Origin of the sequence: Paraglaciecola marina, from assembly GCF_004360155.1 — a bacterium.
In the GTDB taxonomy this organism is placed as follows: domain Bacteria; phylum Pseudomonadota; class Gammaproteobacteria; order Enterobacterales; family Alteromonadaceae; genus Paraglaciecola; species Paraglaciecola marina.
On the sequence record NZ_SAIS01000008.1, the window covers coordinates 1 to 115,343 of the forward strand.

The window sequence follows — 115,343 nt, forward strand, 5'->3', positions numbered from 1 at the left end:
TTATTATCGAGCATGTCGTATATGTAACTTCTCGATTTGATATAAATTATCGCCATTTTCAGCACTTACCTTTTGATTTTATTAATTATTTTTAACCTTCATGCTATAAAAACTACAAAGAGTTACAAAAGCAAAAGGAGACCTGACTTTAACGATACTTATCCGCTTTCTATTAAAAACTATGTGAAAAATATTTTCCACAATTAAATTAACAACTTAGCGTTTATGGGAAAAACAAAGCGAGATATCAAAAATTTACATAATAGGAAGTGATATTGGCAATATATTAAAAAGTGAATTATACCTGTATTTATGTACAGTTTTTGGTTTGGGAGGAATTATTATGCCAAAATCACCTTTTATAGAATCTATACGATTTATTTTGCGGACTAAAAGGTATAGCTTGAAAACAGAAAAGGCTTATCTTCACTGGATTCGACGATTTATTTATTTCAACGGAAAGCGTCATCCTAAAGATATGGGGGAGTTGGAGGTTGAGCAGTTTTTAACACATCTTGCTATAACACTAAAAGTCTCACCATCGACTCAAAATCAAGCTTTGTGCGCCGTTATTTTTATGTATCGGCATGTGCTAGAAAAGGACTTAACCAACATAAATTTTACGTTTGCTAAGACACCTGTTCGAGTGCCTGAAGTATTAAGTCATTGTGATGCAATTGCTATAATCGATAAGTTACGAGGAGTTCATCATACTATTGGCACACTTATGTACGGTGGAGGATTTCGCATATCAGAGGTGTTGAGGTTACGTATAAAAGACTTTGATTTTGACCGAAACACTATTTTTATTTTTCGTTCAAAAGGCCAAAAAGACCGCGTAACTATGTTTCCAGAATTAGCCAAGACTGATATTTTTAAACAAATTCAAAAAGTAGAGAGTATCCATCAAAAAGATATGGATGAAGGGTGTGGGTTGTCTTCACTTCCACCTTCTCTAATTCGTAAGTACGGAAAAGCGGCAACTAACTTATCTTGGCAATATATATTTCCTTCAACCACACGATGTGTTCACCCTTACGATGGTTATATATGTCGCCACCACCTTCATCAAACTGGATTTCGTAAGGGGTTAAAAAAAGCAGTGCAAGAGGCGGGTGTTTTGAAGCGAGTTACCTCACATACCTTTCGGCATAGTTTCGCAACGCGATTACTTGAAACAGGGCATGACATCAGAGTAGTACAAGAGTTATTGGGGCATGATGATGTTAAAACCACGCAAATTTATACCCACGTCTTGGGTAAGCATAAATCCGGTGCAATTAGCCCTATGGATTCTCGGTGAAGTATCAACTGTATTAGTATGCCGCTTTAGACACACTATAGAATGTCTCCAATGTCTGATCGGCATACATTTCTATAGTTAGCTATTGTTTATTTAGTATCTAGGTCTATCCCAATATCTATTTTTATAAACCCACTTTTTAAGAAAGTGACATTTGTCATAGCGAACTAGTGACAATAGACAATATTGTCATTTGAGTAAGAGACGTAAAGTTAAGCCTCAAATCATTTAGGGGATAACCATGAAACTTACTACTCTTTTAACCTTATGCTGCATCTGTTTAGTTAAGCCATTACTCGTTAGTGCACAAAGTGCAAGTTCTGTCACTCAGGTTAACCAAACATACCAAGCATTTAATGTCTCGGTTGTAGGCAGCGGTCAACCTATTGTTTTAATTCCAGGTGTTTCTTCTTCGGCGGCGGTTTGGAAGCGTACTATTGAGGCATTGTCTGACAGGTATCAATTGCATGCCTTATCATTGGCGGGATTTGCTGGGGTGAAACCCGCAGCACCAAGATTGGTTGGCGCTAATTATCTTGAATTTCAAAAAAATGCGATTGCAGAATATATTCGTGTAAATCAGTTAGAAGAGGTTGTGATTATTGGTCACTCGTTAGGGGGAACCTTAGGTTTGTGGTTAGCTACCGAGCAGCACCCACAAATATCTGCGGTAATTAACATTGATGGCTTACCAGCCTTGGGTGCCTTACTTGGCAGTCAGCAAGCTTCGAGTAGTGATGCGCCTCGTTCATTTGATCCTAAAAGTATGGTGAAGTCTATGGCCAATAATGAGGCTTGGCATGAGCAAATGCTTAAAGACATGATGACGTCGGACCCTATGACATCAGGGCGCGCTTTTGGTGAACTGATGCAACTTGATATTAGAGATGATCTTAGTCAAATTGAGTACCCAGTGCTTACCATAGGCGCACCTGCCCAGGCTGCACCTTATGCAAGTTTTGAAGCAGCCAAAAACAACTACTTGACCCAACTGGCAAACATACCTGAAAAATTCAAGCATATGGCTTATGCAAAAACGGCTAAACATTTTGTTATGGCAGACGAACCTGAATGGATGATTGAGCAAATAGAGTTATTTCTTAAAGTGAATTAAACGCCCCAAATAACATAACGCTAAGTTTTATACTTAGCGTTTTGTTATTTGGTTATCGGCTTTGAATTACCTGTGGGGCAGGTTTGGTTGATATCGGAAAGGTTGAATTGCCGCACGTTGGATTAAAATAAACTAACATCAGTTATTCGCTTTTATTGTTTGGGTGAACATAAACATACTTATACTTATACTACGTCAATCTGCTCTACCAAAAAGTCAACGAATGCTCTGATTCTGAGAGGGAGTATTCCGCCTTGGCCAACGTAAACTGCGTAGATGCTTTCGGTGTAACGATTAGTAAAGCTATCCATTAAAATTTTTAACTTTCCTGATTCGATGTCGTCTTTAACCTGAAAGTAAGCCAACCTGCCAATACCTGTGCCTGAAAGTACCAAATCTCGTAAGGAGTCTCCATCACTTACTTTTATATTGCCATTAGGTGAAACTGTAAGTTCTTTATTTTCAATATGAAACGGCCACTCACGTACTGAACGCAAAAATGTAAAGCTCAGCAGGTTATGATTTGTATAGTCCTCTATACATTTAGGCTCTCCATAATGTTTTAGATATTCTGGTGAGGCAACAACGACCATTCGAGATGTACCAAGCATTCGAGATATCAAACTAGAATCCTGAAGTTTTCCTGATCTGATAGCAATATCTGTACGTTCCTCAAGCAAGTTTACAACTTGGTCTGTTAGCTCTATGTCTAAGGTAACATCTGGGTATTTTTCCAGAAACTTAGGAAGTAATGGGAGAATGTACTTTTTACCAAAGGGTATATTGCAGTTAACTCTAATTCTTCCCGTTGGTGATTTTTGCAGACAAACTAATTGCTCTGCTTCATTTAAATCAGCAATTATTCGTACGCCACGTTCATAGAATGTACAGCCTTCACTGGTCAACTCAAGAGACCGAGTAGAACGATTAAATAGTCTGGCTCCTAGTCTTTGCTCTAGCCTTGTTATGGTCTTGCTGATCGATGACGGAGTTAAGTTTAGGTGCCGTGCAGCAGCTGAGAAACTACCTTGCTCTACAACCTTTACAAAAGTTTCTAGTTCAGCTGACCTATTGTATTCACCCTTTGCCACTCTTTACCTCATCTGTGAATATAAAGAACAAATCATATTCCATGATGAATATTTTTCACAGTGATTAAATCGGGATAATAGCTATTTAAACTACATCTAGAGATATTATCCATGAATAAAAATGTAAACATAAACTTAAGCCGGATTATTGGTGCAATTATTTTATCAGTGAATTCCCCCACATTATTTGGGCAGGAACACTTGAATACTGAATTCGTCACAACATGGACAGCAAGCCCTCAAGCAGTTTGGGATGACAGTTTTATATTTCCTCCCAATATACCAAAACTACTAGAGGATCAAACCGTTCGACAAGCCATAAAAGTAAGCCTAGGTGGAGATAAGATACAAATTGAGTTATCCAATGCGCATGGTGATTCTGCGGTTAACTTAAGGAGCGTTACGGTTGGGATACCAATTTCAAGTGAGCATTCTTATGCACTGAATAAAATCGTAAACGTTACTTTTGACGGTAAGCAATCTGCCACTATTTTACCGGGCTCTTCCTTGCTAAGTGATGAGTTAACACTTGCTGTAGACGATCTGTCAGAGCTAGTTATTTCTTTTTATATTCCTGACCGAGTTAAAGTTGAAACATTTCATTGGGATGGCCGACAGACTAACTACATTGCAAGTGGCAATCAAGCACAGTCGCAAAATCTGAGTGGAGAGCTTTACGAAACGACAGCTCGTTTATTTGTTAGTGGTATATATGTTGGGCGCCAAGGAGCCACAACTTTAGCGGTTATCGGTGATTCAATTACTGATGGAGCCACTGCAAGCTTGAATAAAAATGCTCGATGGACAGACTTTCTGGCAAAGCGCCTTAAGCCACTGGATATGGCAGTAATTAATGCGGGTATTTCTGGAGCCAGATTACTCTCAGATGGAATGGGGAGTAACGCTATTAGCAGATTACAACGCGATGTTTTGTCAAAACCTGGGGTTAGCTCACTGATTGTACTCTTGGGTATCAATGATATTTCTTGGCCAGGTACTCTGTTCGCGCCTGATCAGGAATTGCCTGATATAGAACAATTGAAGGCTGGTTTAATTCAGCTGGTTAAACAGGCAAATTTACAAGGAGTTAGTGTTATTGGTGCGACACTCCCTCCTTTTGAGGGAGCACTGCAGGACACACCAATTAAACATTATTACAGTGATGCAAAAAACCAATTACGGTTAACGCTAAATGATTGGATTAAGAATAGTTTAGCCTTTGATGAGGTTATTGATTTCGATAGTATTTTGCGGGATCCCAAGGATTTTAATCGCATAAATCCAGCATATGACTCCGGTGACCATCTTCACCCTGGAGATGCGGGAAACAAAGCCATGGCTTATGGGATTGAAATCAAAAAGCTAAATGCTACTTCTCAAAAGAAAGTGAAATATCAAACTAAGAGGGGTAACTAAATGCTTTTTACCCCATACAAAGGAAATGGTTTCTCACTCCCTAATCGAATAGTTATGCCCCCAATGACGAGAGCAAGAGCAGGAAGTGGTAATGTTGCTACTTCATTAATGGCTGAGTATTACGCTCAAAGGGCTTCCGCGGGATTAATTATTTCGGAAGGTACGCAAATTAGTCAACAAGGGCAGGGCTATGCTTGGACTCCCGGAATATATACTTCCGAACAGGTAGAAGGTTGGAAGCTAGTCACTCAAGCTATCCACAATGCAGGCGGCAGAGTGTATGCCCAACTTTGGCATGTCGGCCGTGTATCACATTTTTCATTACAGCCTAATAATGCTTTACCCATTTCGTCATCGGCACTTCAAGCAAAAGGCGTGAAGGTATTTATAGATCCTGATAGTAATGGCCCTGAAAACGGAGTCGGTCAGATGGTTCAACATTCAATGCCACGAGCAATGTCTGTAAATGAAGTAGATTTAGTAATAGAGGAGTTTAGGCTAGGGGCAAGAAACGCAAAGCTAGCCGGATTTAACGGTGTAGAGCTACATGCTGCAAACGGCTACCTAATTAACCAATTTATTGATTCTGGATCTAACATTAGACATGACCAGTATGGCGGTAATCTTGAAAATCGCCTGCGTTTTTTAAAAGAGGTAGTGATAGCTGTAAAATCTGAGCTCCCTATTGAAAATATAGGGATCAGAATAGCGCCACTTACAAAGTTGCAAGGAACAGAAGATAAAACTCCCGAAGCAACCTACTTAGCTGTAGCGAATCTTTTAGACAAACTAGGTGTTGGTTACATACATGTAGCTGAGGCTGATTGGGAAGATGCCCCAATTATGACAAACGGATTTAAGGAGGCGCTACGATTAATCTTTGGGGGAACGTTGATTTACTCAGGTAAATATAATTTGCAAAAAGCACAAATAGCACTGCAAAATAATTGGGCCGATCTTATTGGGTTCGGTCGGCCTTTTATTGCTAACCCTGACTTACCGTTTAAGCTTGCTCACGGGGTGCCTTTAACTGAGCCCATAAGTGAGCATTTTTTTGGAGGTACCAGAATCGGATATACAGACTACCCTAAAGTCGCTCATTATAATTTATCAGGCAAAATATAATAAGTACGGTAGTGCTAATCTAGTGATTAAGCATGTCCTTCAATTTCTGCCTTCAGAAAATCTACGAAAATACGCACTTTTGACGGTAAGTAAGCGCGGCTTGGGTAAACTAACCAAGCTGCGGTATCAAAGTCTGTTGCAGTACATTGGTAATCCGGAAACAAATCGATAAGTAAGCCATTGTTAATTTCATCACGGCATAACCAGTCTGGTAGCAGCGCAGGTCCGAGCCCTGATATGGCACAGGCTGTCATTGTAAGTCCATGGGATACTAGTAGATGCCCTGAAACAGGCACTTTAATATCGACATTGGATTGGTTGCGAAATTTCCAAGAGCTACGATACCCAGGCATTGAAAATAACAGACAATCAAGGTTTTCTAGGTCACTAGGGTGAGAAGGGGCTCCCAGCTTTTTAACGTAAGCAGGGCTTGCACAAACGTGAAATCGCCTTGGTACGAGTTTGCTTGATACAAAATCGCCTTCGGGGCGTTTTCCAAATCGTACGGCAATATCTATATTCTCTTCAACAAGATCAACATGATGATCCATTAAAACCAGATCTAAGGTTAAATTAGGGTACTGACTTCGCAATTTGGGGAGAATAGGGGCTAAAACTCGTTGCCCGAATGAGGTACAGGCTGTTACTCGTAATGTGCCCGTTGGAAGACTAACTAGGTCTAATGCGGCTTCACTTGCGCGGTCAAATTCGCCAATTAGGTTTTGGACACGCTGATAATATTCATTGCCAGCTTCAGTTGGAGACAGCTTTCGTGTTGTTCTTTGAAACAAGCGGAATCCGAGTTGCGACTCTAGGCCTGATATTGAACGTGAAATAGACGAGGGGTCCATATTACGTTGACGGGCTGCTGCGGCAAAACTACCATGTTTCATTACCTCAACAAAAACTCTAACTGAGTCGAAATCCATTCGTGCGCTCCATACATTAAAGTCATGAGTATACAGGCGTTTATCTAAGCAGCAACAGTGGTTAACATCATTCATCTTGAATAGGTGTTGTATTTGCTTTGTGCTTTCAATTATTAAGGAAAAATATTATGGCGCTTCAATTTTATTCTGACTTTTTTAAATCTACTGCTGACGTACTCGAAGATGTGATCAAAAACGATACTTGGCCAACTACATTTGTATCTGGGCCTTCCGAAGGCCTTCATGTTCATTGGCATTTAGACGAAGTACATGCCTATATTATGGAAGGTGAAACTGACTTTTTAGATGCAAAAAGTGGGATTAGAACACCAGTTAAGGCAGGTGATAAAATAGTAGTGCCTGCTAGAACATTACATGCCGAAGGAGCTGTTTTGAAACGGGTTGTGTATATTTTAGCACTGCCACAACCTTTGCCTCCCGAAGAGTTTCTTGCCATGCATGAGCCGGATACACTAAATTGAGAAGCACTTTAAATTGATTTCGCCCCCAAATAGGTAAAACTAAGGGCTTAACCAAAAGCATTGCATAGGCTAACTAGAACCTTTATTGTTTTTACTCAATATCAAGGAAGGTCTGGCCCATGAAAACGAATGTTTACCTATTTTTACTTATTTGTTTGTTCAGTGTTTCTACTCAGAGCTTTGAAAAAGCCAAACTTGATCAATATCTAGATGTCTTAGACACAAACCAAAAGGCAATGCTTAGTTTAGCCATTGTAAAAGACGGCAAGCCTGCTTATCAAAGGTCTATCGGCTATACAGATGTTGCAAGTAAGCAACAAGCCAACAAAGATACCCAATATCACATTGGCTCAATCACCAAAGTGTTTACCTCTACTATGATTTTTCAATTGATTGATGAAGGTAGGCTTTCACTAGATACCAAGTTGGCAAGCTATTATCCTAAGGTCAAAAATGCCGACAAAGTTACTATCTCTATGTTGTTAAACCATAGAAGTGGTATTTTTAATTTCACCAATGCAAAAGACTACTCAGAGTATATGGAGCAAGGTAAAACTAAAGCTGAAATGGTCAACCTGATCGAGGAGTTAGGTAGTGATTTTGAGCCTGACAGTAAAGCTAGCTATTCAAATAGTGCCTATGTACTGCTGGGTTTTATTATAGAAGATGTCACTCAAGACTCATACGCAAGTCAACTGCAAAACCGTATTACGGCTAGGTTGAACCTTAAGAGAACCATGTTCGCCGGACCTATTGACGTTAAAGCTAACCAAGCCAAATCTTATACTTATGAGTCTGAATATTGGGTGCCCGCTACCCAGACAGATATGAGTATTCCCTTTAGTGCTGGCGCGATTATTTCAACGCCTTCAGAAGTAGGCCTGTTTTTAACTGGGCTTTTTAACGGTAAGTTAATTTCTGCCAATTCATTAGATAAAATGAAAGAGATTAATCAAGGCTATGGACGAGGATTGTTTAAGTTTCCGTTTTACGAAAAAGAGATTTATGGCCATACCGGTGGAATAGATGGCTTTGTGTCACAAGCCGGTTATTTTCCAGCCGATAATGTAGCTTTTACACTCACTTCAAATGGTTTGAATTACAAACTGAACGACATCAGTATTGGTCTGTTAAGTATTTATTATGGCCGACCTTTTGATATACCTGATTTTACTCAAAAGCCGATTAGCCTTTCAGAAAAAAATCTCCTTAAGTATGAAGGGGTGTTTTCTTCTAATGACATTCCCCTTAAAATCACTTTAACGTTTCGTGAAGGTCAGCTCACTGCTCAAGCTACAGGGCAAGGTCCCCTCAACCTCACACCATTTTCAATTTCAGAGTTTCGTTTTGAACCAGCTGGAATTGTGATGCTTTTTGGTACGGATGGCGACAAGATTGATTACACTAAGTTTCGACTTAAGCAGGGTGGAGGTAATTATAAATTTACTAAAGAATAATAAATTTTTTACGGAGTGAAGTATTGCACAATCTAGATTTATTCGCTGAGCCAGAGTCCACACCTATTAATGTGATTGATTACGATGGGCTGGTGGAATACCACGGATTGCTTATTCCTGCTCAAGAGGCTAATCAATACTTTGATGCTTTACTTCAAAAAATAGAGTGGCAGAGTGACCAAGCTAATATTTTTGGAAAACAGATTTTAACTAAGCGAAAGGTGGCTTGGTATGGTGATAAACCCTTTAGTTATACCTATTCGAATTCTACAAAAATGGCGCTGCCTTGGATTGATGAACTAGTCACACTCAAAGGTATTGTTGAAGACAAAACTGGCACTAAATTCAACTCTTGTTTGCTCAACCTATATCACACTGGTGAAGAGGGCATGGCTTGGCACAGTGATGGTGAAAAAGACTTACTTAAAAACGGTGCTATTGGCTCGTTAAGCTTTGGTGCAGAGCGTAAGTTCTCTTTTAAACATAAGCGCACTCAAAAAACGCTATCGGTATCATTGCAACATGGCAGTTTGCTTGTGATGAAAGGGGAAACCCAAAGCCACTGGTTACATAGATTACCCCCTACTAAAAAAGTAGACACCCCTAGGGTGAATCTAACCTTTAGAACCATTGATGGGAGTCAAACAAGATTATAAGTGGTTTTTTAACTAAGATGACTTAGAGTTTTGATTTGATACAAGCTAAAAGCTTATAAAGCCTTTAGCTTGATTGGGTTAATGCTGGTTAATGAGAAGGAAGAGTAAAGTAATAGGTAACATCCAAACCTACTCTCCTATATACCAATGACCTTTATTCACAAGCAAAGTTAATAATGGAGCGAATTCTGGGTGTTGGCCGCCATGGTCGGCTAAAAACTCTTCAGTAATAAATGGCTTTGATAAAAAATTTTTCACTAATTCAGCTGATTCGATTGGGCCGGAGTATGCTTCGCCTAATATGTAAAATGTAAAGTTATCTTCTCCATGTTTATCACTATTACCTGGTTCAACGAATAATGGCTTTATTCCTGGGGCTCGGTAAAAGTATTCGCCATTTTGTAACATTTCCATCATGGCTTGCTCAGAAAACTCTTCGATTTGTTGGTTTGACTCGTCTCCTGCTTTTTTATTGTCACTTAAGAATATCGGTAGCCACTTTTCAAATGCTTCACCTTGCAAGGTTTCGGCAAGTAAAGCTTTAAACTGAGCTACTTCTTGTTGTTTGATTTCCCCCGAGAATTTGCGGGGTGATAATGCTCGATCTTTGAAGCGTTTGCTAAGTAGATTGTTATCTATGGCGTAATCTGCGAAAGACGATAGCATTTCTTGTTGTGAGGGAGCTCTAAAGCCTACTGAATAATTCATACATGGCTCTAGTGCTACGCCATTATGAGGATGATTGGCTGGAATATAAATAATATCACCAGGGTTGAGTACCTCATCTATGACGGGCGTAAACCCTGTAATTTGAGACAAATCACAATGAGGCCTTACCGCCTCGTATTGATCAGGTAGGCCTACTTGCCAACGTCTACTGCCTTTACCTTGAATGATAAATACATCGTATTGGTCAAGATGAGGGCCAACACCAGCTCCTGCATTAGAGTAACTAACCATAAGGTCATCCATACGCCATACAGGGATAAAATCAAAGGTATTCATTAGGCTATCGGCGGCCGGTACATAATGATCAACAGACTGTACAAGGAGGCTCCACTGGCCTAAACAATGACTATTAATGTCGTCATAAGGGCCGTGAGCAACTGTCCATTTGCCATTATGATTACTGACAATACGAGAGTCTACTGAGTCTTCTTCAGTTAAACCTGCAAGCTCATGCTCATCGATTGGATCTTCAAAATCCGTCAATCCTTGGCGAATTAAAAGTGGTTTTTTTTGCCAGTATTCTTTAAGAAAAACGTCTGTATTTATATTTTGTAATCTGTACATCTTTATCCAATTTATTGTTTGCGACCCGTAAGCCAGTATGTGGTGACTGGGCCAATACCTTTTACGTTAATTTTGCCACGCATAGTAAAATCAAATGAACTGCTTGTTAGTTTATAGGTGGATTCTGTGATCTGAATTTTATTTGATTGGCCGTGGCTTTCCATTCTTGAAGCTAAGTTTACCGCTTCTCCCCACATGTCGTAACTAAATTTACTTTTTCCGATGATGCCAGCGACGACTTCTCCGCAACCAATGCCTATTCGTAGACCTATGTCGAGATTTTGAGCTTTGCAAATACGTTTAAATTCGTGTTGCATGTCTAATGCACAATAACAACATTGAATAGCATGCTGTGCGGTTGCAACGGGCAGCCCCCCAGCAGCCATATAGCCATCGCCACTGGTTTTTATTTTTTCTAATCCGTATTTAATGGACAACTCATCAAAACGACAAAATATTTCGTTTAAAATTTTGAACAATTGCTGTGGCGTACGTTTTTTACAAAGAGGAGTGAAGTCTTGAATGTCTGCAAATAAAATACTGGCTTGTGCAAAATAGTCTGCAATGGGCTCATTTGAGTTTTTTAATCTTTGGGCAATGGTATTTGGCAATATATTTAATAGTAGTTGTTCAGATCGCTTACGCTCATGGGCGAGCTTTTTCCAACTTTTACTGACATTTTTCTGAATGTGATAGCTACATAAAATGCTAGCTAGGGCTAATAGACAGGCGCTTGCAAACTTAAAGCTTTGTTGCGCTGCGTCGTAATTTTGTTGCAAATAAATTTGATAGTAAGTTTCTGTAAAAAGGAACAAGCCACAAAATAGTATTGAAAAACTCCATTTATAAGTGCTCTCTCGTTCGGTGAAAAAGAACGGACAACAAATTACCGCAAGCAAATAGAAAAAGTGAATATATAAATCTAGCTCCCATAATACGCAGGTAGTAATTAGGTTAGTGATATAAACAGTGATTAACCACATTTTAGCGGCTAGATACCAAGCATTATGATTGAGTATGGGTACCCAAATTAGTGAAGAAATAGTTAAGCAGGTAATGAGTAATTGAAGTGCTCCTTGACCTTGCCAAAACCAGATGGCGCTGGGTATTTGTAATACAGATACCAAAATTACAATAAAGGCAATAATATTGGTTATGCGAACAGGAGTGAAATATTCATTTGGGTAACGAGCAATGCCTGCCCAAACCCATAGCTTTAAGAAACGTCTTAACATTTTTAAATCCTTTTAAAAATCAGAGTGAGTAGTTAAGCTCTAATAGAGATTAAGTATAGTTCACTCCAATTTTTATAAAGGATTTAAGGTGAGTTTATTTCTCTAGTTGTTCAACAAACTCAATAGCACGGCCAATATAGTTTGCTGGAGTAAGAGCTTTTAATTGCGCTTTAGCCACATCTGGTAATGCTAGAGTATCTACAAACTCAGCCATAATTTGTTGATTCACTTTTTTGCCACGGGTTAACTCTTTAAGCTTTTCGTATGGTTTTTCAATACCGTAACGACGCATCACTGTTTGTACAGGCTCTGCTAGTAATTCCCAGTTATCATCAAGTTCATCTAATAAACTTTGTTCGTTAACTTGTAGCTTGCTGATCCCTTTGAGAGAGGCTTGGTAGGCGATAACCGAATAGCCTACACCTACACCTAAGTTTCTAAGTACGGTGGAGTCGGTTAAATCTCGCTGCCATCTAGAAACTGGAAGTTTAGTGGCTAAATGCCCAAACATCGCATTTGCTAGCCCTAAATTACCTTCAGAGTTTTCAAAGTCTATAGGGTTGACTTTATGTGGCATGGTAGAAGAGCCAATTTCACCAGCGATAGTTTTTTGCTTAAAGTGACCTAATGCAATGTAACCCCAAACATCACGATCAAAATCTAGCAATATAGTGTTAAAACGCGCAATAGCATCAAACAATTCTGCAATATAATCGTGTGGTTCAATTTGGGTAGTGAAAGCGTTCCAGGTTACACCTAGGCTGGTAACAAACTCGTCTGCAAAATTATGCCAATCAAACTCTGGGTAGGCAGATAGGTGAGCATTGTAGTTACCAACCGCACCATTGATTTTACCGAGAATACTGACACTGGCGATTTGATCTCGCTGGCGTTGTAGGCGGATCATCACGTTTGCCATTTCTTTACCCATAGTAGTGGGGGAAGCTGGCTGACCGTGGGTTCTTGCCATCATCGGCATAGACTTCAATTCAAAGGCTAAACGTTTAAGTTCTGCAATGAGTTTGTCGCAATAAGGTAAAACCACTTCGCCACGGGCTTCTGTGAGCATCAAGGCGTGAGATAAATTATTGATGTCTTCAGAGGTACAAGCAAAGTGAATAAATTCATTGATGGCGTGTAGTTCTGCGTTGTCAGCTACTTGTTCTTTAAGGAAGTATTCTACGGCTTTTACATCGTGATTAGTGGTGCGTTCGATGTCTTTGATACGGGCGGCATCTTGTTCGCTAAAGTCACTTACTATTGCGTCTAATAATGTATTGGCTTCAGTACTGAAAGCAGGGACTTCTTGAATTTCAGGGGTGGCTGCTAATTTTTGTAACCAGCGCACTTCAACAACAACGCGATATTTTAGTAAACCAAATTCACTAAAAATGTCTCTTAATTCAGCTGTTTTACTTCCATAACGGCCATCTATGGGGGATACAGCAGTTAGTGCAGATAACTCCATGAAACTCTCCTAATTGAGTGTGCTTATTTGGTTTAAAGTGTGTTTAGCGCTGTTTAAAATTTGTGTTCTATTTAACAATATTTGTCTGCGTTTACCGCCTACTTGCCGCCATAATACCGCGGATCTTACACCTGCTAGTAATGCGGCTCTTACCCGGTGCTGACATTCTGGACGCTGTAATATTTTAGGATCGCCCGCTACTTGAATTTTTCGCGAAATCGGACTGATGACATCTGAATATATACTGTCTAAATTACTTAGCATTTGGCCATCTGATAAATCTAAATGTGATTTTTGGCGTTGAATATTGGCAATACGCTCACCCAATACAGCCATTGTTTTTTTATTAGAACTGAGCTTGCGTTCTATGGATAACAAGTTAGCAATATATCGAGTGACTTCAACATCTTTGACTTTTGATTGATTACCTAGCTGCTTAAGAATGGTTTCGTAGCCCAGTTTCAATTGTTTTATATCACCAAATACTTGCTCAGTACTTTCGCTTTCAGTTACCGAAATACTATTCAATGATGTATTTAAGGCTTGTTCGCTGTAATCAGCCCCTCGGGCGATTTGTTTTACTAGGGCTGCAGCTTGGCATACACCGGCAAGTGCAATATTACTTTCATAAAAGCGCATGTTTTGTTTATTACTCATTAACGAATGTAGTTCTCTATAATGCCGCCACCTAAGCAAACGGCGTCTTGATAAAATACTGCTGACTGTCCTGGCGTAACTGCTTTTTGAGGCTCATCGAATTCAACCAGTATAGTGCCGTCTTCTTTAGGAGTGACTAAGCAAGGGATATCTTGTTGGCGATAACGAGTTTTGACCGCGCATTTAATTGCTTCTTGTGGTCCTAAGCGGTCAACCCAATGTAGTTGGTTGGCTACCAAACCCTTAGAGTAAAGCCTTGGATGATTAGCACCTTGTCCTACAATTAACACATTACGCTGTACGTCTTTATCAACCACATACCAAGGATCTTCACCAAACTCTTTCATGCCGCCAATAAGTAAACCCTTACGCTGGCCTAGAGTGTGATACATCAAACCATCATGTTTACCAATTACTTGGCCTTCGGCTGTCTCTATTTCACCGGGCTGTGCCGGTAAATATTGCGCTAAAAAGTCTTTGAATTTGCGTTCACCGATAAAACAAATTCCGGTGCTGTCTTTTTTATCGTGGGTCACTAAGTCTTGCGCAAGGGCAATTTCTCGGACTTTCGGTTTTTCTAAATGCCCAATCGGGAATAAAGTTTGTGCTACATGCTTTTCAGCTAAGGTATATAAAAAATAACTTTGATCTTTGTTGCCATCTAAGCCACGAAGCATTTGCCACTTACCCGATTCGTTGGAGCGCTGCACATAATGCCCAGTGGCGATATAATCAGCGTTAAGCTCTTCAGCGGCAAACTCTAGAAAGGCCTTAAATTTAATTTCTTTGTTGCACATTATATCGGGGTTAGGTGTCCGTCCCGCTTTGTATTCTTCTAAAAAATACTCAAATACATTGTCCCAATATTCAGCTGCGAAGTTGATGGTGTGTAAGGTCATTCCGAGTTTATCAGCTACCGCTTGTGCATCTTTTAAGTCGTCTGCTGCTGCACAGTACTCATCATTGTCGTCTTCTTCCCAGTTTTTCATAAACAAGCCTTCGACTTGATAGCCTTGTTGTTTAAGAAGATAAGCCGAAACCGAAGAGTCAACCCCACCAGACATTCCAACCACGACTTTAATTCGGCTGTTATCTTGAGTTTGATCTGTTGATTGAGATTGTTGGGTCATATGCAGAAAATGTATTGTTGTGTGCTAAAAAATGGAGCCGAAGTTTACCAGTTCTAATATGGGAAAGCATTAGCTTAATAAGTGGTTCTAAGTATATTCAATCGTTGAGAGTAATATATCGAGAGATTGAGGTTTCGCAATTCAAGATTGAAACCTCAATAAGGGTACTGTTAATGCTTTTTAAGTTCATTTTGCACCTTTTCTTAAAAACATATATAAAAGAGTCACATAACGATTAAATACAATTTATTAGTAACGTTATGGTGGAGTTATTTGGCTAAGTAAGTGGACTTAAGTACCTAGAAAGCAGGAGTATTATTAATGAGTGAAAACCTATTTACACCGCCAGAGTCAAAGTTGGTGGATGAAACCCAAAGTAACCTTGAATCAGTTCTAGCGTCTCGATGGAGAAGATTAGGGGCATCGCTTATAGATTCGTTTATTATGATGTTGTTTGTTATACCTATTATGTACTTTTTTGGTTGGTTTGAGTTCATCACAAATGGCGAAGATCCACCCTTCATGTATTCAATAGGTATGGGGCTAATGGGGATCCTATTTTTTATTCTGCTCAACTTTAAATTACTAATAAAAAATGGACAAACTATCGGTAAAAAGCTGTTAAATATAAAAATAGTCGATATGAACGGTAATCAAGCTGATTTAAAAAAACATTTATTAAAAAGGTACGGGACATACTTTATTCCTAACCAAGTTCCTATTGCTGGAGGTATTTTTCAATTGATTAATATATTGTTTATTTTCAGAAAGGATAAAAGATGTATTCATGATCTAGCGGGAGGAACACAAGTCGTGTATTGCTAGTAAATCAAAGTGTGATGACAAACGTAGGTTTTTAGTTGTCGCACTTTATCTATCCTTTGAAAGCGTATTATTCTAGTTTTTGATTAAATTAATTGTCCTCCTCTCTATTTTCATTTCACCCATAAATTTTAGTTGTTAGCAATATTATCCACTTTTAAATATAACCTTCATAAATCTTTTATCTTTCTGTTACATAACCTAAATAAAATTCCTTTTTTCAATATTTACAGGAAGTTAATCATGTTCAAAAAAGAAATGGCGTCGTTAAGTATTTTAGCCTTATTAGCCTCTTGTTCTGGGGATGATGGGTCTGATGGTGTGAATGGTAATGATGGCTTAAATAGTTTACTCAACCATGAAACACTTGTATTTGGAGATAGTGAATGTTCTTTCGGTGGTTTTAGAATCAATTCAGGCTTAGATGCTGATTCAGATGGTGCTTTATCTGATAATGAAGTTAATAATACAAGCTACGATTGTGAAGCTAATACTGTTGGCTCTGAAGGAGCTATTTTACCTTATTCTGTTTTACGAAATGATATAGAAGATGGTGCCAAGCAAGGTGCTTATTTTGAAATTCGTAACGGTGGTTATGGGTCAGATATGGTTAAACACCCAACTAATGCTAGTCAGTTTTACGCATTAACTGATCGTGGACCTAACGCTGTTTATACTGGTGAGCATGGTACAGGAAAGATATTTCCTGTTGCTGACTATACCCCTCGTATAGGATTATTTGAAATTCAAGATAATGGGGATGTAAAAAAACTTGAAGATATTTTATTGAAGCGTCCAGATGGCTCTTTAATCACTGGTTTGCCTAATAGTTCTTCTCTCGGGGGAACCGGTGAAACACCTTATGCTGTATTGGATGATGGTACAATTGAAGTGCTGCGTGAAGACATGAGCCTAGCTTATGATGAAACGAGTAACCCAATTAAACTAGATGATTATGGTTTAGATGGTGAGGGCTTGGTTGCTTTGTCTGATGGCACATTTTGGGTGAGTGATGAATACGGCCCACATATGGTACATTTTGACGCAGATGGAGTTGAGATTGAGCGTATAAATGCATTTACTGATGATGCTCGCGTTACATTTAACTTACCGGCTGAATTTGCTAATCGACGTGCTAATCGCGGTATGGAAGGTTTAGCAGTTACCCCAGATGAGAAAACCCTAGTGGGCATTATGCAGTCTACTATGTATAACCCTAGCAGTGCTGTGAAAGCATTGGACCTTGTGCGTATTGTAACTATTGACTTAGAAACAGGTAATGTATCTCAATTTTTGTATCAACAAGAAAAAACACAAAATTCTCAATCTGGAATCTTCGCATTAAGTGCTACTGAGTTTGTCGTTATTGAGCGTGATGGAGCCTTTTTTGCCTCAGATGTTGATGCCATGAAACACCTGTATAAGATAGATATTAGTGACGCTACGGATCTTGAAACAATAACTGACTCTGGTGCTTGGGTGCAAGATGAAGTACTTGGATTAACGAAGAATGGACTAACTATTGAGGAAGTAGTACTTAACGAAAGTTGGGATGGGTTAACTAATATTACGCCTGTAACTAAGACTTTTCTTGTAGATTTAGTCGCTGAAGTTCAATACCCCCATGACAAGCTTGAAGGTATGTGGTTTATTAATGAGTCTACCATTGGCGTAATAAATGATGATGATTTTGCTACATGGTCTACTAGCAGAGTACTAGAGCAAAAATATTTAGATGCGGGCCAAACTGACATTGACAGTAATACTCTATATATTATTGAAGATTTAGATCTTGTACTTTATTTATAAGGCTTTTAATTAAGATTAAGGCCATTTAATTGTACATTTTCACATTGCATATCTTAGGGGAGAGCGTAAGTTATGCAGTGTGATACTTCTAAAGCTCTATATATTCACCATTAGCAATTCCATCTATAGTCCAATTGCCAATACGATAGCGTATTAACCTAAGGGTTGGGTAACCAATATGAGCTGTCATACGTCTTACCTGGCGATTTTTGCCCTCCGAAATGGTGATAGATAACCAACTGGTGGGCTTGTTTTGTCGAAATCTTACTGGCGGATTACGAGGCCAAAGGGAAGGTTCCTCTATTTGCTCTACTTTTGCCGGCCGTGTCATTCCATCCTTCAATTCGACGCCATTTCTTAATTTTTCTATTTCTGATTGTTCAGGTTGACCTTCAACCTGTACCCAGTAGGTCTTACTAGTTTTGTGTTTTGGTGAAGCAAGCCTGTTTTGTAGTTTACCGTCATTCGTTAATACCAGTAATCCTTCGCTGTCTTTATCTAATCTGCCAGCAGCATAGATATCAGGGATCGGAATAAAGTCTTTTAGAGTTTGCCTGCCATCTTGGTCGGTAAATTGTGTTAACACATTGAAAGGCTTATTAAATAATACAACTTTTTTAGGTGCGTTAGATTCAGGTAGATTAGCTTTATTTTTATTGTGGTTGTGAGAGTAAAACGGGTTAGTCATAGTAAGCTATAAAATAAAAGTATTATAAAAAATGCACTGATAGGTAGATGGAAGTGTGATTTACAGAATATAATATGCAAGCAAAACTTGTATTTATTTAATTTACCCATATATATTTTGCTGTCTAATTTACGTTAGATAATTTTAAAACTTCGGTAAATAACACCAGTTCATAGTGCCACACTGTAGTGGATTAAAGAGTTTTGTTAATACTCTTCGAATATGGATTGTCAGTGCGTTACCATAACCATGAGGCTCATAATGACGATTTCTAAGTCAAAAATTATATACACTAAAACAGACGAAGCGCCGGCTCTAGCTACTTATTCATTACTTCCTATCATTCGTAGCTTCACATCAAGTGCAGGTATTGAGGTTGAATTAAGTGATATTTCATTAGCAGCGCGTATTTTGTCATCTTTTAGTGATGTTTTGCCGGCAGAACAACAAGTATCTGATGCTTTAGCTGAATTAGGTGCATTGACTCAAGATGCTGCAACTAACATTATTAAGTTGCCTAACGTAAGTGCTTCAATTCCACAGTTGAAAGCTGCTATTAAAGAATTACAAGGTAAAGGTTTTGCTTTACCAGAGTTTCCTGAAGACCCGCAAACTGATGAAGAAAAAGATATAAAAGCTCGTTATAGCAAAGTATTGGGTAGTGCAGTAAACCCAGTATTACGTGAAGGTAACTCTGATCGCCGTGCACCTGTAGCAGTAAAAAATTATGCAAAAGCTAATCCCCATTCAATGGGAGAGTGGAGTCAAGCCTCACAAACTCATGTTGCACATATGCATGAAGGCGATTTTTACTCTGGTGAAAAATCAGTCACTGTGGAAAAAGCAGGGCATGTCAAAATAGAATTCACGGATACTGCTGGTAATGTCACAGTATTAAAGCCTAAAGTTGAATTATTGGCTGGTGAAGTAATTGATGGAATGTGCATGAGCAAAAAAGCTTTATGTGCGTTTTTTGAAAAAGAAATTGAAGATGCTAAAAACACTGGTGTTTTGTTTTCATTGCATGTGAAAGCTACCATGATGAAAGTGTCTCACCCAATTGTTTTTGGTCATTGTGTAAAAGTATTCTACAAAGATCTATTTAATAAGCACCAAGCATTGTTTGATGAATTAGGTGTTAACCCAAATAATGGTTTGGGTAGTGTTTATGACAAAATTTCAACACTTCCTGAGTCTCAACGTACTGAAATCGAAAAAGATATCAATGCTTGTTATGCTGATCGTCCTCCTATTGCAATGGTAAATTCTGATAAAGGTATTTCTAATCTGCATGTACCAAGCGATGTAATTGTAGATGCTTCTATGCCAGCAATGATCAGAAGCTCTGGTCAAATGTGGGGACCTGATGGAAAGTTACATGATACTAAGGCCGTTATTCCTGAAAGTACTTATGCAACTATTTATCAAGAAACCATTAATTTCTGTAAAACTCATGGGGCATTTGACCCGACTACTATGGGCACAGTACCCAACGTTGGTTTGATGGCTCAAAAAGCAGAAGAATACGGCTCTCATGATAAAACTTTTGAAATGGTCGCTGATGGTAAAGTACAGGTTATCGACCAAGATGGTACTGTTTTAATTGAACACCCTGTTGAAGAAGGTGATATTTGGAGAATGTGTCAAGCCAAAGATGCACCTATCCGTGACTGGGTGAAATTGGCTGTAAATCGTGCTCGTCAATCTGGTATGCCAACAGTATTTTGGTTAGATGATGAACGTGCCCATGATGCTCAACTAATCCTTAAGGTTAACAAATATCTTAAAGAACATGATACTGACGGCCTTGATATTTCAATTATGGCTCCTGTCCGTGCAATACGTTTTACTATGGAGCGAGCGATTCGCGGGTTGGATACCATTTCTGTAACAGGTAACGTTTTACGTGATTACCTGACTGATTTGTTCCCTATTTTAGAATTGGGTACAAGTGCAAAAATGCTTTCTATCGTGCCATTAATGGCTGGTGGCGGATTGTTTGAAACTGGTGCAGGTGGTTCAGCGCCTAAGCATGTTCAACAATTTGTTGAAGAGGGGCATTTACGTTGGGATTCATTAGGTGAGTTTTTGGCTTTGGCCGTATCTCTTGAAGATTTAGCGCTTAAAAATGATAACGCTAAAGCTAAAATTTTAGCGAGCACCTTAGATATCGCCACAGAAAAGTTATTAACTGAAGGTAAATCTCCGCTGCGTAAAGCGGGTCAATTAGATAATAGAGGTAGTCATTTCTATCTTGCTATGTTCTGGGCTGAAGCGTTAGCGAATCAAACTGAAGATCAAGAGTTGAATGCTAAATTTAAACCTTTATTCGAGACTTTATCTGCTAATGAAGATAAAATTTTAGCTGAGATCGATGCAACTCAAGGCAAAGCTGCAGATATTGGTGGGTATTACTTGCCGGATGAAGCTTTGGTAACCAAAGCTATGTGCCCGAGTGAAACACTAAACGCTGCACTTTCTTAATATGAATAGTAATACGCTTTATACTTTATAGAGTGTGTTTTGCTGGTATAAAAAAGCAGACGTTAGTCTGCTTTTTTATTACGAGTGATTCGTTGAGCTGTTAAAGCTCGGTGATCATCTATCGTTCTGGCTCCCCACTGAAATCTATGTTTTCAGCATGTAAGCCTTTAGGCCCCTGTTGCACCTCGTACTTGACTTCTTGTCCTGCTTTTAACGAGCGGTAACCTTCCATCTGTATCGTCGAGTAATGAGCGAAAATATCTTCTCCGCCATCATCAGGTACAATAAAGCCAAACCCTTTTGCATTGTTGAACCATTTTACTTTGCCGACTGCCATGCTTCTGCTTCCTTAAATCCCTTGAACTAATACCACTTTGACCCCACACTTACTATGAAGGGGGGAGACGTGTTAACTACTCAATATAACCGCCCAATTAAAATGTAGGTTTTTTAAGCTGTTTTTGTCAAGTCGAATTTTTAATTTTAGATAATGAAAATAGGCTAAAACCAAGGTAGTTGCTAAACATTGAGATTTTATCTGTAATTTTTGGACCAAATAATTAAGTTATGAGTAAAGATAATACTATAGATATAGAACGCCAAAAAAGCAGGGAAGAGCAAAGAAAGAAAGCGGCTCCACCACCCATGTACAAAGTGATTCTTAATAATGATGACTACACACCAATGGACTTTGTCGTTGATGTGTTGATGCGCTTTTTTAACCTAGAGGGAGAAAAGGCACAACAAATAATGTTAACGGTGCACTACCAAGGCAGAGCAGTTTGTGGCATATATACAGCAGAGATAGCTGAAACGAAAGTAATGCAGGTCAGTAGGTACGCTAAAGAAAATCAACATCCATTAATGTGTACTATGGAACAAGCATGATAGTGACGTTAACAAATCTATCTTATACGCTAGCAGTCAGAGGGCATTCTTATGTTAAATAAAGATTTAGAGCAGACGCTAAACGATGCGTTTATTTTTGCTAGAGAGCATCGTCATGAGTTTATGACAGTAGAACATTTATTGCTTGCCCTATTAGATAATAGTGCCGCTAAAGAGGCCTTAAAGGCATGTGGCGCTGATATTGAAGCGATAAAGCAAGAGCTTACCGATTTTGTCAAAGATACCACTCCTTTGTTGTTAGATGAGCAAGGAAATGAACGTGAAACTCAACCCACTTTAGGTTTTCAACGAGTTCTTCAAAGAGCGGTTTTCCATGTACAGTCCTCTGGTAAAGAAGAGGTGACAGGTGCCAATGTACTAGTGGCTATTTTCAGTGAACAAGAATCACAAGCTGTATATATTCTGAAAAAGTCCGATGTGACTCGATTAGACGTAGTTAATTTTATATCTCATGGTGTATCTAAAGTGGATGACGAATCAGCTTCAGCTGGTGAAACAGAACATGAACCTGAGCAGGAAGAGTCAGTATCTGTTCTAGATAAATATTCTACAAATCTTAATATCAGTGCTAAAGAAGGCAAGATCGATCCTTTAATAGGTCGAGATAAAGAGCTTGAACGCAGTATTCAAGTGTTATGTCGTCGTCGAAAGAATAATCCACTTTTAGTGGGAGAAGCTGGCGTTGGTAAAACTGCTATCGCTGAAGGTTTAGCCTATCGAATCGTTAATAATGATGTGCCAGAGGTAATCGCAGATGCAACGGTTCACTCTTTAGATATGGGAGCATTATTAGCAGGCACTAAATACCGAGGCGATTTCGAAAAGCGCCTCAAAGGTATTTTGAAAGAGTTATCAGAAAAACCTGATGCCATCCTATTTATTGATGAAATTCACACCATTATAGGGGCAGGGGCTGCGTCTGGCGGCGTTATGGATGCGTCTAACTTGCTTAAACCAAAATTGAGTAGTGGCGAACTTCGTTGTATTGGATCTACGACCTATCAAGAGTATCAAGGTATTTTTGAAAAAGACCGTGCATTAGCTCGTCGATTCCAAAAAGTAGATGTGGTTGAGCCGACGGTCGGTGATACTACTAAAATACTTATGGGGTTGAAGTCTCGTTATGAAGAACACCATAGTGTGCGTTTCACTCATAAAGCCATCCGTGCTGCTGCTGAGCTGTCTGCTAAATACATTAACGAACGTCATTTGCCTGATAAGGCCATTGATGTAATTGATGAGGCAGGGGCAAGCCAACGCTTATTACCAGCATCAAAACGGAAGAAAACAATTGGAGTAACTGACATTGAACAGATTATTTCAAAAATTGCGCGTATCCCAGAAAAATCAGTTTCAGCTTCAGATAAAGAAGTGCTCCAGAATTTAGATCGTGACCTTAAACTAGTGGTATTTGGTCAAGATGAAGCAATAGTAACCTTGACCGATGCAATACGTTTATCACGTTCAGGTTTAGGAAATGAGACTAAGCCCATAGGCAACTTTTTGTTTGCTGGACCAACAGGTGTCGGAAAAACAGAGGTGTCTGCTCAGTTAGCTAAAATTATGGGAGTTGAGTTGGTTCGCTTTGACATGTCTGAATATATGGAACGCCATGCAATTAGTCGTCTTATCGGGGCCCCACCCGGGTATGTTGGCTTTGATCAAGGTGGCCTGTTAACGGACGCAGTTATCAAACAACCCTACTCTGTGGTGTTACTTGATGAAATTGAAAAGGCCCATAGTGATATCTATAACATATTATTGCAGGTTATGGACCACGGTACCTTGACCGACAATAATGGTCGTAAGGTTGATTTTAGAAATGTAGTTTTAATAATGACCACGAATGCAGGTGTTCAAGAGACTATTCGTAACTCTATTGGATTTAAGCAGCAAGACCATAGTCATGACGCTATGTCTGAAATTAAAAAGTTATTTACACCTGAGTTCAGAAACAGGTTGGATGCGACAGTATGGTTTAATCATCTTGATAAAGACGTGATCCTGCAGGTGGTTGATAAATTCATTGTTGAATTACAAGTACAGTTGGATAATAAGGGGGTTTCCTTAGAGGTGACTACGCAGGCTCGCGAGTGGTTAGCCGATAAAGGGTATGACAAAAATATGGGCGCTCGCCCAATGGGACGTGTAATCCAGCAAGAAGTGAAAAAAGAATTAGCAAATGAGCTATTGTTTGGTCAACTGAGTCAAGGTGGCAGTGTTAAAATTGGTCTCAAAAAAGGCGAGCTAAGCTTTGAGTTCTTTTCTGACAGTAAAGAAAAACCTGAAGCCCTTAATTCTTAATTGGAATAACAGGGTTAAGGTATAAAAAAACCGATATCGTAAGATATCGGTTTTTTTGTGTCTCTTCATATAGCTTCTTGGGTTTATGAAAAAGCTATTATATCCTTTTATCTGGCACGATAGATGATACGACCTTTGCTTAGGTCATATGGGGTCATTTCGACTGTAACTTTGTCACCAGTCAAAATTCGAATATAGTTTTTACGCATCTTGCCAGATATATGCGCAGTCACCACGTGACCATTCTCTAGTTCAACTCGAAACATAGTATTTGGAAGGGTATCCAACACAGTGCCTTCCATTTCAATACAATCTTCTTTCGCCATCTAACTATGCTACCTCTAATCAATAAAATAAGTGTCAAAAAATGCCGCGCAGATTTTGCCCAATAAGCAGGTCAGTGTAAAGCTTTACACTGAACTTTTTGCAAATAGATGCCATTTATCTTCAAAAAAACGTTCATTGGGTAGAAAATTCTGTTTATAGCGCATTTTTTGACAGTTATCTATCTGGTAACCCAGATACAAAAACTCTTTATTCATGGACTTGGCTATCTCTATTTGCTTCAAAATTGCAAAGATGCCTAATGAACGCTTTTCTTCGCCTGGTTTAAAATAGGTATACATGGCTGATAATGATCTAAATAGATTGTCGGTAATGGCTACCGCAATTAACTCCTGTTGGTCATGAAATTCTATGAATAAAGTGTCTCCCCAAGGGCTAGGTACAAAACCTTGATACTGTTCTTCACTCGGTGGATACATACTGCCGTCTGCATGACGTTGGTTTATGTATGATGCAAACAAATCATAATATTCTGGCTTATCCAGCTCACTTATCTCTATTCGCAGGTCTTGATTGCGTTTAGCTATCCGTTTTTGACTTTTGGAAGGTTCAAATAAGGCGACAGGTAAGCGGATAGGCTCACATGCTTTACAAGTTTGACAGTGTGGGCGATAAACTTGTCCACCGCTGCGCCTAAAGCCCATACTAATTAAATAATCATATTGATGACGAGTTGGGGAGTTATCTGAGACTAAAACCAATATCTGCTCTTTTTCATCAGGCAAATAACTACATTGGTTTGGTTGAGTAATACCAAATTTCATATTCATGACTCAGTCCCTAAGAACCTAGGGATCCATTCACTTTCATGCATCCTCTTTTTGCTATCTTTTTCTAGTAGCTTCAAAAATTCACTTCGTGGGACTTCAATACATCCAAGGCTTTCTAAATGTGGATTTTGCATTTGGCAATCTATAAAGTTGCACTGGTTTGCTTGTAGCAACTTGACTAAGTTCATAAAAGCTAATTTAGATGCATTCGTTGCACGATGAAACATAGATTCACCACAAAAAACCTTACCAACTAAGACTCCGTATAGACCACCAACTAGATTTTGCTGTTGATCCCATACCTCAATTGAGTGGGCGTGCCCCTCCGTGTGAAGAAGTTTATAGGCATTTACCATTTGCTGTGTTATCCATGTACCTGAGTCATTTCTGGGAGTTGTAGCGCAGGCGTCTATTACTTCATTAAAATTTTTATTGACTGAAACGGCATAGCTGCAATTACGAGCAAATTTAGCTAAGCTTTTGCTACAGTTAAATTTGTCGAGTGGCAATACACCTCTTGGGTTAGGAGACCACCACATGATTGGTTCGTCTTGACTAAACCAAGGAAAAATTCCCTGTGAATATGCAAGTAGCAATCTCTTGGGGGATAAGTCACCACCAAAAGCTAATAAACCATTGGGGTCTTCCAGCGCAAAATCAGTATTTGGAAACTGTAATTTTGAGTTTAATTTAGTTAGCGTTAACATTTTCTAAAGTATTTTCTCCCAACAAAAAAAGGCCTCGTAAGAGGCCTTTAAGATAGCGCTTAAGAAGATATTATTCTATCGCGTCTAAGAATTTTTCAGCATCTAAAGCAGCCATACATCCAGTTCCTGCTGAGGTGATTGCTTGACGATAAATATGATCACTTACATCACCTGCAGCAAAAACACCTTCGACACTGGTTTGCGTTGCGTTGCCTTCGGTGCCGCTTTGGACTTTTATATAACCGTCTTTCATTTCAAGTTCACCTTCAAAAATAGCGGTGTTAGGTTGGTGACCAATGGCTATAAATAATCCCATTACGTCAACTTCTTCGGTTGCATCTGACTGTGTATCCTTGATACGTACACCTGTCACACCCATTTCGTCGCCCAATACTTCATCTAGCTGTCTATTTAAATGCAATACTACGTTACCATTTTTGGCTTTTTCCAATAAACGGTCTTCAAGAATTTTTTCACTACGGAAAGAGTCTCGTCTGTGAATTACATGCACTTCAGATGCAATGTTAGACAAGTAAAGAGCTTCTTCGACTGCTGTGTTTCCGCCACCTACTACTGCTACTTTTTGGTTACGATAAAAGAACCCATCGCATGTTGCACAGGCAGATACCCCTTTACCCATAAATGCGGTTTCAGACTCCATACCTAAATATTTCGCAGAAGCGCCAGTACAAATAATTAATGAATCACAAGTATAAGTACCTTGATCACCAGTTAGTGTAAATGGACGTTTTGATAAGTCGGCATTATTGATATGATCAAAAATAATTTCGGTATCAAATTTTTCGGCATGCTTTTGCATACGTACCATTAAATCTGGGCCTGTAAGGCCCTCAGGATCTCCAGGCCAGTTTTCAACTTCTGTAGTGGTAGTCAATTGTCCACCTTGCTGAATGCCTGTTAATAGCACAGGGTTTAAATTTGCTCTTGCTGCATAAACTGCGGCAGCATACCCCGCTGGACCTGATCCTAAAATTAATAATTTAACGTGTCGTGCTTCAGACATTTTACTCTCCACAAAATTGTCGAATATTTCTAATTGATAATCACTAAGTTTCTATGTGGGTAGACATGAGGGCATGTCTATTACTTTCAATGTTGCTTTAAAAAGTAATTACTATATTTAATTGTTTTTCTTATATTCTAGGACTAATAATCATTATGCCATTCTATATAACTTGAATGTGTTAGCAGATCGTTAATTAACTAGTTAAACTGCATTACCAACTATATAAGGAGCGTTACTTTGGCTCACACAATTAGTTCTATGCTTAAAGATGGTCAACAGTATTTGCAAACTTGGCCTATGCAAAAACAGTTGTATACAATGTTTCCTGAATGTCGTGTTATTTCTGCAACTAAATTATCAATTAAGGTTATGCCTGCATTAGCAGTGTTAACTGTTGCTACCCTAATTAATGTGCAAGGGTATGAAATGTTACCGCAAGCTTTAGCATTAGGTGCATTTTTTATGTCTCTACCGATGCAAGGACTGTTTTGGTTAGGGCATCGTGCTAATCAACCTTTGCCACCATCACTTAATTCTTGGTATTTAGATATCCATCATAAAATGCAGTTACATGGTTGCGCTTTACAAAGCCCAAGAGCAAAACCCCAATATAAAGAATTAGCTCGATTATTAAAAACAGCCTTTGATGAATTAGATAAAACCTTCGTTAAACGTTGGTTTTAAAGGCTTCTAATTAAACTAAGACTTTCGGAGAGTATTTTTACAACGCCTACAAATATAATTTTGTTTACCTTTTACCACTTTGTTGTGGCGTCTAATGCTTAATTCCACTGGGCCGCACTGACAATGATATAAGAATGTTTTCCCTGTGACTTTAGTAACATCCATTTGATGGCGTGTATTAGGCTGTAACTTGAATACATCAATCATAATAGATTGCCATTCTTTACCATGAGGTTTAACTCGACCAAATAGAGAATAGGTTAGTAGATGAGAGACTTCATGAGGGATCACCTCATTTATAAACGTATCCTGATTGTCCTTCAACAATACAGGGTTAAAACGCAACTCATTAGTTTGTAATCTAGCACTACCTGCTATTTTCCCCCTCTGGTTAAAGCGAATAGTGGGGCGTTCAAAGGAGCAGTTAAAATAGTCAGTAGCCGTTAAGTAACATTGCTCGATTTTTTGTATTACTAAACTATCAATATTTTGTGTTGATGTAGTCAAGGTAGCTAATGATTTTTCTTTCTTACTTTAAATGCTAATTATTGAATATTATTCACTCGTAACCTACTGTTTTTTTATATCGCGGCTTCAGCTTCTATACCTAATGTGTGAAATACTTTGTATTCCCCAAGCCGTAATTCTTTGTAAATTAATTTAATCAGTTAGGTACCTATATTTACTCTTGCATAATAGTTCTAAATCCGTACAATACGGCGGCCTTTTATCTGGCTTGGAACAGCCAGTTATAGAGGTAAAATAAGTTAACGTTAACGCTACAACGAGTTTGAGGCATATATGGTTACTATTCGTTTACAGCGTGGTGGCGCTAAAAAGCGTCCATTTTATCAAGTAGTGGTTGCAGACAGCCGTCGTTCACGCGATGGTCGTTTTATTGAAAACATTGGTTTTTTCAATCCAACAGCACAGGGCAGAGAAGAGCGTTTACGCTTAGACCTTGATCGTGTTGATCATTGGGTTGGGGTAGGCGCAGGCTTATCAGACCGTGTTGCACGCTTGGTAAAAGATGCACAAAAAGCAGCGGCTTAATTGCAGTTGCAGAAAAGGGTTTAAGAAATGAGTCATGCGTCTGATACGTCAGTAGACACATTAGTGATTGGCAAAATCGGTGCACCGTATGGTGTTAAAGGTTGGGTTAAAATCACCTCTTATACCCATGATTTAGACGGCGTGTTTGCTTACACTCCTTGGCTATTGGGTCAGGTGCAAGAAAGCAAAGAGTATGTCGTAGACCAGTGGCGAACCCACAATAAAGGTTTAGTTGCCAAACTGGTTGGGGTAGATACCCGAGATGATGCCGAGAGTATCAAAAATCTTGAGATTTCTATTAAAGCAGCAATGCTACCTCAATTAGATGATAACGACGTTTATTGGCGTGAATTAGTCGGCATGCAAGTTATTACCGATAAAGGTTATAACTTAGGTGTTATTAAAGAGTTATTCGAAACTGGCGCTAATGACGTTATGTTAGTCAAAGCTAATTTGAATGATGCTTTTGGTCAAAAAGAACGCATGATCCCTTATTTGATAGAGCAAGTGATCAAAAAAGTGGACCGGCAGGCGAAAACGGTCACAGTTGATTGGGATCCTGCATTTTAATGCAAGAACCTAATAGGGAGCCGAGTCGTTGGTTTGGTGTAATAAGTTTGTTTCCAGAAATGTTTCAAACGTTTACCCAGCAGGGAGTAGTAGGGCGAGCCGTGAAAAACGGACTGTTGCAAGTAGAGTGTTTTAATCCAAGAGACTTTACCCACGACAAACATCGCACTGTTGACGACCGACCATATGGTGGCGGACCCGGTATGCTGATGATGGTGCAGCCATTGACAGACGCTATTCTGGCAGCTAAACAAGCTGCAGGAAGAAAAACAAAAGTGATTTACCTTTCTCCCCAAGGGAAAAAGCTAGATCAAGCTGGTGTGAAGCAGCTTTCTGAAAATGAAAGTATGATTCTAGTTGCTGGTCGATATGAAGGTATCGATGAACGGGTAATACAAACGCAAGTTGACGAGGAATGGTCAATTGGTGATTACGTGTTAAGTGGCGGCGAATTACCTGCGATGATCTTAATGGATGCAGTATCAAGGTTTGTACCCGGTGTATTGGGCCATGAACAATCTGCTGAGCAAGACTCTTTTTGTCAAGGCTTATTGGATTGTCCGCACTATACCCGGCCAGAAAACTTGAACGGTGAGCTGGTTCCTAAGGTGTTATTGAGTGGTGATCACGAAAAAATCAGGCAGTGGCGTTTACAACAGTCGTTAGGTAGAACCTGGCAACGACGCCCTGAATTATTAAACGATCTAGCTCTGACTGAGGAGCAGCAAAAATTGTTAGATTTATATCTACAAACTTTGCCGCGGCATGATGACAGTTAATCTAGGATGAGAGGATATGATGACTAAAGTAAATCAAGATATCATCAAGAAAATTGAAGAAGCGCAGCTAAAAACTGACGTTCCAGCATTCGGTGCTGGTGACACAGTAGTTGTGCAAGTACGCGTTAAAGAAGGCGAAAAAGAACGTCTTCAGGCCTACGAAGGCGTTGTAATCGCTAAACGTAACCGTGGCCTACACTCTGCTTTTACAGTTCGTAAGATTTCTAACGGCGAAGGTGTTGAGCGTATATTCCAAACACACAGCCCGGCAATCAGTTCTATTGAAGTGAAACGTCGTGGTGCTGTTCGTCGCGCTAAACTTTACTACTTGCGTGAACGCTCTGGTCGTTCTGCACGTATTAAAGAGAAGCTAGGTTAATTTAATTTTTGCGTTACCGTTAACTTATAAGAAAACCCGCCTTTTGGCGGGTTTTTGCTTTTTAATAAGGTTACTAATCTTAAAGGTCTCATTTTGCCCCATAATCGAAACTTACATAAAAATGGTTACCCTATGGCACAACTTGTTGAGTCCTACCCAAGACTGAAAAAGTTTATAAAGAACAAAACTGATGGTGTACAGACCATTCAGTTTTCAGATCCTGACGCAGTAAAGGCTTTAAATGCCGCTTTATTGGCTCATTACTATCAAATACCAAACTGGGATATACCAACAGGCTATTTATGTCCTCCCATACCAGGTAGAGCAGACTATATTCATCATATTGCAGATTTACTTGCAGAAGGTCATGGTAATGAAGTTCCGACCGGTAAGGCCGTTCGAGGACTGGATATAGGGACAGGAGCAAACTTGATTTATCCTATGATAGGCGTTTCGGAGTACGACTGGCAATGGGTTGCTGCGGACATTGATGCGTTATCTATTAAAAGTGCAAGGGCAATAATTGATTCAAACTCTTCTTTAACAAGTTATATAGAGGTGCGTAAACAATCTAACGCATCAAATATCTTTTCTGGTGTTGTTCAACCCGGAGAGCATTATGCGTTTTGTATGTGTAACCCTCCTTTTCATAAAAGCGCAGCAGAAGCAGCGAAAGGGTCTGCACGCAAAAACTACAATCTAAACAAGCACAGTAATAAACGAGGCTCATCCCTTTCACAAAACACAATGACTCGACAGTTGAACTTTGCTGGGCAATCAAATGAGTTGTGGTGTGATGGCGGAGAGTTAAAGTTTATTCAAAGTATGATTAAACAGAGTACTGACTTTAAAACTCAAATAGAGTGGTTTACATGCTTAGTATCGAAAAAAGAACATCTAAATAAAATTAAGTTAAATTTAAAAAAAGCATATATTACAGATAGTAAGGTGATAAATATGTCACAAGGTCAAAAAATCAGTCGCTTCATCGCGTGGCGTTTTTGAGCAAGCTAAAGGAAGTACATAATGGCTGAGTTAACCGAAAAGCAAAAAATGTTATTGGGTGATGAATATTTTCCAAGTAATAAAGATTTACAGAAGGAGAGGGCGTTTGCGAAGCGTATATGTCACCAATTTAATCACCATGATATAGATGACCGAAAAGGTAGCCGTAAGCTAATTAAACAATTGTTTGGCGTTTGTGAAGGAGCTTGGATAGAACCCACCTTTTTTTGTGATTACGGTTATAACATTTCAACGGGAAGAAATTTTTATGCTAATCATGGTTTAGTGATTTTAGATGCCGCTACCGTAACAATTGGTGAAGATGTAATGATAGGTCCAGGGGTATTAATATCTACAGCCACCCATCCTCTAGACCCTGAGAAGCGAAAGCACGGAATTGAAATTGCACGCCCTATCAGTATTGGAAATAATGTCTGGATAGGCATGGGGGCAAAGATTTTAGATGGAGTGCAAATAGGTGATAACGCTGTCATTGCCGCTGGGGCGGTTGTAAATAAGAATATAACAGCAAACTCTCTAGTTGCCGGTGTCCCTGCAAAGTTGATTAAAAAACTATAAAGTCGCTAGAAACGCCTGAAAAACAGACACTTTTAAGGATGTTAACAATTAAAGCTTGTTGTTGATTTCAATAGCTGTTAAAAAGTCAATAATTCATAGTGAAATAAATTTTATTCTTGTGTAAATATAAGTGTACAGTGTTTTTGCTACTGATTAATTTGTATTGAGTTGGTAAATTTCGTTACTCAGTATTACCGTTATTTATATTTAAAAAGAGCCTAGTCATGTTAAGAGATAGCATAAACAACATAAACGTATCTTCTGAGGAGGTTTTAGTTACACCTCAAGCATTAAAAAATGAGCTTCCCGTAAGTCAGTCTGCTTTAGAAGTGATTCAATCTTCTAGAAAAGTAATTAGTGATATTTTGCATCGTGAAGATCATCGCTTTTTGGTTATCTGTGGACCTTGCTCAATTCATGATATCGAAGCAGCCAAAGAATATGCGTTAAAGCTAAAAGAGCTTCACGAAAGCTGTAAAGATACCTTGTATATAGTTATGAGAGTGTATTTTGAAAAACCAAGAACGACTGTAGGTTGGAAAGGATTAATTAATGACCCGCATATCAATGGGACTTTTGATATAGATGCGGGGCTTCGTAAGGCTAGAGAGCTCCTTATTTGGCTAGCTGAGTTAGAGCTACCAGTAGCAACGGAGGCTTTGGACCCAATTAGCCCCCAATACCTAGCAGAGTTATTCAGTTGGTCGGCTATTGGTGCTCGTACTTCTGAGTCACAAACCCATAGAGAGATGGCGAGTGGCTTATCAATGCCCGTAGGTTTTAAAAACGGAACTGATGGCAGTTTAGGGATTGCGATTAACGCTTTGCAATCAGCCGCATCAGGTCATAGCTTTATGGGAATAAATGGGGACGGCCAAGTTAGTGTTATAACTACTCAAGGTAATCCTGATGGACATGTTATTTTGCGAGGTGGCAAGCAACCTAATTACGATTCAGTATGTGTAGCTGATTGTGAGCAAGAGCTTGCGGATGCTAATTTAGATGCTGCTCTTGTAGTTGACTGCAGCCATGCAAACTCTAGTAAAGACTTTAAGCGTCAACCATTAGTCGCTCAGAACGTAGTTAATCAAATTCTAGAGGGTAACCGGTCTATTTTAGGAATAATGCTTGAGAGTCATTTAAATCATGGTAACCAAAGTAGCAATGGTAGAACCCCTGAAGAGCTCGATTATGGTGTATCTATTACAGATGGATGTATAAATTGGCCAACAACAGAAGAATTAATTAACCATATGCGAGATAAATTGATTACAGTACTACCCATGCGTTTAAATAAAGTGGACAACACTTAGCAGTAGGACATGTATGCCAGAGTTACCAAATCAGATAGATGAATTAAATGAAAGTATAGAAGTAATAGATAAACAGCTCGTTGAGCTTTTGGCGAAACGAGCTGAAATTACTACAAAGATTGGCGAGTATAAAAGTAAAGCTGGTTCCCCAATTTATGTAGCTGAAGCAGAAGCCCAAATCATTACTAACCGTAAAAGTGAAGCTAAAAGACAGGGGGTTTCTCCTGTCTTAATTGAAGATTTAATGCGTCGCATCATCCGGGAGTCCTACCATACACAAAGTGTAGAGTTTTTATGTACCAACCCAAGCATCAGAAAAGTGGTTATTGTGGGTGGGGCTGGTGCACTAGGTCGGATATTTGTAGATTTATTTGAACGCAGTGGTTATAAGGTCGCAGTCTTAGAACATAGTGACTGGGACAGGTCTGATACTATTTTAGAAAATGCTGGCTTAGTGCTCGTGGCTGTTCCCATTAAATTAACTGAAAGTGTTATAGCTCGTTTAACAAACCTGCCTGAAAATTGTATTTTGGCTGATATTACTAGTACAAAGCAGAAACCCTTAAACGCCATGCTAAATGCGCATCAAGGCCCTGTGGTTGGGCTGCATCCAATGTTTGGACCTGATGTGCCAAGTTTGGTTAAACAAGTCGTAGTAGTGTGTCACGGAAGAGAGTCAAAGCAGTATGAGTGGTTATTGCAACAAGTTAGAAATTGGGGGGGGGTATTACAACAGTGTGACGCTAAGGAACATGATGATGCTATGGTTTTTATACAAGTGATGCGACACTTCTGTAGTTTTGTATTTGGTTCTCACTTAGCCGGAGAAAATCCAGATTTGCAAAAATTAATTTCTTTGAGCTCACCAATATATAGACTAGAGTTAGCCATGGTTGGGAGATTATTTGCTCAAGCTCCTGCATTATATGCCGATATAATTTTTGATAATAAAGATAGTGTGGCCATGCTGACAGAATTTAGCGTGAAATTTAATCATGCTTTAGCTTTAGTAGAAAACAGTGATAAAGAAAAGTTCATTCAACAATTTACTAAAGTTAGTTCTTGGTTTGGTGACTATGCAAAACAAAGCCTTATTGATAGCAAACAGTTTTTATTAAAAGCTGACGATGGTCGTACATTAATTGAAAACTGCTAAACTTTAAAACTTATTTTCATAACTATCTTTCAGTATAAAAGTTGTTTTTAATAGTGTTAGCGCACATCACCTTCAAAGGGGGAGACCTGATGTCTCTAAAGTTACGATTATTACTAGCCACAATCTCATTAGTATTATGCTCTATCGTGTTGATGGGCGTTATTTCGGTCAATGTAGCGGTGCGAGAAGCTAACATAGCATTAACTGATTCTGCTAAGAACCGGTTGACCTCACAAAATGTGCAAACAGTTGAGGCGCTTGATGAATATTTCGATTTTATTACTTCACAAATTAAAACCAAGGCTTTTAACCTTTCTTTAGTTGAAGCCGCAGAAGCGTTTATCCCAGCTTACAATCAATATGCTTCAGATAGGGGGGAAGTTAATAGTGTTCAGTTTGAGCAGTTATCAAATTATTATTTATCTGATTTTACTAAGCAATATAATACCAGTAATTTAAATCCAATTATTAATGCTGCTGATGCGCTAAGTGAACTGAATAAAAACGCTTTAGCATTACAATATGATTTTATAGCTGCATCATCCTTTCCTTTAGGAGAAAAGGATGGGTTAACCAACCTAGGTAATAGCTCTGCTTATAGTCAAGTACATAGTAAATATCATCCTGATCTGCATAACTTTTTACAAGAATTTGGCTACTACGATATTTTTATAGCTGATATCAATAACGGTAATATTGTATACAGTGTTTTTAAAGAACTTGATTATGGAACGAGTATTAAAAATGGACCATATGCAAATTCTGGGATTGGATATGTATTTGATAAAGCTGTAAAAGCGACAGAGCCCGGTCAGGTTTTTTATAGTGATCTTAAAAAGTACAGGCCATCTTATGATGCCATTGCTGGTTTTGCTTCAACACCAATATTCTCTGATGGTAAACCTATCGCAGTGTTAATTTTTCAAATGCCTCTTGAGAAAATTAATGGTGTCTTGACTCACCATGAAAGTTGGGAAAAAAATGGGTTTGGTAAAACGGGGGAGACATATCTACTGAATAAAGAAGGCTATTTATTAAGTGAAAGTAGGTCCTTTATTGAAAACCAAAAGTACTACATAGAAAAGCTGAAGAAGACATCTCCTAGCGTTGCTAAAGAAATGGAAGCAAAAGGCACGACAGTAGGTTTACAGCCAGCAGAATCTGAAGCATCTCAAAGGGCCTTTGCTGGTGAGCGGGGGTTCGATAGGATGATTGATTATCATGATGTTGAAGTATTTTCATATTATTCACCAATAAAAATTGGAGAATTTAACTTTGCACTTTTGGCCGAAATGGAAGTGGAAGAAGCGTTAAAGTCGATTCCAATCGTTAAGAGTCATTTAATTACATCTACTTTAATCGAAAGTGTAGTAATTTTAGGCTTATCAATATTGGTTATACTTTGGTTTGCATCTAGGTTAATTAAACCGTTAGAAGAGCTGGGGAATACTTGTGAAGAGTTATCAGCGGGTGAAGGAGATTTAACTATTCAGCTTAAGGCTTCGGGCATTCCTGAAGTGGATAGAATTTCAGATGGTTTTAACACCTTTGTTCGACAAATTAGAGATATTATTGCGCAGATTAAAATTGATGCTGATAGTCTTTCTTCTGCATCTCAAGAGCTAACTGTTATAACTTCTGAAAGTTCAGATAAAACACAACACCAGCGAGACCAAACTCATATGGTTTCAACCGCCATGAAGCAGCTCAGTGAGGCTGTATCAGATGTAAGCAAGTCAACCCTCAAGACAAGTCAACAAAGTATTGATGCGCAATCTAGTTTACATGAAAATATGGAAAGAGCTGATTTAGCTGCCGACAATATTAAGTTATTGGTACAACTAATTGACGACTCAAGTTCCGTTATTTTCAACCTAAAAGATGAAGTAAATCAGATAACAACAGTATTAAATGTGATTACAAGTATTGCAGACCAAACTAACTTGTTAGCTCTAAACGCTGCTATTGAAGCCGCTCGGGCAGGAGAGGCAGGGCGCGGATTTTCAGTGGTCGCTGATGAAGTAAGGGCGTTGGCTACACGCTCTCGAGAAAGTACCATTGAAATATCTAATTTGGTCGAAGTAATGAATCAGTCTGCTAATAAATCAGTAAATTCAATGGAGCGAGCAACCGAAGCTGCGAGTGGAGGTATCCACTTAGTTGATTTGGTAACAATCGCATTAGATGAGTTATCAGAAAACCTTAAACAGGTATTGCAACTAACTGATACGGTTGCCACTGCGACTGAAGAGCAGTCTCATGCTTCTGCATCAGTCGTTCAAAGTGTTGAAAGCATCAGTGAACTGGCTAAAGATGTTGAATCAGGTTCTGAACAGACAAGTGAAGCCGCGCAAAGCCTAGCCAAAATTGCTGAGCAAACTAGAGAGTTGGTCGCTAGATTTAAAGTTTAAACTTTATAATTGTTATAGAAAAGCCTGATGATTAATCGTCAGGCTTTTTTGTTAACACTGTCCCGTCCTGAAATACGTTGACATAAAGAGGACTTCTTTATAGAAACATCAAATAATAAATACGCTAGACGCTCTATTTACTCAAAGATAAAACACCTAAGAGACCTGAAGAGGTCTTCGTTAGTGATATAACCTATGTGTAATCAAATGAAGGAGTCCATTATCTATCATTGGTCACAGATGCCTTCTCACGCAAAATCATAGGTTATCACTTGAGTAATGAAATGAAGGCTTCTGATGTCGTTAAAGCCCTCAATATGGCGATTAAAAATAGGCAGTATGACCATGATGCAATTCACCATTCTGACCGAGGATTGCAATACTGCTCTGCATTATATCAATCAGTCCTTGAGGCAAATAACATTAAGCCGTCGATGACAGATGGATATGATTGCTATCAAAATGCACTAGCCGAAAGAATAAACGGGATACTTAAACAAGAGTTCTTACTTTATCAATGTAATACACTTGATGAGCTAAAAGTATTGGTAAGAGAATCGATAAGCATCTACAACGAGATGAGGCCGCACTTGAGTTTAGATATGAACACACCTAGCAATGTGCATGTAATAGAAAGCCAGCAAAAAATGCTGGCTTAAAAACCGTCAACTTATTCTAGGACGGGACAACAGTTTGATTTACAAAGCGGTAGCTACAAGTAGTAATTACTCAGCTAATGCTGTAACTGCTGCAACCTTTGTAGGGCTTACTTCTTCGCTAGGGTAACACCCTAATACTTTGAAATAACGCGTCATTGACTGCAAGGTTTCCAATACACTTTGCATTGGGCCATCCTGTATATTACCTTCAACATCTAGATAAAACATCTCTTCCCAAGGATTGCCTGTAATTGGTCTTGATTCCAGCTTAGTCATATTGATATTGTTATCTCGCAGTACCATAAGCGCTTCTACTAATGAGCCTGGCTTTTGTACGGTAGACATAACTAAGGTTGTTTTCGCTGGTACTTGTAATGGTACATTGACACTTTTTCTAGCGACTACAAAAAATCTACTGTGGTTTTCTTTTTGGTTGGCAAGGTTGGACTGAATTGCATGTAACCCATATAATCTTCCCCCGGTTTCACTCCCCATAGCGGCCGCATTTTCTGACTTAAGTTCCGCCACTCTTAACATAGCTGCAGAAGTGCTGTCACAAGGTTTTACTTCAACATTGCCCAGTTCTGCCAAAAAGTGGCTACATTGCGCGAAAACCTGTGGGTGCGCATAAAGGGTTTTTATGTTACTTATATCAGTATCGGTAGACACCAATAACGCATGGTTTATAGGGTGTGTGAGCTCACCAATAATAGATAAATTGGTATGTTGTAATTGGTCGTATACTTCATTGATACTGCCTGATGAAGTGTTTTCTATTGGAAGTACAGCATAATCAGCTTCGTTAGTTTCTACTTTGGAAATGATCTCAGAAAAACTGTGGCAACCAATCTCTAATAGCTCACCTGGTCGTCTAGAAAAATATTTTTGTGTTGCTAAATAACTGTATGAACCTTTATCGCCCAAGAATGCAACTCTGTTTAAAGGAAGTGTACTTCCTGGGTTGGCTCTTGCGGCTAATAAGGCTTGCTGATTTAAAACTGAATCTTCAATGATTACATGGAAAAGCTGGGTCACATAGTGAGCATCCAGTCCATTTTTTTTGCCTTCTTTTATTAGTCTAATCAAAAGCTGTTCTTCCCGTTTTTGATCTCGTACCGGGATATGGTTTTTAATTTTTGTTTCTGCAACTTGGTTAGTATATTTTTGACGCGTTGCCAAAAAAGTTAACAATTGGGTGTCAAGTTCAGTGATTTTGATTCTAAGTTCTTCTAATTCTGATGATGGCATAGTGCTCACTTGTTTATTTCGAAAAATAACCCCGGTTCAGGCTAATCATCTTGCTACTAGACTCTTCGATGTAGATGACAAATAACGTTGTTTTATGGAGTGGAGATAGAGATATTTCCCATAAATTTACAAAATTTATCTAATATAAGTCAATCTTTTACTTAAGGTTAATTTTGTGTTTTTTGATGATTTGAGAATAACGCTCAAATCATCAAAATGTAGTTAACACTTAGCATTAATTATTTAATAAAGAAGCCAACATTGAGCGAACCTCATTTACCTCAAAAGGTTTATCACATAACGCGTTTACACCTGTTTGATGGATATTGGCCATATGTAAGCTCGATGTAGATTCACTAGTAACCATGATAATAGGGATATGTGCTGTATCTGGATTGAAACGAATAAATTCTGACAGTTCTCGGCCATCCATTTCTGGCATATTATAATCGGTTACCACTAAGTCAAAAGTATTGTCCTTTAGTAAGGTTAGAGCTTGAGCTCCGTTTTCAGCCTGTTCAATTTTTTGTAACCCTAGGCTATTTAGCACTCGACAAATGTGATTTCTGGCCAGTTTACTATCATCTACTAGAAGGACTCGTACCTCGTGAATATCAAACAGCTCTAAATCCAATTCTTCTGAGTTGATTAAATCGAGGGATGCGTTTAATGCTTTTGATAAATTTTCTGGAGTAAATGGCTTCGGAAGAATAGCAGCGACACCTGATTGTTTAAACTCTTCGAGCTTTTCAACTCTATTTTCACTGGATATCAACATAAAAGGAATAGATGCTAATGATTCATCACTTTTGATTTGTTTAATAATATCTAAGCCTGAGCCATCTTCGAAGTACATTGCACTAACTACTAAGTCTGCACCGTGTTTAGAGACTGCTTCCATTGCTTCCTTAACACAACTAACAGCTTCTACTTGCAGAATATCTGCCGCTGCCAATTGCTTGGTGATTATTTTTCGTTGTGTATCTGAAGGCTCTACTAGAATTATACTGACCTCTGATAAAGATATGTTATACATTGATACTCCAATTAATTATAGGTTAACCGCCTGCTAGCTTTACATTATGACCTAGTTGTTCAAGGCTTGTCTTTATTTTATCCCTATTATCTCCTTGAATTTCAATAACCCCTTCTTTTACCGCTCCTCCAGTGCCACACATTTTTTTCAATTTAGTACACAGGGCTTTAATTTCTTCTGTGGATAGTGGTAATCCACTAATTGTAGTTACCCCTTTTCCTTTTCTACCTTTTGTTTCTCTGCGTATACGTACTACCCCGTCAGTTTTTAGTGGCGTTTTATTTGTGGGTTGCGTGGAAATTCGTCCGGTTTCTGTACTATAAACTAGGTTATTATTACTCATGCAATTAATATCTCATGTTGTTTTTTAGTTATTTTATAAAAAAAATGTTATTGATTGTAGGAAAAGCTGGAAAACTATTATTTAATGACCTTGTAGGGTTTAGCCTTTAAAAGTAACGGAGTTTTATATGAGTTTAGAACGTGAGTTCTCAGAGGATAAAAAGCAGTTAACTATAATGATGAGCGAAAGGTTTGATTTTAGCCTAGTACAGGAGTTTAGGTCTGCCTATTCAAACGATACTGATACTGTAAACGCCATAGTCGTTGATTTACAAGTTACTGAATATATGGACAGTTCAGCGCTAGGGATGTTATTAAATATGCAAAAAGTCCTAGATAAACAGGTCTCAAGTTACAAAATTACAAACTGTCGGCCGCAAGTCCTTAAAATATTGAGAATTGCTCGGTTCAGTAAAAAATTCAATATTTGTTAATCTAATATGCGTATTTTAGTTGTAGATGATGACTCCTTAAATAGGTTTCTGTTGATGCATATGCTTGAGCAGCAAGGCTATACGGATACACTTGAGGCTGCAGACGGCATAACTGCTATTAAGCTCGCAGAGCAGTTTCAACCTGATCTTATTTTATTAGACGTTATCATGCCCGGTATGGACGGCTATGAGGTAGCTAAAATATTAAAACATGAAGCCGGTGATATTTATCTTCCTATTATTTTCATTACTGGATTAGACAATGAATCTGCATTAGTTAAATGTCTAGAAGTAGGTGGAGACGACTTTGTTGCTAAACCTTTTGATAAAGTAGTTTTGTCAGCAAAAATTCGTGCTCATGCCAGAACACGTCAATTAAGTAGAAAAGCCTACGAGCAAAATAAACAGTTAACATTTTACCAGAATGCCATCGAACGAGAACACCAAATAGTAGAACATATATTCAGTAATGCTTTGGCTACAGATGAGTTTTATACTGACTATATTGATCATTGCCTTGAACCTGCAACTGACTTTAATGGCGATTTATTTTTAGCTTGCGCTAGTCCTACAGGAGGGTTTTATTTTTTAATAGGTGACTTTACTGGTCATGGATTAGCATCTGCTATCGGCGCAATACCTGTTTCTCAAGCTTTCCAAGCAATGTCTAGGAAAGGTTTGTCATTGATGGAAATGGCTGAAACAATTAATAAAATCTTATTGTCATTGCTACCGGATGAAATGTTTTTTGCTGCATTAATCGTCGAAGTCAGCTGTACTGGTAAGCATATCGACGTATGGAATGGGGGAATGCCAGCCTTACTATTACAAGATACTAACGGTGATATTGTAAACCGCTATGAGTCAAGGCACATGGCGTTAGGTATTTTAGAAGTGCACGAATTTGAATCAGAAGTTGAGCGTAGTGAAATTAGCTATGGACAAAGATTAATTGGCTTTAGTGATGGGATTGTTGAGTTGCAAACACCTTCAGGTGAGATGTTAGGGGAGTCTGGTTTTGAAACTTGGTTAGTCGAGAAACCAGGTATAGATATCAAAGAGCTGTTAACTAAAGCTGATTGCTTTTTGGCTGGGGAAGAGCGAAAAGATGATGTCACTATGGTCATTTATACTAGTCAAATGCTAGAACCAGTTACTAGAGTCGCTGACGAGTCTAAGCTACCAATAAAGATTACTAGTAAAATTCCCCCCGAATACATGAAAATTTCCGACCCAATTATTGAATTGGTTAATATTGTTACAAATGAATTAGGTCTGTTTGGTATCCACTCTGAGTTGTTTACGATTTTAAGCGAGTTGTATAACAATGCTTTGGAACATGGGCTATTGAATTTAGACTCTAGCCTTAAACAAAGTGAAGATGGATTTTTAGAATACTATAGTTTACGTGAGCAAAAGCTTGCATCTCTTGAAAATGCATTTATTGAAATCACCATAGAGTACTTTCCTGAGCACAAAAAGCTGGGTTTGCAAATAGTGGATTCAGGGAAAGGTTTTGATCATGCAAAAACAACAGAGGTAACTTCAGTTGAAAATGCATACGGGCGCGGTATTTCGTTAGTAAAAGAGTTATGTGAGTCGGTAAAATATAGTAATCACGGTAATACCGTAGATGTAATGTTTGCACTCTAATGGAGAATAATAATTGTCAAATTTTGAATTGAGAGTATCGAAGGTCACAGACTTATCGACTTTGGTTGAATTTAATCAAATGATGGCCTTTGAAACAGAGCAGAAGAAACTGGATGAAGCCACACTTAAAAAAGGTGTAGCGGCACTTTTGGAGGATAACAGCAAGGGGTTTTATCTTGTCGCTGAACAAGCCGGAAAAGTCGTCGCAAGTCTTATGGTAACTACTGAGTGGAGCGACTGGCGTAATAGCACTTTTTGGTGGATACAAAGTGTTTATGTGATACCTGAAGCAAGACGGCAGGGTTTATATTCTGCTCTATATAATCAAGTAAAGAAACTTGCCAAAGAACAACAGGTGTGTGGTTTTAGATTGTATGTTGAGAAAGAAAATAAAGTTGCTCAAAAAACCTATGAGTCTCTCGGTATGAGCGAGAGTCATTATTTGATGTTTGAAGAATAGTCAAATCTTTATTGAGAATGATTCTCAACTAGATTAAAGTTATTGATAATAAATAGTTTTAGTGAATTTAAAGGTATCTCTTGAAAAAAATTATAGCCAGTATTTTTGTTGTTTCGTCTATCATGTCACCACTCGTTTTAGCTGAGCAAGTTAATCTATACTCTGCACGCAAAGAAGCCTTGATTAAACCCTTATTAGATAAGTTTACTGAAGAAACAGGTATCTCAGTTAATTTAGTAACAGGTAAAGCAGACAATCTCATCACTAGGCTGGCTAAAGAAGGTAAATACAGCCCTGCTGATTTATTATTGACCACGGATGTAGGTCGCTTATATAGAGCTAAGCAACAAGGGCTAACTCAGACCATCAATTCAACAGATGCTATTGCCTCTGTGCCAAATAATTTTCGTGACTCACAGGGCCATTGGGTAGGCTTATCTTTACGAGCTAGACCTATTATGGTTTCTACTGAAAGGCTCGATGCCAGTGCAATTAAAAGTATTGAAGATCTTATTAAGCCTGAATGGAAAGGGCGCATATGTATTCGTAGTTCTAACAATATCTATAACCAGTCTATGGTTGCATCACTAATTAGTCAGTTGGGTGAAGAGCAAACCCAAGCTTGGGTCGATCAATTTGTTAAAAATTTTGCTCGACCGCCTCAAGGTGGTGACAGGGATCAAATTAAAGCTGTAGCTGCTGGTCAATGTGACCTAGCTATTGCTAATACTTATTACTTAGCTGGAATGTTGACTTCCAATGATGAAGCCACAAAGGTGCAGGCTCAAAAAGTCGAAGTTGTGTGGCCAAATCAGAGTGACCGAGGTGCACATATTAATATTTCTGGTGTAGCGTTAGCGAAATATGCCCCTAACGCCAAGGCTGCTTTAAAGTTAGTTGACTTTTTGCTAAGTGCTCAGTCTCAGCAGTGGTACGCTATGACTAACCATGAGTATCCAATTTTACCAAATGTAACATGGAGTGACGTATTGAAAAATTTTGGTGATTTTAAAATGGAACAAGTACCTATGACTCAATTAGGTGAGTTGAATACTGAAGCCGTGAAAATTATGGACCGTGCTGGGTGGAAATAAGCATTATTCATTTTTGCGAAGCCATACCAACTTTTGTTATTTTGTGAGTCAATTTCAGTGGAGTAGTCCTTGGATTTGGGGGATTGGATTTAGTAGTTTAATTCTAGCAATGCCAACTGGTTTGGTATTTGCCAGTTTTATTTACCCTCAATTCGATGTCTGGCAACATCTTTTTAATACCGTTCTGAGTGATTATGTATTTAATTCACTTTGCCTTGCATTTGGCGTTGGGGCTTTGGTTATTCTGATTGGGACGCCATTAGCATGGTGTATTTCTCGCTATGATTTTGTTGGACGTAAACATCTACAATGGCTAGTGCTACTGCCAATGTCCATGCCAGCTTACATTATTGCTTATACATATACAGGAATGCTTGATTTTGCTGGGCCCACCCAATCTTGGTTACGAAGTCAGTTTAATTGGGAGTATGGCGATTACTATTTCCCAGAAATACGCTCCTTAACTGGCGCTATTTTAATGTTAGCTTTAGTTTTGTATCCATATGTCTATTTGCTAGCTAGAACGGCATTCAATGAACAACCTAGGAGTTTAGAAGATACAGCAAAAAGCTTAGGGGTATCTTCATATACTTATTGGTTTAAAGTCGTTTTGCCTTTGGCTAGACCGGCAATACTTATGGGGACTGCCCTAGCAATGATGGAAGCATTTGCTGATTATGGTACGGTTCAATATTTTGGGGTTAGCACTTTTACAACTGGGATATTTCGAACCTGGTTTGGCTTAAATAATGGTATGGCTGCGGCCCAATTAGCGGCAATGTTAACTGGCTTTGTGATTTTACTTTTGTTTGTAGAATACTTTTCTCGACGTAAGGTTAAATATTATTTCCAAAGTCAAGTGGCCAAAACGAAGCAAAGGGTTAAGCTTAATAATGGTGCGGGTTTAGTCGTCTTTGTCTTATGTTTTATCCCCGTGATATTAGGGTTTTTATTACCCTTTGTTCAGCTAATGAACTGGGCAATAGATACTTTCCATGAGCAGTTTAACCAAAGCTTTTTAAAATTAGCCTGGAATAGCTTTATTTTAGCCTCTATAGCTTCAATGGTAGCAGTATCGATAGCACTATTATTTGGTTATGGAAAAAGACTAAATCAATTTAAGTTTATTCAGGTATTAGTTGGAATGGTAAGTTTAGGATATGCCGTGCCAGGTACAGTGATCGCAATAGGCGCATTAATTTCATTAAGTTGGTTAGATTTACGATTAAATGAAGTGACAGAAAGCTTGTTTAACATAAGTGTTGGTTTGGTACTTTCAGGGTCCCTGTTTTCTTTAATCTTGGTTTACAGTAGCCGGTTTTTGGCCGTAGCCTTACATAATATTGAAACCGGTTTGGCTAGAATAAAGCCTAGTATGGATGATGCAGCTCGCTCTTTAGGTTATAAGCCAATACTCATTCTTAAAACTATACATATCCCCTTGCTCAAAACTAGTGTGTTAAGTGCATTATTGTTAGTTTTTGTTGATGTACTTAAAGAGTTACCGGCAACCTTAATTTTAAGACCATTTAACTTTAATACCTTATCTATAAAAGCGTTTGAGCTTGCATCGGATGAACGCTTGGCTGATGCAGCTTTGCCAGCTTTAGCGATTGTTTTAGTGGGTGTTTTGCCGGTCATTTTGTTAACAAAAATTATTGATAAACCCGTCCATGATTAAACTATCTTCTGAGAACGCAATGTTAAACCTCCATCATGCTAGTGTTGCATATAAAAATGAAGTGGTTGTGGATAACGTTAGTATAAATCTGTTAGCAGGACAAATTGGTTGCTTATTAGGCCCTTCAGGTTGCGGTAAAACCTCTATATTAAGAGCTATAGCTGGATTTGAAAGGCTCTCATCTGGCAGCCTAGCTTTACGAGATACAGTGGTAAGTGATACTCATGTTATGGTGCCAGCAGAAGCTCGTAAAGTTGGTGTTGTGTTTCAAGATTATGCATTGTTTCCTCACCTTACAGTTGCTGAAAATATTACTTTTGGTTTGCATCAACAACAAAAAGCACTCAAACAACAACGAATGTTGGAACTATTAAAGTTAGTGGGGTTATTTGGCTATGAAAATCGTCGTCCTCATGAATTATCTGGTGGCCAACAACAAAGAGTTGCATTAGCAAGAGCGATGGCTCCTAAACCAGATTTATTATTGTTGGATGAACCTTTTTCAAGTTTAGATGCCGAATTACGAGATGATCTTGCAAAAGATATACGTAGCATATTAAAGCATGAAAATACTACTGCACTTATGGTTACCCACGATCAGCATGAAGCCTTCGCTATGGCTGATCTTATTGGCGTGATGTCGGCAGGGCAGATATTTCAATGGTCTAATGCATATAGTTTGTATCACAAACCGGTGAATAAGTTTGTGGCTAGCTTTATCGGTGATGGCGTCTTTTTAAAGGCCCAAGCGCAACCCCATAATATGATAGAGAGTGATTTGGGAGAGTTTGAGCTTAGCTCTGAGTATTCTTTTAAGGTGGGGAGCAGATTAGAGTTTCTGGTGCGTCCTGACGATGTTATACACGATGATAGCAGTAATACTTTGGCTAAAGTGGTTTCGAGGTCTTTTCAGGGCTCGCATATTTTGTATGAGTTAGAGCTGCAAGTTGAAAGTAAACAAATAGTGTTATGTCTAGCTCTTAGCCATCATGACCATAGGGTCGACGAAATGTTTGGTATTCGCTTAGATATTGAGCATTTAATTGTATTTACAACTGACATTTGAAGCGAGTATAGAGCAGTCGAAATTGGGTCCGAGAAGGGCAAATTTCTATGATAGTAAACATATAAAACCAACCTACTTGAGGCCAACATGTTATCAGCAATAAATAAGTGGTTTACACAGCAGTTAGAGCTTAACGAACAATCAAACAAACCAAGTATAGAGCTAGCAACAGCCGTTTTGTTATATGAAGTAATGCGCGCTGACCATAAATTTGAACAAAGTGAGGTTAACAACTACCAAACGCAATTGAACAAGCACTTTTCCTTGTCCGAATCAGATTTAACTGCTTTATGTGAATTGACTAAGATAGAGGCGGAAGATGCGATTGACTACCAACAGTTTACGCGGGTATTGAATGATTTTTATGGGCCAGATGAAAAACGAAACGTATTAGACTCTTTGTGGTCAATAGCCTACGCAGACCACGAATTGAGTCCCGATGAAGAATACACTATCCGAAAAATTGCAGATTTGTTGTATATCCCACATAGAGAGTTTATACAAAGTAAACTAGCTTCTAAATCATTGTAATATTCCGTGATTCTTTGTGATGTCTGCAATATACAACAGCTTTATAGTCTTTAAATTTGAATATTTTTTTGGATATTCAGTATCAATGAAATGGATGTTTTAAGTTATTAGTCTTCGAGTCTTGCCTAAATTGATAGTTCTCTAGGCTTTAGGTATTAAAACGATTTAATTGAATTAAGTTATCAGTCCAAAATTACAAATTTTAAGTGTCTTCAGAATGAAACATTTTTGACTTGAAAGTTGAATATTTTATTTTTTTTATTTTTAAGTTGTTGAATATTAAAAGTAATATATCTTTGGCATGATCTATGAATTGTGTTTTGAGATAATCATACTCAACTTGAATTGGTTCCTCGGGTACATTTATGGATTGAGAGTATGGTGAAGAGAATTAGTGTATTTATATAAATATTGACTGCATTGGCGTTTGCAAACGATAGCATTAGTTCTTTTTAATTAACCAAGGTTAATTTAATTTTGGCACGGATGCCTTATTTTAAAGTGAATTACATAGGTAAAAGGAATGAGAAATGCTAATCGTGTAACTGAAATTTTTTTCTTGGCTTGGTGTTTAATATTAGTTTTTTCTAGGCCAGTTCTAGCAACAAATGTATTAATTGAAAAACTTGATCTGGATAAAGATGGTCATATAACACTCAGAGAGTCAGTGGTTGAACCCAAAATCCTTGCAGCTTTTGGAACAATTGATTGCAATAATGATGGTAAAATTAGTAAAACTGAACTTAAGAAAGCCAAAATTACTATCGTGCAGAAAGCAAGCACGGTAGAGTCTGACTGAAAAAATAACTAAACGAATAACTTATGTAAAAAGGCCGAAGAACTCGGCCTTTTTACATAAATGGCTAATTAAAAATTAATTTAAGGATATGGTTATGCAACTTAGCTCGTTACGACAACTTACATTTGTAAGTTTTGTAGTGGTGTTAGTGCCCTTAGCCATGTTGGTTGGCTACAGTCAACTCACCTTTGGTGAAATAGGTGAAATTGCTAACGATGAAGCAGAGTATTCTGTCAATTTAGTTCGTCGAGTAAGCAAAATGGAAAATTTGTCTATCGATATAGAAAGATTGGTTCGACAGTACAATATACTAGAAAAGAAAGCGTTGAAGGACTTAATTGATAAGTCTGTAACTCGTTTCGTAGATTATAAGGATTACATTTGCCAGCAAGTAATCGAACAACAAAATTGTGTGGCTTTAGATGAAAGATTAGGTTGGATTGTTAATTTTTCAGCCGACGAAGATCAGCTTTTGTTGGATGCACAATTTGCAGAGTTTAGAAATCGGCAGTCAGACTTAGTGGTTCAAATAGATGCGCAATTAGATGAACGTATTCATGAACAGCAGTTGTATGTGAGTTCTGTAAGGCAAACTCAATTTTGGCTCACTGCATTTTTAGTGAGCATATCATTTATATTAATTGTGATTGGTATAAACACTATTTTAAAACCAGTGATTAAGCTAGAGGAAGTGATTAGCGCGATTGCAAGTCAAGATGAAAACTTACCCAATGTTTCTAAATCTGGCCCCAAAGAGCTTATTTCACTGGAGCATAAACTCCATGGTTTAGCGTCAAGGTTATCGCAGTTGGAAAGTCTTCGTCATGCTTTATTGCGCCACGCATCCCACGAATTAAAAACCCCTTTAGCTAGTATAAAAGAAGGGTGCTCATTATTAACAGAAGAAGTGGTGGGGGCTTTAAACGAACAGCAAAAAGAAGTTTTACAGTTACTAAACAGCAGTACAGACAGACTGAATCTATTGATCGTGCAATTACTCGATTACAATATTTTATTGCAACAATCTAAGCCAGTATTTTGTGAGTTTGATACACAGACTTTTTTTAATGATTTTATTACAGATAATAGGTTGGCGATTCAGCAGCATGGTAATGAAATTAATATGCAACTAGATATTTCAGTTTTATTTGCCGATGAAAAGTTGTACCGGAGGATAGTTGATAACTTATTGTCTAATGCTATTGCCCATGGAAGTAAAGGTAGACCAATTGATATTCGTATTTATAGTGATGGAGATATGCAAATATTGGACTTCTCTAACAGAGGGACGCCAATTGAACCAGAACAAAGAAGTTTGCTGTTTCAACCATTTAGTCGTGGTGAAGGGGTACGCAATGATCGTGTTACGGGCTCTGGCTTAGGGTTATCTATTGTATCTGACTGTGCCAAAATGATGTTCGGTAAAGCATTAATGGTTGATGTTGATTACGCGGATGTGTGTATTAGAGTGCAAATACCAAATAATAAAGAAGTGAGTGTATGAAGTTAAATTTTCTATTTGTTTCATTGCTGTTTTTAATAAGTAGTTGTGAACTTTTACTAACTAATCAAACAGTTAGTCAACCAAAAAATACGCAGACCTATTGTATATGGGAAGTAAAACATACCAATATTGATTGTGATATTCATTATTGGCTAGGGTATTGGGCGGATATTGAAAGCATCGACTGGCCGGAGCGCAGAGCTAAAATAGACGCATTAGGCGAAACGGATGCTGATATCTTGAGAAAAGTATTACTTAGTCAGGGGAAAAGTACTCCTTATCAAAACCGTTTGAGAGCGCAGATGTGGGCTGATGTTGTTTTCCCAAAATTAAATGATGGTATGAGAGAATTTTTAAAAGTGGCTTTGTATACACCGAGTCAGAGTTTATTGGAATTGGAGTCTGCCCTGGTGACATTAAGTAAGATCAATACTCAAAAAGTAGAGAGTATTGAAGAATGGCGTTTACGATTAGAACAACAAAAGCTGAAATTGGAAGAGCAACAAAATCAAATTGAGCAATTGTTAAATATTGAGGCGTCGATGTTAAAAAATGGGCAAGAGGACAAACAATGAGTCAATCCAATGAATTAGATCCAAGTGTACTGTTAGTGGATGATGATGAAAATTTATTAAGATTAATGACAATCAGGCTACAAGGGGAAGGATATAACGTACAAAGTGCATCTGGGGGGAAGGAAGCATTAAAATTGATAAGCGCACAAAACTTTGATGTAGTACTCAGTGATTTACGAATGCCGGGCCTAGATGGGCTAAGCTTATTTGAAGAGATGATGGCGCTAAGGAAAGATATCCCGGTCATTTTAATGACAGCTCATGGCACCATTCAAGATGCCGTTGAAGCCACGCAAAGAGGGGTATTTGGTTTTCTTGCAAAACCAATAGATCATGATGAGTTGCGTACTTTAATGACAAAGGCAGTGAGTCAGAAGTCTACCCTTCAAAAGGAACCATGGTGTGAGAGTATTATTACTCGCTCCATGCAGATGGAGCAACTTTTAGATCAATCCTTTCGTGTTGCCCAAAGAGATGTCAGTGTACTAATAAGTGGTGCCAGTGGAACAGGAAAGGAGTTATTAGCTGGCGCTATTCATAAGGCGAGTAAAAGAGCAGACAAAGCTTTTGTAGCAATTAATTGTGGAGCCTTACCTGAAAACCTCCTTGAATCAGAGTTATTTGGCCATGCTAAAGGAGCCTTTACTGGTGCTATCAATGAACATAAAGGTCTCTTTAGAGAAGCTGATGGTGGAACGTTATTTTTAGATGAAATCGGCGATATGCCAATACCATTACAGGTAAAATTATTAAGAGCACTTCAAGAACAAATGATACGTCCTGTGGGGGGAAATAAACAAATTCCTATTGATGTTAGAGTGATTTCTGCTACTCATAAAAATTTAAATAAAGAGATGGCAGATGGGAACTTTAGAGAAGATTTATATTACCGTTTAAATGTTGTAAATCTCACACTACCTACATTGAGAGAGCGTTCAGAAGATATTCCATTGTTAGCAAGACATTTGTTAAAAAGTAGTGCGGCTAGGCACCAAGTTAAGGTAAGTCGCTTTTCAGATGATGCATTACAAATATTGACTACATCACAGTGGCCCGGAAATGTTAGGCAGCTAGTGAATGTTGTTGAGCAATGCGTTGCTTTAACGCATACGCCTGTGATTGCATCTCATTTAGTGGAGCAAGCTTTATCGGCAACAGATAAAAAATGGCCAACATTAACTGAAGCTCGAGATGCGTTTGAACATCAATACTTACTTAAATTATTAAAAATGACTGATGGTAACGTGACTCGCTCTGCAGAAATTGCAGGCAGAAATCGTACCGATATGCACAAGTTAATGAAAAAGCATGACTTGCAATCAGCTGACTTTAAGAGAGCCTAATACCATAGGGAATTAAAGCATTTGTTTAATTGTTTTCTGATTAGTAAAAATCACTGTATTTTGAAGCTAACTTCCTTACAATACGCGCAATTTTGTTGAGGTAGCAGGCATTAATGCGAATTGCTTTGGGTATTGAATATAACGGGGCTCCCTACCATGGGTGGCAGCGACAACAGAGCGTAACCAGTGTGCAACAGCATGTTGAGGAAGCTTTATCTAAGATAGCTGACGAGCCAATTAATATTGTGTGTGCTGGGCGCACAGATGCAGGTGTGCATGCGACTTGCCAGGTTGTTCATTTTGATACTCTTTGTCAACGCCCTGATAAAGCGTGGACAATAGGGATTAATCGTTATTTACCTGATTCAATCGCAGCAAAATGGGTTCAAACCATGGATGAGAGTTTTCATGCAAGGTTTTCTGCCACTGCTAGGCGTTATCGTTACATAATTTATAATAATCGTATGCGTAATAGTATCTTGGCTAAGGGGGTGACGCATATTCATGCTGATCTTGATTCTCAATTAATGCATGATGCAGCGCAATTTTTAGTGGGTAAGCATGATTTTAGTGCATTTAGAGCCGTCAATTGTCAAGCAAATACGCCGGTCAGGAGCTTAACGTATATCAGTGTTAAGCGTTTTGGAGACTATATTGTAATTGATGTCCAAGCTAATGCATTTTTGCACCATATGGTACGCAACATTACAGGTTCTTTATTGGTTATTGGTCAGAAAGAACAGCCAGTTACTTGGATGAAAACAATATTAGAGGGTAGAGATCGAACTAAGGCTGCTGCTACAGCAAAACCCCACGGTTTATATTTAGTTCATGTTACCTATCCAGAAGAGTTTACTTTGCCAAATCACCCATTAGGGCCACTTTTTATGGCTGACTAAACTTCTAAGACCAGTTTAAGTTTCGTGATAATTGTAGGATGTGATTTAATAGTGGCTCTTTTGATCTAATGATCAACCATGACGCTCTCGAATAGAAACAAAAAATGCGTTGTATATTATCTAAATAGTTTCAATTTGTTTTTCGGACAGATTGTAAAGTAGGGTTTTGAAATGAGTTGGATAGAAAAAATACTACCGCGGACTAAGTCCTCTACCAAAAGTAATGTTCCAGAAGGTATCTGGACTAAGTGTGGAGAATGTGATGCCGTTTTATATAAAACTGAGCTAGAAAAGCAGCTTGGCGTATGCCCAAAATGTGATCACCACATGAGAATTACAGCACGTGCTCGCATCAATAGTTTTCTTGATCAAGGTGAGCGTCTGGAGTTAGGGGCTGAATTTGAACCACAAGATATTCTCAAGTTTAAAGACTCAAAAAAATATAAGGATCGTATCAGCGCAGCTCAGAAAAAGACTAATGAAAAAGATGCATTAGTTGTAATGCAAGGTAAGCTGCAAGGTATGCCAGTAGCAGTGGCCGTATTTGAGTTTGCCTTCATGGGAGGCTCTATGGCGTCTGTGGTAGGTGCTAGGTTTGTTAAAGCTGTAGAAGCTTGTTTAGAACATAACATGCCGCTTATTTGTTTTTCTACAAGTGGTGGGGCGCGAATGCAAGAAGCATTACTGTCTTTAATGCAAATGGCAAAAACAAGTGCTGCCTTGGCTAAAATGAGCGAAAAAGGTTTACCTTACATTTCAGTGTTGACAGACCCTACTATGGGAGGAGTTTCAGCTAGTTTAGCCATGTTAGGTGATGTCAATGTGGCAGAACCAAAAGCATTGATCGGTTTCGCTGGCCCTCGAGTAATTGAACAAACGGTTAGAGAAACTTTACCAGAAGGTTTTCAAAGAAGTGAGTTTTTGTTAGAAAAAGGTGCCATCGACATCATTGTTGATCGTCGTGAGATGCGTGATAAAATATTTAATATATTATCTAAACTCCATCATCAGCATCATTAATGTCCGATATCTCTACTCCGACACGTTTAGAACAACACACCTGGAATTTGGAGACTTGGCTAAAATATTTAGAGTCGATTCACCCTAGTAATATAGAGCTAGGGTTAGATCGTGTTTCCCAAGTCTTTAAAAACCTGAACCTTAGTTTTAGTGATAAAACAGTAATTACCGTTGCAGGAACAAATGGTAAAGGCACAACCTGTGCCTTTATTGAACAAGCATTATTATCAAAAAAACATTCGGTTGCAGTATTTAGCTCTCCACATCTAATTGACTATCGTGAACGTGTTCGAATTCAGAATAAAATGTTACCAGAAGCGAGTCATTGCCTTAGCTTTATGCAAGTAGAGATAGCCCGTAAGGATATTGCTCTAACCTATTTTGAGTTTGGTACCCTTGCAGCTTTGTACTTAATGTCACAATCAGATGCCGACTATATTTTGTTAGAAGTTGGGTTAGGGGGGAGGTTAGATGCTGTAAACATTATCGATCCTGATTTAGCCGTTATTACGAGTATTGGTTTAGATCACCAAGATTGGTTAGGTGAAACTAGAGAAGAAATTGCCATCGAGAAAGCGGGCATTTTTCGTTATAACATAGATGTAGTAATAGGTGAGCCTGAGCCACCAAAGACCTTACTTGACGAAGTGAAAAGATTTCAAGTTAAAGCTTATTGGCAATCAATAGATTTTGAATATTTCGTTGATAATAAAGGGTTTCATTGGGAAGACAATGTAAAGCAGCATCAAGGTATTTCTAAACCTATGATACCGGCACAGAATGTTTCAACAGGTTTAAAAGCATTAGCATTATTAGGTCAAACATTTAACGACGAGCAACTTTCAAAAATAATTTTAAAAACAAAGGTGATGGGTAGAAAACACATTATACAATCTGCGCCTACTGTATTACTTGATGTCGCTCACAACCCTCAAGCTACAGCTTTGTTGGCTAAGGAAATTGAGGAATTAGGGACTGGTTATAACCGTGTTATCGCAGTTATTGCTATGTTGGCTGATAAGGATATTAAGGCTAGCTTAAGGCCAATGGAAGATACTGTTACAAGTTGGTATTGTGCAGATTTAAACGTTCCAAGAGGGGCATCAGCAAATGTCATTGCATCTCACTTAACATCGAATAAAAAAGTGGTAAACTTTGATTCCGTTATTGAAGCTTATAAAAGTGCTCTAGACTATGCACAACAAGAAGATTTGGTTGTTGTGTTCGGTTCGTTTTTCACTGTGGCTGAAATATTGAATTTAAAGGGGCTTTCCCTTATTGAAGAGGCGTAACCAATTGACTTCGGCATTACAAAACCGGCTGGTAGGCACGATCATTGTCGTGGCAATAGCAGTAATATTTCTACCGGATTTGTTAGACGGTAAAAAGCAAACGACACAAAGTTCGTTTGTAGAACTCCCCCCTACACCAGCAGCTCACAAAGTAGAAGTTCCAAGTGATATAGATGTTGACAGAATTAAAGGCATTGCAACTCGAAAAGTTGAGGTCGTGTCAGAGCAAGCGTTAGATGATCCTCAAAACGAAAATGTGCCGGTGAAAACAACCAACCTAGGGATTAATAAATCTCAAGATTTAAAAGCAGTAAAACAGAAAAATAATAAAAGTGAACTTGAATCTGAACCTAACACCACTCCAGCTAAGGATAAAGCTATCGAGTTAGGGCGATTAGAAAAGGATACGATTGTTGAAGAAAGCTCGAAAACCTCCAAGGTAAGTGCAGGTTGGGTGGTACAACTAGGTAGTTTTCGCCATAAGAAAAATGTTAATGATTTACTCAATGTACTAGAAAAAGCGGGATATCGCGCATTTAGCCGCCCTGTTACTACTAGTTCAGGGGTTTTGACTAAGGTTTTTGTCGGCCCAGATTTACAAAAAAGTAAATTAGAAGAGTCATTGTCACATTTAAAAGAAGTGACCAAATTACAAGGCAGAGTGACTCCGTTTACTGTTCAGTAATCTAACAGTAAAATTAGTAGGATTTTCATTTATCCTTTTGATAGAATGCGCGCGATTTTAATTCTTTGATTTATAAACTAATTTATTGACTAAATGGTCTATATTTCATGCCTACAGAGCAATTTTAAAGAATCTTATGAATTGGATAGACTACACCATTATTGGTGTGATTATACTCTCCGCTGTTATTAGCTTGATCAGGGGCTTTGTTAAGGAAGCGATTTCCCTCGCAATCTGGTTTAGTGCTTTTTTTATTGCTAGTCAATTTTATGCTGACCTTGCAACATATTTAACTCGGTTCGAGGATGATATGATCCGCAACGGTATTGCAATCGCCATCCTTTTCGTTGCAACCTTGATTGTGGGGGGGTTAGTTAATTATCTTATTTCACAGCTTGTGCAGTTCACAGGGCTGGGCGGGACGGATAGAGCACTTGGCTTGGTTTTTGGCGGCTTAAGAGGCGTGTTAATTGTTAGCGCCTTGCTATTCTTTTTAGATACATTTACACCCTTATCTGATTCTGATTCTGATTGGTGGGGGGCATCAATTCTTATTCCAGAGTTTAGTTTAATTATTGAGTGGTTTTTTGAGTACTTACAAAACAACTCTAGTTTTATAAAGCCCATATAAAAAGGTAAATCGCATGTGTGGTATTGTCGGGATCGTGGGTAAAAGCCCTGTTAATCAGGCCTTATACGATGGATTAACTGTTCTACAGCATAGAGGGCAAGACGCTGCAGGCATTGTAACTGTTGATAATGGCGTATTTCACTTACGTAAAGATAACGGCCTTGTGAGGGATGTTTTTCATACGCGTCATATGAAAAGGCTCACTGGACAATTTGGTATCGGCCATGCTCGTTACCCAACCGCTGGTAGCTCTAGTTCTGCTGAAGCTCAACCATTTTATGTTAATTCACCTTTTGGGATTGCCTTCGCTCATAATGGTAATTTAACCAATGCACATGAACTTAAAGATGAAGTGGCTCAAGTTGCAAGACGACATATTAATACAACATCTGACTCCGAGCTTTTATTAAATATTATTGCCCACGAGTTACAAAATTGTGCTGGGTTACATTTAACGCCTGAAGAAGTTTTTACCGCAGTTTCAGCGGTGCATAAAAAAATTAGAGGCGCATATGCCGTTGTTGCGGCCATAATTGGCAATGGCATGTTAGCATTTAGAGACCCATTTGGGATACGGCCATTAGCACTAGGGAAACGTAAAACCGAATTTGGTGATGAATATATGGTGGCGTCTGAAAGCGTAGCTCTAGATGCTGTCGGGTTTACCTTTATTCGCGACGTAGAACCTGGTGAAGCTATTTATGTTACAGAGGCGGGTGAATTGCATACACAGCAATGTGCAGACAACCCAGTTAATGCTCCTTGTATCTTTGAGTTTGTTTACTTTGCACGACCAGACTCTTTTATTGATGGAATATCTGTGTATGCTTCTCGGGTTAATATGGGGCGTAAGTTAGGCCAAAAAATTGCTAAAGAGTGGGCCGATAAAGAAATAGATGTTGTCATCCCTATCCCAGAAACCTCTACAGATGTTGCATTACAAATAGCCATTGAATTGGATAAACCTTATCGACAGGGGTTTGTTAAGAACCGTTATATTGGCCGAACGTTTATCATGCCCGGACAAACTATGCGTCGTAAATCTGTACGCCGTAAGTTGAACGCTATACCGTCCGAATTCAAAGGTAAAAGTGTGCTTTTGGTAGATGATTCTATTGTTCGTGGAACCACCTCAGAGCAAATAATAGAAATGGCAAGAGAGTCTGGGGCTAAGAAAGTATACTTCGCGTCAGCCGCACCTGAAATTCGTTTTCCAAATGTTTACGGTATTGACATGCCCTCCGTTAATGAATTAATTTCATATGGCCGTGAAATACATCAGATTAGTGAACTGATTAGAGCTGATGGTTTGATCTTTCAAGATATTAGTGATTTGGTTGAGGCGGTTCGTGAGTTAAACCCAAATATTAAACGTTTTGAGACATCTGTATTTGACGGTAACTACATTACTGGAGATGTTGATCACCATTACTTACAGCGTATTGATGATATGCGAAATGAAGGGGCTAAAAATAAAGGTATTCAAACTGAATTGAGTAACTTAGAAATGTACAATATGAGTCAAGATTAACGGCTGTTAAGTTGCTGTTATCTGCCATTTTAGAAGGCCACTTCATTTGAAGTGGCTTTTTAGTTTAAGGATTTATTAGGAGATATCGCTATATATGAATTAGCCCGAATAAACGGGGCCCATACCTAAACTCCATAAAATAACAGAAGCGGCCATTAAAATAGCTAATAAGACTAAACCACAGGTCACCACTGAACTGGCGTATATAAACCCTTTGCCCTCAGGAATGTGCATTAATATGGGTGTACCTGTATAGAGTAAATAAACAGAATAAGCTAACCCTACCAATCCAATGACCATGACAAACCAAAGTACCGGATAAAATGCAGCGAAGCCAACCATAAATAGTGGAGTTGCAGTGTAAGCAGCAAGTTCTAAAGATTGAGTATAGGATGGATTCGCATCAAAAGTTTTAGCTAATTCATGAATTAGAATTGCCAATGCAATAACACCTATCATTAAACCAAAATACATACCTATACTCATAAATGCAGCGCTTTTTTGAGTTAGTTTAATAACGTCTCCGACACCAATGCTCCAACCTAAATGGGCAGATGAGTAATAACTCATTAAGGCGGGTATTAGTGAAATGATCGCTATGTGACTTAAGCTGTAAAAATAACTCTCGTGGCGATCATCAATTGAATGCCATTCTTCATTAGGGTGAGCATAAATACCCCATAGGTGGTTTAAAATCATACAATTACCTCTTTGATGTTATCGGAGACAAAACAATTAAACAAAAAATATACATTTAATTAACATTTATTGTGTTTGAGTAAAGTTTAACCGTCAACCTTTTTTATTGATTTGTTTGTATGTTTTTTGAACGTGGGGTAATTGAGAGTATAGATTTTTAGGTAACTAGCAGAAAATTCTTACAGCTAGTATTTATACAAGACTGCATTTATGAGAGTTTCTTCACGAGATCTTGGGTCTTCAGTTTTACCTGTTAATGTTTCCCAAAGCCCTAAATCTGCCCGTGACCACCATAAAAAGGGTCTAGATATTTGTTGTTCCTGAATATTGAAGCCAGTCTTTTCAAGCAAGCTTAAATACTCTAAGTCTGTTTTTTGTACATGCATAGGATGTCGAAATAACACTCTAATGACCATTGAATGGATATACCTGCGGCAGGACTCAGCAAACATTAAGCAGCCACCAGGTTTGAGCACTCTGTAGATTTCTTTAATGGCAGACTCTTGATCAACTATATGATGGAAAGTTTGATGACAAAACACCATATCCACCGAATGCTCATCCAGGTCAATTTGTGCCGCATTGTTAATTAAAAATTGAATATTAGATTTGCACTTTTTAGCATTAACATCCGCTTTGTTTATTAAATCCGGGTCCACGTCTAAACTAATAATAGTATCTGGAGAGAAACGAGCATCTAACTCAACAAGGGAATGCCCAAACCCTGAACCGATATCTAAAATAGTGTCAAATTCTTTAGGTTTATCTGCTGGAATAAGTGTTTGCAAATCATTGAGAGCCCTTTGTAAAACATGAATCAACCAAGTATCAGTATTCAGAAACCAGTCTCCAAATTTGGTTTCTCTAACCCATGCTTTTTTTATATCTACTTTTGCCAAAGTTAAGTCCTATATTTATGAGGTTTTGAGTTTTAATGTTTTGGTAACTTCGAGGGCTGCTTTGTGAAATTCGATAACTAATTCCATTGTGCTAGCTGTTAATTTTACTTCTTTCTCTCGTAATATATCTAGGACTTGATTAGCTAGATTTGCGAGCTGATTAGCACCAATGTAGGCAAGAGACGGGCTATATAAGTGTATGATTTTATTTATTTTATCTATATCACTATCTTTAATAGCTTCAGTAAGCTGATGTAGACTGCTTTCTAATTTAATAAAATCATTGACTAGTTCCCAATAGGAGTGATCATCTAATCTCAGTTGTTGTTTGGCTACGGCGAAGTCAACGTGCGTTAGAGACAGAGCTTTGAAGTGTGAAGCGCTAACTTTAAGTGGCGTAAAGTTAGTGACTTCACTTTTAGCTGATAATACGTTAATTAATACTTTATATAAGTAGTCTGGATCGATCGGCTTAGTAATGTGAGCATTCATGCCCGCATCTAAGCTTTTATTAATATCACCAGCCATTGCATGGGCTGTCATGGCGATAATAGGTGTTTTTAGGTGTAATTCATTGCGTATTTTGTAAGTTACCGTCAACCCATCCATTACGGGCATTTGAATATCCATTAAGATCAATCCATATCGCAAAGGTGCCTCTTTGAGCATTTGTAAAGCAATTTGGCCATTTTCAGCCACTGCAATATCAGCATTAGTGTCAGCTAAAAAGCCTTTAGCAACCTTACGGTTTAATTCATTATCTTCAACCAATAAAATATTTATATCACAAAGGTTAGGAATTTTTGGGGCCCCTATCTTTTTGGTAGAGGGTATTTTCTGGATTTTATTGGTTAATCTAAGAATCGCATTCAACAAATTACTGCTGTTAATTGGCTTTTGTAAATAAGCGTCAAGGCCGAGAGGTTTACCTAATTCTTGTAGGGTATCCATATCGTAAGCGGAGAGCATTATTATCTGCGGTTTGGGGGAAAATGATTGTTTAATAATTGATGCTACTTCGATACCATCAATGTCTGGCATTTTCCAATCCAAAATTATTAATTGATATGGAGAGTTTTCTTCAACGGCTGAACGGATTTTGTTTATTGCTTGGGTTCCATTTTCCGCAACATCGGGAGTTATATCTAATCTGAATAAAGCATTGGAAGCCGCCTGTCTAGAAAGCTCAACATCATCCACTAATAACACCTTCATCATGGATAAGTGTTCTTCAGATAGGCTTTTGGTTTGTTCTCCATGAATTGCTTCTGTTACTTTTATTGTAAAATAAAATGTTGAGCCTTGACCTAATAGGCTTTCTGCCCAAATCTCTCCCCCCATTAATTCTACTAATTGTTTACTTATGGTTAGACCTAACCCAGTTCCGCCAAAGCGCCGAGTGGTAGACTCATCTGCTTGTGTAAAAGGGTCAAATAGTGTGTCAAGGTGAGATGACTTGATACCAATGCCCGTATCTTTTACTGCAAATTCAAGTAAAACTTTAGACTCTGAATACTTTTTGTTTACTGACACAGACACCACGCCATGATGAGTAAATTTGACTGCGTTACTAAGTAAGTTGTTGAGTACTTGTTGAATACGCAAGGCGTCACCTTTTAATAAGAGGGGCACATCTCTGGCAATGTATTCAATTAGTTCAAGGTCTTTTTTTTGTGCTTTAAGAGTGAGTAAGCGCATGGCTTGATTGACCACTTTGTCTAATTCAAATTCGACACTCTCAATATGCAAATGACCAGCTTCAATTTTTGAAAAGTCTAAAATATCGTTAATTACTACTAGTAAAGTATTAGAAGACTCTTCTATTTGTTGCAAATTGGTATCTTTTTGATGCTGACTTAAGGATGGTTTTCGGTTTAACTTTGTTAAGCCAATAATAGCATTAATAGGAGTGCGAATTTCATGGCTCATTCGAGCTAAAAATTCTGATTTGGCTTCCGAAGCTTGTTTGAGGTTAGACGAGTACTCTCGTAGCACACGTTTTTGCTTGCTAGAACGCCAATACATAAATAGGAGCAAAATGATAATAGCGCTGCTGAGTCCAATAAAAATTAGCTGATAGATATGTTGTTGCTGGTGTAATTGTTGAGATAGCTCCAAATCAGAGATTTGTTTATCTTTCTGCGCAAGCTCTAAACTCGCACGGCTGAAGGCCAGTTGTTCAGCTTGTATAGCATTAAAACTTTTTTCTTTGAGGGCTTCATACTGTTTGAAATATTTAAGAGCCATGCTTGGTTCTGATATCATTTCATAATAGTTGGCTAGCCCTTTAAGTGCTCGTCCTTGATAGTTACTGAAATTGTACTTATTTGCCTGAATCAGTGCTTGTTGAAAAAGAGGTAAGGCTATAGTTTTTTGATTATCCTTTAATAAAATTTCCGCTTTTAAGAGGCGAAAGTGTAGCTTACCAAGTGTAGTAACATTGCTCTTCGTTAATTCAAGTTGCTTATTTATATAAGATAAAGCAACTTTGTAGTTTTTTAATTTTGATTCAGCAAGAGCTGCATAAGAATATATATCGACACGTTCTTCTTCTGGGGTGTTTAGTATTTGCAGTATTTTAGTCGCACGTACACTGGCTTCTTTGTAGCTCCCTTGTTTGATTAAGCCTGAAATAACAAAGCTATAACCTTGCTCTTCATAATATAGATTTTTCTGGACGAGTGCTTTTTGTACTAGAGTTTGGCCTATATCAATTAAACTGTCAGCCCAATCATCATTTTTTGCATACACATTCCCAATGGCTTGTAGGTTATGAAGTACATATTTGCTATTAAGCTGTTCGTGTAATGTCAAGCTCTTTGTTAATAACGCCAAAGCATCAGCATCAAAATCTAACAAAAAATTAATAATACCTTGTTTCCGAAAGGCTTCAGCGAGCTGTAATTGGTTATCAGTGTTAAGGGCTAATTTTTCGGCTTTTTTTGCTTTAGCGTAGGCGTCGTTTAAATTATGGTTGAGGAGGTCTACGTGGGCTTGTAGGTTTAGCAGACGAGATTCTTGGTTATTATTTCCTGCTTTTTTTATTAATATTGTTACTTCAGATAATAAACTTTCTGCCAAGCTGATATTTACTAATAAATTAATTTCGGCTTTATCTAACAAGGCTTTAACTTCAGCATCATTTGCAAAGGCTGGTAGACAGTTTAATACCGACCCTAGTAGACATAAGACTACTAGGTATCTAAATTTATTCATAAGCTGTGGTGGTTAAAGTTAATACTAATTAGCGTGAGATATTTGTATGGAGTCTGCTCCTTCAGCTTCTGCCCTTTGAGCCATTGCTTTTGTGTCATTTTTTACACATATTGCAACGTCTTCTGGTGTCAAACCACAACTTTCAGCCACAGCTTGCGGGTCGGCTAAATATTTCTGTTTTAAAGCTTCATCTTTATCTAATTCTATTAAAAATGCGATTAAAGGATCTGTCATTTTATTCTCCATTGATTTAATGTATTAACGATTGCGATAGGTTTTGTTCTTTTTCATTAGCTGTTAAGCCAAAATCTTGTGCCACACTTTTTAGATCTGCCATATTTTTGTCTTAACACATCATTTTTATCGATTGCTATCAAGGATGCGATTAAAGGGTCATTCATAATATTATCCAGTGATTAATATATTAACGATTGTTATTGGGGTTGCTTTTTATTAGCCGTTGTCTGCGGATAATTCTTGTTTAAAGGTATCTGGTGTTAGGCCAAATTTTGCCATAGTTTCAGTATCATATTCTGGTAAACCCAAGCCCGGAACCACTAGGGTACTGATGGTATTAGGCACAATATGGCCGAGTTCATTTAAAGGTATTTCATCAATTCGCGGCGCTACCAAGGGAATAGTCGCGGCCTCGTAAACAATCACTTTGTGATCAGCCGGGTAATACTTAAGTAACTCATCCATTAATACAGCTAAACCCGGGTGTTCGGTTTTATTTTCAGGATGATTAAACTCTGCGATACAGCCAATCTGCCAGATTATTTGTAACATATGTGGGTCAATTGAATAACGACGGAATAAAAATTGAGTCGCTTCGTAAGACTGACAACCAAAACGAGCTGGGTCTAGTCCTAAGTCGGCTACAAGGCAGTCTTCGGCTGATATTCCCGGTAACATTCTTACGCTAAACCCTTTATTACGGAGTTCATTAATAGCATCATGGGAAGGGTCAACAAATACCCCAGGGTGGCCATAGAAAGCTGCGACCACTCTTTTACCTGATTCTACTTCATCGACGATACGCTGTTTCATTTTCTGGTAAGTGACTAAACGTGAAGTATTAACGTCATAGAGGTCTCGTAACGAGATGGTGTTGCTATTAATATTTTTTAAATTGATAAACGCAGACTGAGTAACTACAGACAATACGATATCAGCATTTTTAAGGACACTTTCTGTGATGAGAGTCATTTGCCCTGAGAGAGTAATTCCCGTGCCTACAATCGTTAATGAGCCTTGTTTGTTAGGGCTGTCTGCCATCTTTGTGTGACCTTTATATATGAAATGAAGTGAAGTGAGATATTATTTTACCAATGTAATCAGTAAATTAACGCTAATGCAAGAAGTTATAAAGAATCGTTATTAAACTAGGACATTTTTGTTTTCTAATGGAATTGCGCGCATCAATTTGTTAAGTCTTTGAGCAATCGTTAAGTGAGGTAGCTAGCGTTGTAAATGATTTTCAACTATGGCAACGCTAGCGGTGTTTTATTAAATAAAGATAAGCCTTATTATCAATACCTATTTATTACTTTAGAGGTTCAATTTACAATAAATTAATGTTGTAAATTGACCATAATACGGCCTCTAATTTTACCTGCTATCAAGTCTTCTGCCGTTGTTACTACCTTATCTAAGCCTATCTCAGTGCCAATGGAGCCTAAGTCCTCATCAGTCAATAGATTGGCTAACCTAGCCCAAGCTTCTTCTCTGTCTGCAATAGGGCGATACACACTATCTATGCCTACTAGGGTGACTCCACGTAAAATAAAGGGGGCAACACTTGCTGGAAAGTCCATTCCTTGCGCTAAACCACAAGCCGTGACTATGCCACCGTATTTTAAGCCTGCACAAATATTAGCGAGTGTATGACTGCCAACTGAATCTACCGCGGCAATCCAACGCTCTTTGCCCATAGGCCGTCCAGCGTCAGATAGGGTATTTCGATTAATAATCTCTGCTGCACCCAATGCCTTTAAATACTCACCCTCTTCAGGCCTGCCGGTTGATGCAATAACTCGGTATCCGAGTTTAGACAATAAAGTAACAGCAAAACTGCCAACACCTCCATTAGCACCTGTTACTAATACGTCACCTTTCTCAGGTGTTATGCCATGACGCTCTAGTGCAATTACTGATAGCATTGCGGTATAGCCAGCTGTCCCAATTGTCATAGCTTGTTTTGCTGATAATCCTGTAGGTAATTTCAGTAACCAATCACTGTGTAGACGGGCTTTTTCTGCAAGGCCTCCCCAATGGGTTTCACCTACACCAAAGCCGTTTAGTAAAACCTTATCACCTGCTACAAATCTACTATTGTCACTTTTAGTGACAGTACCTACTAAGTCTATTCCCGGGACCATAGGGAAGTTTTTCACTATAGGCGCTTTTCCAGTGATAGCTAAGCCATCTTTATAATTAAGGGTACTGTAACTAACATCGATAGTGACATCTCCTTCAGGTAGTTGTGAATCATCTATTGGGCGAACTGATGCTGTATATTGTTCGTTATTTTTTTCAATTAAAATGCCTTTGAACATAATTAACTCCAATTTAGACTGATCGTCTATTAATGTTTAAAATTAAGCAGCGACTCCTAAATAAATATGATTACCCACAGGCTCAATAAAGCTGAATTACAAATAAGCTGTAGTCAACTAAATCCTCATGTAACATTATTTTTAATTAGCAATAATACTGCTGACAAACGTATCGATATATAAATCCAGTGGCTGCACTGATTCTAAAAGTCTTGCTCGCATTACCGCACCTTCCCAGCCTATCCAAAAGTACTCAGCGAGTTGAATGCAATTAACATCGGCTTTTATTTCAGAATTCTGCTTGGCTGCGAGTAGGCAATTTTCTATTTTTATTTGCCAAACAATGAAAATATCTTGCAGTTTTAGCCGGTAACTTTCTGGTAAAATAGCGATTTCTTGTCCCAAATTCCCCACTAAACAACCCCGCTTGAATTCAAATTTTACTATGCCTTGTTTAGCATCATTACTGAAATTCATAATCCGTTGCAGGGGAGGAACAGTGTCATCCAATAAATATTTATCAAGCTTGGCGGCAAAATACTTGGCGTAGCTGTCGACTACTGCATGGCCGAAATCCTCTTTACTTTTAAAGTAATGATAAAATGAACCTTTGGGTACGCCTACATTTTTGAGTATTCCGTCAATGCCTGCAGTCGCAAAGCCACTTTCAGTTAACACTGCAACACCGCTGCGAATTAACATGGCTCGAGTATCACTACCGTCACGGGAGGATTTAGGTGGACGACCTCGGCGAGGTTTTGGTTGTTGGTTTAATTTATTTTCCATAAAATTAATTATAGACCGATCGTCTAATTAATTGCAATTGTAAGTTCTTATAAAGATAGAAATTTATTTAATCGGGCTTAAGAAGCGGTAATTAAAAGTAAAATAAGAGAGTACCTACTTGGAGTAAAGCTAGTATTGAGTGGTAACATTAATTATTAAACCCCCTTAATTAGCGCTTGTTTGCTCTTCATATATACGCATAATTGGGCCATCAGAACCTAGTGTAACTATTTTTAGCAGCAATATTAATCTTCCAGACTGCTTATTTTTAAGTGAGAATTTAATTGAGTACCCTTGAGTTATTAGCGCCAATCAATGCTTTTTTACAATGTGAAACACCTCAAGCTTGGATTGATGAAGCTATTAGGCCAGAGAATTTGTCAGTTCTGTTAGTTGATCATGCCAATTGCGAGTTGAAGGCTGCGCAAACAGCTATGTTATTGTTAAGACGATATGCAGTGGATAAAGAAAGTGGTGAGGCATTATTAGCTTGGCTTAAACCTTTCGAAGATTTTGTTTATCGTAAAATCGGTACGGGTGATTTTAGTCAGCATGTTAATTTATCAAAAAAATTAATTAGTAGATCTAACTTTGAGCATGGTGATGAGCTAATTAGTAAAATGGTTTTGCTAATAAAAGAAGAGTTGCACCATTTTCAACAAGTTTTAGAAATTATGCAAAGTAGGGGAGTCGAATATGAAAACCTTACAGCGGCGCGTTATGCTCGTGGCCTAATGAAGTATGTCCGTACCCATGACCCTGTAAAGCTAACAGATACCTTAATTTGTGGTGCATACATTGAGGCTCGCTCGTGCGAAAGGTTTGCTAAGTTAGCCCCCTATTTAGATGAAGAGTTAAATAAATTTTACGTGTCATTATTACGATCTGAAGCTAGGCATTTTGAAGATTATCTTTCTTTAGCCCAGAGAATTTCAAAGGAAAATATAACAGAAAGAGTGTCCTATTTCGCAGAAAAGGAAAAAGCCTTGGTTCAATCAAGTGATCAATTGTTTCGTTTTCATAGCGGGCCACTTGCAGCAGAAGTGGCCAGTTAATAGAAACAGGCTAGTTACTCGTTAAAGGTATCATATTGCCTTTTGGTGTCTGTGGCATTTCAGGTTTTCTATCAGGCTTATATGAGTTGGCTAGTAGGGCATTGGCCACATTATTCGGAATAAAGTTTTGAGCGGTAGCCATAACAGATTTAGAGCTAAAATCAATTATCCTAGCGTTAACTAAGTATCCGTCAGTATGTTTCAATAGGGTACCGCCTACTACAAAGTTGGCGGGTAACTTTGTCCCAAAATCTTCATAGTCTTTACTAAACGCAAAGTCTCCTTGCTCGGTAACGCGAATATAGCCTGTAGTTTTAAAGTCAATGACGGGTATGCCATGTTTATGTACTTCGTGTATAAGGCTCTCCGCAATCTGATTGCCAAGTAAACTTGATTGATTATAGTCACTATCCAACATAACAAAGCTAACAACTGCGACTGGTGTATTGGAATTAACATCTTTAAGATTCGACATTAATTCATTAGTTAGAGTTTTTACATAGTGGTTAACGTTGTGAGTAGATGGGTCAAGGTATGCTACTTGTGGCTTATCTACCTTTGACTTAGGCTCTTTAGAACTCACGACTTCTTTGTTCGTGAGTTTATTTTCAAAGTGTTTCTGAAATTGTAAACTGGATTGCAATGGCACAGTGCTTGGATCGTCTTGTCCCAATTCAGCTGAGTAATCATTGTTGTCATTATCATCACCAAAATTGAAGATAGAACAACCACTAGTAAAGCTTATTAATAATATTAATAGAGGGTATTTCATAAAATGCTTCCTAATAACCATTGCGATAAATTTGATTATTTTTTATTGTAACTTTGGTTGCACTCCACATGGCATCATTTGGCACATAATCTGTGGCTGCAGCTAAAATCATGTTTTCTGGTACTTTAATTAGCCTAATATTAACTAAAGTACTGCTTTCTTGAAGGGTGTAGGTTCCTGTTAAAAAGTAGTCTGCCGAAATACTTTCAGCTAGCTCTTTAATATCTCTGCTCAACATTTCGTCAGCTTGTTTTTGGATTTTAATAGACGGCATAGCTTTGAATTCCACCACACTTAACCCCGCCTGTGTTATGAAGGTCATAACGCTTTCTTGAATTTGTAAGCCAAGGCTAGCGTGAGCAGGCAATTGTTGGCCGTTATTGTGCTCTGTAGGTAAAATAGTGCCCACTGCTATATTGCCCGATGTGTCAAATGGTTGAGATGTGCTGAGTAGTTGTCTGACAAGCTTTTCGACATGGCCATGTAATGTATTCGATTGGTATTCTTTTGTAAGCTCTTGATTACTTTCTTGAGTTTCATTGTTGCTGATTGAACTGCATCCTAATAGGAGTAAGCCAATAGTAGCTATTAAATAGTAATATTTCATTCGGTTCACATGTTTTGCCTTACACAGTATATTGTCACTCAGCAATAACCGCGCCATAAAAATTAGCGGTTATAAAGAGATAAAGTAAATAATTCATTGAAATAGTATCCCTAGAATTAATGAGATAATAGAATACTTGTTTAGCTCATTAAAATGATGGATTGTAATGAAAGCCCTAGATTTATTATTAAACAGACGTTCGCAACCTAGGTTGCAGGCTCCTGCTCCTGCTGGTGTTGTATTAGAAAATATAAAACAAGCTGCCTTAAGAGCTCCGGATCATGCGGCGTTAACTCCTTGGCAGTTTATTGTTTGTGAAGGAGAAGGGTTAGTTCGACTTGGTGAGCTATATAAACAAGCTGCGATACAATCAAACAAATCAGAAGCTGATATTGCACGGGCGACTCAGTTACCTTTGCGAGCGCCTATGGTTATTATTGCCATTGCTAAATATACAGAACATGCAAAAGTGCCTTGGGTAGAGCAAGTGGCTTCAGCTTCTTGCGGAGTTCACGCTATGCACTTAGCTGCAATATCGCAAGGTTTCGAAGGGGTTTGGCGCACAGGCAGTTATGCCCAAGACCCAATTGTAAAAAAGGCTTTAGCGTTAACTGATAAAGATGAAATTGTAGGCTTTTTATATCTTGGTACATCAGTACTTCAACCTATGCAAAAACCTACCTTAGATAGCCATGATTTTTTTAAAAGCTGGAATTAATCATGAAATGAAAGCTTAGCCGCCTGCAGAAACTCTTACTTGGTTTCTGCCAGAGTTTTTAGCGGCATTTAATGCACACAACCTTAGATAGTGCTTTTTAAAAAGAGGCTAATTGCTCTTTATTGTCTTGGTCTACCTTTCAATATGCTACTAGAAGTAGAGACTGGCTTAATGAAGGTGGGGTAAGTACCGTTACGCAGTATGGTTTTATTTAAATCTTTGTTTCATTGAGGAAAGGCTTTGGAGTAGTCGCTTTACCATAATGTATAAATCAAGGAGGGGGCTGTATTAAACTTAACCATATTAGAAACTGCTTGGCGCAAGTAATCTGCTACTTGGTTTGAATTTTCTAAAAAATTCATTTTTCTGTCGCTGCCTAAAGAAAGTTATACATTCTTTCTGTAATAAACTCTATGTGATGACTGATATGTGACTCTAAAGTGTTTCTTAATTACTTTAGAGTCACATAAAACTATACTCGGTTTAAAAATTGGGGCTTTTAATTCTCTTCAGATGGCTCTGATGGTGCTTGTCTTGGTTTACGTTTCATTGGCATGTCACCTACCTCTTTACCTTGCATTGTATTTACTCGGCTAGCTGTTTGTTGTGGTTTGCTTTGCTTATCTTTATTTCGGTCAGTTTCTTTTTTATTTTTAGGTGCTGCTTTTTTAGCAGGTTTTAATCCTTTAAATTTAGCTTCTAAACCTTCAACTACATCTAGCTTAATATTTTGATTCAGAAAGCCCTTAATCGCCAAAAAGCTATACCAATCTTTTGGTCCTACAAATGAAACTGCTTTACCTTTATTGCCTGCTCTTCCTGTTCTACCGACTCTGTGAACATATTCGTCTGCCAATTTAGGTAGATCAAAATTAACTACTAACGAAACATTGAGTAAATCTAGGCCTCGAGATGCAATATCTGTTGTTACTAGAATATGCTGTTGACCTCGACCAAACTCACTCATTATGTTGTTTCTCTGCCCTTGAGTTAAATCACCACTTAGAGCAATAGAATGGAATTGCATTTCTTTTAGTAGAGTGGATAACCGTTCCGTATCTGCTCGGGTAGCAGTAAATATAATAATTTGTCTATGTTCTTGTTGATTGATGATTTTTACTAGTAAGGCTTCTTTGTGAGTCACATTGTCAGCTAAATAAAATGCTTGCTGTATATCTTTATGCTCTTCACTCGAAGACCCAACACTTATCCGTTGCGGCGCTTTAAGTAATAAGTGAGTTAATTCATGCATCGCAGCAGTATCTAAGGTGGCTGAAAACATCATAGATTGTCGCTTTCTGTGGTCAGCCATTTGATTTATTTGTTTGAGTTGAGACGCAAAACCTAAATCTAACATGCGGTCTGCTTCATCAAGGATTAACAATTCTAAGCCGTTTAAAAATAGTGACTTTCCAGATAGGTGGTCAGCGATTCGACCTGCTGTACCTACTACAAATTGTGGATTATGTTTCAATGCTTTTACTTGGTCGTTAAAGTTTTCGCCACCTAAAACCAGCGCAGCTTTAAGAGGTTGCTTAGCGATTAACCATTTAAGCTGTAAAAATACTTGTTTAGCAAGTTCTCGGGTAGGGGCCAAAATTAACACCCTAGGGTCACGTTTACTTAAAGGGTGCTTTGTTAAAACTCTATGTACGGCAGGCAGTAAAAAAGCTAGAGTTTTACCTGATCCTGTTTTAGAAGACGCAATTAGGTCTTTACCTAACATGCCATAAGGTATGGACTTTTGTTGTATTTGTGTAGGAGTGTTTAGCCCTTTAACTTCAAGGGCTTTTAATAGAATGTGATGAATACCTAAGTCACTAAATTGCAATGCATATGCTCTTAAAACGGAAATTGTCACAATTATACAAGTTGCAGCCGTTTATACCATCAAAGGATTAACTTACATAGGCACTTAAAGACTTTCTAGCTTTTAGTTACAGGCCTAAAAGGACATATCTGGTGTGTTTTCAGTGATAATCAATTTTCCGGCTGTTTTTGATTTTATTTCTTCTACAGTTACGTCAGGTGCTTTCTCTTTTAAGTGAAAAGCTCCATCTTTAACTTCTATAACAGCTAAGTCGGTGATTATTCGATTTATACAGTTTACGCCAGTTAAAGGTAGGGTACATGAGTCCAATAGTTTTGAGTTTCCGTGTTTATCTGCATGGGTCATGGTGACGATTATATTGCGAGCTCCTGCAACTAGATCCATTGCGCCACCCATACCCTTAATTAGTTTACCTGGGATCATCCAAGAGGCGATACTTCCAGACACATCTACTTCGAATGCACCAAGTACAGTTAAATCTACATGGCCACCTCTTATCATGGCAAAGCTCTCAGCTGAACTAAAAATAGATGCACCTTTGCTAGCTGTAACCGTTTCTTTACCAGCGTTGATCATGTCTGCATCGACTTGCTCTTCAGTTGGGTAGGGCCCCATACCTAGTAAACCATTTTCTGACTGCAACATTACTTCAATATCTTTATCTACATAGTTTGCTGCCAGTGTAGGAATGCCAATGCCTAAATTTACATAATCACCATCACTGAATTCTTGTGCCACTCTCATGGCAATTTGCTCTCTACTTAATGACATAACTATCTCCTATTGGTTATTAGTTGTAGGAGTGAGTATTTTACGCTCAATCCTTTTCTCAAAAGTGCCAACTATTACCCGGTCTACATAAATGCCAGGGGTATGGATTTCGCTAGGGTTTAATGAACCTGTTTCCACAAGTTCTTCAACTTCAACTACTGTTATTTTTCCAGCTGTAGCAGCCATAGGATTAAAGTTTTGTGCCGTATGTCGATAGATACAATTGCCGTACTTGTCTGCCTTCCATGCCTTAACTATTGAAAAGTCGCCAGTGACTGATTCTTCCATTATGTAACTACGGTCACCAAATTTTCGGGTTTCTTTTCCTTCGCCTACTGGGGTGCCATAACCTGTTGCAGTATAAAATGCAGGAATACCTGCACCCCCTGCTCTCATTTTTTCTGCTAGTGTTCCTTGTGGCGTCAGCTCTACTTCTAACTCTCCGCTAAGCAGTTGCTGTTCAAATAATGCGTTTTCGCCAACGTAAGAAGAAATCATCTTTCTAATTTGTTTTTGCTGTAATAACACACCTAATCCAAACCCATCCACACCGCAGTTGTTGGATACTACTGTTAGGTTTGTTGTTGCCATTTTACGAATTTGCGAAATTAACCCTTCTGGGATACCACATAAGCCAAATCCGCCAGCAATAATTGTCATATTGTCAGTCAAACCAGCCATTGCGGCATCATAACTTTCTACAACTTTATTAAAACCTGCCATATTTATTTCCTCTCTAAACTCAGTGACTTCAGTTTAGGAGATAATATTCAATAGTAAAATTGAATTAATGTGTGTATTAATAGATAAAATTTATTAATTGGTTTGCCTATGATCAGTAATGTTTCTTTTAAACAATTAAATATATTTGTGTGTATTGCTAATTCTCATACTTTTGCAGAAGCAGCTGAAAAAATTTGTTTATCACAACCTGCTTTATCATCAGCCATAAAAAAAATGGAGCTTCAGGTTGGTGGGGAATTGTTTTCTAGGACCACTCGTAAGGTCGAGTTAACGCCTGAGGGCAAATTGTTTATCCCTGTGGCTAAAAGGCTAATTTATGATTGGCAACAGGCATTTTCTGATCTTCATAATTTATTTTCACTCGGGCAAGGTAACTTGTCTATTGCTGCAATGCCCTCTTTTGCTGCGGGTTTATTACCAAGTATTCTGCAAAAATTTACTGGGTTATATCCAAATATTAAGCTTGCCGTTAATGATGTTGTAATGGAGCGTGTAATACAGAATGTTCAGGAGGGGCGTGCAGAAATTGGATTTTCATTTGAGTCTGAAAAAATGGAAGGTTTGGAGTTTCACCCGTTATTCGAAGATTGTTTCATGGCTGTATTACCTAAATCTCATCCATTGGCTCAACATTCAAGTGTATCTTGGCCACAGTTAGCATCGTATCCTTATGTTGCTATGAATAAGGGCTCTGCTATTCGGCGCTGGATTGATGCTTACATGGAAACTCAAATTGCAACATTAAACATCGTCGCAGAAGCTAGCCAGTTGGCGACTTTGGGGCAATTTGTGAATTATGATTTAGGTGTCTCTGTAGTACCTGTTTTATGTCGAGAGCAAATGCTAAGTAAAGGATTGACTTGTGTACCCATTACAGAAAATCATTTAAATAAACAAGTTGGCATCATCAGACTTAGAAAAGGTACTTTGTCTTCAGTTGCTCAAGCATTTTGGAGGTGGGTAGCAGATAACGTGCATGCTAATTTTCCGGCCGAGTAATCGACTTAAATTTAGTTAACAAGCCTTGATGGGTTACCACTTTTTCTTTTCTGCAAAGAGTTCATCTAATTCATTACGTTCAGACTCTTGTTTCTCGGCGACGTCTTTGCTGTTAGCTCTTTTAAGGTTATTTTCAATATCTGACAACTTTTCTTGAAGTTTACTTTTTCGAGCGGTGATATATTCATCTTGATTAGGTTGAGAGGATAGGGCACCAATGGCTTTTTCTAAACATTGTCGAGCAGAGCCTAATTGGTTATTTTTTAAGGCTATCTCGCCACGGCGTATTAATGTGTCAACATTTGCTCTAAGTTGGAGCCGTTCAAGGAGTTTATCTTCTGCCAAAAATACACGACTTTCGAGTCTGCCTTTTTTAAACTCTGCCCGTAACAGCGCTCTTAGGGTTTTTATCCCTTTAATAAATTGAATCACATGTTTATCGGCTTGGGGAAGCTTAAATTGGTCTTCTGGGGGAGCGGGTTGTGTTATATCAATGGCTTTCAGTTCTTCCTCAAGACCTTTTATTTGTTGGTTATAATTAGTGGTTCCATCGCTTACGCTTTGCAATGCTTTGGTTGCCATAAAAACCCTGCGCTTCATTATAAACAAAAATCTTTGCGTAAAAGGGATACCTTCGGCAGCCTTCAATGCTGCTTCTGTGTTCTCAATGATTGCTTTCTGTTTTGATGCTTCAGCCCGACGTTCCGTTTCCATTTTATTTTTATGCTGTTGCATAGCGTTAACAATGACGCCTATAAGCACCAATGAAACGATTAACACTATAATTATTGTGAACATCATAAAAGTATTTTTTATTCCAAAACTAAAGTAACAACTAATTCAAATGAAACAATTAAGGTAATGCTAAAACAAAGACACTGCCACCTAGAGCACCACCATTTCTAAGTGATATGGATCCCGACTTGTTCCCTCTAGTATGAGCTTGAGCTATAAGTCTAGCGAAAAATAAACCCAATCCTGTACGTCCTTGGCTAATATCATATTCTTGCACATTAATTAGTGTAGCCTCTAACATATTTTGTGGATAACCTGGACCATCGTCTTCTATTTTAAAAATAAGATTTTCTGATTCTTCATAAACACTTAGTAATATTTTTTGTTTGCCATAACGTAAGGCATTAATTAATACATCATTTAATAAGATATAAATCAAATCTGAATCTAGATACCATAATAAATCGGCAGATTTATTAACTTCTAAACTCATATTTTTGTGATTAAGATAACTTTTGTTTGATGTGACAATTTCCTCGACCATATCTTCAATGCAATGCTCATCGATATTTACAGGTAAATTATCCAGTCTTGCTCTGTACAGAGATAACAACTGAACTAATCCAGTGTTTAGTCTAGCTGCTTCATAATGAGCAGATGCTAGGTGCTCACTAGTAATAACATCGGGGTTTGCAATTGAGCGGCTAATATCCTCGATACTTTTATTTAACAGGCATAGTGAATTCTTCATATCATGAACTGCTGCACCAAGAACGGTTGAAAAATCAATAGCGTCATTGTCATTTGGCATCTGCCCCTCCCATCACTTAACCTTACACTCAGGATAGCCACATTTATAAATTTTATTTATAGTTTTTAGCATCTTATCAAATTTTTAGAGACCTTTTAGCATTGATTTATAGCAAGTGAGCTAGCCAATTTTGCATATAACTAGAACTTTTTTTTAAAATTTTATGGAATTCATTTTGTTAAAGTTATATAACATTTGAATATATAGGGTGTGTCAGTTAACTAGCAAGGTCAAAAAATGAAATTACAACAACTCAGATATATTGTTGAGGTGCTTAACAATAACTTAAACGTGTCTGCCACTGCAGAAAGTTTGTATACGTCGCAGCCAGGGATCAGCAAGCAAGTGCGTATGTTGGAAGATGAGTTGGGTGTGCAAATCTTTGGCCGTAGTGGAAAACATCTCACTCATGTCACTGAAGCAGGGCAAGACGTAATTAATATTTCTAGAGAAATTTTGGCTAAGGTTGAAAGTATTAAAGCCGTGTCTCGTGAGCACACTCTGCCAGATCAAGGCAAATTAAATATTGCTACGACTCATACCCAAGCTCGCTATGCTTTACCAGATGTGATTAAAGGCTTTATGAATAAATATTCTAAAGTGTCTTTACATATGCACCAAGGCACGCCTTCGCAAATTAGTGATTTAGCTGCAAAAGGCGAGGCGGATTTTGCCATCGCAACAGAGGCGCTACACTTGTACAATGATTTGGTTATGTTGCCTTGTTACCATTGGAATCGCAGTATTATTGTTAATAGAGATCACCCTCTATCGAAGAAAACCAGTATTACAATTGAAGATTTAGCGGAATATAACTTAGTGACCTATGTCTTTGGTTTTACAGGCCGTTCATCTTTAGATCAGGCATTTAGTTCTGCTGGAATCGAGCCTAAAATTGTATTTACTGCCACAGATGCTGATGTTATCAAAACTTATGTGCGTTTAGGGGTTGGTGTTGGCGTGATTGCTTCAATGGCTATTGATGACAAATTGGATTCTGATTTAGTTAAAATTGATGCAAGTCATTTGTTTGAGTACAGCACTACTAAGATTGGTTTCCGTAAAGGCTCATTTTTGCGTAGTTATATGTATGAGTTTATTGAACGTTTTGCGCCACACTTGACCAAGTCTGTTGTAGAGAAAGCAATGATGTTGAAAAACAATGATGAAGTCGAAAAAATGTTTAAAGGATTAACTCTTCCCGTTAAATAAGTCTCGATTATCTGATAAACCTAAATAATCAAACACAAAAATAGATTATTTAGGTTCATTTCCTTTTAGCCTACCTTAAATCAATTGTTTTATTTATTGCCATAAAAATGATGGGATAAATTTCTAACAAATGCAGCGGTTGCCCCCCATATATTATGTTGTTGCCAAGGAATAAAGTAGATAGGAGTTTGGTCGTTACGTCGCTTGACCCAATGTATTAAGTGATTCTGGTGATCAAGTAAAAATGTTAGGGGAACTTCAAATGTTTCTTCGACCTCATTTTTATCTAATACTAAATTTAGCGGACCAGGTAAAAAGCCAATATAAGGGCTCACTTCATACCCACTAATGGTCCGGTATATAGGTAAATTACCGACGATATCAACTTTTTCGGGTGGGATACCAATTTCTTCATAGGTTTCACGAAGTGCAGTTTGAATTAAAGTCTTATCTGTTTGTTCTTGTTTCCCTCCAGGAAAACTAATTTGTCCACCGTGATGTTTTAGATGTTTTGCCCTTACTGTGAATACGACCTTAAGCTCATTTTGGTATTGTACAATAGGTATCAGAACTGCTGCTGGTTTACCTGCGTTTTTTAAGGAGAAGTCAGGTTCCTTATTGACTAGCTTTATGTGATGAAATTGACGTAAGAACTCGGATTTATTCATTTTAGCCTTGGATATTAGTGGACACCTCAGTATCGAGTATAGGAAGTATTTTTGATACTTTATCTAGGCTTTCTTGATATTCAGCTTCAGCTTCGGAATCGATCACTATACCGCCACCTGCCCAACAGTAAATCTTATTCTGTTTATTACCCTGCTCACACAGTAAAGTGCGGATACATATACTCGTATCCATATCACCTTTAATACCAATATAACCGATACTGCCACAGTATATATTCCGATTGTTAGGTTCTAGCTCATCAATTATTTCCATAGCCCTGATTTTAGGAGCACCAGTAATAGACCCGCCAGGGAATGCGCCTTGTAATAAATCAATAGAGGTTTTATCGGATTTTAGCTGGGCAGTTACCGTACTAACTAAATGATGAACTGCAGCAAAGGTTTCTATTTCGAATAGCTTTGGTACTTCGACGGTACCGGCCTCGCAGTGTTTGCTTAAATCATTACGCATTAAGTCAACAATCATCAGATTCTCGGCTTGATCTTTTTGCGAAGTCAGTAAGGATTCAATTTGCTGTTTATCTGCTAAAGGGTCTTTTTGTCTTGGCCTAGTACCTTTTATAGGTTTTGTCTCAACCTTGTTATTCCTAACTAATAGAAAACGTTCTGGAGAAATACTTAAAATACTAGATGTCGGTAAGCGTATAAAAGCTGAAAAAGGAGCTTGATTAGCGTTTCTTAATTTTAAATAGGCTCGCCATTCATCACCAGTGTAGTTGGCTGTAAAACGCTGAGCGAGGTTAGTTTGATAGCAATCTCCGGCATTTAAATACGACTTAATTTTCTCTATTTTTTGTTCATACTTTGCTTTTGACATATTAGCTTGCCAAGCCGTGGTTAAAGCAAATTTTGCCGCTTTGTATTTTTGTGCAACTAAGAGTCTAATATCTGATGGAGTAGGGTGAGGGTAGCCTTCTAAGCTACAAAGGTAAAAACACTCATCTTGATTATCTTTTATGATACTCCATGTATATAGACCTACCGCCATATCAGGACTAGTATATTCCGCAAAATGTTTATTAGGTAAATACTCAAAATGGCGTCCTAAATCATACCCAAAGTATCCTAATGCCCCAGCAATAAAAGGAATGTCAGATGGCCCTGTTTGCGCTAATTGTACCCCTGATAAGTACTGATTAATGAGTTTTTGCAACAAACTCAAGGGATTAGCATCGCTTTTTTCTATAGTGTTGTCGATGTGCTTAATTTCTGAATTGTTGGCTGTGGTTATAATAGTTGCAATAGGTTTAGCAACCATAATATCGAAACGGCCATTCTTATGTTGGCTATTAGATGAATCAAGTAACATAGCCCAACTATCACTAGCGTAATGTTGAAATACTGAGGTGATACAGGTTGAGGCGGCAAGCTCAATTGGGACAATACTGACTAAAGGGTTTTTAATTATCATTGTGAAATTTTCTAGGGACTCAGATAAATGTTTAATGAAATGCTGCAGATTTATCATGGAGCAATTACGCTTAGCAGGTTATCATAACTAAAGAAAATGTAACCTAAGAATATCTAAGAGGCATCCATGAGCGTTATTCGTCAGCAAGATTTTATTGATAGTATTGAAGAGTCTTTGCAGTTTATTTCCTATTATCATCCACTCGACTACATCCAAGCAGTTGAAAAAGCCTATAACAAAGAGCAAAGTCAGGCTGCAAAAGATGCCATGGCACAAATTCTCATAAACTCTAGAATGTCTGCTGAAGGCAAGCGCCCTTTATGTCAAGACACCGGTATTGTTACATGTTTCGTTAAAATTGGTATGGGGGTAAAGTGGGATAAAACAGATTTAACTGTGCAACAAATGGTTGATGAAGGAACCCGTCGTGCCTACCTTAACCCTGACAATCCTCTTAGGGCATCGATTGTTGCAGACCCTGCAGGCACCCGTAAAAATACTAAAGATAATACACCCGCTGTGGTTCATATTGATACGGTTGCTGGCGATCATATAGAAGTCATGATCGCTGCTAAAGGCGGTGGTTCAGAAAACAAATCTAAAATGGTTATGTTAAACCCTAGTGATGATATTGCAGATTGGGTAGTGAAAACTTTGCCAACTATGGGGGCAGGGTGGTGTCCACCTGGAATGTTAGGTATAGGTATAGGCGGTACAGCTGAAAAAGCCGCTGTACTTGCTAAAGAAAGCTTAATGGATCCGGTAGATATTCAAGAGTTAATGGATAGAGGCGCTGAAACTACTGAAGAGAAGCTACGTTTAGATATCTTCAAAAAAGTAAATGACTTAGGGATTGGTGCCCAAGGCTTAGGTGGTTTAACAACAGTTGTTGATATTAAGATAAAATCACTGCCTACTCATGCCGCCTCTAAGCCCGTAGCCATGATCCCTAACTGCGCTGCAACACGCCACGCTCATTTTCACTTAGATGGTTCTGGTCCTGCTGATTTTACGCCCCCTAAACTTGAAGATTGGCCAGAGGTTACTTGGGAAGTAGCTGAGGGGACACGCCGTGTTAACTTAGATACAGTGAGCAAAGACGACATTCAAGAATGGAAAGTGGGTGAGACTGTCTTACTAACCGGTAAGATGTTGACTGGCCGTGATGCGGCCCATAAGCGTATTCAAACCATGTTGGCTAATGGCGAAGGCTTACCAGAAGGTGTGGATTTTGATAATAAATTTATCTATTACGTGGGGCCAGTTGATGCGGTAGGCGATGAAGCAGTGGGACCTGCTGGCCCTACTACGGCAACACGTATGGACAAGTTTACTGACATGATGCTAGAAAAAACCGGTATCAGTGGCATGATTGGTAAAGCAGAGCGTGGTCCTGCAACTGTGCAAAGTATTGCCAAGCACAAGTCTGTGTATTTGATGGCTGTGGGTGGCGCCGCTTATTTAGTGTCAAAAGCGATAAAAAATGCTCGTGTTGTAGCTTTTGAAGACTTAGGTATGGAAGCTATCTATGAATTTGATGTAGTTGATATGCCCGTGACCGTTGCTGTTGATAGCAGTGGTGCTAATGCCCATGAAACAGGGCCGGCAATTTGGAAAGTTAAAATTGCAGAAATGGAAAAGTAAGTAACGTTTACTTACCATTAAAATGTACTCTTTAACGGCGGTTTTTACCGCCGTTTTTGTTTTTAAGTTGTGAGGTATTTTAATTTTTATGAGTCAGTTTAACGATCTTGTTACGTTATCTATATTTGCAGGTCTGTTTATTTTTGGTTTAATTTTGGGGGCTGGATTAATTGCAATTAGAGCTCGTAAAGCGCTAAAAAATGCAACGTCGCAAATGACAACTGTATATCAAGAGCAAGAAAAACAGTTACGTGACCAACTTGCCAAGCAAGATATTTTGATTAAAGAAATGAGTGCGGAGCAAAAGTCCGTATTAGAGCAGCAGCTACAAACACAAAATCGATTGGGGCAGCTAAACCAAAGAATTCAACGTATTCCAGAGCTAGAAGTAGAAAAAAATCAGTGGCAACAACAATATAAACAGGCAAATGAGTATGCCACTGAGCTACGAGCAAAACTTGAAGCTCAAGCTGCAAGGTTTGAACAAGAGCAATTAGCCAGTATTGAAAAATTGCAACTCTTAGAAGCTGCTGAAAAGAGGCTACAAACTCAGTTTGAAAATACAGCGAATAAAATTTTTCAACAGAAACAAGATACCTTTGCAGAGTCCAGTAAAGCAGGGTTAGATACTATTTTGTTGCCACTCAAAGAGCAGATTGAAGGTTTTAAGAAACAAGTTTCTGATCAATATGTAAAAGAAGGTCAAGAAAGAGCTTCTCTGAAAACTGAAATATTAGGCCTGAAAGAACTCAACCAACAAATCACCCAAGACGCAGCAGCATTGACTAAAGCCCTGAAAGGGGACAACAAAGCCCAAGGAAATTGGGGGGAAGTGATATTGGAGCGTGTTCTTAAAGAGTCAGGTTTAAGGGAAGGTCACGAGTTTGACACCCAGGTTCCGTTAAAAAATGAAGCTGGTAAAAGCTATCAACCAGATGTAGTGGTGCATTTGCCTGGTAACAAGGACGTGGTTGTTGACTCTAAAGTGTCATTGGCTGCCTATGAGCGTTACTTCAATGAGCAAGAAGACGACGTTGTCAGAGCGACCCATTTACGAGACCACATTACCTCTATGAGAAGTCATATTAAAGAGTTAGGTAAAAAGGACTATCAAGACCTAACGGGCATTCGTAGTCTAGACTATGTTTTGATGTTCATCCCAATTGAGTCTGCATTTATACTTGCCGCAGACCAAGCCCCAGACATACTGAAGTTAGCGTTCGATCACAATATTATGCTAGTAAGCCCAACAAACTTGCTGGTGGCTCTGCGAACCATCAATAACATTTGGCAATATGAATATCAAAACCAGAATGCACAAAAAATTGCGAATAATGCGGCTAAGTTATATGACAAGTTTCATGGTTTTGTAAGTGATATGGATAAAGTGGGTAAAGCTATTGATGCCAGCCAGAAGAACTTCGATAGTGCTATGAATAAACTGTCTACAGGAAAGGGAAATATTGTTCGGCAAGTGGAGCAATTTCGACAGCTAGGCGTACAAACAAACAAAAATTTAGATGGTAAACTTTTAGATCGCTCAGATCTTGAGGATTGATTAGCAAGATACTGTTTTAACTATCTTTTAGTTAAAAAAAATGTAGGTTTAATAGTTATGTTTGTATGTAATTAGTTAAATGAAAACGTTTTACATGTTAATGTTAACATAACGTTGAATACAGAAGGAAAAACTGTGGCAGCTCTGGGTATAAAAGATATAGCAGCCTTGGCCAATGTGTCGCCAGCGACTGTTTCAAGGGTGTTTAGTGCACCAGAAATGGTCTCTAAAAAAACTTTAGAAAAAGTGCAAAAAGTGATCGATGAGTCTGGGTATAGGCCTAACCGAATTGGGGCCAGTTTACGGACACGTAAAAGCGGTAATATTGTGGCTATTATTCCAGACATCACTAACCCTGTGAATGCGGGGATCATCCGTGCCATTGAGCAAAAAGCCCATACTGCAGGTTATTCTGTTTTACTTGGCGATACGCAAGGTTTACACGAGCGCGAACAACACTATGCAGATTTAGTCACCCACGGTCAGGCTGATGGCGTATTACTGTTTTGTTCTAGCATTCCTTTTAAAACGGATCCTACTTTAAACCTAGCTCAGCAATTACCGCCTATGGTTAACGGTAACGAAAAAATAGACTCTGATGAAGTAGTACAAGTTGCTGTTGATAATGTAGCGGCAGCTAAAAGAGCTGTTAAGCATTTAATAGATCTAGGGCATAAATATATTGCAGCGGTTACAGGGCCTGATGATATTGCGAGCTCTAATGAGCGGCTTGAAGGTTATAGGTCTGCGCTTGAGGACGCTAATATTCCTTTAGATAGTGGGCTTTGTATTCAGGGCGAGTACGATGTGGAGTCTGGTATGAAATGTGCCGGGCAGTTGCTGTTACTGCGTCAAAGACCAACCGCTATTTTTTGCTTTAGTGATGATATGGCAATTGGTGTAATGAAATTTGTGCAAAAACAAGGCTTCTCAGTACCTGAAGATATCTCAGTGATGGGGTTTGATGATATTAATTATGCGCAATTGGTTTCACCGGCACTTACTACGGTACATCAGCCCTTAGAGGAAATTGGTGGTTTGTGTATTGAATTACTGCTTAAGCAACTGAAAGGCGAGTATGTAGAGCCAGGTAGACGTTTTCTACCCTTTGAGTTAAAAGTTAGAGGTAGTACTGGGCCGGCTCCAACTTAGGTTTCGCAATTTACTTTTAAAGTTTAAAGAAAAAACTAGAGTAACCCCCTACAAGTTACCCTAGCCCCCATTTCCCATGGGCTAAACAGTTAATTTTGCTGTTGAAGTTGTTTCTTGAAAAACGCACCTTGTTCAGTAGGTGTGTAATTCCAATCTTTTATCATGGTCGGTGACCACTGTGGATCAAATGCCCATACAACCCAAGAAATGTCTCTTGCTTCGATAAACTCCATAATTTGAGGCCCATAGCTTCCATCATTGATTACTGGAATATGTGCACCTAAACCATCTGCACTTACCCAACCCAATTCTGTTGCAATAATTGGATAGTCTTTCGCTGCAAAACCCCACACTGATTCCCAGAGGTCAAAAAAGTTTTGTTTTGATTTAACCTTAGGTTTAGCCTTTTGGGGGTAGGGATGCACAGCATAAGCTATTCCTTGACGGGCAATGGGGGATTGTTTAACAGGACGTAAATCATATGCCCAGTTAAAGCCTGCTACTAGTGGGATCACATTCTTGTCGTGAGCGTAAATAACGTCAATGAGTTGCTCATTTAAGGCTTTCCAATCATGCCAGTTTGCTTTTCCTGCTCTGCCGCCTTGATCCGTAGGTTCGTTGAATAGTTCATATACCGCAATAGTCGATACACCTGAGTAACGAAAAGACACATCTTTCCAGAAGGTAAAGGTTTCTTTCTTTGTGGTGTCGTACATAGGGTGTTGAAACAGTTCATCTGGTAAATAACCGATAGAGTGCCAATCTATAATGAGGTACATATCTAAAGAGTTTGCCCAAATTACAGCTTCATCAATGATTTTGAAGTACTCTTCTTTACCATTTTTTTTCCAAGAAATAGGGTGAATGGGTAGCCTTACAACATTCGCTCCCCAATCTTTCAGCTCTTTGAATAAAGATAAAGACCATTGTTTTTGAGTACGTAGTTTATCTGGATCTGCGATATTTACACCACGAAAAACAAAGGTTTGCCCTTTCTCATCAACGAGTTTGTTTCCTTTTACTCGAATAAACGCTTGTTCATTAACTAATTGACTGCCGTCAAACGTGCCCGGGTAGGGCACGTTCCACCAATCTTTAGTATTACTAGAGCTATTACTTGCTGCAAAAACACTTACATTAAAAAATAAAATGAATAATGCTGAAGTAGTAATAAGTTTTTTCATCATAGACCTTAGGGGTTATTTACTTAAGGTTGCGACAATCTTATGGCTTCCAGAGTAAGCGATTGGATCAATCACATTACCTACTATTTCCTGTCCATCAACTGTCAAAGATATAGCACCCTTACTTATTCCCTGAGGATTACGTAATGTAATCTCGTAACGAGCGCCACGGAACTCTCGATTAATCTTAACATTATCCCAAGCGGGTAAAATACATGGGTCAATACTTAACCCTTCATATGTTGGCTTAATACCTAAGATGTATTGGGTCGCAGCATAATAGTTCCACGCTGCAGTACCGGTTAACCAAGAATTTTTAGCTTCACCAGGATGTTCTGCATCTGCACCAGCTATCATTTGGCTGTATACATAGGGTTCTGTTTTATGAAGATCTTGAACATCTTGTAAAAATGCAGGTGTGATTTTACTGTAATATTCATAGGCCTTCTCAGCACGTCCAAGCATAGCTTCAGAAATGGTTATCCATGGGTTGTTATGACAGAAAATCCCCGCATTTTCTTTATAGCCAGGAGGATAAGAGGTGATTTCACCTATATATTTATCATAGTTAGTATAAGCGGGTTGGTTGAGCATGATGCCGAAATCGGTTGATAGGTGCTCTTCAACAGAATTCATGGCTTGTAATGCTTTACCATCGTCTAAGCCAATTCCTGCCATGGCGCAGAACCCTTGAGATTCAATGAAAATCTTACCTTCGGTATTCTCATTGCTTCCTATTTTTTCACCTTTTGCATTATAGGCACGAATAAACCAAGCCCCGTCCCATGCATGCTGTTTTACGGTTTCACGCATTAACTCAACGTGTTGTAAGCAGTTGGCTGCAAGCTCGTCTTTACCTATTTTTTTACATAAATCGACAAACTCTTGACCGTATAACACGAACTGCCCAGCAATCATCACTGATTCAGCAATATCTGATGCGCCACGTTGGGTGGTTTGGTATGACTCATTTGGATCTTCAGAGAAACAGTTTAGGTTTAAACAGTCATTCCAATCAGCTCTACCGATCAAAGGCAAACCGTGTGGGCCTAAGTTATTTACTACGTGATTAAACGCGCGATTGAGGTGTTCAAAGTGCGTGGCTGTGTTATCTAAATCGCTATCAAACGGTACCACTTCATCTAAAATACTAAAATCACCTGTTTCTTTAATATAGTTTGCTGTAGAAAGCACCATCCACATAGGGTCATCGTTAAAATTACCACCTATATTGGCATTACCTTTTTTAGTTAAAGGTTGATATTGGTGATAAGCAGAACCATCTGTCTTTTGGGTAGCAGATAAGTCTAGAATACGTTCTTTAACTTTCTCGGGCACCATGTGGGCAAACCCTATGGTATCTTGGTTTGAGTCTCTGAACCCCATACCTCGCCCGATGCCTGATTCGTAGAATGAGGCACTACGAGATAAGTTGAAAGTCACCATATTTTGATACTGATTCCAGATATTAACGGCTCGGTTAAATTTGTCATCTGGTGATTCAACTGTAAATTTACTTAATAAGTTAAACCAATAATCATTAAGCTTTTTAAGCTCAGCGGCCACTTTTTCATCAGTATCAAATCTGCCACTAAGTGCTTCTGCTGGTGCTTTGTTAATAACATTAAGGCCCGACCATTTATTTTCTGGCTCGACTTCACAATAACCTAGTACAAAGACTAATGATTGGCTTTCACCTGGTGCAAGCTCTACTTTAAGATGGTGAGATGCGATAGGAGACCAGCCACGAGCTAAGGAGTTCTTAGTTACCCCAGACTCAACTGCCACAGGACGATCAAAACCTCTATATGGACCAAGAAAAGTTTCACGGTCAGTTTCAAATCCAGCTACTTCACGATTCACTGAATAAAAAGAGTAATGGTTGCGTCTCTCGCGGTATTCTGTTTTGTGAAAAATAGTACTACCTGCTACTTCTACTTCACCTGTTGAAAGGTTTCTTTGGAAGTTAGCGCCATCATCTTCAGCATTCCATAAACACCATTCGATGAATGAAAATACATCGACTGTTTTCGTTTCTGAGGTGTTATTTGTTAATTTTAAACTATGAACTTCAGCTTTCGTGTCTAAAGGAATAAAGCTAGTAATTTCTGAAGCAATACCAATTTTACTAGCATTGAAACGGCTATATCCCATACCGTGTCTACAAGAGTATTCATCTAACTGAGTATCAACAGGAAGGCCAGTCGCAGACCAATATTGCTCGTCACACTTTAAGTAAAAATAACGACCGCCGTTATCTACAGGCACATTATTGTAGCGATAGCGAGTTAAACGACGAAATTTAGGATCGCGATAAAAACAATAGCCACCGGCGGTATTTGATATCAATCCATAGAATCCATCGTTCCCAAGATAGTTAATCCATGGGGTAGGCGTATATGGTGTTGTAATTACATATTCATAGTTTTCATCATCGAAATAACCGAATTTTTCGTTTGTTTCAGTGGCTGGGTTTTGCATGTTTTTCAATCCCTTCTTATTTAATGGTTTAAAATTTAAGGTACTCAATTGTCACTAGTATTGAGTCATAGTTATTCGATGATAGGTGTCGCTGTTTTTCGACGCGCTATTAGTTCTTCCGTCATTTGACGTTGTTTTTGCTCTGTTATCGGATAAAAGAGCATTAATACCGCAGCGGCGAAACCGAAACCTGCAGGTATAAAACTCATAAGCAAAGCCATAGCAGGCAATGAACCATCTATAGTTGTTGGGTCCATACCGTCGTATCCGTAGCTTGCCAATACTACTAGCATTAATGCTCCGGCAAATCCGCTACCTGTTTTTTGTACAAAGGTCCCAGCTGAGTATATTAAGCCAGTTGCTCGTCGACCATTGCGCCATTCGTTGTAGTCGGCTGAGTCACCTAACATAGAAAAGAAAAGGGTAGGCATCATGGCAGCGAAAAATTCAGCACCGCAACCCAGTACGAATATTTGAACCACGCTCGTACCTGGCAGCCAGAAAAATCCGCAGGTTAATAAGCTACTCATTGCCAATGCTATGATGAGGAGGGTTTTACGACCAATTTTTTCGGCAATAACGCTAGTACACAAGGCGCCTAAAATAGAGACAACAAGTAACGCAATAAAATATTGCCCGGCCATAATTTCGTCACCCACGTAATACTTAAAGTAATAGGCGATGACTCCATATTTAATACCGTTGAACATCATGGTTAAAAAGCCGATGCCTAATAAAATTAACCATGGTTTGTTTGTGATGAGGTCAAGCATATCTTGTTGTACACCAGATTTAGCCGCTGCATTACTCTCTTGATTTTTTTTGAGTAAACGCTTTACAAACCAAGTCATTAAGCTGATGACTAAGACAAATAAAATACCGGTTATCCAATTGCGAAAGTGGAAAAATGCCGTCATAAACCCAAGTGGCAATAGGATAAAAGGCAACTGCTTGCTAAGGTCCTTTAATTCACTAGCTAGGCTTTTTTGCTCTTTTAGTACCGGCTTGACTCGTTCTTTAGTGGTGGCAACTGAGATAACCATTAAAGCCATTAACAACCCAGCAAAGAAATACATAGTGTACTGATAGCCTAGAGCATCATCGCCGGCGCCAAATTTACTGACTAAGGTTGGTAAAAAGCCCATTACGAATAAGCCACCTAAAAATGCTCCGGCAAAACGAAAGCCGCTTAAGCTGGTGCGCTCGTTATCATCTTCAGTCATTACTCCCATTAATGCTGAATAGGGAACGTTGTTAACTGTATATGCGAGCGTCAGTCCTATGTAGGTTACATAGGCATAAATGAGTTTGCCGTTTGCTGATAAATCTGGGGAGGTAAAACAAAGCACCATAAATAAACATAGAAATGGGGTTGACCAGAATATCCAAGGTCTAAATTTACCCCATGCAGTATTTGTACGGTCGGCAATCATACCCATTATGATGTCTGTAACACCGTCAGATAACCTAACGACTAAAAATAGAATGGCTGCTGCAGAAGCTGCCAATCCGAAGGTGTCAGTATAAAATACCGCTAGGTATGCTAGAGCCCCGCGCCAAACTAAATTGGCTGCCGCGTCGCCCATGGCATAACCTACTTTTTCATACAGTGGCAATTTTGTCATTCTTAAAACTCCGAAACTTCATCATGTGTATATGCAATTGCATAGGTAGAATTCAATTTTTAGCAGAATATACCAAGGTTTAATAAAAGTAAGTTAATGGCGAATATCTACGGTGATTAGTCTAAATATTAATGAAAACGTTTTCAATAACTTCTTGTGAAAAAAAAGTACATATTGTAAAAATATGTTATTTTTAAGTAACTTTTATAAGTTCATTTTAACGATTTAACGGTCCGTTTTGCCGAGTTAATGTTGACTGATTGTAACGTTCGTGTCGAAGCTAGTTTCTATAAATTACAACTTTTGTAGCGATATTGTTAATATTTTTGTTTGGTTTTTTATATTTATTATTTTAATTTAATCGTCGCAACTTATTGTTTTTAAAGATTAAAGTTTTTATTTTTTGACGTTTTATGTATTTGAGTGGATGGTCAATCAACACTTGTTATTGATGATCTTATTTTTTAAATGTAAAATTTGTTGAGTTAAATCATTGACAATTACGCAAGGTGTAAAATAAATGTAAATTTTTATTGACCTGCAGCCAAGTGTTCTTTAATTTAATGAAAGCGTTTTCATAGAGGCTAGAACATTAACTTGCTTAAAGTGAGTATTGAAATCGCTTGGTAGTTACACAATGGAACAAACACACACATTAACAAATCATTGAAAGTTAGAACGAATCAATGAGAGGAAAGACAATGCAGAAACATGGTACTTCATTTACTAAAACACGCTTAGCGGCTAGTTTATCTATCGCTTTGGGCGTGAGCTCGATTGCTCCTGTTGCTTTGGCGCAAGAAGCGAGCGCAGATGACGTAGAAGTTATTAACGTCAAGGGTGTTCGTGGTAGCTTAATTCGCTCCATGGATGTAAAGCGCAGTAGCGACGGTATAGTAGATGTAATATCTGCTGAAGATATGGGTAAATTTCCTGACACTAACCTAGCTGAGTCTATGCAACGTATTACGGGTGTTGCTATCGATAGAAGCAATGGTGAAGGTAGTGAAATCACAGTTCGTGGTTGGGGCCCCCAACAAAATTTAGTGTTATTCAATGGTCGTCAAATGCCTAGTTCTACTGGTAGTCGCTCATTTGATTTTGCTAATATTGCATCTGAAGGTGTTTCTGGCGTTGAAGTACAAAAAACAGGTAATGCTGCAGTAGCTACAGGTGGTATCGGGGCCACAGTTAATATTTTAACGAATAGGCCCTTGAATAACGCGGGTACAGTTGCAGTGTTGTCAGGCAAATTAGTTAACGATACCTCTACTGATAAAGGTAGTGTTACCCCTGAAATTGCGGGTATCTACTCAACCAAATTTGACGATGGAAAATTTGGTGTGTCGATAACTGGTAGCATCCAAAAGCGTGAGAGCGGTAACCAACAAGCCCAAGTAGGTACTGGATGGAGAAGCTTTGATGGTGAAATTGATAACGATTGGTCTGACGGTGTAGCTGACTGGGGTGGCGTGCCTAATGATGATTCTCAGATTAACCGTCCTGGTGCTGATGATATATATTCTGTTCCACAAACCACTATTTATCGTTTTGAAGAACAACAAAGAACCCGTAAAAACGCACAATTAGTATTGCAATATCGCCCTGTTGATACGCTTACCGCGACTTTAGATTATACGTTCTTTGAAAATGCAACAGCAACTCAGCATCAAGATGTATCTGCTTGGTACAACTTTGGCCCTTCTGAAAACGTGTGGACCGACGGTCCTATCGCCTCACCTCTTTTATATTCAGAAACCTTTAGTGACCCCGCCGATTTGTCAATGGCTGCGGGTAAGTCAAGTGGTAAATCTACTACTAACTCAATAGGTTTAAACATTGAGTGGGAAGCTACAGACGACCTTAAAGTTACTTTAGATTACCATAATTCTGATTCTGATTGGGGCGCTGACGGTCCTTGGGGAACAAGCTCAAACTTATCGATGGCTGGTTTTGTTCGTACCAGTGCAGCCACTGACTTTACAGGTGACTTACCTATTTTATCTGTAGGTGGTGGAAATGATATTGAATGGTCTGATATGCGTGTTACCGGAAGTGTGTTTGGTAATGGTGTGAATACTCAAGAAATAGAACAGACCCAATTAGATTTCGAATATAATTTGAATGACAGCACTAGCATTGATTTTGGTGTGGCCGTAAATGAAGTTAGCAACCGCGTTCAAAATGTTAACGTACAACGTAATGATTGGGGTGGTGTGGGTGAAGAGGGTGATTTTGAAGAAGAGTGGTTTGTTAAGGACACTATTCATGACAAGTTCGATGTTAGTGGTGGTGACTTCAGTGTTGCTAATCAGTTAAATGATCCAACCCTTACCGATTTCTCTATATTAGACACCATCTTTTTCTGGGACTTTGAAGCAATTAGAGCAAGAGCTGCAGAGCTTTATGATAATACTTCCTCAATTATTGGTGATTGTGGTAACTCTTTCTGCCCATCTACACAATTTGACCAAGAAGAGGACCGAACTACTAACGAGAAAAGTACTTCTGCATACGTGAAAGTTAACTGGGAAACCGACATTGGTGACATGTACCTTAGACTTGACGGTGGTTTACGTTACGAGAAAACTGAAGTGGTATCTACCTCAGCGGTTGTTGCTTACGATAGTGCTGCTTGGGTTGCTGATACTGAAATTGTGCTAAATAACGATGGTCAGGCTTTTTTAAATCAAAAAGGTGATTACGATTATTTACTGCCTAGTTTAAATGTTTCTCTTGAAGTGACTGATGACATTGTTGTTCGTGCAGCTTATAGTGAAACCATTAGTCGTTCTGATTACTCTAATTTATTAGGTGGAACATCAGTGGCTAGTTTAGCAAATCAGGCTGGCGGTAGCGGTAGTGCCGGTAACCCTTCTTTATTACCTCTAGAATCGACTAACTTTGATTTGTCTTTTGAGTGGTATTACGACGATGTAAGTTATGTGTCTGTTGGTTATTTTACTAAAGATGTAGTTAACTTTATCTCAAGTGTTAATGTAGATTCAGACGTATTTAACTTAGCTAACCCTGCTGACGGTGAAAAATCTGATGCTGCTAGAGCGGCATTAGATTCTGGTGCTACTGGTGCAGAAATTAGAGAATATATATTTGCTAATTATGCAGATGACCCATATGTTGATGTAATTAATCAAATTATTACTGGCGATCCCGCTACCGATAATACTTTGATATTTACAGTTGGTACGCCAACTAACTCCAATGAGAGCAGAACTGTTGATGGACTAGAGTTGGCTGTTCAGCACTTTTTCGGTGAGTCTGGATTTGGTGTAATGGCAAACTACACTTATGTGAACTCTGACTTAGAGTATGATAACTATATTCTTGAAGATCAGGCTGCAATTTTGGGCCTAAGTGATACGGCTAACCTAATTGGTGTTTATGAGAAGGATGGATTATCAGTACGTATAGCCTATAACTGGCGAGATGAGTTCTTGAACGCTCGTGGTCAAGACACAGGCCAGAATGCACCACAATATACTGAAGAATATTCACAATGGGATCTCAACGCAAGTTATGAAATTCCATCAGTTGAAGGTTTATCAGTGTTTGTTGAAGCATTAAACATCACCGATGAATATACTCGCATTAGTGGACGAGCCACTGAGCAAGTATTGAACTTGACTCAAACTGGAGCCCGTTACAACGTAGGCGCTAGATATCGTTTCTAGAGTCTAATTTGACTAAGAAAGGGGTCACGTTAGTGGCTCCTTTTTTGTTTATAAAAGGCATTAGTATCCTAATAATTTGGTATATTAACTGGATGTTGTAAGTGAGAAAGCTGATGCATAAACAGATTTCAAAAATTGTGATAGTTGGTGGTGGTTCAGCGGGTTGGATTACTGCTGGTATATTAGCTGCAAAGCACAATTGTAAGTTGTCACCATCTGTTCAAGTGAGTGTGATTGAGTCTGCAGATATTGCTACCGTGGGAGTAGGTGAAGGTACTTGGCCTTCAATGCGCGCTACGTTAAAAGACATGGGCATTTCTGAAACTGACTTTATCAAACAGTGTGACGTTAGCTTCAAGCAGGGCTCTAAGTTTGTTAACTGGCAAACTGGCGAAAATGATGCTTATTATCATCCTTTCACACCACCTGTTGGTTTACCTGAGTTCAATATCGCCCCATATTGGTTGGCTGTTAAAGATAAGGTTAGCTTTGCTGATGCAGTGTGTACCCAAGGGATATTGTCTGAAAAATATCTAGCCCCTAAGCAAATCTCTACCCCTGAATACGCCTTTAATCTAAATTATGGTTATCACCTAGATGCAAGTAAGTTTGCTGAGTTTTTAAAACAACATTGTACTGAAAATTTAGGTGTGGAGCATATTCAAGGGAAAGTCATTAAGGTCAATAATGATAATGAAGGTTACATTCATTCCTTAGATTTAGAGTCTCAGCAAGCTATTTATGGTGACTTGTTTATTGATTGCACTGGTTTCTCTTCACTATTGCTAGGGCAGCATTATCAGGTTCCTTTTGAGTCTAAAAAGCGCATATTAATGAACGATTCGGCAGTGGCCATACAAGTTCCCTATGAAAGTGATTCAAGTCCAATTGCTTCATGTACCATTTCTACAGCACAAAAATCGGGCTGGACATGGGATATCGGTTTACCTACAAGGAGGGGAGCTGGTTATGTGTATTCGAGTACCCACTGTGATGACACCGAAGCACAGCAAACCCTTTTCGAATATCTCCAAAATACAGGTGTCCCTGCCAATGTTTTAGATAAGGTAACGCCTAGAAAAATTTCATTTACCCCTGGACACAGAAAAGAATTTTGGCATAAAAATGCAGTGGCTATTGGTATTTCCGCTGGATTTATTGAGCCACTTGAAGCCTCAGCTTTGGTATTAATTGAACTATCTGCTCGCTTGGTTTCCGAACAGTTACCGCAGAATAGAGAGCACATGGCTATAGTCTCTAATAGGTTTAATGATACCTTTAACTATCGTTGGCAGCGCATTGTGGATTTTTTAAAACTCCATTACGTGTTAAGCAAAAGAGATGACTCTGAGTATTGGAAAGCTATGAGCAGTGCGGATTCTACTCCTGATTCTTTGAAAGAGTTACTGGAGCTATGGAAGTATCAAACTCCTAGTAAATACGATAACCAACAAGCAGAAGAGTTGTTTCCTTTTGCTAGTTTTCAGTATGTCTTGTACGGTATGGGGTATGAAACTCAGCTTAGTGAAAGTGACATTAAGCCACATAATGTTCAAGAAAGTCAGCGTTTATTTAAAGAAAATCAACAGCATCTATCTAGGCTTAATCAAGCATTACCTAGTAATAGAGAGTTGCTTAATAAAATTAATCAATATGGTTTATCCCGTATATAAATATAACTAGTCAGTCAGTTGGAGATAAAAGAGCCCTATGACTAATACAGTACTTTTAAACAGTATCGATCATAAAGACGTACGTGTTGTTACTTCTTTTGGTGAGCAGTATGGCGATAACGTCTGGTATACCGCCACTTTTCCTTTGGAGTTCAGGAGCATCCAAGCTCACTATCCTATATTTTTCCAAAAGGATCCAAATACCGGTGGTTTTTATCCGGTTGCTATGACGGGTTTTCAAGAAAGTGAAAATCTATTCCTTGAAGGCGATAAATGGAATGCCGGTTATGTGCCGCTAATGATTAAGCGCCAACCTTTTTTTATCGGTAAGCAAGATAAATTAGAAGAGGGTAAAACCACCGAACATAGAGTGATTCATATTGACTTGGACAGCCCGAGAATCAGTGATAGTAATGGGCAAGAATTGTTTGTTGAATTTGGTGCCAGTAGTCCGTTTTTAACTGAAATGGCTGATATGCTAGAAACTATCCATCACGGTATGGAAACCAATCAAGCCTTCGTACAGAGCTTGTTAAAGTACGACTTAATTGAATCTTTTACCTTAGATATCGAACTCAATGATGGCTCACAACATAACATGATTGGCTTCTATACCATTCAGGAAGATAACTTACGTACCCTAGACAAAGATGCCCTTGCTGAATTACATCAAGCAGGATTTTTAGAGTCTGCCTATATGATGCTGGCTTCTCAATCTAACTTACGTAATTTGATTGATTTAAAAAATAAGCGTAATGGCTTGTAAGTTTTATTTATGAGCGGATCGTACCGAAGCCAATGTTGGAATTTTCATAGATGACTAGTATTGAAGTTATTGAAGGGGTTACTCCGGATACTTTATCTAAAGAGTTATTAAATTCTGATACCCCTATTTTGTTGAAAGGTTTCGGTAAAGATTGGCCATTGCCACAACTTGCTGACGAACATGATAAATCAGCCATGGATTACCTAATGGAATTTTACCGTGGAATGCATGTGTCTGCAGGGTTGGGAGACCCTAAATGCAAAGGGCGAATTTTCTATAATGAAGAAGTGACTGGCTTTAATTTTAAAGCCGGTAATGTGCAGTTGAATAAAGTATTCGAGCGAATATTACAGCACAGTAAAGATCAAAACCCACCTGCAGTTTATATCGGTTCTACTAATGTTGAGAAATTATTACCAGGTTTTAGGGAACAACACTTTGTTGATTTAACTGCAGAAAACGCAGTAACCAATATTTGGATAGGTAACCAGTCTCGAATTGCTGCCCATTATGATTTTCCGGCTAACCTTGCATGTTGTTTATTTGGTCAGAGGCGTTTTACATTATTCCCTCCCGAGCAATTAGAAAACTTATATGTAGGACCATTAGAGCTGTCTCCTGGTGGCCAAGAGATCAGTATGGTTGACTTTGCCGACCCAGATTTTGAAAAGTATCCAAAATTTAAAACAGCACTTAAGGCGTCAATTGTTGCTGATTTAGACCCTGGTGATGCCTTATTTTTACCAGGAATGTGGTGGCATCATGTTGAAGCATTTCAATCTTTAAATGTGTTAATGACCCATTGGTGGCGCCCTGAACCTTTAATAGGTGGGCGACCTATGGATGCATTACAGCTCGCAATAATGAGCGTTAGAGATTTGCCTAAAGAACAACGTGAAGCGTGGAAAAATCAATTTAATTATTATGTTTTTGAACATGACAAGCATAATCATGTACATATTCCTGAAGACGCACAAGGAATGTTACACACGCCAATTACTGAAAGTGCAGTAATGAATATAAAAAGAAATGTAATTAATAAGCTTAAAAGCTAGCAGAGTCAGGATTTAAAAATGAATAAGCAACTATCAAAAGTAAAACGTGTCGTCATTGCAGGTGGAGGAACCGCTGGTTGGATGACCGCCGCAGCAATGGGGAAATTGATAGGCAAAACCATTGATATTACTTTAATAGAATCTGACGAAATTGGCACGGTTGGTGTGGGTGAAGCAACCATACCCACTTTACACATATTTCATCGATTGTTAGGTATCAAGCCCGCCGAATTGATGGCTGCAACTAATGCAACATTCAAACTAGGTATTTCATTTGAGAACTGGCGCCAAGTTGACCAAAACTACATGCATTCCTTTGGTTTTTTGGGGAAAGACTGCTGGGCAGGTGGCTTTCAACATTTTTGGTTAAAGGGCCTAGAAAAAGGTTTTAGTAGCCATGATATTGGGGATTATTGTGCTGAGCATTTAGCCGCTCGCGAAAATAAATTTGCCATCTTAGCCAACCAAGAGTTTAACCATGCTTATCATTTTGATGCTAGCCTATATGCTAAGTTTTTAAGAAAAATAGCTGAGGATAACGGCGTGAAGCGCCGTGAAGGTAAAATTGAAAAAGTGAATGTTGATCCTGAAAGTGGCTTTATTACATCTTTGGATATGGCTGATAACTCTGTTGTTGAAGGTGACTTATTCATTGATTGCAGTGGCTTTAATGGGTTGCTAATTGAAGAGGCATTACATACTGGCTTTGAAGATTGGTCTCACTGGTTACCTTGCGACCGAGCAGTGGCAGTGCAAACCGAAAATGTACAGGCTGCTATTCCTTATACCCGTTCTATCGCCAGAACCGCTGGTTGGCAATGGCGTATTCCTTTACAAAGTCGTACCGGGAACGGCCATGTATTTTGTAGCCGTTATATGTCTGATGATGAAGGTAAGCAACTACTACTTGATAATGTTGAAGGTAAATTACTGACTGACCCTAGAGTCATTAAGTTTAGAACCGGAACTCGCCGTAAGCACTGGAATAAAAACTGTGTCGCAATCGGTTTATCCAGCGGTTTTATTGAGCCTTTAGAATCCACCAGTATTCACTTAATACAAAGGGGGATTATCAGGTTACTTCAGAATTTCCCAAAAGAAGGGATCCGTCAGCCAGATATTGATCACTTCAATAAACTCACTGAGTTTGAAACTGAAGGGATCCGTGATTTTATAATCCTGCATTACCATGTAACGGAGAGGCGTGACTCAGCATTCTGGAATTATTGTCGTACTATGCCTATTCCAGACTCCTTGCAGCATCGTATTGATCTGTTTAAACAAACCGGAAAGGTCTTTAAAGAGCTTGATGAGTTATTTGGTGAAAGCTCTTGGTTACAGGTAATGTTGGGGCAGGGCTTACAACCAGAACAGTATCACTCTATTGTAGATATGATGGATGATAATGAGCTGGAAAACTTTTTAGAAAGCATTAGAAAATCAGTGAGAGCTCGAGTGAATGCACTACCCATGCATAATGATTTTATTAATCATCATTGCAAATCAAATGTTGTTTAAATTCGTGGTAAAAGCCATTGTCTAAACCTCAGTCTATTATTCATGTTAACCCAAACTCTAGGCCTGTAATTCGAAATATAGGGCTAGAGCAAACCCCTATTATAGTGATTGATGATTTCGCCTTAGATTTAGATAATATTAAGTCTAAAGCGATTGAATCAGAAGAGTTCGCACAGGTTAAACGGGGGCAATCTATGTACCCCGGAGTTCGGGTAAAGCTTCCCAAAGAGTATGTGGTTGATGTGTTAACGCCATTACAAAGTCTAATTAGACAAACCTATACAGTCCCTCCAACTCATAGAATGAAGCCAATGCTGTATGTGTATTCATTAATATCGACCCAGCCTCAAGACTTAAGTTTGCTGCAACGCATGCCCCATTTTGACACTTTTCGGCCTTATTATTTTGCGGCACTGCATTATTTAAACGATGGTCCATTCGGTGCCACTGCTTTCTTCCGTCATAAGCCTACTGGTTTTGAAAAAATCACCCCAGATAGAGAGCAAACTTATTATCAATCAGCTAAACAGTTTGTGAAAGAAAATGGCGAACCCCCCCAAGAATATTTTGTAAAATCAAACGATCATTTTGAGTGTTACGATAAAGTCGAATACAAGACGAATAGATTGGTTCTCTATCCGGGGTACCTACTGCACTCAATTTTAATTAATAAAGATACCGATATTGATCCGAACCCGAAAACTGGACGATTAACCGCTAATATTTTCTTGGAGTTTTGCTAAGCCTTTGTATGTATCGCTAGCAACCTAAGTTTCTGTTGACCGACTTGGCTAGCTTAAGAGTTACCTAGCCAAGCGGTTACCAAAGACTCATCTTTAATACTTAACGCTACTGTATCCTTTGCTGCAGGTTTAGCTATAAATGCTAGTTGTTTGAGTTTTTTGTCTCGCAAAATACATAATACCGCTTTTTGGCCAGCAGTTAGATGATTTAACTGTGTTTTCAGGTTATCAGTCGATACTTGCCAATTATCTATGGCAATGAGAATATCACCTACCTGAAGCCCAGCATCGTAGGCTGAGGTTTGCTCAGTGACCTGGGTGAGTTCAATACCTATGTCACGAGGCTTTACCATGGCTCCAAATTCGATTAAAAATGGAGAACTGCCTAAATCGCCTCCTTTGTCTTGAAGTCCATTTCGGGCAAAAAGTGAGACTTCAATTCCGAATTCAGCTAATAACTCGAATGTTGGCAGCTCTTTTGTTGAATAAAGGGCCATATCTAAAAACTTAGATAGATCCAAGTCCAAGTCGTTTTCAATTATTTGTTGGACGCAATTTATCTTGGTTGGAATGTTAAGCTGCCCATATTGAGTCCATAATCTTTGCATTACGTCATCTAAGCTATACTGATTTTTGCTTTCTTTTCTGATCATTAAATCTAAGCATAAGGCCAAGACAGCGCCTTTATTGTAATAGCTTACAATATGATTAATTGAGCCTTCATCTTGTTTATAAAACTTAGTCCAAGCATCAAAACTTGAGTCTGTAATACTTTGTTTGAATCGCCCTTTATTGCGTAATAATCGTGTTAGATTTTGAGCTACAACTTTTAGATATGCCTGCTGGCTAATATGTCCAGTTTTTAACAAACTCAAGTCATCGTAGTAACTGGTAAAACCTTCATAGATCCATAGTTGTTCGGTATATTTTTCAGAGTTTAGCTTAACGTTAAATAGCTCTTCTGGTTTTGTACGCTTTACGTGCCAGGTATGAAAAAATTCATGGCTACACAAACTTAAAAACACCTGATAACCATCGGTCATCTTGTCAGAGTCCATCAAGTTAGGCAGGTCTTTTCGACCGTACATGAGCGCAGTAGAGCTAATATGCTCCAATCCACCGAAGGCATTATCTGTTAATAGGGTAATAAATAAATATCGACGAATAGGAGAGGGACCATTAAAAAAGCTTAAGTGATAGTTGCAAATTTCTGCTAGATCAGAGGCTATCCTTTGGGTATCGGCCTGATGTCCACCAGCAAGCACCAGCTCAAATTCAACATCTTGGGCAGTAAAGGGGATCGTATCAAACTCACCAAACAAAACTGGATGGTCAATAAGCTCGTCATAGTTATTGGCCCAATACTCACCAAAACTGTGGATATTGCTTGTGGCTGTATTTAAGGTTGTGGCGACTGTCCAATGAGATAACTGGCTGTCTGTAGGTTTTTCTAACATTACTTTGGCTGCTGTTTGCGTTTGCCCTTCAACAGCTAAAAATACGTTTGTACCGTTAAAAAATACCATTTCGTCATTGATGTATGCTCCTCGAACAGATAAATCAAACGCGTAAATTTGATATTCAATATGTAATGGCCCTTCACAAGGCGCTACTTGCCAGCTTTGTTTATCAAGTTTTTTGACTTTTAACTCATGTAGCTTTTTATCTTTGGCATTAATCCATATTATGTTTTTGGCAAAATCACGCACCATGTAACTACCGGGTATCCATGCGGGGAGTGATAAAACTTGGCCTTGTAAGTGAGGTTGCTCAATAGTTAAGCTTACATTGAGTAAATGCCCAGTAGTTGAAGTTAATTTTACCTGGTAATGGATTAGTGGTTCTGTCGTTTGCATGATGTTTCTCTAGTAAGTTATTGCTTTTATATACTTTATTTATTACATCTGGCAGGTGTATGCTTGTGATTAGATGATAACAAAAGGTTTTAAGGAGTTAGCGTTAAATGGCTATATTAACGGAAAAAGTTGGAATAACTAATGAAGACCTAAAAAAGATCCGTTCAATGCGCCCCGGTCAACAAATTGATTTACAAGTTACAACAGCAAGCACCACAAAACGAGTTAGAACTGAATTTGTAGGTATAGATGGTACTCGTTCATTAATCATCAAATATCCCGATGAGTCTAAGTGGGGGGGCTTAGGAGATGCGATATTTAAAGATAAGTCGCTAGTAATGCGTTATATACTCGAGGATGAAACTGGGGTAATTATTGCATTTAAGGTGAATGTTGTCTTAGTTTTAACTAAGCCTAGCCACTTAATTTTTACTAGTTTTCCTTTAGCTATTCAAAGTCATGATTTACGTTCCGAAGGTCGAGCTCAAACTCGTATTGCAACTAAATTGACAGATTCGAAGATAGGTGAGGATATCTGTGAGGCCATGGTGATTGATATCTCAGTTCATGGTTGTCGTATTCAAGTTGATAAGAAGCACCTGTCAAATAAATTGAGGTTAAAAGAAGTTATCAACCTTGAGTTTACTAATGACGCTGATAATAAAGTTCTGCTAGTGGGTATAATTATGAATTTTAAATATGATGAAGTTAACTTTTATTGTGGTGTTAAGTTTGAGACAGATGAAGCTATTGTTGATCAATTACTAAAAAATTTGATGTTAACCACAGGTTAGTAAAAATCTAGATGTAAAAACAACATAGCCTGCAGCGTAATTTTAATTGATGGTTAAAGATTAACTTGTTAAGTTATTGTTAATTTGCAATAGTTGAGAATGAAATGCGCCAGATAGAAGCTTTGTTAAATGAATATGGTGAAAGCCATACTAATAAAACCAATATTGGTATTCATACCATTGCCGTACCAGCAATATATTTTGTCACTATAGCATTACTTTGGTCGGCTCCTACTCCAGCGTTTTTAGATTATTTTAATGTGACCTGGGCACATGTTGTGCTAGTTCCAACTTTGTATTATTACTTTAAATTATCTGGCCCAATCGGTGCAGCCATGACCTTACTTTCAATCTTGTCAATTTGGGGTATTCAAATATTAGAGGGATTTGGTTTAGTAGTGTGGCAGTTCAGTGTGGCGCTTTTTATTTTAATGTGGATTTTACAATTTATAGGGCATCATATAGAGGGTAAGAAGCCTAGTTTTATGAAGGATTTACAATTTTTATTGGTAGGCCCTGCTTGGTGGTGGGTACACTGGTTAAAACGTTTGAATATCAATTATTAAATGACCTCAGTAGGGGAAAATAAACGACTTCGTTTCAAAATATTTGCTCTTAGTTGAATTTTAACGTTCAGATAACAGCAAATATTGATTTGAAATTGAAGTTGAGGTAGAAATTTGATTATTTTGATATCTCTTATTCAGAACTTAGATCAACTTACCTTGCGATAAAACCCCCTGATACTAAGACCAAGTTTTAAACACTTGGTCTTTCTTTTTGTATACTGCATGTGATTTCACTACTCGGAAAAAATTGTGCCTAACTGGGAAAAGCTAGTAGATAGTCGTGAACGACTTTTTTGGACATTGCACACTGCGGGTTGGGTAGGTTTTGCAATCATCTATTATATTGGTTCATTTCTTCATGATATGCGCAGTATTTGGCTGTTAATTATTATGCTAAATGCCTATGCGGGTTGGTTGTTAACCATCCCTCTGAGATATATTTACCGCAAGGCTTTAACCCTCAGTCCTCTGAAAATGATTGCAATGGTGGGAATATGCTTGTACCTAACAGCGCTGGTTTGGGCATTAGTAAAAAATCTTAATTACTGGGAGATATACAAAAAAGGTTATCGACCTGAAGAGTGGTACATGTATTTCACCAATACCATCAATTCGTTAATTATGGTGACTTGTTGGACTGGGGGCTATTTTGGTATTAAGAACTATCAGATGCTTTTGAAAGAAAAGCAAAATGTTCTAAGAGCTTCTACTATGGCACATCAAGCTCAAATTAGAATGCTAAGATATCAACTCAACCCGCATTTTTTGTTTAATACCTTGAATGCCATTTCTACTCTTATCTTGATGAAAGAGAATAAAACAGCAGATGCAATGGTAAGCCGGTTGAGCGACTTTCTAAGATATTCGCTAGATAAAGATCCGATACGTAAAGTACCACTTATCCAAGAGGTAAAAGTATTAGAGTTATACTTAGAAATAGAAAAAGTGCGGTTTGAAGATAGGCTAAGTGTAGTCTGGGATATTGATGATAAAACCAAAGATGCGTTGGTCCCTAGTTTAATTTTGCAACCATTAATTGAAAACTCGATTAAATACGCTATCTCAAAAGTCTCAGAAGGGGGACAAATTTGTATTTCTGCTAAGAGTTTTGGGCGAGATCTCATGCTAAACGTGAGTGACAATGGTCCTGGTGCTGAAATTACTGATGGAAATTTGCCACCTAGTGAAGGCGGGGGAGTGGGCTTACAAAATATTCAAGAGCGGCTTCAAGCACTCTACTTGGATAATTATGCGTTTGCTATTTCACATAACTACCCTTCAGGTGTTAAGGTTAATATAAGAATTCCCTATGAATTGAGTGAAAAATCGGATGGCTCGCTAGATGAAAATTAACACTATGATAATCGACGATGAGCCATTAGCTCGAAAGGGGTTATCAATGCGGCTTACTGATTTTGAAAATATAAATGTAATTGGTGAATGTAAAAATGGGCTCGAGGCCGTTATTGCGATCCCAGAGATGCAACCGGATTTAGTCTTTTTAGATATTCAAATGCCCGGTTTAAACGGTTTTCAAGTTATCCATAAATTACAAGAATTACAGCAACCCCTTCCGTTAATAGTGTTTGTTACTGCCTTTGATTCTTATGCGATTAAAGCATTCGAGGTACATGCATTAGACTATGTCTTAAAGCCAGTAGATGAAAGGCGCCTTAAAGAAACAATTGATAAAGTCTTGGTATCTCTCGAACAGCAGCGTCAAGGTGGAAATAGCCAAAAATTGGTAAAATTAGTTGCTGATTTTACAGGGGATGATTGTGAAGTAATCTTAAAAAGGTTGGCAAATGGGGAAAGTATCGTGACTACCTCATACCCTGATGTTTTGGCCATTAAAGACGGATCAGAAATAACACGTGTGGCAATATCTGATATTCAATGGATAGACGCCGCAGGTGATTATATGTGTGTTCATACTGGGGAAAAAACCCATATTATGCGCCGTACTATGAAAGAGTTGCAAAACGAGTTAGATCCTAAAAAGTTTGTTAGGGTACATCGTTCGGCCATTGTAAATATCCGCTATGTAGAGAAGTTAGTGAGCCATATTAGTGGCGAATATCACCTTATCCTGAGTACAGGAGATGAGTTAAAAGTAAGTCGCAGTCATCGAGATACGGTTAAAGAGATGATTAAGCTTTAGTTACTTAAAAAGCTGTTGTTGAATTTTAAGTAAATACTCGTCAACTGGTTTCTTGTCTTGCCAGCTAACCGCTAGTTTATGTTTAACAGCTTGGCTGTTTTGCTCCCCAATCATGATATCATTTTCTCCATTGATTGCTTGTTCAACCCCATAAGCACCAAGCTTAGTGGCTAACACTCTATCTTGGCTTACAGGGGATCCACCTCTTTGTACATGTCCTAAAATCACAGGGCGACATTCTATTTGGGTTTGATCTGCAATCATTTTTGCTAACGTTACCGCACCGCCTGCGATTAAGTTTTCAGATGCAACAATTATATAGCTTGAGACTCCCCGTTTACTATAAACGTGTTTTAAGTGCTCAATGGTTTTGTCGATTTCATCTTGGATGTTTTCACACAGCTCAGGCAGTAAAACCCTATCTGCGGCTGAGGCTATCGCTGCGTTTAATGCAATAAACCCAGCATGTTTGCCCATCACTTCTATTAGAAATATTCTTTCAAAAGCATCTGCGGTATCACGTACTTTGTCTATAGACTCCAATGCAGTTTCTATGGCTGTGTAATACCCTATAGTGGCGTCTGTACCTCCAATATCATTATCTATGGTACCGGGTAAGCCAATCACTTGGCCTTTCCAAAACTTTGATAAATGGTGAGCACCTTTGAAAGATCCATTACCTCCTATGACTAACAAGGCATCTATTTGTAGTTCATCAAGATTGCTAGCTGCAATTCTAACGGTTGCTTCAGTGTGAAAATCTAAGCAGCGACCACTTTTTAATATGGTTCCGCCTCTTTGTATAATATTCACAACATGTTCCGCATTAAGTAGTCTGTAGTCTTGTTCAACTAAGCCGTTGTAACCATGCTTATATCCTAATACTTGTAAGTTGTAATGCTCAGCCGTTAATAGGATTGAGCGTATACATGCATTCATACCTGGAGCATCACCACCAGACGTTAAAACTGCAATCTTTTTCATATAAATGCACCTTTAAAAATAATATTTTGTATGTAGAGTAGAGGGCTATTTGCTCATCCACAAGAGTGATTTCATGAAAACAAAACCTATATCAATAAATCTCTAAATTAAATTTTATTTTAAGTATCTATTGCCTTCTAGTTGTTAGACCTTGAACCCTTTGGTATTTCAATATTATCTAGCCTCGAAGTTTGTTAAAATTCTTTGGTGAATTAGAAAGGAAAAGACATTTGTTTGATATTTGTGTGATTGGTGGTGGTATGGTGGGTTCTGCCCTCGCTATTGGCTTAGGTAAATTAGGCCTTGAAGTGGCAGTGGTTGAACCTAAAAAGCCAAAGCCGTTTGACGTTTCCCAACAGCCGGATATGCGGGTTTCTGCAATCAGCTTGACTTCTGGTAAATTGATGAGTGACTTAGGTGCTTGGGATAATATACAAGCCATGCGTCTATGTCCTTATTCTAGGTTAGCTGTATGGGATAACCGTTCATGCCGAACTGATTTTGATAGTGCCGATTTAGGTCAGCCATATCTTGGACATATTATCGAAAACCGTATTGTGCAATTAGGGTTACAACAGGAACTTTCTACTTATGAAAATATTCATTTATTCACTGATGATGCTATTTCAGTAAAGTTAGGGCAAATAACACTTTCTAGTGGTAAAACTATTCAAGCCAAATTTTTAGTTGGGGCTGATGGCGCCCAATCAAAGGTCCGAGAAGCGGCAAATATTGGTGTTCAGGGTTGGCAATACAAGCAGCAAGCCTTGGGTATCAAGATAAAAACCAATGAACCACAACAAGATATTACTTGGCAACAGTTCACACCAGACGGCCCCATGGCTTATCTACCCTTGTTTGATGGATATGGCTCACTAGTTTGGTATCAAAGTATCGAGCAAACTAGGTTATTAAAAGGCTTATCTAAAACCAAGTTGAAACAACAAATACAACAACATTTTCCCAATGACTTAGTCGATTTTGAAGTTTTAGATGTTGCAAGCTTTGGCCTAACCCGTATGCATGCAAATCAATATTTTAAAGGGAATACCGTACTAGTTGGAGATGCGGCACATACGATTAATCCTTTGGCTGGACAAGGCGTGAATTTAGGTTTTAAAGATGTGTCAGTTCTTTTAAATATTATTGAAAAACAGCAAACAGAAGCTACATCAGATACATGGCTTTTACGCCCTGAAAGTTGGCTTAAAGAGTACGAAAAAAATCGTCGTAACGATAACCTCGTTATGATGAGCGCCATGGATGTGTTATACGCTACTTTCAGCAATAACAGCACACCGCTAAAAGTGTTGCGAAACCTTGGATTAAAGCTAGCGAATGCATCTGGCCCATTGAAAAAGCAAGCCATGAAATATGCAATGGGTTTACGTTAAGTCCATATCATTTTCATAGTTAATAAAGTGTATCAAGTAATAGGTTCAGTATGACTATACTCATTATTTTAGGTTGTTTGTTTATTGCCTTGTTGGTTGTCATTCCCCTAATTGAGCGTTCAGGATTCAGAATGAGCTCAGAACAAATGGGGCAGTGGGGGCGCTGGGTTTTACCTTTATTGGTAATTTTAGGAATTGTTCAACTAGTGATGTACTACGCGAATTAGAAAGTAAATATTTAAAAAGGCACATTTAATGGCAGTTCATTGGTATCCAGGGCACATGCACAAAGCCCAGAAAGAAATAAAAGAGGTATTGCCTCAAGTTGATGTATTGATTGAAGTACTGGATGCTCGTATACCTTACTCTAGTGAAAATCCTATGATTGCGGAGCTTCGAGGTGATAAGCCTTGCATAAAAGTGTTAAGTAAAACAGATTTGGCTGACCCTAGTGTAACCGCAGATTGGCAAGTTCATTTAGAAAAAGAAAGGGCAGTGAAAACCTTCGCGTCTACTACCGATGAGCCGGCAAAGATGAAGCAAATTATCGAGCTATGCCGAAAAATGTTGCCAGAAAAAGATGCCAGCGTAAAAACGATTAACACTATGATAGTGGGCATTCCAAATGTGGGTAAATCTACTCTGATTAATATCTTGGCAGATAGAGTTATTGCTAAAACAGGTAATGAGGCTGCAGTTACAAAAAATCAGCAAAGAATTAATCTTGGAAACGGAATCACCTTATTTGATACTCCTGGGATCTTATGGCCCAAGCTAGAAAACCCTAACAGTGGGTATCGTTTAGCCTCTACTGGCGCCATTAAAGATACTGCAATGGAATATGATGATGTGGGGTTTTTCGCAGCAGATTACTTGATAAAAGCCTACCCAGAATTACTTAAAGACCGCTATAAGTTAGATGAGATACCCGATACTGAAATTGAGTTTCTTGAGCTTGCAGCTGCAAGTCGAGGAGCTTTACGAAAAGGTGCTCGGGTTAATTTTCATAAAATTTGTGAAGTGCTAATTAATGAATTACGTTCAGGACAAATTGGTCGAATTAGCCTTGAAACACCCAAAATGATCACCGCAGAAGTACAGCAAATGGCTGAGGTGGAGGCTAAAAAGGCCGCTGACAAAGAAAAGCGTAAAGAGCGTTTTAAAACGGGCTCGCTAACGCCTGACAAGAAAGATCGTAAAGAGAAACGAGAGAGTGATAGAGCTGCTCAATCTGCGCGAATGAAAAAGCAAAATCGTAGAAAGTAATAACAGAAATTAGCTAAATGTGACATACAAAGGAGTGGCCTGTGCAAGAGTGTAACTCCTGTGGTAAATGCTGCATTAAATATAGTGATGGTGATTTGTCTGCATCAGATGAAGATCTAGAGATGTGGAATTTATTTCAACCTGATATCGCTGAGTATGTAAAAAATGGGTTGATTTGGTTTTCACCGCAAATGGGTAAACAACTTAACTTGTGTCCATTTCTTCGTAAAACTAAAAACCCCGAGCAACCCCAGAAAGTTATGTACACCTGCGATATATACTATGACAGGCCTGAAGATTGCCGTTTTTATCCGGTTACTGTTAAACAAATGATCAGTGATGAATGTGAAATGTTAGAGGCTGGGGATTTAACTGATCCAAATCAAGCTCAGAAAGTGTTAGATAAATTACTCGAAGATAGTCGCCCTAGCTTTGACTAGAGCGACACTTAGTCTTGTTTTAGTCCCAAATACCTTTTTCAGACTTACCTTGGATTTCGCAATCTCCGGATTTATAGGTAATTTCTTCCCCTGACTCTCGCTTTTTAAAGTAGTCTTTACTGATAGATACTATGGTAGGTGTCATCCAGACTATGGCGGTAATGTTAATAACGGTCATTAGACCTAACGCCATATCTGCTGCTGCCCATACCTCAGGTAAAGCTGCCATTGAGCCCCAAAGAATCATTAGTAAGTAGCCGGCCGTATAGGCTGTACGGCCTATTTTGTTGTCCAGTTTAAACATATGCAAATTACTCTCTCCATAAGCGTAATTAGCGACCACAGATGTAAATGCAAATAAACTAATTGCAGCTGCAACAAAATCACCCCCACCGGCTCCCAAATGAGTACTCATGGCATTTTGGGTTAGACGAATACCTTCCATGCCTTCACCTGAAGCACCGCCTGCTAGCAAAATAACGATAGCTGAGCAGGTGCATAAAATCATAGTGTCGATAAATACACCTAACATTTGTACATAGCCTTGAGATACCGGGTGGTCTGGATTAGGGCTAGCGCTTGCTGCTGCGTGAGGCACACTACCTGAACCTGCTTCGTTTGAGTAAAGGCCTCGTTGCACTCCATGTTTAAATGCGGCTCCTATAGCCCCTGCGCCAGCTTCTTGCAATCCAAATGCTGACGATAATATATCCCATAACATAGCTGGAACTAAATCAATGTTAATAACGGTGATGGCTAAAGTTACTAATACATAAGTGATAGCCATAAAAGGCACTACCCACTCTGCAAATTTGGCTATCGCTCTTAGCCCGCCAATAACAATTAAACCGGCTAGAATAATGATAACTAGGCCTGAATATAGGGTAGGTATGGCATAAGCATGATTTAGTGCATCGGTAATTGTGTTGGCTTGAACAGCGCTAAAGATGAAACCGTATCCCAAGAATAAAAACAAAGAAAATATGATAGCTAGCCAGCGCTTATTTAAGCCTTGTTGTATGTAATAGGCAGGGCCGCCACGAAATTCACCATTGGCATCTTTTACTTTGTATAATTGACCTAAAACACTTTCAGCAAATCCTGTTGCCATCCCTAAAATAGCAATAACCCACATCCAAAAAATAGCCCCAGAGCCGCCTAATGATATCGCAACGGCTACACCTGCCAAATTACCTGTGCCTACACGAGCCGATAAACTAGTACATAATGCTTGGAAGGAGCTGATACCGGCTTTATCACTTTTATTACTGCCTTTCATTACTGAAAACATATGGCCAAAGTGACGAATTTGAATGAAGCCTAATTTTACTGAGAACCAGATACCAGCCGCTAACAACATATAAATTAGGATCTGCCCGTTACCCCAGAGGATGTTATTAATAAAAGCGACGATTTCGTTAATCAAGGTAATACTCACACGTTATTATAGTTATATGAGAAGTCTGCCGTTTAATGGAATTTATGTCTAGGGGTAAGGCTGAATAAGTGGCAACAAAACGACAGCGGCAAATGCTTAGGGTGGGCTTGAACTGGCGTGTCGATGCCGAGATCAAAAAAGCCCACTTGTTTGAAGTGGGCTTTCTCTTTTATATGGCTGGGGTAGCAGGACTTGAACCTACGAATGGCGGGATCAAAACCCGCTGCCTTACCACTTGGCTATACCCCAAGAGAGTAAACGAATAATAAAATTAACCATCTACTTTTAAAAATGGCTGGGGTAGCAGGACTTGAACCTACGAATGGCGGGATCAAAACCCGCTGCCTTACCACTTGGCTATACCCCAAGAATACTCTACAAAATGGTGCGGAAGGAGAGACTCGAACTCTCACGCCGTGAAGCACTGGAACCTAAATCCAGCGTGTCTACCAATTCCACCACTCCCGCATACTTCTATCTTATATAAGATAAAAGTGGTGGCTACAGCGGGACTCGAACCTGCGACCCCATCATTATGAGTGATGTGCTCTAACCAGCTGAGCTATGTAGCCACTTAATCACTCCGTCTCCGAAGTGGCGCGTATTATGCTGATCTAACTTTTTTTCGTCAACCGTTTTATTACAATAAAATGTCTGTTTGGCTAGATACTAAACAACTTATTGGTTTAACGGGTATTTGTTGTTCAAAATCATTAAGAAAAATTGAAGTTAATCTTATTTAAATCGACTTTCGAAGCAAATTACTCACTAATGTTAATGTAATCATACATAATACTTTAGAATTTCTTGAAGATTTAGGAAAATGTAATGCTTAAAGTATATGCGATAGTAACTTGGCTAAGTTTAGCTATGTTTAATTTTTCTGCTGCAGCTGAGAATTTGGACACGCCTCAAAGCTACGACACTTTGCTTAGCAATTATGAATACACTTTATCAGTAAAAACTATAGAGATAGAGTCACAAGGGCTCACCTTGTCAATGTCATATAGTTATTTACCTGCTAAAGGAGATAAACCTGTTGTTACACTGCTGCATGGGAAAAATTTTATTGCAGATTATTGGGCTAACACTGCTCATTATTTGAGTCAGCTAGGTTATGGGGTGTTAATGCCAGACCAAATTGGTTTTGGTAAGTCCTCTAAACCGAAAAATTATCAGTATTCTTTTGCTGGCTTGGCTAGCCACACAAAAAGCTTACTGGACAGTCTAAATATTAAAAAATCCATAATTTTAGGGCATTCCATGGGCGGCATGTTAGCAAGTCGTTTTGCTTTAATGTATCCAGAGACTGTGCAAGAGCTGATTTTGCTCAACCCAATAGGATTAGAGAATTACCTTAGTTACGTAGAGTATAAAGATACTAACTTTTTCTATCAAAATGAGTTAAAAAAGACAGCGCAAGGCGTAAAAAGTTATCAGCAAAAATTTTATTATGATGGTCAGTGGAATGAGCAATATGCAGCATTAACTGATTTCATTGTAGGGCAAATTAATAATGCTGATTATAAAGATGTAGCTTGGGTGAATGCTAAAACCTATGACATGATTTTCACTCAACCAGTGGTAACTGAGTTTAGCGATTTTTCTATGCATGTAAGCTTAATTCTTGGGACAAGAGACAGAACTGGCCCGGGCCGAAACTGGAAGAAACAAGGTATCAAATATCAACTAGGTCGCTACGACAAGCTAGGTAAAACGGTTATAGAAACTATTCCAAATGGGACACTATATGAAATGGATGGGCTAGGGCATTTACCCCATATAGAGGATTTTGAAAGGTTTATTATAGTATTGAATAAAGCGCTTAAAGAGACTTAGTCGATATTTATATAATTAAATTTTAGCCAAAACCCATATTGGGTTTTGGCTAAATAATACTTAAACGTTAAACCTAAAGTGGATAACATCACCATCTTTAACTATGTAATCTTTACCTTCTAAACGCCATTTTCCAGCGTCTTTCGCTCCTTGTTCACCATTGAACTCTACAAAGTGATCATAACTAATTATTTCAGCACGTATAAAGCCTTTTTCGAAATCAGTATGAATAACACCTGCAGTTTGAGGGGCAGTAGAGCCTTCTTTGTATGTCCAAGCTCTGACTTCTTGCACACCTGCAGTAAAGTAGGTGTTTAGTGCTAGAAGTTCATAACCACTACGAATGACTCGGTTTAAGCCAGGCTCTTCTAAGCCCATGTCAGCCATAAACTCAGCCTTTTCTTCTTCGTCGAGCTCACCAATTTCAGCTTCTATTTCTGCACATACAGCCACTACCACAGCACTTTCATCTGAAGCAATTTCGCGAACTTTATCTAGATAAGGGTTATTTTCAAAACCATCGTCATTAACATTGGCAATATACATAGTAGGTTTTAGGGTGAGGTAGTTCATATAGCTAATGAGCTTTAGTTCATCTTTATCTAAATCTAAAGAACGTAATAACTCCCCCTCGTCTAAATGAGGTTTGATTTTTTCTAGTACTTTGAGCTCAGCTTTTGCATCTGCATCACCACCTTTGGCGCGCTTAGCAACTCTGTGTAGGGCTTTCTCTGTGGTGTCTAAGTCAGATAGTGCTAATTCGGTATTGATGATTTCAATATCATCCTGTGGGCTGACTTTACCTGCAACGTGAACGATATTTTCGTTGTCAAAACAACGTACCACATGGCCAATAGCATCAGTTTCACGAATATTGGCTAAAAACTTATTACCTAGGCCTTCACCTTTAGAAGCTCCTTCAACTAGGCCTGCAATGTCTACAAATTCCATAGTTGTTGGAATAGTACGCTTAGGGTTAACGATAGCCGCTAGCTTGTCTAACCTTAAGTCAGGAACAGGTACTACCCCTGTATTTGGTTCAATAGTACAAAATGGGAAGTTAGCGGCTTCTATGCCTGCTTTAGTTAAGGCGTTAAAAAGTGTTGACTTGCCAACGTTAGGTAAACCGACTATGCCGCATTTAAAACCCATTTTGATTTCCTCGTAAAGTGTTTTGATTTAGTTGGGTTGATTGCCAACTAATTAAAATTTGTTTTGTATATATTGATTAATAGTAACGCTATTCAGCTTTAAAAGAATGCAGACGATTCATAGCTTTTTTTAAGTCATCTTTGATTAATATCTCTAGACAACGTGTAGCCTCGTCAATGGCATCTTCAATTTGTTGTTGTTCGTGTTGTGGTGCTTTGCCAAGTACATGGCCTGTCACGCGATTTTTGTCACCGGGGTGACCGATACCAATACGTAGTCGTAAAAAGTCTCTTTGATTTGACATTTTACTGACGATATCACGGATCCCATTCTGACTAGAGCTACCACCTATCTTAAATTTAGCTACGCCAGGAGGCATATCTAATTCGTCAAAAGCAACGAGTAAACCTGACAAAGGGACTCGATAAAATTTTGCCATAGCTGCTACAGCTTGACCGCTTTTATTCATATATGTCGTTGGGATAAGTAGGCGGATATCTTGTCCACTAATCGAGATGCGACCAGTGTAACCATAAAACTTGTTTTCAAGCTTTAAAGAACAGTTATAATTTTTCGCCAGAGATTCAACAAACCATGCTCCAGCATTGTGGCGGGTGTACTGATATTCGGGGCCTGGATTACCCAGGCCCACAATTAACTGAATATCAGTCAAGCAACTTATTCCTCTGTTGCTTCTTCAGCTGAATCATCTTCTTCAGCTTTAGGGCCTTTTGCTATTTTAACAGTAACAACAGCCAAATCGTGAGATTCACCTTTGTTTAGTTCAAGCAAAGAAACGCCTTCAGGTAGTACTAGGTCAGTTAAATGTAGCGTTTGACCTAACTCAACGTTTTGTAAATCAACTTCGATGTACTCTGGTAGGTTACCAGGTAAACAACTAATCTCAACGTCAGCCATGTGAGTTTCAGCATGACCACCCTGAACTTTAACAGCTTCAGCTGTGTCTTCATTTATGAAGTGAAGAGGTACATTAGTGTGAAGTTCTTTGTTTGCATCTACACGTAAAAAATCAAGGTGCATAACAATTGGTTTAAATGCATGACGCTGCATGTCTTTAACTAATACTTCAACGCTTTCACCTTCAATATTCAAGGTTAAAACATGAGAGTAAAATGCTTCAAATTCTTGAGCTTGAAACACTTTGTTATGAGTAAGGGTTAAAGATTTCGCTTCTTTATCAGCGCCATATAAGACAGCAGGTACTTTACCGGCGTGACGTAGGCGGCGGCTCGCACCTTTCCCTAAATCAGTACGGATTTCTGCGTCTAGAGTAAAAATTCCATCAGACATTGAGGTAACTCCAAAAAATAAGTAAATGTGTGTAGATTTTTGCGACCAAAATCTACGTAAATAGGCATATTCCACCAAAGGAATAGCACTACCCCATAAAATAGGGCGGCGCATGTTAACATTGGCTTACTTGATGGACAAGTAGAACATATGATTAATTCTATCCATAACAACTAAAATTCAGGTCCAGCGCAGCCATAAACAAGCCGGCTAGGTAAATTTTAAAAGGTTTTAAAGAAGTAGTGGTTCTCTATTGTCATCATTGTCTTGACTGTTTTGTTGAATATGTAGCGAGCTCTATGGCTAATGAGTGTTGATGATGGGTAATGTTTTAGTTGTAAAATGAAAAAAACCGCTGATAGCCAGCGGTTTTCTACTTTTATAGGGCTTATAGTCTGTTTAATATTCAAACATTGCAGAGATAGACTCTTCATTACTTACGCGGCGGATAGCTTCAGCAAGCATATTTGAAAGAGTGAGTTGTTTAACCTTAGGTATGGCTTTTATTTCTGGGCATAAAGGAATGCTATCAGTGATAATAATTTCATCGATAACAGAATCTCTTAAGTTTTGAGCCGCATTACCAGAGAAAATAGCGTGTGTTGCATAAGCATAAACGTTTTTGGCACCATGAGCTTTTAATGCTTCAGCAGCTTTTGCTAATGTTCCACCAGTATCAATCATATCATCAACAATTATACAGTCTCTATCTTGTACATCACCAATAATATGCATGACTTGAGCAACGTTTGCCTTAGGGCGGCGTTTATCAATAATGGCTAGGTCTGTATCATTCATTAGCTTAGCTAGTGCGCGAGCTCGGACTACACCACCAATATCAGGTGATACAACAACTGGGTTGTGGAAGTCACGTTGACGCATATCGTCTAATAAAATAGGTGTACCAAAGGCATTATCTACTGGAACGTCAAAGAAGCCTTGAATTTGCTCAGCATGTAAGTCTATGGTTAACACACGGTCAACACCTACGTTGGATAAGAAGTCTGCAACTACTTTTGCTGTAATGGGTACCCGAGCTGAACGAACTCGTCTGTCCTGACGTGCATAACCAAAGTATGGAATAACTGCGGTAATTCTGCCTGCCGATGCACGACGAAAGGCGTCAATCATGACAATCAATTCCATTAGATTGTCATTGGTAGGGGCACATGTAGATTGCACTATAAATACATCAGAACCACGAACGTTTTCGTGTACTTCTACGCTTATTTCTCCATCGCTAAAACGTCCAACACTTGCATGACCAAGCTTAGTGTAAAGCCTATCAGCTACTTTTTGAGCTAATTCAGGTACTGCATTTCCAGAGAAAATCTTCATATCCGGCACGATAAAACCCTCGGTGCGTAGTAATAGATAGTTATGCTACCTATTATTGATAAAATGGCTGGGGTAGCAGGACTTGAACCTACGAATGGCGGGATCAAAACCCGCTGCCTTACCACTTGGCTATACCCCAATTAAACGTGTGATTGGATTTGGTTATGTAAAGGGGATAAATTTACCCCGTTTGCAATGAAGCTTGTCATTTCATTTGGCAATAAAGCTTGAACTTTTAATGCTTCCTTTCTGTGTTCAAAAATTGCAAATATACAAGCGCCAGTACCGGTCATCCTCGACGGCGCGTATTCTAACAACCAGTGTAATGTCTTTGCAACATCCACATGCCTTTCACAAACTAATTTTTGACAATCATTTCTAGTGTTAGCAAATTGATATTCCGAAAAATCTATTTTTGCAGTGTTTCTAGGTAAATCTGGATGGGTAAATATCTCTGCTGTAGACACATGGCAATTTGGAAAAACAACTAGGTAACAAGCCTCTGCTAGGGTAGTAGGGATTAGCTTTTCACCCACACCTTCGGCAAATGCTGTTTTGCCATAGACAAAAATAGGTACGTCGGCCCCTAAAGATAATCCTAATTTAGCAAGGGCTTGCTCATTTAATTGGCAATTCCAAAGCTTGTTCAATACAACTAGTGTTGTAGCTGCATTTGATGAGCCGCCACCAATACCGCCACCCATGGGGAGGTTTTTCTTTAAATGAATAGTACATCCCAATTTTTGGGGGCTGGAGCTGTTGATTTCTTGTTGTAATAACTTTGCCGCCTTGATGATTAAATTATCTGCATCAGGTACGCCTGAAATAGGGTCGGCTAACGTTATGAGTCCTGTTTCATTAACTTCAAATGCTAATTCATCCCCATAATCGAGTAATTGAAATAAGCTTTGTAATTGGTGATAACCATTTTCATACTGGCTATTAATATGTAAAAACAAATTTAATTTAGCTGGGCTCGACCACCACGTTAAATCTTTTGGTTTTATTTTAGTGACCATGTATTAACCTTAATGAGCAGTTGGCTGTTATTTGATTGATTATTTAAGGTGATTTTATGGGGCAACCAAATATCTTCTACTATTTGATAATCGTCATAATCGATTATCCAATTTTCACAGTGATTACAATCTGGGATTAGTTGTGTCACCCAACCTTGCTCACTAAGAGTAATTTGATCGTACGCACCATGTTGACCTTTTACCCAGAATTGTAAACTCTCTACTGGAAGCTCCCATCCGGTAACTCGTGATATTAGTATACTGGCGTTGGTATCTGTATAGGTGTCATCGTCGGTGATTAAGGTGGAGAACTGATCGCTTCCAAACATTTTTAAAATGGATGTACCAATAATGGTGGTTAAATTTAATTGATATTCGGAAAAGCTTTGCTGCCAACGTAAGTTTGCACTTTGTTTCTTTGTATCACTTTTGAATCCAATTTTACCTTTGAGCAGCCAATTTTTTTGTTCAGCTAATTTCAATTGGTGAACATCTATCTGCAATTTCACTTCGGGAATTTGCTGTGTGGCGCAACTCGAAAGAAC

At 38.5% G+C, this 115,343-nt stretch carries 106 protein-coding genes, 5 tRNA genes and 1 pseudogene (1 of these 112 running past the window's edge); 62 read left to right on the forward strand and 50 right to left on the reverse strand.

Annotation, left to right across the window (positions count from 1 at the left end; genetic code table 11):
• Window positions 1–343: 343 nt before the first annotated feature.
• Both EOK74_RS12060 and EOK74_RS12065 read left to right on the forward strand, forming a co-directional pair.
• Complete coding sequence (locus tag EOK74_RS12060) at window positions 344–1,303, forward strand: integron integrase (RefSeq protein ID WP_133470275.1); 960 nt, start codon at window positions 344–346, stop codon at window positions 1,301–1,303.
• 241 nt (window positions 1,304–1,544) lie between these two features.
• Complete coding sequence (locus EOK74_RS12065) at window positions 1,545–2,417, forward strand: alpha/beta fold hydrolase (protein ID WP_133470276.1); 873 nt, start codon at window positions 1,545–1,547, stop codon at window positions 2,415–2,417.
• Window positions 2,418–2,602: 185 nt separating this feature from the next.
• Here the strand turns inward: EOK74_RS12065 and EOK74_RS12070 are convergent, their stop codons facing one another.
• Window positions 2,603–3,508 (reverse strand): LysR family transcriptional regulator, encoded by a 906-nt coding sequence (locus EOK74_RS12070; protein WP_133470277.1) that lies wholly within the window; start codon window positions 3,506–3,508, stop codon window positions 2,603–2,605.
• A 111-nt stretch (window positions 3,509–3,619) separates the two neighbouring features.
• Between EOK74_RS12070 and EOK74_RS12075 the strand changes: the two genes are divergently transcribed.
• Window positions 3,620–4,924, forward strand: coding sequence for an SGNH/GDSL hydrolase family protein (locus tag EOK74_RS12075; protein ID WP_133470278.1), 1,305 nt, complete (start codon window positions 3,620–3,622; stop codon window positions 4,922–4,924).
• Window positions 4,925–6,049, forward strand: a complete 1,125-nt coding sequence (locus EOK74_RS12080) for an alkene reductase (RefSeq protein WP_133470279.1) — start codon at window positions 4,925–4,927, stop codon at window positions 6,047–6,049.
• Between the two features lie 26 nt (window positions 6,050–6,075).
• Here the strand turns inward: EOK74_RS12080 and EOK74_RS12085 are convergent, their stop codons facing one another.
• Window positions 6,076–6,978 (reverse strand): LysR family transcriptional regulator, encoded by a 903-nt coding sequence (locus EOK74_RS12085; protein ID WP_133470280.1) that lies wholly within the window; start codon window positions 6,976–6,978, stop codon window positions 6,076–6,078.
• A 128-nt stretch (window positions 6,979–7,106) separates the two neighbouring features.
• Here EOK74_RS12085 and EOK74_RS12090 point away from each other — a divergent pair, with 128 nt between their 5' ends.
• The 3 genes from EOK74_RS12090 (at window position 7,107) to EOK74_RS12100 (ending at window position 9,573) form a co-directional block, all read left to right on the forward strand.
• Entirely contained in the window at window positions 7,107–7,460 is a 354-nt protein-coding gene (locus tag EOK74_RS12090) for a hypothetical protein (RefSeq protein ID WP_133470281.1), read from the forward strand.
• 119 nt (window positions 7,461–7,579) lie between these two features.
• The gene (locus EOK74_RS12095) at window positions 7,580–8,917 is read left to right on the forward strand and encodes a serine hydrolase domain-containing protein (protein WP_133470282.1); all 1,338 of its coding nucleotides are present in this window, start codon (window positions 7,580–7,582) and stop codon (window positions 8,915–8,917) included.
• A 23-nt stretch (window positions 8,918–8,940) separates the two neighbouring features.
• The gene (locus tag EOK74_RS12100; protein ID WP_133470283.1) at window positions 8,941–9,573 is read left to right on the forward strand and encodes an alpha-ketoglutarate-dependent dioxygenase AlkB family protein; all 633 of its coding nucleotides are present in this window, start codon (window positions 8,941–8,943) and stop codon (window positions 9,571–9,573) included.
• A 129-nt stretch (window positions 9,574–9,702) separates the two neighbouring features.
• Here the strand turns inward: EOK74_RS12100 and EOK74_RS12105 are convergent, their stop codons facing one another.
• The 5 genes from EOK74_RS12105 to mnmA form a co-directional block, all read right to left on the reverse strand.
• The gene (locus EOK74_RS12105; RefSeq protein ID WP_133470284.1) at window positions 9,703–10,866 is read right to left on the reverse strand and encodes a cupin domain-containing protein; all 1,164 of its coding nucleotides are present in this window, start codon (window positions 10,864–10,866) and stop codon (window positions 9,703–9,705) included.
• An 11-nt stretch (window positions 10,867–10,877) separates the two neighbouring features.
• On the reverse strand, window positions 10,878–12,101 hold the full coding sequence (locus EOK74_RS12110; RefSeq protein WP_133470285.1) for an adenylate/guanylate cyclase domain-containing protein: 1,224 nt from the start codon (window positions 12,099–12,101) through the stop codon (window positions 10,878–10,880).
• 94 nt (window positions 12,102–12,195) lie between these two features.
• A complete protein-coding gene (purB, locus tag EOK74_RS12115; RefSeq protein WP_133470286.1) occupies window positions 12,196–13,569 on the reverse strand; it encodes an adenylosuccinate lyase in 1,374 nt (457 codons plus the stop codon).
• Window positions 13,570–13,578: 9 nt separating this feature from the next.
• The gene (gene hflD / locus EOK74_RS12120) at window positions 13,579–14,226 is read right to left on the reverse strand and encodes a high frequency lysogenization protein HflD (protein ID WP_133470287.1); all 648 of its coding nucleotides are present in this window, start codon (window positions 14,224–14,226) and stop codon (window positions 13,579–13,581) included.
• A complete protein-coding gene (mnmA, locus tag EOK74_RS12125; protein ID WP_133470288.1) occupies window positions 14,226–15,356 on the reverse strand; it encodes a tRNA 2-thiouridine(34) synthase MnmA in 1,131 nt (376 codons plus the stop codon). Before mnmA ends, hflD begins: the two co-directional genes overlap by 1 nt.
• Window positions 15,357–15,677: 321 nt before the next feature.
• Here mnmA and EOK74_RS12130 point away from each other — a divergent pair, with 321 nt between their 5' ends.
• The gene (locus EOK74_RS12130; RefSeq protein ID WP_133470289.1) at window positions 15,678–16,181 is read left to right on the forward strand and encodes an RDD family protein; all 504 of its coding nucleotides are present in this window, start codon (window positions 15,678–15,680) and stop codon (window positions 16,179–16,181) included.
• A gap of 240 nt (window positions 16,182–16,421) precedes the next feature.
• The gene (locus EOK74_RS12135) at window positions 16,422–17,987 is read left to right on the forward strand and encodes an esterase-like activity of phytase family protein (protein ID WP_133470290.1); all 1,566 of its coding nucleotides are present in this window, start codon (window positions 16,422–16,424) and stop codon (window positions 17,985–17,987) included.
• 88 nt (window positions 17,988–18,075) lie between these two features.
• On the opposite strand, the gene EOK74_RS12140 is transcribed toward EOK74_RS12135, so the two are convergent.
• The gene (locus tag EOK74_RS12140) at window positions 18,076–18,675 is read right to left on the reverse strand and encodes a pseudouridine synthase (RefSeq protein WP_133470291.1); all 600 of its coding nucleotides are present in this window, start codon (window positions 18,673–18,675) and stop codon (window positions 18,076–18,078) included.
• Window positions 18,676–18,936: 261 nt separating this feature from the next.
• Between EOK74_RS12140 and EOK74_RS12145 the strand changes: the two genes are divergently transcribed.
• Window positions 18,937–21,159 carry an NADP-dependent isocitrate dehydrogenase gene (locus EOK74_RS12145; RefSeq protein WP_133470292.1) on the forward strand — a complete coding sequence of 741 codons (2,223 nt, stop codon included), beginning with the start codon at window positions 18,937–18,939 and terminating at the stop codon, window positions 21,157–21,159.
• A 118-nt stretch (window positions 21,160–21,277) separates the two neighbouring features.
• Here the strand turns inward: EOK74_RS12145 and cspD are convergent, their stop codons facing one another.
• Window positions 21,278–21,496: a cold shock domain-containing protein CspD gene (gene cspD / locus EOK74_RS12150; RefSeq protein ID WP_133470293.1), complete on the reverse strand. Its 219-nt coding sequence runs from the start codon at window positions 21,494–21,496 to the stop codon at window positions 21,278–21,280.
• A 230-nt stretch (window positions 21,497–21,726) separates the two neighbouring features.
• Between cspD and clpS the strand changes: the two genes are divergently transcribed.
• Both clpS and clpA read left to right on the forward strand, forming a co-directional pair.
• Window positions 21,727–22,047: an ATP-dependent Clp protease adapter ClpS gene (clpS, locus tag EOK74_RS12155; protein WP_133470294.1), complete on the forward strand. Its 321-nt coding sequence runs from the start codon at window positions 21,727–21,729 to the stop codon at window positions 22,045–22,047.
• A gap of 51 nt (window positions 22,048–22,098) precedes the next feature.
• On the forward strand, window positions 22,099–24,372 hold the full coding sequence (gene clpA / locus EOK74_RS12160) for an ATP-dependent Clp protease ATP-binding subunit ClpA (protein ID WP_133470295.1): 2,274 nt from the start codon (window positions 22,099–22,101) through the stop codon (window positions 24,370–24,372).
• A gap of 107 nt (window positions 24,373–24,479) precedes the next feature.
• On the opposite strand, the gene infA is transcribed toward clpA, so the two are convergent.
• From infA to trxB, 4 genes are all read right to left on the reverse strand, one after another.
• Window positions 24,480–24,698, reverse strand: coding sequence for a translation initiation factor IF-1 (gene infA, locus EOK74_RS12165; protein WP_006010397.1), 219 nt, complete (start codon window positions 24,696–24,698; stop codon window positions 24,480–24,482).
• An 84-nt stretch (window positions 24,699–24,782) separates the two neighbouring features.
• Complete coding sequence (locus EOK74_RS12170; protein ID WP_166638761.1) at window positions 24,783–25,481, reverse strand: arginyltransferase; 699 nt, start codon at window positions 25,479–25,481, stop codon at window positions 24,783–24,785.
• 2 nt (window positions 25,482–25,483) lie between these two features.
• Window positions 25,484–26,194 carry a leucyl/phenylalanyl-tRNA--protein transferase gene (gene aat, locus EOK74_RS12175; RefSeq protein WP_133470297.1) on the reverse strand — a complete coding sequence of 237 codons (711 nt, stop codon included), beginning with the start codon at window positions 26,192–26,194 and terminating at the stop codon, window positions 25,484–25,486.
• A gap of 70 nt (window positions 26,195–26,264) precedes the next feature.
• Complete coding sequence (trxB, locus tag EOK74_RS12180) at window positions 26,265–27,218, reverse strand: thioredoxin-disulfide reductase (protein WP_133470298.1); 954 nt, start codon at window positions 27,216–27,218, stop codon at window positions 26,265–26,267.
• A gap of 240 nt (window positions 27,219–27,458) precedes the next feature.
• On the opposite strand from trxB, the gene yfbV reads away from it, so the two are divergent.
• Window positions 27,459–27,905 (forward strand): terminus macrodomain insulation protein YfbV, encoded by a 447-nt coding sequence (gene yfbV / locus EOK74_RS12185; RefSeq protein ID WP_133470299.1) that lies wholly within the window; start codon window positions 27,459–27,461, stop codon window positions 27,903–27,905.
• A gap of 15 nt (window positions 27,906–27,920) precedes the next feature.
• Here the strand turns inward: yfbV and EOK74_RS12190 are convergent, their stop codons facing one another.
• Window positions 27,921–28,412, reverse strand: a complete 492-nt coding sequence (locus EOK74_RS12190; protein ID WP_133470300.1) for a SprT family zinc-dependent metalloprotease — start codon at window positions 28,410–28,412, stop codon at window positions 27,921–27,923.
• Window positions 28,413–28,706: 294 nt separating this feature from the next.
• Between EOK74_RS12190 and rpsP the strand changes: the two genes are divergently transcribed.
• The 10 genes and pseudogenes from rpsP to EOK74_RS12240 all read left to right on the forward strand — a co-directional run.
• Entirely contained in the window at window positions 28,707–28,958 is a 252-nt protein-coding gene (rpsP, locus tag EOK74_RS12195) for a 30S ribosomal protein S16 (RefSeq protein ID WP_133470301.1), read from the forward strand.
• 27 nt (window positions 28,959–28,985) lie between these two features.
• On the forward strand, window positions 28,986–29,528 hold the full coding sequence (gene rimM / locus EOK74_RS12200; RefSeq protein ID WP_133470302.1) for a ribosome maturation factor RimM: 543 nt from the start codon (window positions 28,986–28,988) through the stop codon (window positions 29,526–29,528).
• Complete coding sequence (gene trmD, locus EOK74_RS12205; protein WP_133470303.1) at window positions 29,528–30,307, forward strand: tRNA (guanosine(37)-N1)-methyltransferase TrmD; 780 nt, start codon at window positions 29,528–29,530, stop codon at window positions 30,305–30,307. The genes rimM and trmD overlap by 1 nt, the downstream gene beginning before the upstream one ends.
• Before the next feature lie 19 nt (window positions 30,308–30,326).
• Entirely contained in the window at window positions 30,327–30,686 is a 360-nt protein-coding gene (gene rplS, locus EOK74_RS12210) for a 50S ribosomal protein L19 (protein WP_133470472.1), read from the forward strand.
• A 93-nt stretch (window positions 30,687–30,779) separates the two neighbouring features.
• Entirely contained in the window at window positions 30,780–31,691 is a 912-nt protein-coding gene (gene rlmF, locus EOK74_RS12215; protein WP_133470304.1) for a 23S rRNA (adenine(1618)-N(6))-methyltransferase RlmF, read from the forward strand.
• Window positions 31,692–31,712: 21 nt separating this feature from the next.
• Window positions 31,713–32,270 (forward strand): sugar O-acetyltransferase, encoded by a 558-nt coding sequence (locus tag EOK74_RS12220; protein ID WP_133470305.1) that lies wholly within the window; start codon window positions 31,713–31,715, stop codon window positions 32,268–32,270.
• Between the two features lie 224 nt (window positions 32,271–32,494).
• The gene (locus EOK74_RS12225) at window positions 32,495–33,583 is read left to right on the forward strand and encodes a 3-deoxy-7-phosphoheptulonate synthase (RefSeq protein WP_133470306.1); all 1,089 of its coding nucleotides are present in this window, start codon (window positions 32,495–32,497) and stop codon (window positions 33,581–33,583) included.
• A 13-nt stretch (window positions 33,584–33,596) separates the two neighbouring features.
• Complete coding sequence (tyrA, locus tag EOK74_RS12230; protein WP_133470307.1) at window positions 33,597–34,739, forward strand: bifunctional chorismate mutase/prephenate dehydrogenase; 1,143 nt, start codon at window positions 33,597–33,599, stop codon at window positions 34,737–34,739.
• Window positions 34,740–34,828: 89 nt separating this feature from the next.
• The gene (locus EOK74_RS12235; RefSeq protein WP_133470308.1) at window positions 34,829–37,150 is read left to right on the forward strand and encodes a methyl-accepting chemotaxis protein; all 2,322 of its coding nucleotides are present in this window, start codon (window positions 34,829–34,831) and stop codon (window positions 37,148–37,150) included.
• Window positions 37,151–37,287: 137 nt separating this feature from the next.
• Window positions 37,288–37,809: pseudogene (locus EOK74_RS12240) on the forward strand (IS3 family transposase); the annotation flags it as partial.
• 66 nt (window positions 37,810–37,875) lie between these two features.
• Here the strand turns inward: EOK74_RS12240 and pheA are convergent.
• From pheA to yciH, 3 genes are all read right to left on the reverse strand, one after another.
• Complete coding sequence (gene pheA / locus EOK74_RS12245) at window positions 37,876–39,057, reverse strand: prephenate dehydratase (protein ID WP_133470309.1); 1,182 nt, start codon at window positions 39,055–39,057, stop codon at window positions 37,876–37,878.
• Window positions 39,058–39,292: 235 nt separating this feature from the next.
• Window positions 39,293–40,093, reverse strand: a complete 801-nt coding sequence (locus EOK74_RS12250; RefSeq protein ID WP_133470310.1) for a response regulator — start codon at window positions 40,091–40,093, stop codon at window positions 39,293–39,295.
• A 22-nt stretch (window positions 40,094–40,115) separates the two neighbouring features.
• Window positions 40,116–40,436, reverse strand: a complete 321-nt coding sequence (gene yciH, locus EOK74_RS12255) for a stress response translation initiation inhibitor YciH (RefSeq protein WP_133470311.1) — start codon at window positions 40,434–40,436, stop codon at window positions 40,116–40,118.
• 127 nt (window positions 40,437–40,563) lie between these two features.
• On the opposite strand from yciH, the gene EOK74_RS12260 reads away from it, so the two are divergent.
• The 17 genes from EOK74_RS12260 to purF all read left to right on the forward strand — a co-directional run bounded on the left by EOK74_RS12260 (window position 40,564) and on the right by purF (window position 57,633).
• A complete protein-coding gene (locus tag EOK74_RS12260) occupies window positions 40,564–40,869 on the forward strand; it encodes an STAS domain-containing protein (protein WP_133470312.1) in 306 nt (101 codons plus the stop codon).
• A 6-nt stretch (window positions 40,870–40,875) separates the two neighbouring features.
• Window positions 40,876–42,522, forward strand: a complete 1,647-nt coding sequence (locus EOK74_RS12265) for a fused response regulator/phosphatase (protein WP_133470313.1) — start codon at window positions 40,876–40,878, stop codon at window positions 42,520–42,522.
• Between the two features lie 79 nt (window positions 42,523–42,601).
• A complete protein-coding gene (locus EOK74_RS12270; protein ID WP_133470473.1) occupies window positions 42,602–42,982 on the forward strand; it encodes a GNAT family N-acetyltransferase in 381 nt (126 codons plus the stop codon).
• A 122-nt stretch (window positions 42,983–43,104) separates the two neighbouring features.
• Window positions 43,105–44,076: an extracellular solute-binding protein gene (locus tag EOK74_RS12275; RefSeq protein WP_133470474.1), complete on the forward strand. Its 972-nt coding sequence runs from the start codon at window positions 43,105–43,107 to the stop codon at window positions 44,074–44,076.
• Between the two features lie 109 nt (window positions 44,077–44,185).
• Complete coding sequence (locus EOK74_RS12280; RefSeq protein ID WP_133470475.1) at window positions 44,186–45,757, forward strand: ABC transporter permease; 1,572 nt, start codon at window positions 44,186–44,188, stop codon at window positions 45,755–45,757.
• A gap of 19 nt (window positions 45,758–45,776) precedes the next feature.
• Window positions 45,777–46,823 (forward strand): ABC transporter ATP-binding protein, encoded by a 1,047-nt coding sequence (locus tag EOK74_RS12285; RefSeq protein WP_133470476.1) that lies wholly within the window; start codon window positions 45,777–45,779, stop codon window positions 46,821–46,823.
• Window positions 46,824–46,910: 87 nt separating this feature from the next.
• A complete protein-coding gene (locus EOK74_RS12290) occupies window positions 46,911–47,354 on the forward strand; it encodes a tellurite resistance TerB family protein (RefSeq protein WP_133470314.1) in 444 nt (147 codons plus the stop codon).
• A 523-nt stretch (window positions 47,355–47,877) separates the two neighbouring features.
• Window positions 47,878–48,153, forward strand: coding sequence for an EF-hand domain-containing protein (locus EOK74_RS12295; protein ID WP_133470315.1), 276 nt, complete (start codon window positions 47,878–47,880; stop codon window positions 48,151–48,153).
• A gap of 94 nt (window positions 48,154–48,247) precedes the next feature.
• On the forward strand, window positions 48,248–49,657 hold the full coding sequence (locus EOK74_RS12300; RefSeq protein WP_133470316.1) for a sensor histidine kinase: 1,410 nt from the start codon (window positions 48,248–48,250) through the stop codon (window positions 49,655–49,657).
• On the forward strand, window positions 49,654–50,232 hold the full coding sequence (locus EOK74_RS12305; RefSeq protein WP_133470317.1) for a hypothetical protein: 579 nt from the start codon (window positions 49,654–49,656) through the stop codon (window positions 50,230–50,232). The genes EOK74_RS12300 and EOK74_RS12305 overlap by 4 nt, the downstream gene beginning before the upstream one ends.
• Window positions 50,229–51,575, forward strand: coding sequence for a sigma 54-interacting transcriptional regulator (locus EOK74_RS12310; protein WP_133470318.1), 1,347 nt, complete (start codon window positions 50,229–50,231; stop codon window positions 51,573–51,575). Before EOK74_RS12305 ends, EOK74_RS12310 begins: the two co-directional genes overlap by 4 nt.
• Window positions 51,576–51,688: 113 nt before the next feature.
• Window positions 51,689–52,474, forward strand: coding sequence for a tRNA pseudouridine(38-40) synthase TruA (gene truA, locus EOK74_RS12315; RefSeq protein WP_133470319.1), 786 nt, complete (start codon window positions 51,689–51,691; stop codon window positions 52,472–52,474).
• A 171-nt stretch (window positions 52,475–52,645) separates the two neighbouring features.
• Window positions 52,646–53,494: an acetyl-CoA carboxylase, carboxyltransferase subunit beta gene (accD, locus tag EOK74_RS12320; RefSeq protein ID WP_133470320.1), complete on the forward strand. Its 849-nt coding sequence runs from the start codon at window positions 52,646–52,648 to the stop codon at window positions 53,492–53,494.
• Entirely contained in the window at window positions 53,494–54,786 is a 1,293-nt protein-coding gene (folC, locus tag EOK74_RS12325; RefSeq protein WP_133470321.1) for a bifunctional tetrahydrofolate synthase/dihydrofolate synthase, read from the forward strand. The genes accD and folC overlap by 1 nt, the downstream gene beginning before the upstream one ends.
• A 4-nt stretch (window positions 54,787–54,790) precedes the next feature.
• Window positions 54,791–55,471: an SPOR domain-containing protein gene (locus tag EOK74_RS12330; protein WP_133470477.1), complete on the forward strand. Its 681-nt coding sequence runs from the start codon at window positions 54,791–54,793 to the stop codon at window positions 55,469–55,471.
• Between the two features lie 136 nt (window positions 55,472–55,607).
• Window positions 55,608–56,102, forward strand: coding sequence for a CvpA family protein (locus EOK74_RS12335; protein ID WP_133470322.1), 495 nt, complete (start codon window positions 55,608–55,610; stop codon window positions 56,100–56,102).
• Between the two features lie 13 nt (window positions 56,103–56,115).
• Window positions 56,116–57,633 (forward strand): amidophosphoribosyltransferase, encoded by a 1,518-nt coding sequence (gene purF, locus EOK74_RS12340; protein WP_133470323.1) that lies wholly within the window; start codon window positions 56,116–56,118, stop codon window positions 57,631–57,633.
• 99 nt (window positions 57,634–57,732) lie between these two features.
• Here purF and EOK74_RS12345 read toward each other — a convergent pair whose 3' ends face one another.
• From EOK74_RS12345 to acuR, 7 genes are all read right to left on the reverse strand, one after another.
• Window positions 57,733–58,332, reverse strand: a complete 600-nt coding sequence (locus EOK74_RS12345) for a Yip1 family protein (RefSeq protein WP_133470324.1) — start codon at window positions 58,330–58,332, stop codon at window positions 57,733–57,735.
• A gap of 185 nt (window positions 58,333–58,517) precedes the next feature.
• Window positions 58,518–59,231 (reverse strand): class I SAM-dependent methyltransferase, encoded by a 714-nt coding sequence (locus tag EOK74_RS12350; protein ID WP_133470325.1) that lies wholly within the window; start codon window positions 59,229–59,231, stop codon window positions 58,518–58,520.
• A gap of 15 nt (window positions 59,232–59,246) precedes the next feature.
• Window positions 59,247–62,447 carry a tetratricopeptide repeat-containing hybrid sensor histidine kinase/response regulator gene (locus tag EOK74_RS12355; RefSeq protein ID WP_133470326.1) on the reverse strand — a complete coding sequence of 1,067 codons (3,201 nt, stop codon included), beginning with the start codon at window positions 62,445–62,447 and terminating at the stop codon, window positions 59,247–59,249.
• Between the two features lie 24 nt (window positions 62,448–62,471).
• Entirely contained in the window at window positions 62,472–62,681 is a 210-nt protein-coding gene (locus EOK74_RS12360; protein WP_133470327.1) for a hypothetical protein, read from the reverse strand.
• A 219-nt stretch (window positions 62,682–62,900) separates the two neighbouring features.
• Complete coding sequence (locus tag EOK74_RS12365) at window positions 62,901–63,725, reverse strand: SAM-dependent methyltransferase (RefSeq protein ID WP_133470328.1); 825 nt, start codon at window positions 63,723–63,725, stop codon at window positions 62,901–62,903.
• Window positions 63,726–64,021: 296 nt separating this feature from the next.
• The gene (gene acuI / locus EOK74_RS12370; RefSeq protein WP_133470329.1) at window positions 64,022–65,005 is read right to left on the reverse strand and encodes an acrylyl-CoA reductase (NADPH); all 984 of its coding nucleotides are present in this window, start codon (window positions 65,003–65,005) and stop codon (window positions 64,022–64,024) included.
• A gap of 141 nt (window positions 65,006–65,146) precedes the next feature.
• Complete coding sequence (gene acuR / locus EOK74_RS12375) at window positions 65,147–65,791, reverse strand: acrylate utilization transcriptional regulator AcuR (RefSeq protein ID WP_133470330.1); 645 nt, start codon at window positions 65,789–65,791, stop codon at window positions 65,147–65,149.
• A gap of 284 nt (window positions 65,792–66,075) precedes the next feature.
• Here acuR and miaE point away from each other — a divergent pair, with 284 nt between their 5' ends.
• A complete protein-coding gene (miaE, locus tag EOK74_RS12380) occupies window positions 66,076–66,846 on the forward strand; it encodes a tRNA isopentenyl-2-thiomethyl-A-37 hydroxylase MiaE (RefSeq protein ID WP_133470331.1) in 771 nt (256 codons plus the stop codon).
• A 10-nt stretch (window positions 66,847–66,856) separates the two neighbouring features.
• On the opposite strand, the gene EOK74_RS12385 is transcribed toward miaE, so the two are convergent.
• The gene (locus EOK74_RS12385; RefSeq protein WP_133470332.1) at window positions 66,857–67,618 is read right to left on the reverse strand and encodes a FlgO family outer membrane protein; all 762 of its coding nucleotides are present in this window, start codon (window positions 67,616–67,618) and stop codon (window positions 66,857–66,859) included.
• A 10-nt stretch (window positions 67,619–67,628) separates the two neighbouring features.
• Window positions 67,629–68,225, reverse strand: a complete 597-nt coding sequence (locus EOK74_RS12390) for a FlgO family outer membrane protein (protein WP_166638762.1) — start codon at window positions 68,223–68,225, stop codon at window positions 67,629–67,631.
• Window positions 68,226–68,391: 166 nt separating this feature from the next.
• On the opposite strand from EOK74_RS12390, the gene EOK74_RS12400 reads away from it, so the two are divergent.
• Window positions 68,392–68,943, forward strand: coding sequence for an NAD(P)H nitroreductase (locus tag EOK74_RS12400; protein WP_133470333.1), 552 nt, complete (start codon window positions 68,392–68,394; stop codon window positions 68,941–68,943).
• Window positions 68,944–69,442: 499 nt separating this feature from the next.
• On the opposite strand, the gene EOK74_RS12405 is transcribed toward EOK74_RS12400, so the two are convergent.
• From EOK74_RS12405 to EOK74_RS12415, 3 genes are all read right to left on the reverse strand, one after another.
• Window positions 69,443–70,774, reverse strand: coding sequence for a DEAD/DEAH box helicase (locus EOK74_RS12405; protein ID WP_133470334.1), 1,332 nt, complete (start codon window positions 70,772–70,774; stop codon window positions 69,443–69,445).
• 114 nt (window positions 70,775–70,888) lie between these two features.
• Window positions 70,889–71,545, reverse strand: coding sequence for a CoA transferase subunit B (locus tag EOK74_RS12410; protein WP_133470335.1), 657 nt, complete (start codon window positions 71,543–71,545; stop codon window positions 70,889–70,891).
• Window positions 71,546–71,554: 9 nt separating this feature from the next.
• Window positions 71,555–72,268 carry a CoA transferase subunit A gene (locus tag EOK74_RS12415; protein WP_133470336.1) on the reverse strand — a complete coding sequence of 238 codons (714 nt, stop codon included), beginning with the start codon at window positions 72,266–72,268 and terminating at the stop codon, window positions 71,555–71,557.
• 108 nt (window positions 72,269–72,376) lie between these two features.
• Here EOK74_RS12415 and EOK74_RS12420 point away from each other — a divergent pair, with 108 nt between their 5' ends.
• Window positions 72,377–73,288 carry a LysR family transcriptional regulator gene (locus EOK74_RS12420; RefSeq protein ID WP_205964657.1) on the forward strand — a complete coding sequence of 304 codons (912 nt, stop codon included), beginning with the start codon at window positions 72,377–72,379 and terminating at the stop codon, window positions 73,286–73,288.
• A gap of 33 nt (window positions 73,289–73,321) precedes the next feature.
• Here the strand turns inward: EOK74_RS12420 and EOK74_RS12425 are convergent, their stop codons facing one another.
• Both EOK74_RS12425 and EOK74_RS12430 read right to left on the reverse strand, forming a co-directional pair.
• Window positions 73,322–74,089 (reverse strand): hypothetical protein, encoded by a 768-nt coding sequence (locus EOK74_RS12425; protein WP_133470337.1) that lies wholly within the window; start codon window positions 74,087–74,089, stop codon window positions 73,322–73,324.
• A gap of 52 nt (window positions 74,090–74,141) precedes the next feature.
• Window positions 74,142–74,834 carry a sensor histidine kinase gene (locus EOK74_RS12430; protein WP_133470338.1) on the reverse strand — a complete coding sequence of 231 codons (693 nt, stop codon included), beginning with the start codon at window positions 74,832–74,834 and terminating at the stop codon, window positions 74,142–74,144.
• A gap of 237 nt (window positions 74,835–75,071) precedes the next feature.
• On the opposite strand from EOK74_RS12430, the gene cysB reads away from it, so the two are divergent.
• Entirely contained in the window at window positions 75,072–76,046 is a 975-nt protein-coding gene (gene cysB / locus EOK74_RS12435) for an HTH-type transcriptional regulator CysB (protein ID WP_133470339.1), read from the forward strand.
• 89 nt (window positions 76,047–76,135) lie between these two features.
• On the opposite strand, the gene EOK74_RS12440 is transcribed toward cysB, so the two are convergent.
• Window positions 76,136–76,714, reverse strand: a complete 579-nt coding sequence (locus tag EOK74_RS12440) for a CoA pyrophosphatase (protein ID WP_133470340.1) — start codon at window positions 76,712–76,714, stop codon at window positions 76,136–76,138.
• A 1-nt stretch (window position 76,715) separates the two neighbouring features.
• Window positions 76,716–78,146 (reverse strand): aminodeoxychorismate synthase component I, encoded by a 1,431-nt coding sequence (pabB, locus tag EOK74_RS12445; protein WP_133470341.1) that lies wholly within the window; start codon window positions 78,144–78,146, stop codon window positions 76,716–76,718.
• A 126-nt stretch (window positions 78,147–78,272) separates the two neighbouring features.
• Between pabB and EOK74_RS12450 the strand changes: the two genes are divergently transcribed.
• The 3 genes from EOK74_RS12450 to EOK74_RS12460 all read left to right on the forward strand — a co-directional run bounded on the left by EOK74_RS12450 (window position 78,273) and on the right by EOK74_RS12460 (window position 82,500).
• A complete protein-coding gene (locus EOK74_RS12450; RefSeq protein WP_133470342.1) occupies window positions 78,273–79,790 on the forward strand; it encodes a fumarate hydratase in 1,518 nt (505 codons plus the stop codon).
• A gap of 88 nt (window positions 79,791–79,878) precedes the next feature.
• Window positions 79,879–81,348, forward strand: coding sequence for a DNA recombination protein RmuC (rmuC, locus tag EOK74_RS12455; RefSeq protein ID WP_133470343.1), 1,470 nt, complete (start codon window positions 79,879–79,881; stop codon window positions 81,346–81,348).
• A 135-nt stretch (window positions 81,349–81,483) separates the two neighbouring features.
• Window positions 81,484–82,500 carry a LacI family DNA-binding transcriptional regulator gene (locus EOK74_RS12460; protein WP_133470344.1) on the forward strand — a complete coding sequence of 339 codons (1,017 nt, stop codon included), beginning with the start codon at window positions 81,484–81,486 and terminating at the stop codon, window positions 82,498–82,500.
• Between the two features lie 89 nt (window positions 82,501–82,589).
• Here the strand turns inward: EOK74_RS12460 and EOK74_RS12465 are convergent, their stop codons facing one another.
• The 3 genes from EOK74_RS12465 to EOK74_RS12475 form a co-directional block, all read right to left on the reverse strand.
• Window positions 82,590–83,684, reverse strand: a complete 1,095-nt coding sequence (locus EOK74_RS12465; protein ID WP_133470345.1) for a glycoside hydrolase family 5 protein — start codon at window positions 83,682–83,684, stop codon at window positions 82,590–82,592.
• 15 nt (window positions 83,685–83,699) lie between these two features.
• Entirely contained in the window at window positions 83,700–86,165 is a 2,466-nt protein-coding gene (locus EOK74_RS12470) for a glycoside hydrolase family 94 protein (RefSeq protein ID WP_133470346.1), read from the reverse strand.
• 71 nt (window positions 86,166–86,236) lie between these two features.
• Window positions 86,237–87,790 carry an MFS transporter gene (locus tag EOK74_RS12475; RefSeq protein WP_133470347.1) on the reverse strand — a complete coding sequence of 518 codons (1,554 nt, stop codon included), beginning with the start codon at window positions 87,788–87,790 and terminating at the stop codon, window positions 86,237–86,239.
• A gap of 701 nt (window positions 87,791–88,491) precedes the next feature.
• Here EOK74_RS12475 and EOK74_RS12480 point away from each other — a divergent pair.
• From EOK74_RS12480 to EOK74_RS12505, 6 genes are all read left to right on the forward strand, one after another.
• Entirely contained in the window at window positions 88,492–91,482 is a 2,991-nt protein-coding gene (locus tag EOK74_RS12480; protein WP_133470348.1) for a TonB-dependent receptor, read from the forward strand.
• 113 nt (window positions 91,483–91,595) lie between these two features.
• Entirely contained in the window at window positions 91,596–93,155 is a 1,560-nt protein-coding gene (locus tag EOK74_RS12485) for a tryptophan halogenase family protein (protein ID WP_205964659.1), read from the forward strand.
• A gap of 37 nt (window positions 93,156–93,192) precedes the next feature.
• Window positions 93,193–93,921 carry a SapC family protein gene (locus tag EOK74_RS12490; RefSeq protein ID WP_133470350.1) on the forward strand — a complete coding sequence of 243 codons (729 nt, stop codon included), beginning with the start codon at window positions 93,193–93,195 and terminating at the stop codon, window positions 93,919–93,921.
• A 50-nt stretch (window positions 93,922–93,971) separates the two neighbouring features.
• Window positions 93,972–94,976: a cupin-like domain-containing protein gene (locus EOK74_RS12495; protein ID WP_133470351.1), complete on the forward strand. Its 1,005-nt coding sequence runs from the start codon at window positions 93,972–93,974 to the stop codon at window positions 94,974–94,976.
• Window positions 94,977–94,994: 18 nt separating this feature from the next.
• Complete coding sequence (locus tag EOK74_RS12500; protein WP_133470352.1) at window positions 94,995–96,494, forward strand: tryptophan halogenase family protein; 1,500 nt, start codon at window positions 94,995–94,997, stop codon at window positions 96,492–96,494.
• 17 nt (window positions 96,495–96,511) lie between these two features.
• Complete coding sequence (locus tag EOK74_RS12505; RefSeq protein ID WP_133470353.1) at window positions 96,512–97,237, forward strand: DUF6445 family protein; 726 nt, start codon at window positions 96,512–96,514, stop codon at window positions 97,235–97,237.
• 53 nt (window positions 97,238–97,290) lie between these two features.
• Here EOK74_RS12505 and EOK74_RS12510 read toward each other — a convergent pair whose 3' ends face one another.
• The gene (locus EOK74_RS12510; protein ID WP_133470354.1) at window positions 97,291–99,093 is read right to left on the reverse strand and encodes a M61 family metallopeptidase; all 1,803 of its coding nucleotides are present in this window, start codon (window positions 99,091–99,093) and stop codon (window positions 97,291–97,293) included.
• A gap of 107 nt (window positions 99,094–99,200) precedes the next feature.
• On the opposite strand from EOK74_RS12510, the gene EOK74_RS12515 reads away from it, so the two are divergent.
• The 4 genes from EOK74_RS12515 to EOK74_RS12530 all read left to right on the forward strand — a co-directional run bounded on the left by EOK74_RS12515 (window position 99,201) and on the right by EOK74_RS12530 (window position 102,617).
• A complete protein-coding gene (locus EOK74_RS12515) occupies window positions 99,201–99,887 on the forward strand; it encodes a flagellar brake domain-containing protein (protein ID WP_133470355.1) in 687 nt (228 codons plus the stop codon).
• 104 nt (window positions 99,888–99,991) lie between these two features.
• On the forward strand, window positions 99,992–100,453 hold the full coding sequence (locus tag EOK74_RS12520) for an Mpo1 family 2-hydroxy fatty acid dioxygenase (RefSeq protein WP_133470356.1): 462 nt from the start codon (window positions 99,992–99,994) through the stop codon (window positions 100,451–100,453).
• A gap of 252 nt (window positions 100,454–100,705) precedes the next feature.
• Complete coding sequence (locus EOK74_RS12525; protein ID WP_133470357.1) at window positions 100,706–101,809, forward strand: sensor histidine kinase; 1,104 nt, start codon at window positions 100,706–100,708, stop codon at window positions 101,807–101,809.
• Window positions 101,799–102,617, forward strand: a complete 819-nt coding sequence (locus tag EOK74_RS12530) for a LytR/AlgR family response regulator transcription factor (RefSeq protein WP_133470358.1) — start codon at window positions 101,799–101,801, stop codon at window positions 102,615–102,617. Before EOK74_RS12525 ends, EOK74_RS12530 begins: the two co-directional genes overlap by 11 nt.
• Here EOK74_RS12530 and EOK74_RS12535 read toward each other — a convergent pair whose 3' ends face one another.
• The gene (locus tag EOK74_RS12535; RefSeq protein WP_133470359.1) at window positions 102,618–103,601 is read right to left on the reverse strand and encodes a 6-phosphofructokinase; all 984 of its coding nucleotides are present in this window, start codon (window positions 103,599–103,601) and stop codon (window positions 102,618–102,620) included.
• 230 nt (window positions 103,602–103,831) lie between these two features.
• Between EOK74_RS12535 and EOK74_RS12540 the strand changes: the two genes are divergently transcribed.
• From EOK74_RS12540 to EOK74_RS12550, 4 genes are read left to right on the forward strand one after another with little or no spacing between them, the layout of a single operon-like run.
• Window positions 103,832–104,995 (forward strand): FAD-dependent monooxygenase, encoded by a 1,164-nt coding sequence (locus EOK74_RS12540; RefSeq protein ID WP_133470360.1) that lies wholly within the window; start codon window positions 103,832–103,834, stop codon window positions 104,993–104,995.
• A gap of 50 nt (window positions 104,996–105,045) precedes the next feature.
• On the forward strand, window positions 105,046–105,222 hold the full coding sequence (locus EOK74_RS20845) for a hypothetical protein (protein ID WP_166638760.1): 177 nt from the start codon (window positions 105,046–105,048) through the stop codon (window positions 105,220–105,222).
• A 28-nt stretch (window positions 105,223–105,250) separates the two neighbouring features.
• Window positions 105,251–106,261 carry a ribosome biogenesis GTPase YlqF gene (gene ylqF / locus EOK74_RS12545; protein WP_133470361.1) on the forward strand — a complete coding sequence of 337 codons (1,011 nt, stop codon included), beginning with the start codon at window positions 105,251–105,253 and terminating at the stop codon, window positions 106,259–106,261.
• Window positions 106,262–106,302: 41 nt separating this feature from the next.
• A complete protein-coding gene (locus tag EOK74_RS12550) occupies window positions 106,303–106,701 on the forward strand; it encodes a YkgJ family cysteine cluster protein (RefSeq protein WP_133470362.1) in 399 nt (132 codons plus the stop codon).
• A gap of 19 nt (window positions 106,702–106,720) precedes the next feature.
• Here EOK74_RS12550 and EOK74_RS12555 read toward each other — a convergent pair whose 3' ends face one another.
• The 5 genes from EOK74_RS12555 to EOK74_RS12575 form a co-directional block, all read right to left on the reverse strand.
• Window positions 106,721–108,127, reverse strand: a complete 1,407-nt coding sequence (locus EOK74_RS12555) for an alanine/glycine:cation symporter family protein (protein ID WP_133470363.1) — start codon at window positions 108,125–108,127, stop codon at window positions 106,721–106,723.
• 186 nt (window positions 108,128–108,313) lie between these two features.
• Window positions 108,314–108,388 (reverse strand) — tRNA-Gln (locus EOK74_RS12560).
• Window positions 108,389–108,431: 43 nt separating this feature from the next.
• Window positions 108,432–108,506: transfer RNA gene (locus tag EOK74_RS12565), tRNA-Gln, on the reverse strand.
• A 16-nt stretch (window positions 108,507–108,522) separates the two neighbouring features.
• A tRNA-Leu gene (locus EOK74_RS12570) sits at window positions 108,523–108,607 on the reverse strand.
• A 27-nt stretch (window positions 108,608–108,634) separates the two neighbouring features.
• A tRNA-Met gene (locus EOK74_RS12575) sits at window positions 108,635–108,711 on the reverse strand.
• Between the two features lie 256 nt (window positions 108,712–108,967).
• Here EOK74_RS12575 and EOK74_RS12580 point away from each other — a divergent pair.
• Complete coding sequence (locus EOK74_RS12580; RefSeq protein ID WP_133470364.1) at window positions 108,968–109,978, forward strand: alpha/beta fold hydrolase; 1,011 nt, start codon at window positions 108,968–108,970, stop codon at window positions 109,976–109,978.
• Window positions 109,979–110,038: 60 nt separating this feature from the next.
• Here EOK74_RS12580 and ychF read toward each other — a convergent pair whose 3' ends face one another.
• The 7 genes from ychF to lolB all read right to left on the reverse strand — a co-directional run.
• Window positions 110,039–111,130, reverse strand: a complete 1,092-nt coding sequence (gene ychF, locus EOK74_RS12585) for a redox-regulated ATPase YchF (protein ID WP_133470365.1) — start codon at window positions 111,128–111,130, stop codon at window positions 110,039–110,041.
• Between the two features lie 88 nt (window positions 111,131–111,218).
• Complete coding sequence (gene pth, locus EOK74_RS12590) at window positions 111,219–111,803, reverse strand: aminoacyl-tRNA hydrolase (RefSeq protein WP_133470366.1); 585 nt, start codon at window positions 111,801–111,803, stop codon at window positions 111,219–111,221.
• A 5-nt stretch (window positions 111,804–111,808) separates the two neighbouring features.
• Window positions 111,809–112,441: a 50S ribosomal protein L25/general stress protein Ctc gene (locus EOK74_RS12595; protein ID WP_133470367.1), complete on the reverse strand. Its 633-nt coding sequence runs from the start codon at window positions 112,439–112,441 to the stop codon at window positions 111,809–111,811.
• Window positions 112,442–112,840: 399 nt separating this feature from the next.
• Window positions 112,841–113,788, reverse strand: a complete 948-nt coding sequence (locus EOK74_RS12600; RefSeq protein WP_133470368.1) for a ribose-phosphate pyrophosphokinase — start codon at window positions 113,786–113,788, stop codon at window positions 112,841–112,843.
• 55 nt (window positions 113,789–113,843) lie between these two features.
• Window positions 113,844–113,918 (reverse strand) — tRNA-Gln (locus EOK74_RS12605).
• A gap of 1 nt (window position 113,919) precedes the next feature.
• Window positions 113,920–114,798: a 4-(cytidine 5'-diphospho)-2-C-methyl-D-erythritol kinase gene (gene ispE, locus EOK74_RS12610; protein ID WP_133470369.1), complete on the reverse strand. Its 879-nt coding sequence runs from the start codon at window positions 114,796–114,798 to the stop codon at window positions 113,920–113,922.
• A protein-coding gene (lolB, locus tag EOK74_RS12615) for a lipoprotein insertase outer membrane protein LolB (protein ID WP_239024106.1) crosses the window boundary here: on the reverse strand, window positions 114,783–115,343 show its 3' portion. It continues 12 nt past the right edge of the window; the window shows 561 of its 573 coding nt (coding positions 13–573); its start codon lies off the right edge, out of view; it ends in the stop codon at window positions 114,783–114,785. The genes ispE and lolB overlap by 16 nt, the downstream gene beginning before the upstream one ends.

Bases quoted from the DNA above. Each gene is read 5' to 3' on its own strand.
- EOK74_RS12060 (WP_133470275.1), top strand. From the start codon at position 344: ATGCCAAAATCACCTTTTATAGAATCTATACGATTTATTTTGCGGACT.
- EOK74_RS12065 (WP_133470276.1), top strand. From the start codon at position 1,545: ATGAAACTTACTACTCTTTTAACCTTATGCTGCATCTGTTTAGTTAAG.
- EOK74_RS12075 (WP_133470278.1), top strand. From the start codon at position 3,620: ATGAATAAAAATGTAAACATAAACTTAAGCCGGATTATTGGTGCAATT.
- EOK74_RS12080 (WP_133470279.1), top strand. From the start codon at position 4,925: ATGCTTTTTACCCCATACAAAGGAAATGGTTTCTCACTCCCTAATCGA.
- EOK74_RS12085 (WP_133470280.1), bottom strand. From the start codon at position 6,978: ATGGATTTCGACTCAGTTAGAGTTTTTGTTGAGGTAATGAAACATGGT.
- EOK74_RS12090 (WP_133470281.1), top strand. From the start codon at position 7,107: ATGGCGCTTCAATTTTATTCTGACTTTTTTAAATCTACTGCTGACGTA.
- EOK74_RS12095 (WP_133470282.1), top strand. From the start codon at position 7,580: ATGAAAACGAATGTTTACCTATTTTTACTTATTTGTTTGTTCAGTGTT.
- EOK74_RS12105 (WP_133470284.1), bottom strand. From the start codon at position 10,866: ATGTACAGATTACAAAATATAAATACAGACGTTTTTCTTAAAGAATAC.
- EOK74_RS12110 (WP_133470285.1), bottom strand. From the start codon at position 12,101: ATGTTAAGACGTTTCTTAAAGCTATGGGTTTGGGCAGGCATTGCTCGT.
- purB (WP_133470286.1), bottom strand. From the start codon at position 13,569: ATGGAGTTATCTGCACTAACTGCTGTATCCCCCATAGATGGCCGTTAT.
- hflD (WP_133470287.1), bottom strand. From the start codon at position 14,226: ATGAGTAATAAACAAAACATGCGCTTTTATGAAAGTAATATTGCACTT.
- mnmA (WP_133470288.1), bottom strand. From the start codon at position 15,356: ATGACCCAACAATCTCAATCAACAGATCAAACTCAAGATAACAGCCGA.
- EOK74_RS12130 (WP_133470289.1), top strand. From the start codon at position 15,678: ATGAGTGAAAACCTATTTACACCGCCAGAGTCAAAGTTGGTGGATGAA.
- EOK74_RS12135 (WP_133470290.1), top strand. From the start codon at position 16,422: ATGTTCAAAAAAGAAATGGCGTCGTTAAGTATTTTAGCCTTATTAGCC.
- EOK74_RS12140 (WP_133470291.1), bottom strand. From the start codon at position 18,675: ATGACTAACCCGTTTTACTCTCACAACCACAATAAAAATAAAGCTAAT.
- EOK74_RS12145 (WP_133470292.1), top strand. From the start codon at position 18,937: ATGACGATTTCTAAGTCAAAAATTATATACACTAAAACAGACGAAGCG.
- cspD (WP_133470293.1), bottom strand. From the start codon at position 21,496: ATGGCAGTCGGCAAAGTAAAATGGTTCAACAATGCAAAAGGGTTTGGC.
- clpS (WP_133470294.1), top strand. From the start codon at position 21,727: ATGAGTAAAGATAATACTATAGATATAGAACGCCAAAAAAGCAGGGAA.
- clpA (WP_133470295.1), top strand. From the start codon at position 22,099: ATGTTAAATAAAGATTTAGAGCAGACGCTAAACGATGCGTTTATTTTT.
- infA (WP_006010397.1), bottom strand. From the start codon at position 24,698: ATGGCGAAAGAAGATTGTATTGAAATGGAAGGCACTGTGTTGGATACC.
- EOK74_RS12170 (WP_166638761.1), bottom strand. From the start codon at position 25,481: ATGAAATTTGGTATTACTCAACCAAACCAATGTAGTTATTTGCCTGAT.
- aat (WP_133470297.1), bottom strand. From the start codon at position 26,194: ATGTTAACGCTAACTAAATTAAACTCAAAATTACAGTTTCCAAATACT.
- trxB (WP_133470298.1), bottom strand. From the start codon at position 27,218: ATGTCTGAAGCACGACACGTTAAATTATTAATTTTAGGATCAGGTCCA.
- rpsP (WP_133470301.1), top strand. From the start codon at position 28,707: ATGGTTACTATTCGTTTACAGCGTGGTGGCGCTAAAAAGCGTCCATTT.
- rimM (WP_133470302.1), top strand. From the start codon at position 28,986: ATGAGTCATGCGTCTGATACGTCAGTAGACACATTAGTGATTGGCAAA.
- trmD (WP_133470303.1), top strand. From the start codon at position 29,528: ATGCAAGAACCTAATAGGGAGCCGAGTCGTTGGTTTGGTGTAATAAGT.
- rplS (WP_133470472.1), top strand. From the start codon at position 30,327: ATGACTAAAGTAAATCAAGATATCATCAAGAAAATTGAAGAAGCGCAG.
- EOK74_RS12220 (WP_133470305.1), top strand. From the start codon at position 31,713: ATGGCTGAGTTAACCGAAAAGCAAAAAATGTTATTGGGTGATGAATAT.
- EOK74_RS12225 (WP_133470306.1), top strand. From the start codon at position 32,495: ATGTTAAGAGATAGCATAAACAACATAAACGTATCTTCTGAGGAGGTT.
- tyrA (WP_133470307.1), top strand. From the start codon at position 33,597: ATGCCAGAGTTACCAAATCAGATAGATGAATTAAATGAAAGTATAGAA.
- EOK74_RS12235 (WP_133470308.1), top strand. From the start codon at position 34,829: ATGTCTCTAAAGTTACGATTATTACTAGCCACAATCTCATTAGTATTA.
- pheA (WP_133470309.1), bottom strand. From the start codon at position 39,057: ATGCCATCATCAGAATTAGAAGAACTTAGAATCAAAATCACTGAACTT.
- EOK74_RS12250 (WP_133470310.1), bottom strand. From the start codon at position 40,093: ATGTATAACATATCTTTATCAGAGGTCAGTATAATTCTAGTAGAGCCT.
- yciH (WP_133470311.1), bottom strand. From the start codon at position 40,436: ATGAGTAATAATAACCTAGTTTATAGTACAGAAACCGGACGAATTTCC.
- EOK74_RS12260 (WP_133470312.1), top strand. From the start codon at position 40,564: ATGAGTTTAGAACGTGAGTTCTCAGAGGATAAAAAGCAGTTAACTATA.
- EOK74_RS12265 (WP_133470313.1), top strand. From the start codon at position 40,876: ATGCGTATTTTAGTTGTAGATGATGACTCCTTAAATAGGTTTCTGTTG.
- EOK74_RS12270 (WP_133470473.1), top strand. From the start codon at position 42,602: ATGATGGCCTTTGAAACAGAGCAGAAGAAACTGGATGAAGCCACACTT.
- EOK74_RS12275 (WP_133470474.1), top strand. From the start codon at position 43,105: ATGTCACCACTCGTTTTAGCTGAGCAAGTTAATCTATACTCTGCACGC.
- EOK74_RS12280 (WP_133470475.1), top strand. From the start codon at position 44,186: ATGCCAACTGGTTTGGTATTTGCCAGTTTTATTTACCCTCAATTCGAT.
- EOK74_RS12285 (WP_133470476.1), top strand. From the start codon at position 45,777: ATGTTAAACCTCCATCATGCTAGTGTTGCATATAAAAATGAAGTGGTT.
- EOK74_RS12290 (WP_133470314.1), top strand. From the start codon at position 46,911: ATGTTATCAGCAATAAATAAGTGGTTTACACAGCAGTTAGAGCTTAAC.
- EOK74_RS12295 (WP_133470315.1), top strand. From the start codon at position 47,878: ATGAGAAATGCTAATCGTGTAACTGAAATTTTTTTCTTGGCTTGGTGT.
- EOK74_RS12300 (WP_133470316.1), top strand. From the start codon at position 48,248: ATGCAACTTAGCTCGTTACGACAACTTACATTTGTAAGTTTTGTAGTG.
- EOK74_RS12305 (WP_133470317.1), top strand. From the start codon at position 49,654: ATGAAGTTAAATTTTCTATTTGTTTCATTGCTGTTTTTAATAAGTAGT.
- EOK74_RS12310 (WP_133470318.1), top strand. From the start codon at position 50,229: ATGAGTCAATCCAATGAATTAGATCCAAGTGTACTGTTAGTGGATGAT.
- truA (WP_133470319.1), top strand. From the start codon at position 51,689: ATGCGAATTGCTTTGGGTATTGAATATAACGGGGCTCCCTACCATGGG.
- accD (WP_133470320.1), top strand. From the start codon at position 52,646: ATGAGTTGGATAGAAAAAATACTACCGCGGACTAAGTCCTCTACCAAA.
- folC (WP_133470321.1), top strand. From the start codon at position 53,494: ATGTCCGATATCTCTACTCCGACACGTTTAGAACAACACACCTGGAAT.
- EOK74_RS12335 (WP_133470322.1), top strand. From the start codon at position 55,608: ATGAATTGGATAGACTACACCATTATTGGTGTGATTATACTCTCCGCT.
- purF (WP_133470323.1), top strand. From the start codon at position 56,116: ATGTGTGGTATTGTCGGGATCGTGGGTAAAAGCCCTGTTAATCAGGCC.
- EOK74_RS12345 (WP_133470324.1), bottom strand. From the start codon at position 58,332: ATGATTTTAAACCACCTATGGGGTATTTATGCTCACCCTAATGAAGAA.
- EOK74_RS12355 (WP_133470326.1), bottom strand. From the start codon at position 62,447: ATGAATAAATTTAGATACCTAGTAGTCTTATGTCTACTAGGGTCGGTA.
- EOK74_RS12360 (WP_133470327.1), bottom strand. From the start codon at position 62,681: ATGACAGATCCTTTAATCGCATTTTTAATAGAATTAGATAAAGATGAA.
- EOK74_RS12365 (WP_133470328.1), bottom strand. From the start codon at position 63,725: ATGGCAGACAGCCCTAACAAACAAGGCTCATTAACGATTGTAGGCACG.
- acuI (WP_133470329.1), bottom strand. From the start codon at position 65,005: ATGTTCAAAGGCATTTTAATTGAAAAAAATAACGAACAATATACAGCA.
- acuR (WP_133470330.1), bottom strand. From the start codon at position 65,791: ATGGAAAATAAATTAAACCAACAACCAAAACCTCGCCGAGGTCGTCCA.
- EOK74_RS12385 (WP_133470332.1), bottom strand. From the start codon at position 67,618: ATGAAATACCCTCTATTAATATTATTAATAAGCTTTACTAGTGGTTGT.
- EOK74_RS12390 (WP_166638762.1), bottom strand. From the start codon at position 68,225: ATGAAATATTACTATTTAATAGCTACTATTGGCTTACTCCTATTAGGA.
- EOK74_RS12400 (WP_133470333.1), top strand. From the start codon at position 68,392: ATGAAAGCCCTAGATTTATTATTAAACAGACGTTCGCAACCTAGGTTG.
- EOK74_RS12410 (WP_133470335.1), bottom strand. From the start codon at position 71,545: ATGTCATTAAGTAGAGAGCAAATTGCCATGAGAGTGGCACAAGAATTC.
- EOK74_RS12415 (WP_133470336.1), bottom strand. From the start codon at position 72,268: ATGGCAGGTTTTAATAAAGTTGTAGAAAGTTATGATGCCGCAATGGCT.
- EOK74_RS12420 (WP_205964657.1), top strand. From the start codon at position 72,377: ATGATCAGTAATGTTTCTTTTAAACAATTAAATATATTTGTGTGTATT.
- EOK74_RS12425 (WP_133470337.1), bottom strand. From the start codon at position 74,089: ATGATGTTCACAATAATTATAGTGTTAATCGTTTCATTGGTGCTTATA.
- EOK74_RS12430 (WP_133470338.1), bottom strand. From the start codon at position 74,834: ATGCCAAATGACAATGACGCTATTGATTTTTCAACCGTTCTTGGTGCA.
- cysB (WP_133470339.1), top strand. From the start codon at position 75,072: ATGAAATTACAACAACTCAGATATATTGTTGAGGTGCTTAACAATAAC.
- EOK74_RS12440 (WP_133470340.1), bottom strand. From the start codon at position 76,714: ATGAATAAATCCGAGTTCTTACGTCAATTTCATCACATAAAGCTAGTC.
- pabB (WP_133470341.1), bottom strand. From the start codon at position 78,146: ATGATAATTAAAAACCCTTTAGTCAGTATTGTCCCAATTGAGCTTGCC.
- EOK74_RS12450 (WP_133470342.1), top strand. From the start codon at position 78,273: ATGAGCGTTATTCGTCAGCAAGATTTTATTGATAGTATTGAAGAGTCT.
- rmuC (WP_133470343.1), top strand. From the start codon at position 79,879: ATGAGTCAGTTTAACGATCTTGTTACGTTATCTATATTTGCAGGTCTG.
- EOK74_RS12465 (WP_133470345.1), bottom strand. From the start codon at position 83,684: ATGAAAAAACTTATTACTACTTCAGCATTATTCATTTTATTTTTTAAT.
- EOK74_RS12470 (WP_133470346.1), bottom strand. From the start codon at position 86,165: ATGCAAAACCCAGCCACTGAAACAAACGAAAAATTCGGTTATTTCGAT.
- EOK74_RS12475 (WP_133470347.1), bottom strand. From the start codon at position 87,790: ATGACAAAATTGCCACTGTATGAAAAAGTAGGTTATGCCATGGGCGAC.
- EOK74_RS12480 (WP_133470348.1), top strand. From the start codon at position 88,492: ATGCAGAAACATGGTACTTCATTTACTAAAACACGCTTAGCGGCTAGT.
- EOK74_RS12485 (WP_205964659.1), top strand. From the start codon at position 91,596: ATGCATAAACAGATTTCAAAAATTGTGATAGTTGGTGGTGGTTCAGCG.
- EOK74_RS12490 (WP_133470350.1), top strand. From the start codon at position 93,193: ATGACTAATACAGTACTTTTAAACAGTATCGATCATAAAGACGTACGT.
- EOK74_RS12495 (WP_133470351.1), top strand. From the start codon at position 93,972: ATGACTAGTATTGAAGTTATTGAAGGGGTTACTCCGGATACTTTATCT.
- EOK74_RS12500 (WP_133470352.1), top strand. From the start codon at position 94,995: ATGAATAAGCAACTATCAAAAGTAAAACGTGTCGTCATTGCAGGTGGA.
- EOK74_RS12510 (WP_133470354.1), bottom strand. From the start codon at position 99,093: ATGCAAACGACAGAACCACTAATCCATTACCAGGTAAAATTAACTTCA.
- EOK74_RS12515 (WP_133470355.1), top strand. From the start codon at position 99,201: ATGGCTATATTAACGGAAAAAGTTGGAATAACTAATGAAGACCTAAAA.
- EOK74_RS12520 (WP_133470356.1), top strand. From the start codon at position 99,992: ATGCGCCAGATAGAAGCTTTGTTAAATGAATATGGTGAAAGCCATACT.
- EOK74_RS12530 (WP_133470358.1), top strand. From the start codon at position 101,799: ATGAAAATTAACACTATGATAATCGACGATGAGCCATTAGCTCGAAAG.
- EOK74_RS12535 (WP_133470359.1), bottom strand. From the start codon at position 103,601: ATGAAAAAGATTGCAGTTTTAACGTCTGGTGGTGATGCTCCAGGTATG.
- EOK74_RS20845 (WP_166638760.1), top strand. From the start codon at position 105,046: ATGACTATACTCATTATTTTAGGTTGTTTGTTTATTGCCTTGTTGGTT.
- ylqF (WP_133470361.1), top strand. From the start codon at position 105,251: ATGGCAGTTCATTGGTATCCAGGGCACATGCACAAAGCCCAGAAAGAA.
- EOK74_RS12580 (WP_133470364.1), top strand. From the start codon at position 108,968: ATGCTTAAAGTATATGCGATAGTAACTTGGCTAAGTTTAGCTATGTTT.
- ychF (WP_133470365.1), bottom strand. From the start codon at position 111,130: ATGGGTTTTAAATGCGGCATAGTCGGTTTACCTAACGTTGGCAAGTCA.
- EOK74_RS12595 (WP_133470367.1), bottom strand. From the start codon at position 112,441: ATGTCTGATGGAATTTTTACTCTAGACGCAGAAATCCGTACTGATTTA.
- ispE (WP_133470369.1), bottom strand. From the start codon at position 114,798: ATGGTCACTAAAATAAAACCAAAAGATTTAACGTGGTGGTCGAGCCCA.